This is a genomic window from Streptomyces sp. Alt3, from assembly GCF_030719215.1.
GTDB lineage: Bacteria > Actinomycetota > Actinomycetes > Streptomycetales > Streptomycetaceae > Streptomyces > Streptomyces glycanivorans.
Genome location: NZ_CP120983.1, coordinates 8003995 through 8116579, shown reverse-complemented (window position 1 = coordinate 8116579; position 112585 = coordinate 8003995). Strand labels below are relative to the sequence as shown.

The window sequence follows — 112585 nt, the reverse complement described above, 5'->3', positions numbered from 1 at the left end:
CCACACGGTGGGCCCGGTCTGGTCCCGCACGCAGGACCGGTCCGCTCTGTTGGCCTCCTGTTACCAGGAGTCCCTGCGAGTGGCATCGGAGCTGGGAGCCCGGACGGTCGCCTTCCCGGCGATCTCGACGGGCGTGTACGGCTGGCCGCTCGACGACGGAGCCCGCGTCGCCGTGCGTACAGTCCGCGAGGCGGCCCGGCCTCCCGTCACCGAGGTTCGGTTCGTGCTCTTCGACGAGGAGGTGTACGCACGGTTCGACGAAGCGCTGAACGCGTAGGCCGCACACGACCATCTCGCCGGTCTCCCCCTGGTTCGGGATCGCCAGCTCGTCCTGAGGCACGTCGGCTGAGGAGAGCGACCGCACCGTGCCGAGAGCACCACGGTGTGTCCACCGGCAGTTCACTGCTCGACGACGGTCCATCGCTCGGAGTCGATCGGCAGACCCAGATAGTTCTCGAGCATCCGCGCGAGGACCGGCGCAAGATCAATCCTCCCACCCACAAGGCCCGTTCCCGTGTCCGGAGGGCCCCAGTCGACAGTCACGTGGCGATCGGCCTCCCAACTGTCGACGTTCCACGGCACGCTCCCGAACATGTCGAATGCGGGCAGCACCTCTTCGGGAGGACCGTGGTGCGGGTAGGGAACGTTGATCGAGTTGCCCCGCAGCTGCAACCAGCGTTCAGGGGCCATGCTGTCGGTCACCGTGATCGTGAAATCGAAGTGCTCAGCTTCGATCTGCTCGAACAGCCGGTCCACGATGTGCTGGGGGTTCAGGGACATGGTTTCTCTCCTCGTCCTCTCCTGCGGCCGGCAGCGAAGAGAACTGCGCCGCACCCCAACGGTGCCTGGCTGGCCTGGATCTCGGTCCCGCTCGTGCCGCGGGTGGCGGTCGCGCGCACTGTGCGCATGTCAGACGGCCAGGGCCCTGGTGGTCACCGGGTCACGGGTCACGATGTAGCAGGAGGCCGTTGCGGTGCCGCCGACGCCCCAGCTGTCCTCCTCCGGCCAGGTGTACCAGTACACGTCCTCGTCGGCTGCCTCACGCTTCCACTCGCGGGGTGCCGAAAGATGTTCGCTTCGGCACTCCTCGTCCACCTTCTGCTGAGCCCTGCCGTCGCCGGGGTATTCGGTGCCCAAGCGCGCATGGGCGAACACACGGACGTCGTGGGGCTGGGCGCAGGGAACAGCCACGACCATGTCGAACGTGCGGTTTCCGGTCGCGAGGTCAGCGCATGAACCCTTCTTCAGATCACCGACCGTCCTGACGGCGGTCTTCGCGTCGAGTGTCCGTTCCGACGGGGTGGGCATGGCCGGCGGGGAGTCCCCCTGTCTGCTCAACGTCATCACCGCGTGAAGGCCGGTCATGGCCGCCAGAGCGCTGTCCTTCCTGTCGAGGAGTTCGGTGAAATCGGCTTCGGCACGAGTGATGTGCCCGTCGGCATCCACCGCGATGCTGAGCGTCACGGGGGTGTCCGTGCCGTTGGGGTCGATGTTGCTGGTGAGTTCGGCCCGCAGGTCCTGGGAGAACATGCGCAGTGCGTTGTACGCGGTGAGCTGCGCCCTGTAGGTACGGCCGCCCCCGGGGGCCTTGGCGTCCTTCACGTCCTGGGCGCCGCTCAGTATCTCGAGCAGCGTGCCGCCGAACGCGGACTCCGTTCCCCGCAGTGCGTTGACCGAGGCCTCACCGCCGAAGGTTTCCAGAGTGCCCTCGTATTTCAGCCAGTAGCCGGCCTCGCCCGCACGCAGTCGCACGGAGTCACCGTCCACGGCTATCCGGGTCCGGGCGGGGGAATGCCCTGGTCCCAGACGGACGCCCAGCAGCGCGTCCTTGGCCGCTGCCGGCAGGTCCGGTGCCAATACCCACTCGATGGAACCAGCTGCGCGGCCGTCGGAGAAGTCGACGCGTCCGGCGGACTGCTGGACCGTGTCCCCCGAGGGCGAGCCGAACGTCAGAGTCTGCGTGAAGCGGGCGTTCCGACTGCCCTGGGTCGCGAGCAGAGCCTGACGGGGCTGCTGCCCGACCGGTGCGTCGAAGACGGGGTGCGAGGGCTGCTGGTCTTCTGAGCTGCCCGCACAGGCGGTCAGGAGAAGTGTGGGTACGACAACGGCGTACAGGAGGCGAAGCCGGCTATTGATCACTCCGGTTCGACCGCGGACGCCGACCGGCGGTTGTACTCCCCCGCATAACGGTATTGTCACTCCGCCCCTCCCCGGGCAGGCCTTGTCATGTCGGGAGTCCGGGCCCTTCCGCCGGAGCGGTGCCCGGTGCGTACTCGGCTGCAGGCATCCTTCCCGTGGACTGCTCGGACGGCCTGCCCAGGTGTCACTCATGCGGGGCGGGAGTGCACGCTCACGGCGTAGCCGCATCCGTCCTGGTAGGGGTCGCCGCTCCATGTGGCGTAGCGCTGCCGCAGGATCAGCCCGGCCTGGGTGCACCAGTGGTCGAAGTCCGCAAGTGTCAGGGGCGGTTCCGGCAGTGGCAGGTGTGCCGCGTCCAGTCCCATGCCTGTGACCAGCAGGCCACCCGGTTTCAGCGCGGCGGCCAGTTGACGGATGACGGCTGATTCACTGCCGGGGGCGAGCAGGGGAACGACGTTTCCGGCAGCGAGCGCCAGGTCGAAGTCCGGTTCCAGGCCGAGAGCATCCAGCCGGGCCAGGTCGCCGAGGAGCCACTCCTGCGCGGGGGCGTCACGGCGCGCGACGGCGAGCATCGAGGAGTCGACGTCCACGCCGGTGCAGCGGTGGCCCAGCTCGGCGAGCCGGATCGCGATCCGGCCGGTGCCGCAGCCCGCGTCGAGCACCCTCGCGTCGGGGCGCAGCAGTGCGTCGCAGAAGGCGGCCTCGCCGTGGACGTCGTGGCCCGATGCGACGAGCCGCGCGAAACGCTGGGCGTACTCCTCCCCCGCTTGCCCTCCGGTCAGTTCCGCCCAGCGGTCCTGTTTCCCAGTCATGTTCGCGGTGCCTTCCGGTCGGCCTCGCCCGACGGGGACGAGGAGGGGGTGTTCACAGATCGGCGCGGGCCGGTCGTTGTCGCGCGGCACAGTGAACAGCGCGCAGCCGTAGAAGGCAAGGAACGCGCGCGGCTCGCTGACCTGCGGCGCGCCCACCGTCGGTCAGAGCCCGAGACAGCTGAACGCGCCGCCCGGTACGCATACGGCGCCCCAGCCGGCCGTCGCGTAGAGGGTGGTCGCGGCGAGGGCGCCCGTGGCGCTGCCAAGGGCAGCCATGAAGCGGCAAGGAGCGCCAGCGCGATGCCGGTGGTCAGCCCGGAACGTCCACGGTCGTTCAGGCGGCCCGCCGTGGTCGCGGCCAAGGCGCCGGCGACTCCGGAAGCCGGCGCTTCGGGGAGTTCCAGCGCAGCCTGGGCGTGATGAAGGACATTCTCGCGTCGCGTCTGCGGACCCTGGTGGCCGGAGGGGTCCTCGAGTCCGTCCCCGCCTCGGACGGCGGCGCCTACCGCGAGTACGTGCTCACCGCGAAGGGCGAGGCGCTCTTCCCTGTCGTCGCGCACTGCGGCAGTGGGGCGAGCAGAACTTCTTCACCCCTGAAGAACCTCACTCACAGCTGGTCGACCGCCGGGAGGGACATCGCCTCCGCGCGCTGGAGGTGCTGTCCGCGGACGGGCGACGGCTGAGGCCCGACGACACCACCGTCCTCAAGGTCTCCGCGCAGTGATGCCGGCAGGATCCCCGGTGCCGACTGGCCACTGCGCCGGTGCGAGACCTGCCGGACCGAACGGCGCGGCAGGACGAGGCCAGGTGCGACGAAGCGCGCCCGACGCCGTCGTCAGGTCACGCCTCGCACGGTGTCGCGTGCGGCCTCGCAGGCCCCCGGCATGGATCCGGACCCGGGTCGGGCTCACGGCTGCGCCGATGCCCGCTCGCCGCACCGGCTGAGTACGATCGCCTGTGCCGGTCCCGGTACTTGAGCGGTTGCCCGCCGCGCGCGGCGCCGGAAGGGTGGACGCATGCGCCGACTGCTGCTGATTGCACCGCTGTTGCTGTTCACCCTCGGCTGCTCGGTGGTCCAGTCCCCCGAGGACGAGGCGACCGACTCCGCGCGGGAGGCGGCCCGGAAGGTGGGCGAGCGGCTGTACGGCGGAAGTCCGCGCACGGCGGAGGAAGTCGGGCGTTCCGCTGCCGAGATCGACGGGGTGGAGGTGCTGCGGCTGACCGGCACGTCCACACACGACGGAGACGGCGTCGGTGTGGTCGTCCGCACGTCCGGCTCTGCGTACGAGGGATGGCTCGCCCCCGAGGAGGTCGCCGTGCGGCGCTGTTTCGCGGTGCGGGTGTCGCCCAGGTCGGAGTGGGGTGAGGGCCCTCGTGACGTGGACTGCCCGAAGAGCCCTCCGTTGTCCTTCGCCCCGTCGCCCGTCCCGCCCCGGCTGCCGTACGAGGAGCTCCGCGCGCGGCTTCCCCGGATCCCGGAGGGCGGCCGGGTGGACGAGGACGAGGTGCGCCGCACTCTCGCCGCCCTCGACCTGCATCCGGCGATCCGCGACGAGGTGAAGCGGGAGGGCGACCGGGTCGGCGTGCTCCTGTCCTTGCAAGGCAACGGCTTCGACGCGCAGGACTGCCTCCTTGCCCGCGTGGGCCCCGGCGACACCGAGGTGTGGGTGCCGTCGCGGATCCAGCGGATGCCGGGAGAGGGCGGCTGCAGCGTCTCCAACGCCCTGGGCCCACAGCCTTCGACGCACTGACCGAGAGGCTTTCGGACCGAGCGGACAACTTCATGGATTCTCCACCACCACCCTTCTGTTCAGGTTAGCCTGGCCTAAGTAATCGGAGGTCGGGAGCTCGATCCGAAACCACCGTCGGTGCAGTCGGATCCGACGGGCAGTCACCTATGCCCGCATGGGCGACACACCTGACTTCCGCCGGAGTTCCGCCCGCATCAGGGCCTGGCATCGAGCGAGCGTGGGATGAGCGGAACAGGGATACGGATGAAGCCACTCGGCACCGTGAAGCCGACGAGCCACGTCGCAGTCGTCGGGGATCTGTTCCCGGTGGAACAGCTGGAACTCGAACGCCTCCGGGGCAAGGTCGTCGTGATCAAGTTCGGTGGCCACGCCATGGTGAGCCAGGAGCTCAAGCAGAGCTTCGCGCGGGACGTCGTGACCCTGCGGCGCGCCGGCCTGCTCCCGGTGGTCGTGCACGGCGGCGGTCCACAGATAAGCGCGATGCTGGAACGGCTCGACCTGGCGGTTCACTTCGAGGCAGGCCTACGGGTGACGACTCCGGAGGTGATGGACGTCGTGCGCATGGTCCTGACGGGTCGGGTCCAGCGTGAGCTCGTGGGCCTGATCAATGCCCACGGGCCCTTCGCGGTAGGGATGTCCGGCGAGGACGCGCACACCATGACCGCCGTACGGCGCGCGGCGTGGGTGAACGGCGAGCCCGTGGACATCGGGCTGGTCGGCGAAGTCGTCGATGTGAACGCGGAGACCGTCAGGGCACTCCTGGAGCAGGACCGCGTTCCCGTCATCTCCCCCGTGGCACGCGGGACGGGCGGAGAGGTCTACAACATCAACGCCGATCTCGCAGCGGCGGCTATGGCGGTCGCTCTCGATGCGGAAAAGCTGGTGATGCTCACCGATGTCGAAGGGCTGTACGCGAACTGGCCGCACAGCACCGAGGTGATCCGGCGGGCCACGGCCGAAGAGATCGAGAAGCTGCTGCCGGAGCTGGCGAGCGGCATGCTCCCGAAGATGGAGGGCTGCTTGAGGGCTGTCCGTGCGGGTGTCCGCAGCGCGCACATCCTGGACGGCCGTGTACCGAACTCGGCACTACGGGGCATCGTCTCCGGCGATGCCCCGGGAACCACCGTGATCCCGGACCAGGAAGCACGCGTGGGGTGACGTCCGGCAGCGGGACCGCGGTACGGCATCCGCCCGTCCGTGTCCGGACAGATGTCCGGCCCGGCGCGGCTCCGTGGGCGCGGCCGTCCGTGCCGGGCCCACTCTCGGCCACCGCGGCCGGCGCTTAGCATGGCGGCTGTGGAGTGGAGTGAGGCGGAGTACCTCGACTGTCTGCGGTCCGAGCGTCGGGGCTACGCATGGGTGATGCGGCATCACGGTGGGCTGACGCCTCCACAGGCCGGGGAAGCCGCCCTGAAGCGTTACCCGTACGAGCCGGACGACGCCCCGTTCCGGGGGCTCATCTTTCACGACGAGGCGTGGCACTGGGCGATGCTCGTGATCCACGGTGACCGGTACGTGGTGGAGCGCCCCGAACTGGCCTCCCCGTCAGATGCGTACCGGGCCCTCGAGTGAACCGCACACGCGGTGACAGGTTTCGCTGCTCAGGCAGGGTGACCTCCATCGTGCCTGCGATCACCGTCCGATGCGCCGAGAACGTCCGGCCGGCGACCACCGGGCCGTCCACGTCGTGCGGATTCCGCAGCCGCACGCAGGTGCACCCGACCGGTGTGCGCGTGACGGTCACCTGACGGGGTGACAGACGCCGGGTAGGCAGAAGCGCAGCATGGCGCTCACGACGCATCCCCGCGTCCGACCTGCCTTCTTTCCCGAACGGCCGCGCCGTACAGCGGTGTACCCGTCCGTACAGCGGTGCACCCGCCCGTAGAGCGGTGCGCCGGTCCATGCTCCGCCGTCCCCATCGGATTTCGCAAAGACTCTGGCGTTCCCTCCTCGCCTGTGCTCATCTGGTGACACAGAGATGCTGCATGTGTTTCATTGTTCCTCTCTGGTGGGCGACGGCTGAAGGGCTCAAGGAGGAGTTCGAGGCGATGGATGGACTCGACAGGCGCAACATGTTGATGGCAGGTGGTGCCTTGGATGCCATCGGGGCGTCAGGCGCCGCGTCGCCGGCCGGCGCACGGGCGCTGTGGACGTGGTCGCCGAAATCGTCGGTCGCGGGCGCGGGTGGAGGCCGTGACCCGGAATGGGTCTGGGACGGCGAGGCCGACAGGCTGATCGCCTCGGTCATCGACCGCGGTGACGTTTCCAGGGTCAACGAACTGCTGCGCACCTGGACCCGCAACGGACAGCCCCTGCCGAGCGGACTTCCGGCGGACGTACGCGACTTCATGGAGAGGGCACGGCAACTGCCCTCCTGGGCCGACCGGAATCTGCTGGAGGCCGCGGCAGACTTCAACAAGTCCCGGAGCTTCTACCTCAATCTGCTCAACGGAGTGGGTGGCGGGATGCTCAGCACCGCCATTCCGAGGGAGGCACGGTCCGTCTACCACTCCAAGGGCGGGGCGGACATGGAGGACCGAGTCGCCAGGACGAGCCTTCTGGGATTCGCCATCGGGGACCTCAACGCCTACCGGCCCGACGGCGACGTCATCGTTCAGGCCGTGAAGACCCGCATGGTGCACGCCGCGGTGCGCCACCTGCTGCCGCGGTCCCCGGCGTGGTCACAGACCAGCGGCGGCCGGAAGATCCCGATCAGCCAGGCCGACATCATGGTCACCTGGCACAGCCTGGCCACCTACGCCATGCAGAAGCTCACGGAATGGAAGGTCCCGGTATCCCCCGCGGACGCGTCGGCGTACCTGCACGTATGGCAGGTCACCGCGCACATGCTCGGCGTGCACGACGAGTACGTCCCCGCGACCTGGGACGCGGCCGACGCCCAGTCCGAGCAGGTCCTCGACCCGGTCCTGGCCTCCACCAGGGAGGGCTTGGAGCTGACCGCCATCCTGCTGCGCCAGCTCGCCGAGCAGACGAGCCCCGGCGGAATCGACCGGCCGCTCGTCAACGCGCTGGCCCGGTTCCTGGTCGGCGCCCGGGTCGCGGACATGGACGGCATCCCCGAGGAGCCGTTCTGGGAAAAGGTGATCACGGCCGTCTGGCCGAAGCTGATCGCCTCCCGCGAGAAGCTGATCCCTCTGCCCCTGGTGCCGCCACTCGCCTGGACGATCGACGAGGCGGCACGCCAGTACATCCTGTTCTACCAGGCCAAGAGGCAGGGCGCGCATATCGAGATCCCCGAGACCCAACGGCCGGGCAGCTGAAGCATGCCTCACGGCAGGTGCGGCTCCACCCGTCGTTCTCCTCGCAGTTCGCATCCGGCGGACCGCATCTCACGGTTCGCACGTTCCCGGTTCTCATCGATCAGAACTCATGAAGGAGTTCAGAGCAATGGACGGATTCAGCAGGCGCAAGATGTTGATGGCGGGCGGGGCCCTGGGGGCCGTCGGGGCACTGGGGGCGGCTTCGCCGGCCCTCGCCCGGCCTCTGTGGACGTGGTCACCCAGCGCGTCGGTGGCGGGCACGGGCGCGGGCATCGATCCGGAGTACGTCTGGGACGAGGAGGCCGACCCCGTACTCGCCGCAGTGATCGACCGCGGGGATGTGCCCAGGGTGAACGCGCTGCTGAAGCAGTGGACGCGGAACGACCAGCCGCTGCCCGACGGACTCCCGGGAGACCTGAGGGAGTTCATGGAGCACGCGCGCAGGATGCCGTCCTGGGCTGACAGGACAGCACTCGACCGCGGCGCGCAGTTCAGCAAGACCAAGGGGATCTACGTCGGGGCCCTGTACGGCCTCGGCAGTGGTCTCATGAGCACCGCGATCCCCAGGGAGGCACGCGCCGTCTACTACTCCAAGGGCGGCGCCGACATGAAGGACCGCATCGCCAAGACCGCACGGCTCGGCTACGACATCGGGGACCTCGACGCCTATCTGCCGCAGGGCTCGATGATCGTGACCGCCGTCAGGACACGGATGGTGCACGCCGCGGTGCGCCACCTGCTGCCGCAGTCCCCGGCGTGGTCACAGACCAGCGGCGGCCAGAGGATCCCGATCAGCCAGGCCGACATCATGGTCACCTGGCACAGCCTGGCCACTTTCGTCATGCGCAAGATGAAGGAGTGGGGTGTTCGGGTCAACGCCACCGACGCGGCCGCCTATCTGCATGTGTGGCAGGTCAGTGCGCACATGCTCGGCGTCAGCGACGAGTACATTCCGGCGACCTGGGAAGCGGCCGACGCCCAGTCGAAGCAGGTCCTCGACCCGATCCTCGCCCACACACCCGAGGGCGAGGCACTGACAGAGGTCCTCCTCGGCATCGTGGCCGAGCTCGACGCAGGTCTCACACGCCCTCTGATCGGCGCGTTCTCCAGATACACACTCGGCGGCGAGGTCGGCGACATGATCGGCCTCTCCAGGCAGCCGGTTCTGGAACGGCTGATCGCGACCGCCTGGCCACTACTCGTGGCCTTCCGTGAAGGTCTGATACCCATTCCCGCCGTCCCGGCGGTTCTCTGGACACTGGAGGAGGCGCTCCGTAAGTTCGTCCTGTTCTTCCTCTCCGAGGCCCGGCCCATCGCCATCGACATCCCGGACGTCAACCGCCCGTCCTGAGCGGCACGGACGGCACGGACGGCACGGACAGCCGATGCCGTCACGGCACAGCACGGCTGCCCTCCACGGCCAGGGGCGGTTCCCCACCCGCCCCTGGCCGTCACCGACCCGGGGCGGTTCCCCACCCGCCCCTGGCCGTCACCGACCCGCCACCACCCCACCCGGAGCCGAACCGCACACATGAAGCCCTCGACGAGATCACACCGCAGCGGGAGCACACGACGAGCTCCCCACCGCACCCCCGGACACGTGACTCCGGAAGGGCACAAGGAGAAGGGCGCAGTCGATGCCTGGTGCTGAGCGTCCGGCCCGGCCGTCCTCCGAAAGGCCTGCTCCGGGCAGGCGACGGTTCCTGGGATATGTACTGGCAGCACCGACCCTGATGACGGCCGCCGAACTGGCGCCCGCAGCGCCGGCCCGGGCCGACGCCACTTCGGCCGGCATCCCTTCGGCGGACGTCACGGAGTTGGTCGACCTCAACGACGTCATGTCCGCGGCGGCCCTGCCGACCTCCGGTCTGATAACGGTCCAGGTCCACACGGACGAGACGGTGTCCTTCGCGTTGCCGAGGGCCGAGGTGGGACAAGGCATCACCACTTCCACGGCCATGCTGATCGCCGAGGAAATGGACGTACCCCTGGCCAACGTGCGGGTCACCCTGGCCGACGCGCAGCCGGAACTGGTCTTCAACCAGCTCACCGGCGGGTCCAACACGACCATCGCGACCTATACCCCGGTCCGGGTCGCCGCCGCCGTCGCACGCGGCCGATTGCTCGAGGCCGCAGCGCTCGCCCTGGACACCGCCGTCACGGAACTCACCATAAGAGCGGGGGTGATCACAGGCCGCGCGGGGCGGAGCACGACCGTCGGCGCGCTGGCGGAGAGAGCCGCGGGCCTACGCACCCAGCCGGTCAGCACCGAACTCAAGCGATCCGAGCAGTTCAACGTCATCGGTACGCCGCAGAACCGCATCGACGCCCTCGACGCGGTGACCGGACGTAAGAAGTTCGCCATGGACCTCACTGTTCCGGGTGCCGCGCCGACCATGGTGTGCCGTCCGCCGACCATCAACGGGCGGGTGGGTTCCGTAGCCAACGCCGACGAGGTCCGGGCCATGCCGGGCGTCACCGACGTCGTCGTGATCACCACCGGAGTGGCCGTGCGGGCCCGGACCTTCGGACAGTGCATCGACGCCGTGCGCGCGCTCCGCGTGTCGTGGAGGCCGGGCAGCGCGGAGGGCAAGTCCGACGAGACCGTACGCCAGGAACTGGCGGCCGCCGAACTCCCGCTCGGGCTCCCGCCACTGACTCCGAGCGTGGAAGGCAGATTCACCTTCCACTTCCGCAGCAACAGTGCGCTGGAGACCAACTGCGCCATTGCCGACGTGCGGTCCGACCGCGCCGAGATCTGGTCCAGTCTCAAAGCGCCCATCGTCGCGAAGGAGGCGATCGCGGCCCGGCTCGGCCTGCCGCTCAGCGCCGTGACGGTCCATGTCACCGAGGGCGGCGGCTCCTTCGGACGCAAGCTCTTCTTCGACGCGGCGCTGGAGGCGGTCGAGATCTCCCGGAAGACGGGGAAACCGGTCAAACTCATGTGGCATCGCGCCGACGACTCGCGTCAGGGCCGCACCCATCCCATGGCCACGTCCCGCGTACGTATCGCCTACGTCGGAGACACCGTCCTCAGCTTCAAGCAACGGCACACGAGCGTGGCCACCGACCTCGGCCACGGTTTCGGGGAGATCGTCACCGCCCTGGCCGCGAAGCTTCCGGTGGCCGACCTCGGATTCTCCGAGACCTTCTTCCAGCTCTCCCAGTCGATGCCGTACAACTTCGGAGTCAGCAGCCGGCTCCTGAACGAGACCGACAAGGGCTTCAACACGGGCAGTATGCGCAACGTCTACTCCCCCGACGTCACGTGCGCCCGGGAGCTCATGATCGACAAGCTGGCTTCGAAGACGGGTAAGGACCCCTACCGGTTCCGCCGCGACTTCCTCAAGGACGAGCGGTCCAGAGCCGTGCTGGAGAAGGTGGCCGAGGTCGGGCGCTGGGGCAGACCGATGCCGGACGGAACGGCGCAGGGCATCGCCTTCCACTCCGAGTACCACTCGGCCAGCGCGGTCCTGGTGGAGATCGACTGTCGGCCCGGAACCGTCGGCCGCCCTGTACGCGACGGTGTGACGGGGCCACGCGTCACCAAGGTCGTCCTCGCCGTCGACGCCGGCCTCACCGTCAACCCGCGGGGACTCGACGCACAGATGATGGGCTGCGCCATGGACGGCATCGCGCTGGCCCTGACGTCGAGCCTGCACCTGCGCGACGGGCATTTCCTGGAAGCGAGCTGGGACAACTACTTCTACACCCGGCAGTGGAACACACCGCCCGAGCTGGACATCGTCATCATGCCGGACACCACAGGGAGGCCCGGCGGGGCGGGAGAGCTGGGTGTCGCCGCGTCGATGGCCGCAGTGGCCTGCGCGTACGGCCGCGCGACCGGAACGATGCCGACCACGTTCCCCATCAACCACGGCACCCTCTCCTTCGAACCCAAGCCGACCACCCCACCCGTCCCGCAGTCCCCTACGGACGGCCTGGACCACGCCTACTGACGTAAGGATCCCTTCGTGCCCGAGCAGACATTCCGCCTCAACGGGGAGCAGGTCACCGTGGACATCGCCGACGATGTGCGTCTGTTGTGGGTGCTGCGCGACATCCTGGGTGTCACCGGCCCCAAGTACGGCTGCGGCATCAACGTGTGCAAGGCGTGCACCAGCCACCTCAACGGCAGGGCGGTGAACCCGTGCGCGATTCCGGTCGGAAAGCTGACACCGACCGATGAGGTGACGACGATCGAAGGACTCGCGGACACGGTGAGCGCGGACCTGCACCCGATGCAGCAGGCATGGCTCGACCAGGACGTCGCCCAGTGCGGCTACTGCCAGCCCGGTCAGATCATGGCAGCGGTCGCGGTCGTACGCCGGGCCGCGGAGGAGGGCCGCGAGGTGACCGACGCCGACCTCGACGGCATCCGCAACATCTGCCGCTGCGGTACGTACTTCCGTATTCGTGAAGCCATCAGAGCCGGCGCCGAGAACATGTGACGACGTCGGGGTGCCGTGCGCGGCAGACCGCTTCGACGCTCCGACGGATTCGCCTCCCCGGGCGTGAGCTCCCGATCCGGATCGGGAGCTCACGTTGGGTTTCTCCCTGTTCCCGCCCTTCAGGCCCGGCGCAGTGCGGAGCGGCCCGCGAAGCGCGCCGAGTCCCTCAACTCCTCCTCGATCCGGCCTGGAGCTCCGGCCGACCTCGTCGACGCGATCGAGGGCTTCGCGCCGGCGGCCTCCCGGCCTGCGCCCCGGAACACCACCGCCCGCACCCCGGCCAGGGAGCCAACCGGGCGACAGCGGTGACCACGATGTCCGGGCGGGCGCACTCCCGTGGTTTCCTGCTTCGTCCATACGGGTCGCCTGGCTCACCCCTTCGGCACAGTCACACAGCGTTCCGACGACAGGGCGGGAAAGGTGGGCCTGCCAGGGACGACAGGAGGACGGCGCCGAGCGGCGCGGCAAACCGATCAGCGCAGAAGCGAAGGGCAGGGCTTCCATGCCGGGACCGAAACGACAGCCGCGCGTTCCCCGGCGCCGGGGTGACCGAGGGGCGACGGACCAGATGGTGCGGACGCTGCTGCGGCGTCGCAAGAAGGTCCTGGCCGCCGAGGACGTGACCGTCACCGATCCGCCGAAGGTTCGCCGCGCGGTGACGGCAGCAGCACTCGGCAACACCATGGAATGGTTCGACTTCGGTGTCTACGCCTATCTCGCGGGCACCCTCGGCAAGGTCTTCTTCCCGTCGAGTTCGCCGGGCGCGCAGGTGGTGTCGACGTTCGCGACGTTCGCCGCCGCCTTCCTCGTACGCCCGCTCGGCGGGTTGGTCTTCGGCCCGCTCGGTGACCGGGTGGGGCGCCAGAAGGTGCTCGCGGTCACCATGATCATGATGGCTGCGAGCACGTTCGCGGTCGGTTTCCTCCCCTCGTACGCCACGATCGGCTTCGCCGCTCCTCTGTTGCTGCTGGTGTGCCGTCTGGTCCAGGGTTTCTCCACAGGCGGCGAGTACGCGGGCGCCACGACGTACATCGCTGAGTACGCGCCGGACAAGCGCCGGGGCTTCCTCGGCAGCTGGCTGGACTTCGGTACCTTCGTCGGCTACTCGCTGGGTTCCGGTCTGGTCACCGTGCTGACCGCGACGATCGGTACGGAGGCGCTGACGGACTGGGGATGGCGCATCCCGTTCTTCGTCGCGGGGCCACTCGGGCTGATCGGTCTCTACATGCGGCTGAAGCTGGAGGAGACCCCCGTATTCCAGCGCGAGGAGGAGGCTCAGGCCGAAGCCCTGTCCGAGGGCGACCCGGTCGAACAGGCCCGTCAGTCCGGCAAGGGACGGCTCAAGGAGATCTTCACCAAGCACTGGCAGGCGGTGCTCATCTGCATGGGGCTGGTGCTGCTCTACAACGTCACGAACTACATGGTGACCTCCTACCTGCCGACCTACATGTCCGGGACGCTCGGCGAACCGGAGACGAGTTCGCAGCTCCTGGTCCTCGGGACCATGCTGCTCGTGGTCCTGACCATCACGGTGGTCGGCAGGTCATCGGACCGGTGGGGCCGGCGCCCGGTCTTCATGGCCGGGAGCGCGGCGCTCATCGTGTTCGCGATCCCGGCGTTCCTGCTCATCCGGGAGGGCGGCATTCTGCTGCCGGCGATCGGGTGCGGAATCCTCGGGCTGCTCCTGGTCTGCTTCGCGGGGACGTCCGCCTCGACGCTTCCGGCCCTGTTCCCGACACGCATCCGCTACGGCGCTCTGTCGATCGCCTTCAACATCTCCGTGTCGCTGTTCGGCGGGACCACCCCGCTGGTCGCCTCCGCCCTCGTCGAGGCGACCGGCAACGACATGGTCCCGGCCTACTACCTGATGGTCGCCGGTGTCATCGGACTCATCTCCTCCTTCTTCCTGCACGAGACTGCCGGCAAGCCGTTGCGCGGTTCCGGGCCCATGGTCGAGACCCCGGAACAAGCACGTGTGCTCGTGGCACGCAGCAGGACACGAGCGGGGCGGCAGGCACGCGACGTGTGGATCCGGATGCGGCATCCGTGGGGAAGGGACCAGCACAAGAACTGACGGTGGCCGCAGACTCGGGCAGGACTCGTCCCCGGCCCGGGAAGGCCGGAACTCGTCCCGTCCGGGAGGGCCGGAGCGTAGAGGTGGCAGCGGTAAAGCAGGCTTCGCGGGGAGGGCGACGGCCTGAACCGGCTCCCCGCTGCCGGCTTCGCTGCCGACCGGGCCACTTCAGGCTGGCTTCAGGTTCGGATCGCTAGCGTGGCCCTCATGATCGACAGTGGCGCAACCCGATGGGTGACCGACCTGATGAGCACCCTCGGGGCGCCAGGCGCCGGGCTGGCCATCGCGTTGGAGAACATCTTCCCGCCGTTGCCCAGCGAGGTGATCCTGCCGCTGGCCGGCTTCACCGCGAGCGCCGGAGGGATGGGGCTCTACGCCGCCCTGGTGTGGACGACCATCGGATCGGTCGTCGGCGCGCTCGCACTGTACGGAATCGGCGCGGCCCTGGGGCGCGACCGGATGGTCATCCTTGCGACCAAGGTCCCGCTCGTGAAGGTCGCCGACATCGAGAGGACGGAGGCGTGGTTCGAACGCCACGGCACCAAAGCGGTCTTCTTCGGCCGGATGATCCCGGTGTTCCGCAGCCTGATCTCGATTCCGGCGGGCGTCGAGCGCATGGCGCTGCCTGTCTTCCTCACGCTGACCACCCTGGGAAGCGCGCTGTGGAACACGGCATTCGTACTGGCCGGTTTCTTCCTCGGCGAGCGCTGGGAGGTGGTCTCCGGATACGTCTCCACCTACTCCAAGGTCGTGCTCGCGGCAGCCGCTCTTGCTCTCCTCGTCCTCATCGGGACGCGGGTGTTCCGGATGTCCGGTTCGCGGAAGCCGGGCGACCGGGCATCCGGCCGACAGCTGTCGGCCGACGACCGGTCGCCGGAGGAACACGCGGAGTGCGGACACACGCCTGCGGGCGCAAGCCGACGGCCCGACCCGAGCCAAGGCTGAGGCGACCACACCCTGTACGGACCCGGGCCGCCTCAGTCCGGCGGTTGCGCGCGCTTCCAGCAGTCCTACTTGCCGTGGTGCTCGACCTTTGCGCCGCTGTGGTGCTTGGCCTTGGCGTCCTCGTTGGCGCGGTCGAAGTGGCCGTCGGCGCAGGCGTTGCCCAAGCTCGGGTTCAGCAGGCCGATGATGTTCAGCGAGTTGCCACAGGCGTTGACGGGCACGTGGACGGGGATCTGAACGACGTTGCCGGACAACACTCCGGGTGAGCCGTAGGCAAGGCCCTCCGCACCGGTGTCGGCGCTTGCCGCGCCCGCGCCGGCGAACACCATGGCACCTGCAGCCACGGTCATGACCACCGCACTTCCCAGCTTGAACATGAGGTCTCCGCAGATCGAGTGCCGCCGCTCGGATGCGACGGCTGCGATTCACCATGCGGATTCAGCCCCGTCCAAGCCATCGACGCGCCACTCCGGTCATCTTCTGTCGCCTGAACGGAGGGCTCCAGGGGGTGGTCAGCGGCGGCGGGCAGCGGCGGTCCTCCCTCTGCCGCTCGACGGTCGGCCGTCGGCCGTCGGCCGTCGGCCGAGCATGCGGCGATGCCCATGCGCAGCTTCGCCCGGCGCCTACGCAAGGGCACCTGCGTGAGCGCCGGCTGACTGCCGCGCCCCGGGACCAGCCGTGGGCAACGCCGGCCGATGGATCCGTACCCGGTGAAACGATCACCCGGAATACCCCTGGGAGGTATATGGTTCTCACTGGGTGGAAGCCCTGATCCGGGTCCACACTGGACAGAAGTGGGGATGATGGCCATGGATCACAGCACGCACCACGCTGGTCCCGCACGCGATCTCGCGGCCGATCGGCACGACGCCGAACCTCATGGCCGGCACGCGCCTGGCGCGTCCTGGCCCATGGCGGCCAAGGCGACACTGCACTGCCTGACGGGCTGCGCGATCGGCGAGATCCTCGGGATGGTCGTCGGCACCGCCCTGTTGTGGGGCAACGTTCCGACCATGGTTCTGGCGATCGCGCTCGCTTTCGTGTTCGGCTACTCGTTCACCTTGTTCGCGGTCCGCCGGGCCGGCCTGGACTTCAAGACCGCGATCAAGGTGGCCCTAGCCGCCGACACCGTGTCCATCGCCGTGATGGAACTGATCGACAACGGCATCATCGCCCTGGTCCCCGGCGCGATGGACGCGCAACTGTCGGACGGACTGTTCTGGTCGGCGCTTCTGGGCAGCCTCGCCGTCGCCTTCTTCGTCACGACCCCGGTGAACAAGTGGATGATCGGACGGGGCAAGGGTCACGCCGTCGTCCACGCCTACCACTGAGCCGTCCGCATGTCATGAACCGCGGGGCTGTCTCGTCTCAGGTCGTGAAGGCGGTTCCGAGGAGAGCCGCCCCCGAGAACGAGGAGCTGTTCATGAGCGCGGAAGCCACGCGTCAGAAAGTCGCGCTGGTCACCGGGGCGAACAAGGGCATCGGCCGGGGCGTGGCCGGGCAACTCGCCACCCTGGGCATGACGGTGCTGCTCGGCGCCAGAGATCTGCGTCGGGGTGAGGAGGCAGCCGCAGCGCTGCGCACGACGGGCGGTGACGTGCACGCGGTCAGCCTGGACGTCACCGACCCGGACAGTGTCCACAAGGAAGCTGAGTACGTCGACGAGCGCTTCGGGTACCTCGACGTACTGGTCAACAACGCGGGCATCACCGGCTCCGGACAGATCTCACCGGCGGACGCCCATGACCAGGTCCCCAGTGCGGTCGATCCGGACATGGTCCGGGCGGTCTTCGAGACCAACGTCTTCGGGGTCATCTCGGTGACCAACGCCATGCTTCCGCTGCTGCGCCGCTCATCGGCGCCACGCGTGGTCAACGTCAGCAGCCACGCGGCGTCGCTCGCACTCGCCTCCGATCCGGAGGGCCCCTTCGCCTCGCTGTTGCCGTCCGCGGCGTACTCGCCCTCCAAGAACGCACTCAACGCGCTGACCGTGCAGTACGCCAACGAGCTGCGCAAGGAAGGCGTTCTCGTCAATGCGGCCGCCCCGGGGTACGTCGACACCGACAGCAACAACCACACGGGCCTTCTCACCGTCGCGCAAGGTGCCGCTGTCGTGGTGCGCCTGGCCACCCTCGGTCCTGACGGCCCGACCGCCGGGTTCTTCGGTGAGAACGGCCCGGTGCCGTGGTGACGGACCCGTTCCAAAAGAAGGCGGGCGTGACGAAACCGGAGGAGTTCCAGGAACTGCGGCCCCCGCTGTTCACGATCGCCTACCGGATCCTGAGCAGTGTGGGTGAGGCCGAGGACGCGGTCCAGGAGGCCTGGTTGCGCTACGAGTCCGCCTCCGTCCGTCCCGGGTCGGCCAAGGCGTTCCTGTCGACCGTGGTCACCCGGATCTCGATCGACGTGCTGCGCTCGGCCCGCGTACGGCGTGAGGAGTACGTCGGCCCGTGGCTCCCTGAACCACTGCTGACCGACCCGTACGGGGATCCGGTGCGGTCGGCAGAACTGGCGGACTCGCTGTCGATGGCGGCCCTGCTCCTGCTGGAGCGGCTCACGCCGCTCGAGCGGGCGGTATTCGTGCTGCGGGAGGTGTTCGCCTTCGGCTTCTCGGAGATCGCGTCGGCCGTGGGGCGGTCGGAGGCGGCGTGCCATCAGCTCGCGGTCCGCGCGCGTCGGCACATGGAGTCCGGGCGCCCCCGGTTCGAGGCGGACCGGAAGGAACGCGAGGAACTCGCCGAGAGGTTCTTCTCCGCATTCAGGGACGGCGATGTCGACGCACTGGCCGAACTGCTGGCCTCCGACGTCCGGATGACCGGTGACAGTGGCGGCAAGGCTCCGCAGGTGCAGCCCGTCGTTGTCGGCGTCGAGCACGTGGTCCGGGTGCTCGCGGCGTTCGGCCGGCTGGTCGTCAGGGGGGCCGGTGTCGTGGAGTCGCAGCTGGTGAACGGCGAGCTGGGCGCGATCTTCCGCGACCGGGACGGCCAGGTCCTCAGTGCCTGGGCACTCGATGTGCTCGGCGGACGGATCCAGGCGATCCGGGCGGTGAACAACCCGGACAAGCTGAGGCACGTCGGGCCCCTGGCGGATGTCTGGGAGGCTCTGCGCGAGGCGAATGGTCCTGGGGGTTGACCGAGGGGGCCGGCCGCGCGGGTGAGACCGAGCGCATGCTCATACAGTCCCTCACCGCGGCCGGCCTGTTCGCCGTGCTGACCACGGCGCCAGGGCGGGGCCGGCTCCGGGCAGCCGGGAGGGCCGCTCCGGCTCACAGGCGGATGACGACGAGGGCGATGTCGTCCGCGGCGCCCCCCGCGACGCCGAGACGGTCCAGCAGCACATCGGCCAGCCGGGCAGGGGGGAGAGCGCCCTCCTGGGCGAGGGCTGTGCTCAAGCGGGCCAGGCCGACGTCGATGTCCTCGTCGCGACGCTCGATGAGGCCGTCGGTGTACATCACGAGAGTGTCCCCACGGGTGTAGGACAGACCCGCCTGCGGCCGGGGCACGTGGTGGGGACGGGCACCGAGCGGCGGATCGGTCGCCTGGTCCAGCAGTTCGCAGGACCCGTCGGAGTGGCGTAGGACCGGCGGCAGGTGCCCGGCACTGCTGTAGATGATCAATTCACTGCGCGTGTCGATGAGCACCTTGACAGCGGTCGCGGCCGTCGCGCCGTCCAGGGAACGGGCGTAGAGGCCGAGGACTTCCAGGGCCTGGGCTGGACTGGGGATGGCGCGGATGACCGCGCTCAGAGCGCTGCGGAGCATGCCCATGACGGCGGCAGCGTGCAGGCCGTGGCCCACGACGTCGCCGACCGCGGCGGCGTAGCGGTCCGGTGGCAGGTCGACGACGTCGTACCAGTCTCCGCACACGTTCAGCGATCTGGTCGCCGGCCGGTAGCGCACGGCGATGTTGTCGTCGTGCCGGTCCAGGTCGGGGACGGAGAGCATCGCTTCCTGCAGGGTGACGGCCACCTGCCGTTCACGGGCGTGGGCCGACCGCAGTTCCTGGTTCAGCCGGTACAGCTCGCCGGCCCGCGCGTACAGCTCGGCCGCCATGCCCTTCTCCCGCTCGGTGAAATCCTCGGTGAGCCGGCGTGCACGGCGTGAATGGACGAAATCCGTGACGTCCTCGGCTCGTTGAACGATCCACTTCACCGTGCCGTCGGCTCCGGCGATCGGCGTGTGGATCGAGGACCACCATCGCTCCTCGAACCCGCCCGGCCGGTCGGGTGCGGGGATGTCGTACCTCTGCAGCACCAGGGTGTCCGGTTCCCCGGTCTCCAGGACCCGGTGCAGTGATCCCTTCATGTTCTGTTCTGCCTCGTCGGAGCCATCGGGTCTCTCCGGCAGGGCGTCGAAGAAGAACTTCCCGACCAGCTGGTCCCTGGTCCGCCGGGTGGTGTGCAGATAGGCCGCGTTGACATACGCGATCGTCAAGTCCGTGTCGAGTATCAGATACGGGCTCGGTGTGGCGTCGAAGAAGGCTCCGAAATCGATGTCCGCCGTCATCACGCGCTCTCCGCGATATGGGAGCGAGATCCCTGCCCCTCCCAATCTACGCGCGATCCACCGGCCGGGCTCTCAGGCTCGGGAAGGCACCCGCGAGGCCGGCATGGTGCCTCTCGCTGTCACCTGAGACCCTGGAGGGCCCCCTGATGCCTGGTGCGAGGTGATCAGAGGGTGATGGTCTTGTACTCGGTGTACTGGGAGAGGCCGACTGCCCCGTACTCCCGGCCGATGCCGCTGGCCTTGAAGCCTCCGAAGGGGCCGTCGAATCCGACGGAAGCGCCGTTGACGGTGACCGTTCCGGTGCGGATCCTGCGTGCCACGGCCAGAGCGTGCGCCTGGTCGGAGGACCAGACGCCCCCGGAAAGGCCGTACTCGGAGTCGTTGGCGATACGTACGGCGTCGTCCTCGTCGTCGTAGGCGATGACGACCAGGACAGGGCCGAAGATCTCCTCCTGCGCGATCCGCATGGAGTTGTCGACGTCGGCGAACAGGGTCGGAGTGACGTAGTTGCCGTTCTCCATTCCCTCCGGGACCTGCGGGCCGCCGGTCACCAGACGGGCGCCCTCGTCGATGCCCAGGGCGATGTAGTCGCGTACCCGCTGCTGCTGGTCCTTCCGGATCATCGGGCCGATGAAGGTGTCCGGGTCTCCGGGGTCCCCCACCCTCAGGGACTCGACGAGTTCCTTGAGCAAGGCCACGATCTCCTCGTAGCGGGAGCGAGGTGCCAGGATCCGGGTCTGGGCGATGCACGACTCCCCGTTGTTGAGCAGCGAGCCGAACTTCAGCCCCTGCACGGCCTGGGCCAGGTCGGCGTCCGGCAGGATCACCGCAGCCGACTTTCCGCCCAACTCCAGGCTGAAGCGCTTCAGTTGTCCACCCGCGATCGAGGCGATCCGGCGTCCCGCACGCGTCGATCCGGTGAACGCGACCTTGTCGACGTCCGGGTGCGACACCAGGTACTCGCTGGTTTCCCGGTCCGCCGGGAGAACGCTGATCACACCCGCCGGAAGGCCTGCCTGCTCCAGCAGGTCGGCCAGAAGACCCATGCTCAGGGAATTCTCCGGCGAGACCTTGAGCACGACCGAGTTCCCCGCCAGCAGCGCCGGGATGATCTTCGCTGTCGCCGCGGAGAAGGGCGAGTTCCATGGAATCACCGCGGCAACCACGCCCACCGCCTCGCGTCGGACGACGCTGCGCACCGGCGATCCGGGGTCGGACGGTGCCGTCTCCTCCTCCCATGGAAACTCCTCGGCCGCCCCGAAGTAGGCATTCGCCTGCCTGGTGAGGCCGGCCTGGCCGGCGAGGGTGAACCAGCCGGCGGAACCGTTCTCGGCCGAGATCAGTGCGGCGATCCTCTCCGCGTTCGCCTCACGCAGGGCGTTGAACCCACGCAGCACGGTGACCCGCTCGGCCGGCGCCGTCGCCTGCCACTCCCCCGCGTCGAACGCGGCACGCGCCGCCTCCACCGCGCGGTCCACATCGGCGGGCAGCGCCTGCGCCGCACGACCGATCACGGACTGATCGTGCGGAGACCTGACCTCCATCAGCTCGGCGCTGCCCGGAGCGGTCCAGGAACCAGCGATGAAGAGCCGGTCGTACGTGATCATGTCTTCCACTTCCAGCCTGTCGCGACCTATCTGTCACATCAATGTAGCACTTACCGCATGGGTCGGTGCTTCCCTGGGCGAGCAGGTGCGACAGGGCGGAGCTGGGGGAGCCTGCGGATGCCCCGTCCTGTTCGACGCCACGTCCACGCCCGACGGGGGCTACTGAGCGCCGACCGGGCACGGCCCGACACCGCACGTGGGAAACCCGGCGACGTGGGCGGTCATCGCCGGGATACCGGTCGCCCATGGATGACGTCGTCGCCCATTCCGAACGTGCGACCCTGCGCGTCGGCGAAGTGTTTCCCACGGTGAACGCCGATCGCACGCGCATCGACGTCGAGGTCGAGGAGATGCCCCTCGCACCTGCCCCGAACCCGGAGGTCCTGTGGCGCAGACCGCCCGTGCTCGCGGTCTCCGCGCTCCCAGGGACGACGCTCGGGTCCGAGGCGGGTCAGGGGATGCCCTGTACGACCTCGCCACCTTCACGCTCGGACACGAGGAGCGCCTCGACGACGTCATCGCCGGTCACGGCACCGACACGGACCTCGACGTCATCCACGCGGGGTGGTCGCCGAGAAGCCTGCCGGCGGCTCGCCGGCTGACGCCCCGAGCAGTCCGGGCCCCATGCGCTCGGGCGCCTGATTCAGCGAGCGCTCGCAGTGTGCGCGCTCTTCTTGCGGGCGCGGTAGGCGGCAGCCTTGATCTTGTTTCCACAGGAATCCATGCCGCACCACTGCCGCCGCATGCCGTGAGAGCGGTCGATGTACACCCGAGTGCACTCGGGGTTGCCGCACTCCTTCAGCAAGGGCACGTCCGGCCCGCAGAGCAGTTCGACTGCGAGCCGGGCAACGGCCGAGAGGGCCTGCTCCGGGGTCGCCTCGATAAGGCGGCCGGTCCGGGTGAGCTGAGGCGTCGCGGAGGGCTTGCGGGCCGCGTCGTTCACCACGGCGAGCGCGTGGTCCTCGAACTCCTCTTCCAGGCGGCGGGCCGTCACCAGCTCGTAGACAGCCTCCCGCACAGCCTTCGCCTGTCGTACGTCACTGTCCCGACCAGAGGTGATCGCATCGACGGTGCCCGATTCCGGATACCAGGCGCCCAGCCGCTCCGGCGTCACGAACATCTCGAAGCGCGCCGAACGCCGGGCCCGCAGGGTCGCGGCGAACCAGAGCGGGGCTCCCGCATACGAAGACGTGGTCGAGATTCGCATCACCATCCTGACAGGTGACTGCGATCGGCATCAAGGTTGCGTCACCGGCCGAGGCAGTGAGGGCGTCAACCCGGCCGGGAGGACCGGATGACGGCCCCGTGCCGCTGCCGAGCCCGTCGCCGCCTCAGGGCGCCCCGAGTCCACGCAACAACGTGTCGACGACGAGATCGGCGGCGCGGGCGGCGGTCAGGTGGGGCATCTGACGTGACGCGAGATGCATGAGCTGGGGCAGCAGAGCGCCGGCCCAACCCTCCGGGGCACCGGGACGGAGCACGCCCTCGTCCGTGGCGCGCCGGAGGAAGGTGTCCACTTCGCGGATCGCGGCGTCCCGCCGGGCACGGACCGCGTCGTCGGCCAGCATGCGGGCCAGATCGACGGGCCATGTGCGGTTCACGGCGATGATGTTCTCGACGTAACGGTGCAGAGCCACGGCGACGGGGGCCTCGCGCAGGCGCGCGTCCTCGATGGCCCGCTCGATGGCCTCCAGCCGGGCCGCGTAGACAGCCGCGAGGAGTTCCTCGCGGGAGGCGAACCGCCGGTACACGGTACGCCGGTCCACCCCCGCCTCGGTGGCGATGCTCGCGATACTGGCGCTCGGATCAGCGGCCAGCATGCGCGCCCCCGTGGTCAGGACGGCTTCCACGTTACGTGCCGCATCAGCTCTCACAATGCGAGCTTAGCCCGCACACGAGGCACCTGAGACTCCATGCGTCTCGTGACTGTCTCGACACTGTGCATCAGGCACCACACGACAGTGGCGGATCCCCCGCCGGACGGCCGCCGCCGTCACTCCTGCAGCGCGAAGAAACTCATGGGTGAGTTCGGCTTGAATCCGATGCGCGGGTAGACGGGCGCGCCGGCGGCCGTGGCGTGCAGAGTGGCACGCCGGAGGCCTGTCGCCCGCCCCCCTTCGAACAGCGCCTTGCGTGTGACCGCCTCGCCGTAACCCTGGCGCTCCCACGCCGGGTCGGTGGCGACGAGGACGACGAACAGGCGGCCGTCCGCCTCCACGGTCGCGGCGCACGTCACCGGCTCGCCGTCACGCAGACCCAGGTAGGCGTAGACGCCGTTCTTCCACAGGACGGAGTCGACGAGTCCGTCGCGACCGTCTTCCGGAGGAAAACCATAGGCACGGGAGTTGAGGTCCGCGTAGGCGCGCAGGTGTTCGTCGGTACTCACTCGGACGAACGTCAGGTCCTGGTGGGCCGGTTCGGCGATGGGCAGCAGATCCCCGGCCATCCCGGTGCCGGCGAACGCGTGCTGGAGGCCGGACCGTTCGGCGGCCGACGCGAGACCGGCCCGCGCGCCGTCGTCCAGGAGGTCCTCGAAGACCCAGAGGAAGCCGGCATGTCTCTTCGAACGCATGATGTCCGCCGCCTCTCGCAGGCGTTGCCCGGCGAGCTTCGCGTCCGCTCCGACATCGGTCAACGTGACGCAGTTCCAGAAGGCGAACCGGCAGTCGGCCCAGCGGACGGCGAGACCGGGCAGGTCACGCACATCCGCGTTCGCGTCCCGGTCGAGCACCATGGCACGCCAGACGGCGGCGAGTTGTTCCATCGACTCGATCGGCTCCGCGCGATCCGTCACTGCGACTCCTGAAGTTGTTCGAGGCACGCGGAAGTGGCTCCTGTTCCGGAACCGACCGCTGAGGCGCAGGAATGCTAAGCGTCGCCCGCGGCACTCACGGGACATCTCGGCCATCCCGGTCCCCGCCGTCCGGCGCTCGACATCATCGCCCTGATGGACGCTCTCGAGATCGAGAAGGCGGTCCTCGCCGGCTTCGACTCGGGATCGCCCACCACCGACATCATCGCCGCGCTGTGGCCTCACCGCGTGACCGCCCTGGTCTCGGTGAGCGGGTACCTCATCACCGATGTGGAGGCGCAGAAGAGGCCGCTGCCGCCGCAGGCGGAGCACACCTGGTGGTACCAGTACTACTTCTCCACCGAGCGCGGCCGGACCGCCATGGAGACACCGGAGAGCCGCGACGGCCTGTGTCGTCCGGTCTGGGACACCGTCTCCCCCACCTGGGACTTCGACGACGCCACGTTCGAACGCACCGCAGCCGCATTCGACAACCCCGACCACGCCGCCATCGTCATCCACAACTACCGCCGGCGTCTCGGTCTCGCCGACGGCGAACGCCGCTACGACCGTCACGAGAGGCAACTCGCCTCCCGGCCCTGCATCGGCACGCCCACCATCACCATCGACGCGGAGCGCGACCCCTTCACCGCTCCAGGGGACGGCTCCTCCTACCGGGACCGGTTCACCGGCCCCTACGAGCACCGGCCCCTCACCGGCATCGGCCACAACGTCCCCCAGGAGGCACCTACCGCCTTCGCCCAGGCCGTCGTCGACGCCGCCGGTTTCTGAAGGACCGGGGCCCCTGGCGGCCCTACCGTCCTCGGCCCCGGCGGCCGACCGATCCGCCCATGATCCGCCGGCGTGCGGCGGTCCGTATGCGGACGGGTCGGTTCGAGCGGGCCACCGCCGGTGCCGGACGCCCCCTCGGCGATGGGAGCGACGGTCAGTTCGTGTAGATCTCGGCACGGTCGATGCTGATGAAGGAGGCGCCCGACCGGTCGTTGTGCTCACCGGTGACCCGGATCCTCAGAGTGTGCCGGCCGTTCGGCAGCCTGGGGCTGAGGTACTGCAACGTCTCGCCCGTACGGGGGGATCCGTAGTAGTCGAGGCGTTGTTCGGGACCACCGTCGATGCTCAGGGCCGCGATGCCGTTGCCGGTGTCGCGGACCGACAGCAGGGCGATGCGGGTGCCGGTGAACGTGTACGTCGCGGTGTTACCCGCTCTGTCGGTCCAGTGGTCGTCGCTCCAGAAGCACTGGGCCGCACATCCGGTCCCGGAGTTCCAGGTGCCCGTGTAGACGACGGTTCCGTCGCCGCTCGACCGCCCGTCGTCATTGATCCAGTAGTTGCCGGACCCGGGGTCTCCGGAGGGCAGGTTCTGAGTCGCGCCCAGGGCGACGGGGCGGCCGAAGTCGGGGCTGCCGTCAGCCTTCCACGTGAACTTCTGCGCTCGGGTGGTGCGGTTGGCATAGGTGTAGTCGGACGTCGTCTTCGCGTGGTAGACGATCCAGTCCTCGGTGCCGTCGGGCGAGCGGAAGAAGGCATGGTGACCAGGCCCGTACACACCCCGGTCATCGGCTCGGGAGAACACCGGCCCCGGGTGCTGGGTCCAGTTGCCGGGCACGAGGGGGTCGGATCCCGACGGCAGGGACATCATCTGGATCTGGTAGTCCGGTTTACCCGTGTCGCAGGCGGAGTACGTCATCCAGGTCCGGCCGTTCCGGTACAGGAACTCCGGCCCCTCACGGACCTCCGGGCAGCCTCCGGCGCCGTCGATGGCGACCGCGTTGCCGGACACCGTGTACGGGTCGGACATCGGGGCGATGTTGAGGCCGTTGTGCTGGTACTGGTTGATCCCGCTGTAGGCCAGGTAGAGGCGGCCGTTGTGCTGCAGGATCCCGGCGTCGATGGCGAAGTCGTTCGCGTGGTTGGGCGGCGCCAGCTTGGCCTTGAAGTGGTAGGGGCCGGCCGGATCGTCCCGGTCGGACTCCAGCACGTACAGACGGTGGTGGTCGTCCACGCCGTCGTCGGCCGTGTAGTAGATGTACCAGCGGTCGCCGAACCGGTAGAACTCGGGCGCCCAGATGTTGCGGTTGCGGGAGAGGTCGGAATCGGTCCAGACGGTGACCGGGTCCGCGGCGAGCAGGGTGCTCAGCGAGGGCGAGCGCCACATCCGGATGCTGTCGCCCTGGGTTGCGGTCAGGTAGTACATCCCGTTCCAGTGCGTCATGAACGGGTCGGGGCCGGTGTTCAGCGGATTGCGGAACGTACCGGCAGCCGCGGCCCGCACTGCGGAACCTGTTCCCCCGTCACCGGCCAACGCGGCGGGAGCACCGGCCAGCAGTCCGGTCAGCAGGGCGAGGAAGGCAACCAGCACGGCGGCGCAACGGCGGATGGCCGGGCAGCTTGACGACGCGTGGGGGGCGCGCATGGATGGCTCCTTAGGGCAGGAGAAGCTCGTTCCAGCTGGGGGCGCTACTCATTACAACGATGTAACCGCGAGGAATCACGGTAGGGAAGGCTTCCGGCGGTGTCAACGGCGAGTGGTTGTCGGGGATGCTCTCCGCACGGAGAGAAGTCGGACACCGCGCACGTCGCGCGTGGCGCGTCGGGCGCGGGACGGACGGCACTCTCGCCGTTCAGCGAGGGTCCTCGGACATGAACTCCGCGATCAGCTCTGCCGGATTGGCGTCGGACGTCAGCCCGAACATCGCGTCAGGGTCGAACATGTCGTACAGGATCACCGGGACGGGCCGTCCCAGCACCGCCAGGATCAGCCCGCTCTCGTGAAGCTGTCGAGCGGCCCCGACGCACACCTCGTAGAACCACTCCACCAGTAGTTCGTCGCGGTCGTCGGGCTCGTCGTCGTCCTCGTACCAGAGCCCTCGGGATTCCGCCTCCCGCCGGTGCGCATCCGCAGCGGCCGGGTCACGTCCGACGTCCCGCACTCCTTCGAGCCCTGTCTCCGGGAACGACGCGTAACTCCAGCGCGCCTCCCAGGAGTCCGACGCGAGGGCCGCTTGCTCTGCCGCGTCGGCCTCCGTGGTGTATCCGACCGCCACGTACGGGAACCTGGGATCCTGCTCGACGCTGTCGATCCGGAAGGTCACGGCGTAGATCCCGTCGTGCGCCGGGAACTCTCCGACGACCTCGCCCACGATCCGCTCCACGTGTTCCTGAAACCCCATGTGCCCCTCCACGATTGCGTCCCTCCCATACTGTCCGACTGCTCAGCCCGCCGGGGCCCGTACCTCGTCCCGGTACAACTCGATGGCCAGAGCAACGGCGGCATGGGTGGCGGGGTGGGCGTCCTGGTGGCGCCACATGAGGTGGACCGGCACGGGAGCCGCATCGCGCACGGGACGGTAGGTGATGCCGTCACGGCGGTACTGGGCGGCGGTGGCCTGGGGGGTGACGCCGACGCAGCGGCCGGTGGCGATGGCGGCGAGCCAGTCGTCGATGTCGTGGGTGTACTCCACGACGGGCTGCGCGGTGCCGGGCCACAGATTCATCGTGGTGGTGCCGGTGCGACGGTCGATGGCCAGGGTGCGGGTGGCGATCTCATCGATACGGACGCTGCGGCGTCGGGCCCAGGGGTCGTCGGACGCCAGGGCGAGGACGCGCCGCTCGTGGCCGACGAGCGCGTGCGACCAGGACTTCACATCGAGTGGGGCACGGATGACGGCGATGTCGCACAGCCCTTCGGCGAGCCCGCCGGTGGGGGCGTTGTGCCGGATGAGCCGAAGCTCCGTCCCGGGGTGGCTGCGGTGCCAGCGACGCTGGAACTCCGTGGTGTGGCGGCCGAAGGCGGACCAGGCGTGACCGATGTGCAGCCGGGCGTGTCCGGCTGCCGCTTCGGTGACGAGTTCGTCCGCGCCGGAGAGCAGGAGCCTGGCGCGGGCGAGAACCCGCACGCCTGCGGGCGTGGGCGCGACCGCCCGGCTGGTGCGGTGCAGCAGGCGGACACCGAGGATCTTCTCCAGGGCGAGCAGGTTGCGGGAGACGGCGGCCTGGGAGACGCCCAGCTCGATCGCGGCGTCGGTGAAGCTGCCGGCGTCGATGACGGCTGTCAGACAGCGCAGGTGCCTGAGCTCCAGCCCCGCAGCTGCTCCTCGATGCGTATCCATACGTCCAGCGTATAGACAGCGGCATTGATGCATTTTGCGCATGATGGCGGAACCCGCACCGTGAGCACATGGAGCTGAGAACCTCTGGGAGTGCCGCTGCTCAGGCTCCCGGCGCTGTTGACGAGACCTTGTCCGCCCGGGGGACAGAGCGCCTCGGAGGAGTGGCGTTGATGTTGGGCAGCGGACTGTCCAACCAGGTCGGGGCTTCGGTGGCGGCACTGGCTTTCCCGGTGATCGGCCCGGCGGGGGTCGTCGCGGTCCGCCAGTGGGTGGCGGCAGGGGTTCTCTGGGCGGCAGGCAGGCCGCGCCTGCGGTCGTTCACCGCAGCGCAATGGCGACCGGTGCTGGGACTGGCGCTGGTGTTCGCGACGATGAACCTGTCCCTCTACACGGCCATCGACCGCATCGGGCTCGGGCTTGCAGTCACTCTTGAGTTTCTCGGCCCGCTGGCGGTGGCCCTCGCAGGATCACGCCGGAGGACGGACGCCCTGTGCGCCCTCGCCGCGGCCGCCGCGGTCGTCGTGCTCGCCCGTCCCTCCCCTTCGACGGACTACCTCGGCATCGGCCTGGCCCTGCTCGCCGCGGTGTGCTGGGGCTGCTACATCCTGCTCAATCGCACCGTGGGGAGACATCTGCCCGGTCTGCAGGGCTCGGCGGCGGCTGCGGCGGTCTCCGGCGTGCTCTACGTCCCCGTGGGGGCACTCGCGCTCTGGCAGAATCCCCCCACCCCTGTCGCTCTCGGCTGCGCTCTGGCTGCCGGACTGCTGTCGTCAGCCGTCCCCTTCCTTGCCGATCTGCTCGCACTGCGGCGCGTCCCGGCGGACCTCTTCGGGGTGTTCATGAGCGTCAACCCTGTTTTCGCCGCTGTCGTGGGCCTGGTCGTGCTCGACCAGCATCTCGCCCCGGCCGCCTGGGCGGCCGTCCTGGTGATCGTCGGCGCGAACACCGTCTCCCTTACGACGGCGTCCGCCCCCGCCACCGCGAAGAAAGGAAGCGGATGACACCGCGCGTGGCGGCTCCGAACGCGGGCCCGGCCCTGTGACAGTCAGACCGGAGCGACGGTCAGGAAGCGGGGACCGGTCCGCCGGGCCTGAACCGCTCCACACCGACGACGTGCCGCACCTTGGTCGGACGTACGATCACCGCCACCCGCTGCTCCCCCGGCATGGTCCACTCGAACCGCTCACCGCCGAGGTATTTCCGGGCCAGCCGATCCATCCGGTCGTGCGCCTCGTCGCCCTCGATGAAGCGGACCACCCCGCCACTGATCTGCACACGGTCGAAGGGATCGGCGGCGTCTGCGTGTGAGAGGTACACACGGGGGTCGCGGCGCAGGTTCTCCTCCTTCACACGGCCGACCGATGTGTTGAACGACAACTCGTCCTCACCTTCGAGATCGACCCACATCGGACTGACCTGCGGTGCACCGTCGGCGAACACAGTGCCGACGTACCAGATATGGGGGGCTTGCAGTCGCGCGCGGACGGCTTCGTCGAAGATCGCAGTCATCTTCGGAGGCTACCGGCCGTGCCGGGCGGGACGGGGCGGGCGGGACGCGCCGGGCTCCCGACGCTCGGCGCCCCCGGCCGGAGTGAGCCCAAGGGCCTGTGCGAGGGCTGCGAGGTCCTCGACCGCCGACTCCGCGCGAGCCGAGGCCCGGCAGAATCCCCTACTCCGGCTGATCGGCGTCGAGTTCGGTGACGCCGGCTTCCCACCGCCGGCGCCGCTCCGTGAGGGACTCTTCCCACCACGGAGTGCCGCGCTCGCCGAGCGCCACCTTCGCCGCGTGCACCCGGCTCCGGGCCCGCTTCTCGGCTGCGGCGTCGTTCTCCCGCAGCGCGGCGGCCACCGCACGTCGCGCTGCCATGAGATGGCGGCGCAGGCGGGCTGAGACCTCGTCGGGAATCTCCGGGTCCGTCGCCCGCCATTTCCGGCCCTTCACCACGATGTACCGCCCATCGGGAGTCCGCTCCGGCTGCGCAGGTGAATCCATGCGGCTCATGGTGCCTCATCGCGATGCGGGCAAAGGTTCCCGCCGAGCGGCTTCGGGCCGGCCTATATCACTCCGGCCGATTCACCCGCATCAGTTGCCTGACACCACACGACACCACGAGTGGCACGCAATGGCGCCACGTGGCACCACTGCGCATCTTGCCTTTCACTTGAACGCGGGCGACACCCGCGAATCCCAAAAAGAAGTTCTCGCATCCGCACACGTCAGAGCCCTAAGTTGCGCGCACGAACTGAAGAAGTATCCACACCGCTTGCGAGTGGCACCATTGTGGTGCCACTATGGCACCATGGACCTCACGCCGTATGTCAACACCCTCCGCCGCGAACTCGCGGTGGCCGCCGAAGCCGGTGGCGACGAAGCACGCGAGCTGGCGGAGAGGCTCACCGCCCCCCTGGAGTCGGCAACCCGGCTGACCATGCTCAACGTGCTTTCCGCCGCGACGGACGAGATCACCCGCGAACTCGCTCCCGGCTCGGTCGACGTACGGCTGCGGGGCCTGGACCCTGACTTCGTGGTGACCCTCCCGCCCACCGACGGCGGCGCCCCCACGGAGCCGCCCACGCTCGCCGATCCTCCGGCGGCCACCGCCCCGGCCGACAACGACGAGGGAGGCACCGCCCGCGTCAACCTGCGCCTGCCGGCCCACCTCAAGGCCCGCGCCGAGGAGGCGGCAGCCCGCGAGGGGCTGTCGGTCAACGCGTGGCTGGTGCGCGCCGTGTCGTACGCGGTCGACGGCGGGGCACGGCCACGCACGGCGGAGAAGTCCCGGAACGTCGGGCAGAGCTTCACGGGCTGGGTGCGCTGACCTCACCCAGCCCCGCACCTGCTTCACCCCACATCACGTCCCACCAGCGGGGACGCCCTGAGAACCCAAGAGGACGGGACAGCCATGCCTTCTTTCGACACTCCCGAACCGATCTCGGCAACGGCCCACGTGGAGGCGGGCTCCCTTCAGTTCGCCGCGAGCGACCGTGGCGAGACGGTCGTCGAGGTGCGGCCCCGCGATCCGAACAAGGACGTGGACGCGCGGACGGCAGAGCAGACCGAGGTCACTTTCGCGAACGGTGCGCTGACTGTCAGGACACCGAAGTCGAGCCTGTTCGGCCTCGGACGTACCGGCGTCGTCGACGTGACGGTCGATCTGCCCACGGGCTCGCACATCGACGTGACCGGAGCATGGGCGCAAGTTCTCGGCGAAGGCCGGCTCGGCGATGTCCGCGTGAAGACGTCGACCGGCGACGTACGCCTGGACACCACAGGCCCACTGCATCTGACCGCGTCGCACGGGTCGATCACCGTGGACCGCGTGGAGGGCAGGGCCGAGATCACCACCAGTTCCGGCAGCATGCGCGCCGGCCTCCTCGACGGCCCCGCCGTCCTCAAGAACTCGCACGGCAGCACGATCGTCGATACCGCCACCGGCGAACTGCGGGTGAGCGGCGCCAACGGTGACATCCAGATCCGCCGGGCCGAGGACTCGGTCACGGCGACCACCGCCCACGGCACCCTGCGCGTGGACAGCGTGTGCCGCGGCACGGTCCAGCTGGAGACCAACCACGGCACCATCGACATCGGTGTCCGGGAGGGCACCGCCGCGTGGCTCGACGCCAGCTCCGGCCGCGGCCAGGTACGCAACGCGCTGACCTCGTCGAAGACTCCCGGAGAGACCGAGGACACCGTCAGGATCCGGGCCCGCACCCGCTGGGGCAACATCGACATCCGCCGCTCCAAGGACTGAGCACGGCCGGCCGGCTCACCCACTCCCCTCAACTTCAGCCTTCGCGGAAGGACACCATGCCTCCATCTGTCATGCCCACGCCTAATCTGACCGGCGTTCTCCGGTCGCCGGCAGCCGTCTCCGCCGTCGGACTGCGCAAGTCCTACGGCGACAAGACCGTCCTGGACGGCATCGATCTGCGCATCCCCGCCGGGTCCGTGTTCGCACTGCTCGGCCCGAACGGCGCCGGCAAGACCACCGCCGTCAAGATCCTGTCCACGCTCGTCTCGGCCGATGGCGGACAGGCACAGGTCGCCGGTCACGACATCGCCACCTCACCGGACGGGGTGCGGGCGGCGATCGGTGTCACCGGGCAGTTCTCCGCCGTGGACGGGCTGATCACCGGCGAGGAGAACATGCTCCTCATGGCCGACCTGCACCACCTGCCCAAGGCCCAGGGACGACAGGTCGCCACCGAACTCCTGGAACGCTTCGACCTCACCGACGCCGCGAAGAAACCCGCCTCCGCCTACTCAGGCGGCATGAAACGCCGACTCGACATCGCCATGACCCTGGTCGGCGCCCCCCGCATCATCTTCCTCGACGAACCCACCACCGGCCTCGACCCCCGCAGCCGCCACAACATGTGGGGCATCATCCGCGAACTCGTCAGCACCGGCGTCACCGTCTTCCTCACCACCCAGTACCTCGAAGAAGCAGACCAACTCGCCGACCGCATCGCCGTCCTCGACAACGGCCGCATCGCCGCCGAAGGCACCGCCGACGAACTCAAACGCCTCATCCCCGGCGGCCACATCCGCCTCCGCTTCACCGACCCCACCACCTACCGGCACGCAGCCACCACCCTGACCGACGCCGCCCCCGACGACGAGGCCCTCACCCTCCAACTCCCCAGCGACGGCAGCCAACGCGCCCTGCGCACCATCCTCGACCGCCTCGACACCGCCGGCATCGAGGCCGACGAACTCACCGTCCACACCCCCGACCTCGACGACGTCTTCTTCGCCCTCACCGGCCCCACCACCGTCCCCGCCCAGACCGAGAGGGAAGCTCGATGAGTACCTTGACCCTCGCCGTGCGCGACGCCGACACGATGCTGCGCCGCAACCTCCTGCACGCCCGCCGCTACCCCTCCCTGACACTGAACCTGCTGCTCACACCGGTCATGCTCCTGCTGCTCTTCGTCTACGTCTTCGGCGACGTGATGAGTGCGGGAATCGGGAGCGGCGGAGCGGACCGGTCCGAGTACATCGCGTATCTCGTCCCCGGCATCCTGCTGATGACCGTCGGCTCCACCGTGGTGGGCACCGCGGTCTCCGTCTCGACCGACATGAACGAGGGCATCATCGCCCGCTTCCGCACCATGGCCATCCGCAGGGAGTCGGTGCTCGTCGGGCACGTTCTGGGCAGCGTGCTGCAGTGCGTGATGAGCGTGGTACTCGTGGGCGTGGTCTCGGTGGCCATCGGGTTCCGGGCCACCGACGCCACCGCTCTGGAGTGGGTCGCGGCGTTCGGGCTGCTCACGCTGTTCGCCCTGGCACTCACCTGGATCGCGGTCGGCATGGGACTGTCCAGCCCCAACGCCGAGGCGGCAAGCAACAACGCCCTCCCGCTGATCTTCCTGCCCCTCGTCTCCAGCACCTTCGTCCCGATCGACGCGATGCCCGGCTGGTTCCGGCCGATCGCCGAGTACCAGCCCTTCACCCCCGCCATCGAGACCCTCCGCGGCCTGCTGCTGGGCAGCGAGATCGGCCACAACGGATGGCTCGCTCTCGCCTGGTGCCTGGGGCTGGCCGTGCTAGGCCTCCTCTGGTCCACGTCGCTCTTCGGCCGCGACCCCGAGTAGCGGCCGAAGGCCGGCCCGCAGCCCGGTCCGCTCCTAGGGAGGCGTACACCGGCAGCACGTCGGTGTACGCCGCCCTGTTCAGTGCCGAGGTTGCACGGCCCGGGCCGCTTGGACAGCGCGCTCCATGCACACCAGCCGGCCCCGACCGTCCCATGACTCGGTGGCGTTGAAGCCCAGCCGCTCGTACAGGGCGATGGCATCTGTCCGCCACTGCCAGACCGACAGGCGCACCGTGTCGACCCCGATGTCCGCGGCGTGTGAAAGAGCCGCGGCGACCAGGCCGGACGCGACGCCCTGCCCACGGAGCTCCGGAACTGTCCAGAGCCTCTTGACCTCGCACCGTCCGTCGGCGGGAGCGGTCACCACCAGGCAGCCGACCGCGGCGTCCCCGTCCAACGCCAACAGCACGACATCGTCGGCGAACGCTGCGTCCGGGTCCAGGACCTCTGCCCGGTAGCGCTCCGGCAACCGGTCCGCGTCAGCGACGGCCTCGCCCTTCTCAGCCTGTGTCTGCAGGTGGTAGGCCGCAAGCAGGGCGGCGAGTCCGTCATGATCGGAGGGGTCCTGCGCCCGTCGGCGGACGAAGGAGATCTCACGTCGATCAGTCATTCGACCAGCATCACATGTCACGTGTCCTGGCATGAACCACCACCTCGCCCCGTTCCGTGGGCTTCTCTCAGTGCTGGAGCAGGCCACCTACCGGAACAGGACGGACGTGGCCGGTCGCCGGCAGGTCCCGTGCCAGGGCGAGGCCGACATCGACCAGTGACGACCGGCGCAGGCCGGCGACACCGGGGACCGGGGTCCAGACCGAGTGCGTGATCTCACCGTTCGGCTCAGGCCGGAGTCGGCCGCCGGTGATGCGGACCTGGTAGAAGATGCCGACATTCTGATGGTCCGGTCCCCCTGGCACCGCGCGTTCGGCCGCGGGAATGATCCGGGAGTCCACGCCCAGCAGGCGCACGACCACCGCATCGCAGCCGGTCTCCTCTCCGACTTCCCGGATCACCGCCTCGAACGGATCTTCCCCCTGCTCGACCCTGCCGCCCGGAAGAGTCCAGGTGGCCTTGCCCTTCGGTGGCACATGACAGGCGAGCAGCACTCGCCCGTCCTCGACGCACACGGCGTACGCAGCAAGCCGCAGACTCATTCCGTGCCTCCCCTCGGGAGGTTACTGCGGCGTGCGGGGTTCGTGGGGCCGAAGACCTCAGCCCGTCGATTCCTCGGGTGCGGGGTGTTCCGGGTGTACTCCGGCATTGCGGGCGGCGTCACGGCCCGATCCGGCCTCGTCGGGGTCGGGAACGTCGGTGTCGGGCTCGGAATCCGAGTCCGCCGCACCGGGCGGGACGATCACGTCGAGTGCGTCCTCACCCTCCTGCGCCTGCTGGTCGGGCATGTCGGCGGGTATCGGCGGCGGGCTGGCCTCCGCCCCTGTGTAGGCGGTTCCCTGGGGCCTGCGGTCAGTCATGTCGTTGCTCCCGTCGGTGCGCGCCCCTCCTGGTGCGGGGCGAGCCGGTGTCGCACGTCGCGTACCCACTGCGCCCGGGGCGACGCACGGTTTCCCGCTGTGATGTGCGCCCTGCGACCGGGGACGAGCGGCGGGCCCGTCCCCTTGGCCGGCTTCTTCAGCCTGCCACTTCCGTGGAGGTCCGGCCCGCTGCGCGCCGAGAGGTGGTAGCGGTTCGGGGCCACCGGGGTCAGGGTCCCGCCACCTCGTTCCGCGCCCTTGGCGGATCAGCCCCGACTGATCTCGAAGTGGTCGACGCGCTCTCCCGACTCGGCGAGCGCGGTGACCTTCATCCGGGGATGCGGACAGGTCTGCACCTCCACGGCGAGGAACGAGAAGCCGATGTAGCGCACCCGGGACCACTCGACGGTCTCGGTCGCCTTCCGCCGCTCTTGACCACGTGGTACGTGCCCACACTGTCCAGATCCGCGACGTGCCCCTCGTAGCTGTCCGGCGCCGGGAAGTCGTACAGCGCCTTGCCCGCGCCGCCGGCCGTGACGTAGACGATGCCGTCCCGCGTCGGGTCGGTGTGCTCACCGATGGGGACGGTACGCCGGACCGAGTTCTTCAGGATCGCGTCGGTGCGCTCGTAGACGTGGTTGTGGCCGTTGATGACCAGATCGACCTGGTGCTTCTCGAAGAGCGGCACCCAGGCGTCGCGCACCCCGCCTTCCGAGGCGTGCGCGTTGGTCGTGGAGAACGCGCAGTGGTGGAAGAACACGACGATGAAGTCGAAGTCGTGCCGGGCACGCGGCTCTCCCAGCCGTCGCTCCAGCCAGCGCGTCTGCTTGCCGCCGCTGATGCCGAAGTCGGCCGGGATCTCGTACGAGACGTCCTTGGCGTCGAGCGCGATCACGCCGACGCTGTCGTGGGTGAACGACATCAACGGAGCCTCTTACGACTTCCCCCCATATACATGAACGCTACACGCACAAGGCCTCATGAGAGCACATGGCGGTCACGACGCACGAACGGATGACACGCCTCGGGGTTTCACATCACCCCGCCACCCGATTCGGTGACGCAGAGTCATGATGCGGGCACTTGGAGCTAGCATGTTCGTGCCGGTGCACAGTGCGCAGACCGCGTCGCGATGCCGGCGCACTCGATCAGCTGGTCGTCCGTCGTCGTGACTCGCCGTGAGGAATGTACGTGAAGCTCTTCCTGAACCGTCCCTCTCGAATCGTCTACGCAGTGGCATCGAGCGTGCTCGTCATGGCCGCGACGCTGACGTCGGGAGGCCCTGCCTCCGCCCGGTCCGACCAAGGCCCTCAACTGCGCCAGGCTCGCGCGGCTGCTGCCGCACCATGCGGCTTCTTCAGGTACAGCGTTCGAGAATCCCAGTTCGCCGCGTACAGGCACTGCGGAGAAACGACGGTACGCATCCATGTCGACGTCAGAGGAGGCGGCAGTGCCAACGACTTCCATCTCTGCGTCGGCCCCGGCGCGACGCAGCTTCCAGGGGCGGGGCCGAACTACCTCAACGCCTACTACATCGGCGGCGCCGGATGCCGAAGCGGTGAGCGCAGCGGGCACACGGCCCACTGAGCAGAATCCTGGCGCCGCAGGATCTTGGCGGCCGGTCGCCTCGCGCGCGCACCCTGCGGATGGGCCCGAATTCCGCACCGGTGCCCGATGCGGGTTCAGGGGTTCTTCACCTGCGTCGTGCGGACGGAGCGAAGAACCCCGGGCTGCTCAGTCGAGACAGAACTCGTTGCCCTCGATGTCGTGCATCCGGATGCACGACTCGTTCTCCTCATCGGCGGGCATCACCTGCTCACAGACCGCGCCGAGCGCGACCAGCCGTGCGCATTCGGCCTGGAGCGTGGCGAGGCGTTCCTCACCCACGAGCCCTGTCCCCGCTCGCACATCGAGATGGACCCGATTCTTGACGACCTTCCCTTCGGGAACTCGCTGGAAGTACAGCCGCGGGCCCACGCCGGAGGGATCGCCGCACGCGAACGACGCGCCCTGCCGCTCCTTCGGCAGCGAGCGGTGGTAGTCGTCCCACGTCGGGAATCCGTCCGGTGGCTGCGGTACGACGTATCCCAGGACCTCGCACCAGAAACGTGCGACGCGCTCGGGTTCCGCGCAGTCGAAGGTGACTTGGACCTGCTTGATCGACGCCATCGGCCCACCATAGCGGCAGGGCCGATACACGTCTCAGGAGTTTTCGGGGAGGCGCGGCATCAAGGTGCCCGCGTGGCACGCGGTCCTGAACCCGGAAGGGCTCGGTACCTAGCGAGATGCTGGAAGGGCCCGGCGGATCGGGCAACTTCAGGTCTCGCCACCGTCCGGCGCCCCGGCCGCCGGTGCGCGTCGGACGGGCATCATCGTGTCCACCCCGTCCTGCGCGAGATGGTCGAGGATCAGCCGGTCGACCAGGTCCGGCTTCTCCAGCGGGACGAGGTGGGAGGCACCGGGGACGACCGCCAACTGGGCACCGGGGACGGCACGGTACAGCGCGGTCGTGTGCTCCAGCGTCATCATGTCGTCGTCGCCGACGATGAGAAGCAGTGGAGCCGCGACCCGAGTCAGGTCCTCGGTGGTGAGCGTCGGCTGGGTGCGCCACATATCGATCATCCTCGCCGCCACCACCGGCCAGTGGCTCGGACCGTCCGGCGAGACCGCCTCGTACATCTCCCGGAAGAACGCGAGATCCGGCCCCTCCGGTGTCATCGCGTCGAGCATCGCCGGTTCGACGAAGCACTCCGAGGACGGTCGGAAGTTGGCCCCGATCGCCACGACCCTGCGCACGAGGTCGGGCCGGGCGATGGCCATGAGCAACGCGACGACACCTCCGTCGCTCCAGCCCACCAGATGTGCCGGTCCCCCGACGACCTTCTCCACGAAGGCCACCATGTCATCGGCCATGTCCTGGTAGGAGAGCGGGCCTGCGACGTCGGGAGTGTGCCCGTGCGCGCGACGCTCGGGCAGGAGGACCTGGTACGCGGAAGCGAGGTCGGCGCGCTGTGCGCCCCACGTGTCGTTGGTACAGAAGCCACCGTGCAACAGGACCAACGGCTCGCCGCTCCCCTCGCTTTCGAACCACGTCCTGACACCGGGAAGGTCCACATAGTCGCCCATGCCCAGTCCTTTCCGGACTCCGGTCCTCTCCGGCCAGTGTGCGCCGTGCCCCGGACGCCCGCCAGACGGATCAAGGACCATGGGCATTTTTTGTCCCCGAGCCCTTGAGCGGACATCACAGACAACTGCTCGACGACTCCGGCCGAGCGAGGGACCCGACGCCCGCACCTGTGATCCACGGGCGTGCGCCGCACGCCGAGCCGTCGGCGCACGTGGTCGCAGCCCATACCCCCCTGTCTGCTTCCACCTTCCCGGTGCACGCTGATCTTCTGACGGGCACGTCGTGCGAGACCTGAGAAGCTCGCGAGGGGGCGAGGAGTGGCGTGAGGGTTCCCAGAGCGGCCAATGGGTTCGCCGAGTTCTTGATAGGGATGTTCGGGGAAGCCGTCGCGGAGGCGCTTCTCGGCTGCGACTGTCCGTGAACCCGCCGGTGGCCGTACCGTCCTCGTGGAAAAGGCATCGGGCGTGCGTGGCCGACCGCGTGAGCCACGAGCGGGAACGTTGTCGACGCGTCGTGAGAGCGGCCGTGGGCCGGAGACCTCGGAAGTGTTCGTGTGGGGTGGGAACGGTCGGGTGGTCGCGTCTGCCTGCGTCGGCTGAGTGGTCAGGGCAGCCCGATCGGTGCGGACCTCAGCGGGTGACCGTTCAGCTCGCCGCAGCCCTCTTCGTCCCACCAGATCCCATCCTGGGTCGTGAGGTAGGGGTGAAGTCCTCGAACGCCTCCACCGTCATGAAGTGCTTGCGCGACCGCGTGCAGAAGGGTCGCCAGATCAGGCCAGGAATTGGTGAAGTCACCGCCCCCGCTGTGGCCGGCCCAGCCGAGACGCCCCGTGTCAGGACCTGGACGTCGGTCGATGACCTGCGTCGCGCCGTCGGCGCTCTCGGCCCAGGGAACCCATAGGCGGTGCCACCAAGGCTCCTCTTCCCAGGGGCGAGGAGTCAGGCCCTCGTTCTCCGCCGCGACGTCCATACAAATCTGCCAGCGGTCGACGATGCCGCTCACTGCGAGCGGGGACTGCTCCGGCAGGAGGGCCGTCCAGGTGCTCACACCGTTGTGGCATCGCAGAGACTCAGCGAGATCACCGGGCAGTCGGGCACCGAGGATCCGTTCCGCACCTCGGATCTCGTCCGGTGTCGCCGGCGGATCGAGAAGCGCGAATTCGGACGCCGCATGAGTGGCCAGCCAGGCGTCGATCCGGCGCCAGGACTCCGACGGGGGCAGGATCTGTTGTGGCATGGCGTCATCCTGCCCCACGCGGCAGACTGGACGGATCGAGGCCCTTGTCGATGGAAGACGGTGTTACCCGACTGAGCTGCGGGCGTTCCTGTGGCTCTCCAAGAAGGCCACGTGGCCGCTCCGGCATTCCGGAGCGGCCACGCGACGCGGTTCGACCCGGCGTCCGGGGCGGCGGTGAGGGTCAGTGGCCCTTGACGACGCCCGACAGTTCGTTGGTGCCCTTCGGCAGGGTCACGGAGGCGAGCTTCTTGCCGCTCTCGATGTCGATGGCGTGCAGGGCGCTCTTGTTCGGTTCGGAGACGTACGCGGTGTGGTCGCGGACGAAGAGGGTGGGCCGGGCCTGCTGCCAGTCCAGCGGCTCCTGCCACTTGCCGACCGCGGGGACCTTCTTCTCGACCTTGCCGGTGTCCGGGTCGATGACGTGGATGGATCCGTCGGTGCCGAGAACGAGGGCTTCGCCGTGCGGGCCACGGGCGAGTGAGCGGAACGAGTAGCTGGTTCCCAGGTCGACGAGGCGGATCTTCGCCGTCTCGGTGTCGATCAAGGAGATCCTGGTCGGTCGTTCCAGTTCCGCTTCGGGGTCGGTCTTGTAGTCGCCGAGGAGAACCGGGGACTCCTCGCTGCCGGCCTGGTTGCCGATCCGCCCGTAGTCGTCGGGGGCGTCGACCTTCTTGAAGTTTCCGTCCTTGTAGATCAGTACGCCGTCCTCACAGCCGACGGCGACCGCCTCTCCCTCGGCCGCCGCTTCACCGTGGACGCCGGGGCAGTTCTCGTTGCGTGCGGTCTCCTTGCCGTTCTTGTCCAGGACCAGGGCTCCGGTGCGCTTCTCCTCGGTGCCCACGGTGCTGAGGAGTTCACCGTTGCTCAGTTCGATGGCGACACCGTGGTGGGACTCGGCCGAGGTGTAGGTGCGGCCTGCCGGCTTCTTTCCTTCGCCCAGTTCGACGGGATCAAAGACGTTGACCTCTCCGGTGCCGTCGGTGAAGAGGACGGTCTTCCCGGCGTGACGGACGACATGGCCGGGCTTGGCACCTTCGTACTCGATGCCGGTGAGCGCCTGTCCGGTGGCGTCCAGGACACGGAAGCCGCTGTCGGTGGAGACGACGACGTGGTCGTCGTCCCCGGCGGGATTGACGCGGTTGAAGCCGGGCAGCTCGATGGTCTTGGCGAGTTCGAGGCTCTCACCGTCGAGTATGTACAGGCCACCGTCGTAGGTGGCGACGAGGGGGTTGCCGACAGGGTCGGCCGACGTGGTACTGGGCGCGTCCTTCGCCTTCGCGGCGGACGAGGAGGCGTCCTCCCCTCCGCACGCCGTCAGGACCGTGGACACCGCCAGGGCGAGTGCCGCTCCTGTGAGGGATCTGTTGCGCATCGTCTTGTTCATCGGTCTTGCTTCCTTTCCTTGCCGCGGGGGCGCGGCGGTGATGCGGGGCGGGCCCGGTGGGGCCGGTTCCCGCGTGGGGAGGGTGTGTTCAGCCGCCGGTCAGGCCGTCGGTCATGGCTGTGGTGTTGGCGCGCATCATCTGCAGGTAGGTGCCGGCACCGGCGCTCTTCCGGGTCAGCGACTCCGAGTACAGCTCGACGACGCTCACCCGGCCGCCGAGTTCCGTGCGCAGCACCTCGGCGAGTTTGTTGGGCTGGGAGGAGTCGGCGAACACGGTCCGCACTCCGGCCTCCTCCATGGCCCGGGTGAGCGTGCGCAGGTCGGACGAGCTGGGGGAGGCGAGGGTCGTTCCGCTGGGAATGACCGCTCCGATCACGCGGAAACCGAAGCGGTCGGCGAGATAGCCGAAGACGTGGTGGTTGGTCACCAGGGCACGCTTGTCCGCGGGGATCCGGTCGAAGGACTTCTCCATCCAGGCGGTGAGATCGGTCAGTTGCCTGTCGTAGCGGGTGGCGTTGGCTCGTATCGCGTGCTCGTCCACACCACCGACGTGCTCGACCACCTGGTCGGCGATCAGCCCCGAGGCCTTGCGTACCCGGTCGGGGTCGGTCCAGAAGTGGGGGTCGGGTTGCCCCGCCTCCTCCCCCGGGCCTCCGTCGTCGCTCGCGTGGAAGGTGAGCGGGTCGACAGCCTTTCCGGCCTCGAAGGTGGCCACCCCGGCCTCGCGTGCGGCGTCCACATGACGCAGTACGTTCTCCTCCAGGCCCAGGCCGTTGAAGACCACGAGGTCCGCTCGTTCCAACTCGGCGGCCTGCACGGCCGACAGGCCGAAGGAGTGCGGGTCCGCGTCGGGCTTCATCAGGACGGTGACCTCGGCCTCGTCCCCGACGATCTCGCGCGTGATGTCGCCGAGGATGTTCGTCGTCACGACGACGCGAGGCTGGTCGCCGTCGTTGGTGCAGGCTGTTCCCGCAGCTGCTGTGGTCAGGGCGATCAGGCCCAGAAGCAGGCTGCGCAGCCGTGCCACCCGGACTCTCGCGCGCTTTCCGGCGCCTGCCGTCGTGGTGGTCATCGCCCTGTCTCCGTCATCAGATGCGGTTCGATGTCCACGTCGAAGGTGCGCGCGACGCGCAGGTCGTCGTTGTAGTCGATCTCGTACACGCGTTTGCCTTTGGGGTCGTTGACGTAGGCGCGGCTGCGGTCGACCTCGATCGAGGGCCGGCTCGTGCCGGTGCCGGCCCGCTGGGGTCCGGTCAGCAACGGCTCGGTGCGGGCCGCCTGTTCGCCGGTGGCGATGTCGTAGCCGTGCAGCGCCCCGTCGGCCTCCAGGACGAGCAGAGAAGAACCCTCCCCCGCGGTGCCGACCGCGACCACGGGCCCGGTACTCACCCGGTTCCATGCACGTTCCGTGACGTCCAGGACCCAGACGGCCTTGTCCCCGGCCGGTGCCGTGAGGGTGTCGCTGCCGGGTCGATGCCGGAACGCGGCGGCCCGCTCCGCCGCGGGGACGTCGCGGCCGTAGGGGATCCTTTCGGCGGTGAAGACACCGTCCTTCTCGCCTACGAGCAGGGCGCCGTCCGCGCATCCGAGGACCACGCCGCGTCGGGTGACGGCGTCGCCTCGTGGGTCTTCGCACTCGGCGTCCGGTGACGCGACAGCCTCGCCCTCGCGGTCGTACACCGAGACCTTCGCCGTTCCGTCCCGCTTCGTGAGGGCCAGCAGGTGCTCCGCGTACGGTATGACGGCGCCGGTGTGCGGCCCGGGAAGTGTGCGGAGCGAACTGACGCTCCCCTTCTCCAGCTCCGTACGGTCGTAGAGTTCGGTCCGGCCGGCCCTGTCCGTGGCCGCGGTGACGGCGGCGTCACTGCGGACCTGCGTGCCCGGGCCCCCGGAGAGTTCACCGATGTCGCGTATCGCCGCGCGGTAGTAGTGCACATGATCGCCGTGATCCACCGTCCACGCCCCGCTGTCGAGCACGTGTGTGCCCTGGGCGGTATGGAAGTAGCCGAAACGGCCGTCGGTGTCCAGCTGTTCGGTGCCCGCCGCCTGAGCGGTCGAACTCACCTTGCCGGTGATGAGGTCGAGCACCCGGCTGTCACCGGTGCCGGGGTTGTTGAGCAGCAGGCGGGACTGCTGCTCTGCGGCTTCCTTCGCTCCTTCGACGTATCCGTGCGGAGTGGTGGCGGAGGAACTCTCCCGCGGTGCGGGGTCCTCGGAGGTCTTCCCCGCGCAACTCGTGGTGAGCAGCGCGGTGAGCGCCAGGGCGGCCGAGGCCCATGGAGTGACGTTTCTTCGGACGGTCGGGGCGATCGTCACAGGTTTCCTTCAGTCGGCTTTCGGGAGGGCGGGGGTGGCAGGGCTCGTGCGGCGGTGGCGCAGGCCGGATGCCAGGTGGGAGAGGAAGAACAGGCTCACCGCGAGGGCGGCGACGGTCGCGCCGGCGGCGGTGCTCAGATGCCAGGACAGCAGCAGCCCACCGAAGGTGGCGGCCATGCCGACGAGTGCCGCGAGCAGCATGACCCCGCGCACGCTGTGCGCCCAGGGCAGCGCTGCCGCCGGCGGGGCGATGAGCAGACCCAGGACCAGCAGCGTCCCCACGATGTGGAACGAGGCGACGATCGCGAGGCCCAGGAGCGCGAGCAGTACGGCGTGTGCGAGACGTGGACGCAGTCCTAGGGTCCGGGCCTTTCGCGGGTCGAACGTCAGGGCGAGGAAGGCTCGGTGGCCGAGGACCGAAACGGTGAGCGCCACCAGCAGAGCCACCCCCAGCAGGAACAGGTCCTGCTCCCGGACAGCGAGCACGTCACCGAACAGGAAGCCGGTCAGATCGACGGCGAAGGACTGCGAGCGCGACACGATGATGACGCCGAGCGAGAGCATGCCGACGAACAACAGGCCGATCCCGGTGTCCTGGGAGATCCTCGGAGTCCGGCCGAGCACGGTCACACCCGCCGTCATCACCACGGCGCTCGCCACCGCACCGACGAGCAGGTTCCCGCCGAACAGGGCGGCCAGCGCGACTCCCGGCAACAGCCCGTGGGACATGGCGTCCCCGAGGAAGGCCATGCCGCGGAGCACCACCCATGTCCCGGCCAGCGCACATATGGCGGACACCAGAATTCCGCCCCACAGGGCGCGCTGCACGAAGGTCACCTCGAACGGTGCCGTCAACCATTCCATGCCGTGACACTACAATGAAAATCATGTTCAACAAACATCGCCCTTCATCCCCCACCCCGCTGGACCGGACGGCACGCGTGCACTTCACAGGGCTGTGCGCCGGCTATCCGGGCCGGCCCGTCCTCCATGAACTCAGCGCATCCATACCGGCCTTGGCCACGACGGCACTCGTCGGTCCGAACGGCAGCGGGAAGTCGACGCTGCTCGGCGTGATGGCCGGTGTGATCGAGCCGACATCGGGGCACGTACGTCACGGAGGCTCCCGGCCACCGGCCTTCGTCCCGCAACGCGGCGCCGTCGGCGACACCCTGCCGCTGACCGTCCGGCAGACCGTGGAGATGGGACGCTGGGGCGAGCGCGGCCTGTGGCGCCGGCTCACCCGGCGGGACCACGCGACGGTCGACGCCGCACTCGACCGACTGGGCATAGGAGATCTCGCCGCCCGGCAGCTCGGCGAACTGTCGGGAGGACAGCGTCAACGGGCTCTGATCGCGCAGGGATTGGCGCAGGAGTCGGATCTGTTGCTCCTGGACGAACCGACCACGGGGCTCGATCCGGAAGCAAGGGTCCGGATCACGACGGTTCTCGCCGACCTGGTCACCGACGGCGTGACGGTCGTCCACGCGACACACGACCTGGAGGCGGCACGCTCGGCGGACGCATGCCTCCTGCTGCGCGACGGCCACCTGGCGGGACGGGGCAGCCCCGAGGACGTACTCACCACGTCGGCGCTCACCCAGGTCTGGCAGCCGGCCTGACAACCGGCATCTCCTCACCCGGGCAGGAGGCCCTCGCGGTGCGGTGACCTGCGGGCGGCGTGAAGAAGGGCGGCGGTCCCGCCCGGCTCAGGCACGACGAAAGGCGACGACCCCGCCTGACACGAGAAGGATCTGCACAGGCGACCGGCAGGTCGCACGGGCCGAAAAGGAACGACCTGCCGCCGCCCTACCGGCCGGTCCGATGACGACCGTTCCGGCCCCGCCCTGCCGGAGGGCACGACGGACACTGAAAAAGGCCAGGTCAGGAGGCTGCCACCGTCTCCCCCGTCACCACCGGTACAGCCTGGTCACGCGCGGATTTCACGCCGGCCCCGGGGCTCGGAATCGGCCGAAGCGGGCTACTGCGGAGACGATCGAGTGAATCGCGGCGACACAGCGCAGCAACGTCTCAAATCTGGCTAAAAAGGATCCAGTCAGTGAACGCACATTCGCTCGAATGGAGGGCGATCCGTACTGGAAGGCTGACAGTGGGAACGCTGAACAAGCTGGAGCAGCGCTTCGAGGCATGGGTCAACGGCGCTTTCGCCAAAGCCTTCAAGTCTGCGGTCCAGCCCCTGGAGTTCGTCGGCGCGCTCCGGCGCGAGTGCGATGTCAACGCCAGGATCTGGAGTCACGAACGCACCGTCGTCCCCAACGGTTTCGTCATCGAACTCAACACCGACGATCACGCCCTGCACAGCGCGTGCCTGGTGGTGCTCGGCGAGGAACTGGTCGAGAAGGTACGCGAGTACGCCGAGTCGCAGCACTACACCTTCATGGGTCCGCTGAAGGTGCAGTTGCAGTGCGCGGACGACCTGGCGACCGGGCGGTACCGGGTCCGCAGTCGCATCGAGATCCCGCCGGACGTCAAACGGGCCATGGACGCCGCCGAACACCGCGCACTGTCCGTGCGCGAATGGGGCGGACACGGGCAGGCCATGACCTGGAGGCAACCGCCGCGCTCCGCGCAGAGACAGAAGCAAGTGCTGACCGTCGAGCAGTTCATGGAGCATGAACTGTCGATCGACGCCAACGGCATGCTGGTCCGAGGACGCCTCCGTCCGGGCGCCGAATCCTCGCGCCTTCGAGGCGTGAAAGACCTCGGGACCAAAGGGGCCGACGCTCCTGAGCTCCTTCCCTCCAGGCATCTGACCCCGGCCCGTCCGCAAGGCCTGCGGCTCTCAGGCGGCCCCGCGTCCGGTGCCGCCGCACCGGAGGATCCGGGTGCCGAAATCCAGAAATGCCTTCCCGCCGGCCGGCCACAACTGTCTGCGTCCGATATCGAGAGCCGCCCGCGCGAAGAAGCGTCTCGTCAACCGGAACCACAAGGTAGATCGATCGTCGAACCATCCCGCCGCCGACGCGCCGGGGCCGTTCCCATGAGCTCTTCAGGATCATCGAAAGGAATGAACAGTATGATTAATGACCGTGACATCAGCGCTGGAAGCCCCGCTCCTGAGGGGGAGGAAGGCCGAGCGGACGACCTCGGAGGCCACACGCCTCCGGATCGGTACGGGGCGGGCGAGCCACATGCCTCCGCCGTGCGGGAATCCCGGCCGCTGGCACGGTCCGCCGACGCGCTGACGCCAGGTGAGTTCGCCGTGCAGCCATCCGCCGGCGGAACCGGTGCCGCTCATCCGGGTGCGGCTCCTCTGTCGCGCCCCTACACCGGAGCGACGCAGCCTTCACGGTTCTCCGACGGTCCGCCGATCAGCCACCGGGCCGCTCCGTCCTATGCCCCCGCCGCGCTCGGGCTCCCCGGACACGGCAGTGCGCTGGGCCACAGCTCGTCGGTCGAGCTCTCGTCCGACCGCCTCCTGCGTAACAAGGCCGGTGTCCGCGGCAGTCTGAAGAAGCTGCGCATCGGAGGAAGGAACGCCGAGCGTGTGCGGCAGCAGAAGCTCGCCGTACTCCACACCCCGGTGATGGACTGCTACAAGATCGCCGTCATCAGCCTGAAGGGCGGAGTCGGCAAGACCACCACCACGACGGCCCTGGGCGCGACGCTCGCCTCCGAGCGGCAGGACCGGGTCGTGGCGATCGACGCGAACCCGGATGCCGGCACGCTCAGCCGCCGGGTACGCCGGGAGACGAACGCGACCATCCGTGACCTGGTCGCCGACCTCCCGAACCTGCCCAACTACATGGCGGTGCGGCGCTACACGTCCCAGTCCCCGAGCGGGCTGGAGGTTCTGGCCAACGACGTGGACCCCGCCCTCTCCACCTCGTTCAACGACGAGGACTACCGCCAGGTCGTCGGCTGCCTCGGGCAGCACTACCCGATCATCCTCACGGACTCCGGAACCGGGCTGCTCCACAGTGCCATGGGCGGCGTGCTGGCCCTCGCGGATCAGCTGATCGTCGTGGCCACGTCCAGCGTGGACGGTGCCGCGAGCGCGAGCACCACCCTGGACTGGCTCAACGCCCATGGCTACGCGGACCTGGTCCAGCGGAGCATCACCGTGGTGTCCGCACCGCGCAAGACCAGCAAGATCGTCAAGCTGAACGACGTGGTGGCCCACTTCCGTGCGCGCTGCCGGGGTGTGGTCGTGGTCCCCTTCGACGAACACCTCTCGGCGGGAGCGGAGATCGACCTGGACAAGATGAGGCCCCAGACCCGCGAGGCCTACTTCAACCTGGCGACGCTCGTGGCCGCGGACTTCCACCGCACCCAGCACGAGCCCGCGGGCTGGCCGGCCCTCCCGCACTCCGGGTACACCTCGGCCAGCGTCTTCTCGGCTCCGGTCTGGGGCTGACGGCCACACGCCCCGGACATGAGCTGCCCGCGTGGGGGCGGCCGTTCCGCCGGTCTGTGGGCCCACAGACCGGCGGAACGACCGCCCCCACGCGGTGGTGTCAGGAGCCCTGAGCCGAGCCGGCGGCAAGGGTCCGCCTGAGCGCTTCGAGTCCGTCGGCGTAAATGCCGTGGAACAGTGCGACGGCCTCGGCCTCGCCTGTCCCGTCCGGTGTGAAGGTGCCGCTCCACTCGACTCGGGAGGAACCGGCGTCGGCCTCCTCGTGCACCGCGATGGTCGAGAGGTAGCCGGTCACCGGGAACGGGGCCTGGAGTATCGAGTAACTGTAGGTGCGGCCCTTGTCGTCGAAGACCTCGAGACGTTCGACGATCAAGCCCCCCTCCTCGTTGGTGAGGCTCCTCACCCGGCCGCCTTCGCCGAGTTCGCTCGTGGGGATGTAGGGCAGCCAGTCGGGGAGGGTGTCGAATCCGCCGATGAGCTGCCAGACGCGCTCGGGCGGCGCGGGGACACGGATCGATGCCGTGGTGGTGGCCATGGAGAAATCTCCTAGCGGGTCGGGGATCAGGTGAAGGACGTCAGAGGGCGGGCACGGGGGCGTCGGGAGCGATCAGGCGCTCGGCGCGCATCGCCGTCCAGAACGCGGCCGGGATCCGTGCCGTCAGCGCGGCGACGTCCTCCGCGATGCGGCTGGGCCGGGTGGCACCGGGAACGGCAGCGGCGGTGGCCCCGTGTGCCAGGGAGAACTGCAGGGCGGCCGCCTTGACACCGACGTCGTACCGCTTGGCGACGGCCTTGATCCGCTCCACCTTGCGGACGATCTCGGCGGGTGCCTCCCGGTATTCGAAGTGCGTTCCTCCGGCCAGGATTCCCGAGCTGTAGGGTCCGCCGACGACGATGTCGACGTTCCGCTCGGCAGCCGCGGGCATCAGGCGCTGCAGCGCGCGGTCGTGGTCCAGCAGCGTGTACCGGCCGGCCAGGAGGAAGGCATCAGGGGTGGGCTCGTCGAGGTCAAGGGTGAGCTCCAGCGGTTCCACCCGGTTGACGCCCAGGCCCCAGGCCTTGATGACACCCTCGGCCCGCAGCTTCTCGAGGACTCGGAAGGCGCCGGTGCGTGCGGTCTCGTATCGGGCGAGCCACTCGTCGCCGTAGAAGTCCTGTGCGATGTCGTGCACCCAGACGATGTCGAGGCGGTCGGTCCTCAACCGGAGCAGGCTGTCCTCGATGGAGCGCATCGTCGCGTCGGCCGTGTAGTCGTTGACCATCCGGTTGGGGCGGCCGTGCTCGAACAGGCCTCCCTTCTCGCCGAGATCACGTGCGACGGGATCCTCCGCCTCGTCCAGGACGAGGCGGCCGACCTTGGTGCTGAGGACGTAGGCGTCACGCGGGTGCGCCGCCAGGACCTCGCCCAGGCGCATCTCGGCGAGACCGGCGCCGTAGAACGGCGCGGTGTCGAAGTAGCGGATGCCGTGGTCCCAAGCCGCCTCGACGGTGGCAGCCGCCTCGGCGTCGGGGATGGCACGGAACATGTTGCCCAGCGGGGCGGTGCCGAAGCCGAGCGGTCCGGGCAGAAGAGGGGCGATTCCCATGAGGTGACTCCTGACGAGCGGGGTGGGGTCCGACGTCGTCCGGTGGGGGTCACGAACGCTCCGTCGGTGGTACGCCTTCGAGGCTAGGATCGATACTTGAGACTGTCCAAGACACGCTTGGACTGAGTTGAGTCCCCCGAGGTCTTACATGCTTGACCTGCGACAACTTCGATATTTCGTCGCCGTGGCCGAGGCGGAACACGTCGGCCGCGCCGCCGAGGAGCTGCACATCTCGCAGTCACCCCTCAGTCGCCAGATCGCCCAGCTGGAGAAGAACCTGGGCCTCACCCTGTTCGAGCGCAGCCAGCAGCGCATCCGCCTGACCGCCGACGGGCGGGTCTTCCTCAACGAGGCACGGGCGCTGCTGCGCCACGCGGACCGGCTGGAGAATCTGGGGCGCCGCCTGGGACGCGGCGAGGAGGGCGGCCTGTGCATCGGTTACGTAGGCGACGCCATGCACACCGGTGTGCTTCCGGCAGCGCTGCGCACCTTGCAGGAGGAGCGCCCCGGAATTCACGTCGCCCTCTACAGTCTGAGTCCGCAGGAGCAGTTCGTCGGCCTCCGGCAGCGCAGCCTCGACATCGCCCTGGTCCAGCGGCCTCCCGCGCAGGACGATCCCGATCTCCTGGCGGTCCCGCTGCTCGAGGACCCCCTGCTCCTCGCCCTTCCGGCAGGCCACCCGCTCGCCGGGCGGACGGACATCACGGCGTCCGACCTGGACGGTATGCCCTGGGTGGCGGTCGGGACGTCGCTCGAGCCCGCCGCCCGGGACGCCTTCGTCGCCGCGTGCGTGGCGTCGGGCTTCACCCCTGACATCCGCCTCGACGCGCCGGATCCTCTGACCGCTCTCGGGCTCGTCGCCTCGGGCCTCGGGTTCGCGCTCGTCCAGAAGAGCATGCTCCGCGGGACGACCGAAGGCGTGGAGGTCCGTGAACTTCCCTGGCATGAGGCGTCCGTACACCTCTGGGCGGTCTGGCACCACACCGACCTGCGACCGGTCGTGGCGTCGTTCCGAGCCACGGTCCTCACGCACCGCGCCACGCCACCACCGGCTCGGGAGTCGTGACGGGTGCTGCGCGTGCGTCCCCATGAAACCCCCATGGCGGGCTACGGGCCGGAATTCCCGGGCGGCGGCTCTCTCGCCCGGCCGGCCACGGTCCCAGCCGTCGCTCCGTGGAAGGGGGCGGCGGCGCCGACACCTCCGATGGCCCGCTCGTCCAGGTTTGGCTACGTTGATACCGGTTACTGGTACGGCGATGTTTGGAGAGCGGGGAGACACCGGTCGGCGTGGACATCTCGCCCAGAGGTCCAGGCCCGGTCTCGACGTCGACGAGCCGCCCCGTGTCCATAGCCCCGACCCACGTTCCGCACTCACACCCCACGACGAAGGGGAACGAAAGTGACCAGCGCATCGCAACAGCCGACCACCTCCGACGCCGGCATCCCTGTCGAGAGCGACGAACACTCGCTCACCGTCGGTCCGGCCGGTCCCATCCTGCTCCAGGACTCCTACCTGATCGAGCAGATGGCTCAGTTCAACCGTGAACGGATCCCCGAGCGTCAGCCGCACGCCAAGGGCAGCGGCGCCTTCGGGCACTTCGAGGTGACCGGGAACGTCAGCGGCTACACCAAGGCCGCGCTCTTCCAGCCCGGCACCACGACCGATCTGGTCATTCGGTTCTCCACCGTCGCCGGTGAGCGCGGCAGCCCGGACACCTGGCGCGACCCGCGCGGCTTCGCGGTGAAGTTCTACACCAGCGAAGGCAACTACGACATGGTGGGTAACAACACCCCCGTGTTCTTCGTGAAGGACCCGATGAAGTTCCAGCACTTCATCCGGTCCCAGAAGCGCCGCGCGGACAGCAACCTCCGCGACCACGACATGCAGTGGGACTTCTGGACCCTCTCGCCCGAGTCGGCCCACCAGGTCACCTGGCTGATGGGCGACCGCGGCATCCCGCGCAGCTGGCGCCACATGAACGGCTACACCTCCCACACGTACATGTGGATCAACGCACAGGGTGAGCGTTTCTGGGTGAAGTACCACTTCAAGACCGACCAGGGCGTCGAGACGTTCACCCAGGACGAGGGCGACCAGATGGCCTCGGCCGACACCGATTACCACACGCGTGACCTCTTCGAGCACATCCGCGACGGCGACTACCCGAGCTGGACGCTCCACGTCCAGGTCATGCCGTACGGGGACGCGGTGGGCTACCGGTTCAACCCGTTCGACCTGACGAAGGTGTGGCCGCACAGCGACTACCCGCTGATCAAGGTCGGGAAGATGACGCTGGACCGCAACCCCACGGACAACCACGCGGAGATCGAGCAGGCCGCCTTCCAGCCGAACAACCTGGTCCCGGGCATCGGTCCGAGTCCGGACCGCATGCTGCTGGCCCGCCTGTTCTCCTACGCGGACGCCCACCGCTACCGCATCGGAGCGAACTACCAGCAGCTGCCCGTCAACGCGCCCGTCGTGCCGGTGAACACGTACTCCAAGGACGGAGCGATGGCGTACCGGAAGACGGCGGACCCCGTCTACGCCCCGAACTCGAAGGGCGGCCCGGCCGCCGACACCGCCCGCCACGGTTCCCCGCCGAGCTGGTACGCCGACGGGGACATCACCCGGGCGGCGTACGTCGACCACTCGGAGGACGACGACTGGGGCCAGGCAGGCACCATGGTGCGCGAGGTCCTCGACGACGCGGCTCGGGACCGGCTGGTGGACAACGTCGTCGGGCACCTGCTCAACGGCGTGACCGAGCCGGTACTGGTCCGCGCGTTCGAGTACTGGTCGAACATCGACAAGACGATCGGCAAGCGGATCGAGCAGGGAGTTCGCGCCAAGGCCGGCGAGAAGGACCCCAAGGCCTCGGGGCAGGGAAGTCCCGCGCGCAGTTCCATGCAGCACAAGGCCTGATCGCCGCACGTACCACTCGTGCCACCTCCGGGCCCGCCGCCCTCCGTGCCCGGCCGAGTGCCGGGCGCGGAGGGCGGCATGCTGTCCTTTGCGGCACAGCACAGGCAGGCTGGTGCCCACCAGCAGGCACACGAATCCGAGGGGGCCGTTCATGACCACGGCGAAAGACCTGTTCATCATCGCCCTGCACCTGGGGTCGCCGGACCGCCCGGTGGGACAGGGTGACCTGTCGCTCACGCTCGCGGGTGCCGAGCTCATCGATCTCGTCTCGGCCGGCGCCATCACCCTGGACGGTGACCGCATCGTCCCGGACCGCGGGCCGGCAGTGGACGATCGCCTCCTGGCCGAGGCCGCAGCGACGCTCGAAGGACAGGCCCCGTACGAACGGGTCGAGGACTGGCTGTGGCGGCGGGGGCGCGATCTGGCCGGCGCCTACCAGTCGGCACTCGAGGAGGACGGCGTCCTGAGTCAGGGCCGCCGAGGCCGGTTCCGGTCCGGAGCCGACCGAGTGGAACCGGCCGACACGCCCGCTCGCCGCCAGGCTCTGGAGCGCTGGGAAGGTGGTGAGCCCGTACTCGCCGCCCTCGCGTCGGCCGCGGGCGTTCCCGGCGGGCGGCAGCCGCAGGACGGGCCGAGCTCCGAGGACGAGGCCGTGACGACCGTGCTCCTCACCGTCGGGGATGCGGTGATGGAGCTCGAGGCCGTACGGCAGCGGCGGGCCATCGAGAACGCCGCGTTCGCCAATGTCTGGCGCGGGCCCTGACGGGGCACGTGCGGAGGCGGCAGGAGCCATGTGTGGCCGGAGGGACGGCCGCGCGTGGTGTGCCGCGTTCACCGCGCGGAGCCGTCGGCGGACCGAGCCCCGGTGAGACCGCCGTCGGTGAGCCCTCTTCCACCTAACGGGCCCCTAGCCCCTTCGGTGCTTCTCCGGGCCTGACGATGTGGGTCAGGGCTTCGGCCGTGGTGGGAAGTACCGGCATCAGTTCGCCGACTCCCGTCACGTCCAGCAGCCTGGTGAGGTGTGGGGGCGGGCCGACGAGGGAGAGGGACCCGTGCCGGTCCTTCGCGTACCGCAGGATGCCGATCATCGTGTTGAGGCCCGAGGAGTCGCAGAACTCCACGGGCGCCAGGTCGAGGACCAGATGCGGTCTGCCTTGTCTGATCAGCTCCAGCGCTCTCGTGCGCAGGGCCGGCACGCTGTCCACGTCGATCTCGCCCGCGACGGTGAGGACGGCGATCGAGTCCGCCGGGTGCCGGACGGTGAGGGTGAGGGGCTGGTTCGGTGTCATGGGTATCGGTACTCCAGGCCGGGGAGCGGGTGCCGTCGCGGCGGGAACGACGGTGACCGCCGAATTGATCACGCATCGGATGTCGCCTGCGGAACCGTACCCGATGACAACTGTTGCCGCCTGACAACATAACGAGCCGGCGTGACGCTCGGAAGCCTGCGGCATGCAGGGGTACGATAGGCGGGGCCACACGTGTGTCCCGGAATCTTGTCCTGGCTTTCCGTACGAGCGCATCGGATGTCCGGCCGCCTCGCTCGGTCCGGTGGCCGGACGGACCAGTGAGGCAATGCCGAATCGGAGTGTCATCGAAATGGGCCTGAACCCCGAACCCGACCAGCGGTCCCGGGACGCGGCCCGTGAGGGTTCCGAATTCGTCGAACTCCTCGAAGTCCTGTGGGAACACGGACGTGACGCCGTGCCGACCGGCCCGGTCTCCCCCTCCCAGCTCCGCGTCCTGTACACCTTGGACCGGGAGGAGGGCATCAATCTGCGTATGCTCGCCGAGGCCCTGGGGTCGGCTTCGCCCTCGGTCAGCAGGCTGTGCGACCGGCTGCAGGCCACCGGATTCGTGGAGCGCGCTCCCAGCCCGGTGAGCCGCCGCGAGCTGGAGCTCCGGCTGACCAGCCACGGCAAGGCGTACCTCGTCGACCTGCGCACACGGCGGGAAGAAATACTGATGTCCACCATCGACGCCATGCCCGCCAAGGCGCGGCGTTCGCTCCTCGACGGGCTCAGGGCCTTCCGCAGCGCGGCCGCAGCCGCGGGACAGGACAGCGACGGAGCGAGACCCTTGCGGTCGACCGGCTGAAGACGGACCGGTCGGCCCGCCTCGCTCACTCGGACGCGTCTCCGGCGGAGGACTGCCGGCCGAACCAGTCCATGCAGACGACCAGCGCGTCGTCGTCCAGCGGTGCGGATCCCCGATGGTCCCGCAGGTCGCGGAGAACCGCGAGCGGCACCTGTTCGGACGGCAGGAAACGGTGCGCGGAGAGCGACCGCGCGAGCGCCCGCTGCCCGTAGAGCTCCCCCGCCGCCGAAGCGCTGTCGTAGACCCCGTCGCTGCCGATCAGCAGCCGGTCGCCAGGCTCGACGCGCAGGTGCTGCGTGACGTACTCCGTCTCCTCGAACATGCCCAGCGGGAGCTGCGGCTCGAAGTCGATGGAATCGACGGTCCGCCCCCTCAGCCGCCACATCCGGGGAGACCCCGCGTCCACGGCTTCCACCTCCCCCGTGGCGAGATCGAAACGCAGCAGGAGGACCGACGCGTGCAGCGCGCCTCGGTGCTGCGTGTAGACGGCCTGGTCGGCCAGGCTGGCCTGGCCGGGAAGGTCGAGGCCGGCCCGTCGCGCGTTCCGCAGCGAGTTGACGACGAGATTGGTCAGCAGGGCCGCTTCCATCCCCTTGCCCATGCCGTTGGTGACGGTGAGTGTGAGGTGATGGGCCGACACCGACCAGTCGAAGTTGTCGCCGAAGATCGCGTACGCGGGCTCCAGATGTGCGCCCAGCCTGAATTCGGGACGGGACACGGAACGGCCGGGCAGCAACTGCCACTGCATCTCGGCGGCCAGGGTCAACCGGGTGGCCCGGCGGGCGAGGAGGTAGAGGTCGGTGTCCCGCTCGGCCACCAGGATCTCGTGGCCGAGGGCTTCGCAGATCTGCTGCATGTCCGCCAGATCCGCCCGGGAGCAGCCACTCTCGGGCACGGTGACGGTCAGGACACCGAGCCGGTCGCCCCGCACGGTCACCGGGAGGTGCGCGGTCAACGGTCCCGGCGCGGTCCGCGGCTCCACATACGGCTCCTGGGCACCGAAGGCCCTGCCCTGCGGACTGTCGTGCACGTGCACCGGCTCGGCGATCGGCACCTCGGACACCACCTGCAGCGTGGTCATGCCGTAGTCGGCGAGCCGCAAGGCCACGCTCTGCACATCGAACCGCTCCCGCAGAGCCGCCGAGACGACATCGAGGAGCCGATGGGGGGCGGCCTTGCGCAGCTCCCGCTCGACCGCAGCGAATCTGTCCACGTGATCCTGTTTCTCGTCGTGCTGCACCGAAACCCGAACCGCCTTCGGGACCCGGCCCCCGGCCTCCAGCGTACGGGGCCTGTACCCGATCCAGCACGACGTGACCGATAGGTCGCACCGGTGGACGGCACTGCTCATCTTACGATGTCCAGGGACAACTGTTTCCACGCAGCAAGAAAAACCGGTTCCTCGTGCATAGGGCTTCCGAGGCCGGGCAGGGGCTCGTCTGAAAGCGCACTCAGCACCAGGGAGGGTGGGAACAGTGATCGCTGAACAGACTGCCGGAACCGTACGGACCGATGGGGTGTCGGCTTCCGGGGCCACACCGGAACGCATAGGTGAGCTGCCCTGGATCGAGGACGCGGGCAAGATCACCCCGAAGGACGCCCGCGCTCTGTCGACGCTCTTCTTCGAGCGCCTGCAGGTCCTCGAAGAGGGCACGCACGAGTACCAGTACGCGCGCAACACCCTTGTCGAGATGAACATCTCCCTCGTCCGCTTCGCCGCGCGCCGCTTCCGTAACAGGGGCAGCGGCGACATGGAGGACATCACCCAGGTCGGGACCATCGGTCTCATCAAGGCCATCGACCGGTTCGAACTCTCGCGGGAGGTCGAATTCGCCACCTTCGCCGTCCCCTACATCGTCGGTGAGATCAAGCGCTTCTTCCGCGACACCACCTGGGCCGTCCACGTCCCCCGCCGGCTGCAGGAGCTCCGCGTGGAGCTGGCCAAGGCCAAGGACGAACTCTCCGTCAGGTTCGACCGTGACCCGACGGTGAAGGAACTGGCCGAGCACCTGGACCGTACGGAGGACGAGGTGATCGAGGGCATCATCGCGTCGAACGGCTATACGGCCGGCTCGCTCGACATGCCTACGGACACCGGTGAGACGACGGGGGCGGCCTCCCGGACGTTCGCCGACATCCTGGGCGAGCCGGACTCGGCCATGGAAACGGTGGAGAACCTGCACGCGCTGGCGCCCCTTCTGGAGCAGCTCGACGACCGTGAGCGCCGGCTCATCGAGATGCGGTTCGGCCAGGAGATGACGCAGTCCCAGATCGGCGCGGAGCTCGACGTGTCCCAGATGCACGTCTCGCGTCTGCTCACACGCACCCTGGGCAAGCTCCGCGCGGGAATGCTGGCCTGACCACCCGGGCCCTCCTTGCACGCGGCCTGCGCCGGCTGTCGTTTCCCACGCCCGTGCGGTTGCCCCTTTCCAAGGCCTGACGCACCGGCCTGCCGGAGAGCGCCGCTCCCGCGGGCCACGTACGCCGACCCGTCCGTGAGCCCGACTCCCGCGGTCCTGGGCGGCTCTTCGCGGGCCCCGGCCACCGCGCTGTCGCCGTCCGAAGCGTCGGCACCCCGTGCGTCGGCGTACCCATGTGTTCCCGCACCGCTTCGAACCCGCCTGTGGGCGGGCATGCGCCGACGCATGCCCGCCCACAGGCGGGTTCCTCGTCTCTGACGGGGTTCCCCCTGCGGGGTCCAGACTCCGCAGGGGGAACCGGGCCGGTCCGAAGACGTCAGCCGGTCGGAAGGTGTTCCCGCACGGCACCGGCCGCCGACCGGACGTCGTGCGCCTTGTCCGCCACCACCGCGCCCACCGCGTTCCCCGTCCTGTGGGCGCTGCGTACGCCGGCGGTGGCCGCAGCCCGTGACCGGTAGGCCAGAGAGGGTTTGCCGTGGGTGTCCGCCGCCGCGATCAGCAGCCCCCCGAGCAACGAGAGGTTCTTGGTGAACTGGACCTGTTGACGTGCCCGTTCCTCAGGTTCCTGCGTCTTCCACCAGGCGTGCCCGGCCAGCGTGGTGGGGACCAGGGAGGCCGCCAGTGCGAGAGCGGAGGCGCGGGGAAGGCGACCTGTCGCGAGAAGGACGCCGGCACCGACCTGCACGGCGCTGTTGATCCGTACGAGTCGCACCGTGTCGTCCGGGAGCTTCGGCACGCGCGCCGAGACGGGCCGGGCCACCGGCTCGGCCGCACCGGCCACGGAGTGCGGATCTCGAAGCGTGCGGAGCCCGCCGGAGATGAAGACGGAGGCGAGCAGGGGGCGTGCGACTTTCCTCAGGATTGCCATGCTCCGCGCGTGCCCGGGTTCACTGCCGGCACGCGTCCCGCTTTCTCCCGGGGCCCTGCGGCGTCCGGTTGCGGAACAGCTGCCGGGCGAACCCGCGACCGTATCGGATGTCGACCTGCGTTGGTCCTCCGGTTCCTCGCCGTGCAATGCTGAACAGCGCGTGGATCGTGGCGGCAAGCGGAAGAAAGTGCAGGGTGAGGGCAGTGCGGCGGCGGGGCGGGGCCATGTTGTGGGATCGGTTCGCGGCGTCCGACCCGGGGTTGCTGCGGCTCACCGCCGGGCTGCGGACCGTCGGAGCGATCGGACTCACCCTGGTGGTCCTGGCGTTGCTCGGCACCGATGTCACGCACATGGTCGCCGGTGCCATGACGGCGATGACGGCGACCTTCGCGATCAAGGACACGCTCGTACGCGACCAGGCGGTCACCCTCGCCCTGGGCCTGCCGGTGGCACTGGCCGCCACGGCACTGAGCGCGCTGCTGGCCTCTCAGGTCATCGTGGGCGACCTCTTCTTCGTGGCGCTCATCTTCGGCGCCGTGTACTGCAGGCGGTTCGGCGAACGAGGCACGGCACTCGGCCTCATCGGCTTTCAGATCTACTTCCTCTCCCTGTTCGTCGGTGCCTCGACGACCGCCCTGCCGGCGCTCTTTCTTGCTCTGCTCATCGGGTTCGGCTGCAGTGCCGTGGTCCGGTTCGCCGTCGTCCCGGAGACACCTCGTCGCGTCCTTGCACGACTGCGCGATGCCTTCCGGACGCGAGTCGCCCAGCTCGTCTCCCTGCAGATCGAACTGCTCGACGCCGAACCCGAGCAGCTGGAGAAGGTGCTCGACGACATGCGGCGAAGCACCGCTCGGCTGCACGAAGCCGCTCTCATGATCCAGGGCCGTCTTGAGGAAGGCACACAGGACGCGGACAAGGCGGCACTGCTGCAACGCCGCATCGCGGACGCCGAGATCTCCACGGAGCGGCTCGGCATGCTGCTGCTCAACGCCCGGAGCGCCGAGCGTGCGGACACCCTCACCCTCCATCTGCCGCACGCGCCCGTGCCGCTCACCGGGGACTGGCGGCCTTCCGAGGACGACGCGACCATCGCCCTGCGCCGGGATCTCAAGGCGCTGCATCTCCTGGTGGACCGGCCCGCGACGAGCGACGGGGGCACAGCGGTCGCTCACCTGCGCAACCGGCTGCTCGGTTACCGGGACGAGGACAAGCTTCCCCCCGCCCCCGCGGGGATCCAGGACGCCTTCCGCGGCATCGGCGAGGCGGCACGGTCCGTCCTGGGTCTGCGGCTGGCACTGGGCGGGCCCCAGGACGAGTCCGACGACTCGCCGGCGACCACCCGTTCCCGCGAGGAGTTCGACGCGGAGGACATCGCCCTGGCCTCGTCCGAGAAGCCCGGCGACGACGACCGCACGGGGCTGCAACGCCCCACCACACGGGCCGCCTTCCAGGTGTCGGTGGGCTCGGTGCTTGCGATCATCGGCGGTGAACTCCTCTCCAGCCAGCGCTGGTACTGGGCCGTTCTCACGTGCTGGGTGGTCTTCCTCAACACCGCGTCCACCGGTGAGATCCTGGTCAAGGGCTACCGTCGGCTCCTCGGCACCCTCCTGGGCGCCGTGGCCGGTGTCGCGCTGGCCGGAGTGGTCGGGGACCACACGTGGGTCGCGTTCGCGCTGGTACTCCTCTTCATCTTCGCGATGTTCTTCACCGCTCCCCTGTCGTACGCGGTCATGTCCTTCTTCGTGACGGCCATGCTCGGCCTGCTCTACACCCTGCTGAACTCGTACAGTTTCGACGTGCTGGTGCTGCGCATCGAGGAGACCGCGATCGGCGCCGCGTGCGGGGTCGTCGCCGCCGTGCTGGTGCTGCCGGTGCACACGGACCGCCGTACCGACGAACTGCTGGGGACCGTCCTCGACAGGCTGGGGGATGTCGCCTCTGCCGCGGTGGAGCAGCTCAGCGGAGGGCCGTCGTCCGACCTGCTCGGCAAGGCCCGCGGCCTGGACACGGCGCTGGACGAACTGCGTGACTCCACCAATCCGTTGACCTACCCGATCACGCCGTTGCGCGGTCGGCGGCAGACCGTACGCTATCTGGTGGCCCTGCTGGAGACATGTGCATACCACGCACGCGCGCTCGCGGCTACCGCAGAGCTCGTGCCGCACAGCAAGACCGTCGCGGCCGATCCGCGTCTGCACCGGGCGGGGCGGCGCATCGCGCACAACATCGAGGTACTCGCGGCGCATGTGGGCGACAAGGGCATGGGGGGCGAGGTCCAGTCGGCTGCCAGCATCGCCTCCACGCTGCGGGACGACGGGTCCGGCACCCCGCCGTCAGGCGCCGTGACGTTCCGCGTACTGCGCCACCTGCAGCGCCTCGACGAAGGAGTGGTCGGGCTCGCCCGCCCGCTGGACGTACCGGTCGCCGAGCGCGCCGGGGAGAAGGCGGTACGCGGCTGAGGGAGGCGGCGGTGCCTCTCCGCGGAAGGTGCGGTTGACGTCGTTCCGCTGCTCCCACTGCCCGTCAACCGACGTCGGGCGAAGGGATGCCCCCCGCGCCGTCCGCCTCCATGGCCTTGGCAGGCACCAGGGCAAGACTGATGACGTGCCGGACGCTGCCCTCGCCTGCGCTGTGGCGTGCGCGGCGGGCGACGACGGCCTCCAATTCCTCCACCAGTTCCGTGAACTCCTCCGGGGTGATCCACACCGCGCCCTGGCGGTAGAGGACGCCCTCGCGGGCGGGTTCGGCGTCCTCGAGCGAGAGATAGCGGTCGAAGTCCGCCAGCATCGTCCCGGTGAAGACGGTGAAGGCCTGCCGGTGATCGTCCTTGGTCATGGCTGTGCGGGCGCCCTCGTCGACGAGGGCCGCGTCCTGACGGACCTGGTAACTGCGCTCGACGGTGCCGCGCACAGGCTTTTCGTGCACCACTTCCAGGATTCCCGCCTGGGTGAGAGTGGCGACGTGCCGGTACATGCTCGCCGTCGACACGTCGGGCAGCCGGTCACGCAGCTGGGCGGTGGTCAGCTCTCCGGCGCCGACCAGGGTCTGCAGGATGCGCATCCGGACGGGGTGGAGGAGGAGGTTCGCGGTGGCCATGACGCCAATGATCTCACATCTGATAACGTTCTCGAAGTTGAAATCAATCGCGAGAGGCGGAGCCTTGCCCGACATCGACATGACGGTCGCCGCAGACGACGGAACCCCGCTGGCCGGCACCCTGACACTGCCGGCAGGTCCCTCTCCGCACCCAGCCGTCCTGCTGCTGCACGGCTCGGGCCCCTTGGACCGCGACGGAAACACGCCCAAGCTCGTGATGGACCTGGCTCGTCCCATGGCCGAGGCCCTCGCGGCCGCAGGCATCGCGACTCTGCGCTACGACCGGCGCGGTGCGGGTTCCACCCCCGGCGACTGGCGGGCCTCCGGATTCACCGACAACCGCGAGGACGCCGCCGCGGCCCTGCGCGCGCTCGCCGCCCGCCCGGACATCCGTTCCGAGGCAGTCGGCGTCATCGGGCACAGCGAGGGCGCCCTGCACGCCATGGCCCTCGCTTCACGGACGGACGTGCGGGCGGCCGTGCTGCTGGCCGGCTTCGCCGGCCTGGGCGAGGACGCCTTCCGCAGGCAGGGCCGGTCGGTCGTCCGGACCATGCCCCTTCCCGTCCGGCTCCTCAGGCGTCCGCTGGGAGCACTGGGCAACAGAGCCCTAACCCGCATCAAGAAGACCCGGACCGATACGGCACGCATCGCAGGTCTCAAGGTCAACGCCCGCTGGATGCGCGAGATGCTCGTCCACGACAGCCGCGACGACCTCGCAGCCATCCGGACCCCGGTCCTGGCCATCACAGGCCTCAAGGACTTCCAGGTCGATCCGGCGGACCTGGACGTGATCGAGCACCTGGTGCCCGGAGGGGCGGAGACCCACCGGGTCGCCGACCTCACCCACGTGCTGCGGCGTGATTCCGGGGCGCCCAGCCTGAACTCCTACCGCCGCATCCTGCGCGAACCGGTCGACGCGGACCTCCTCGCGCGCGTCACCTCCTGGCTCACCCTCCACCTGGACGCGACCCCTCAGGCGCCCCCCGTCGAGGAGACGTCAGCCTCGTCCTGACCGGTGGACGAAGCACCCCCGCCGAAGTCCGACCGTCGGACACCTTCGACGGCGTGCCGTGAAAGCCCGGCGCGGCCGCGGACCCAAGGTCCCGCCACACCAAGTCGCCCGGACAGCGGACGCCCCGGCCCCGCTGCGAGCAGTCGCCCCGGCCCGGCTTCCAGGCCGGCTTGCCCGGAACCGGCGGGCGGCAGATGGAGAAGTCGTGCCCATGGCGTTTGAAAGTGTCCGACCGGTAAAGACGACGCGTTGACAGCAGCTGCATACGACGCGGTACGACGCGGCAGGAGACGCATCATGGGCATCATCGCTTGGATCTTCATCGGACTGCTCGCGGGCCTCATCGCCAAGGCGCTGATGCCGGGCAAGGACCCCGGCGGCATCATCATCACCATGCTGATCGGCATCGCGGGCGGCCTTCTCGGTGGCTGGCTGGGCAAGGTGATCTTCGGCGTCGATTCCATCGACGGCTTCTTCGACCTCTCCACGTGGGTCGCGGCCATCGTCGGTTCGATCATCCTGCTCGCCCTCTACCGCCTGGTCACGGGCAACCGCCGCCACGCCTGACGCAGGGCCTGGCGGAACTGCGACGCCCGGTCGGCTCCCCTCCCCCGAGGAGCCGACCGGGCGTCGCAGTATCGGTTCGAACCGACCGCGTTCACCGGATCACGCGCGGACGACGGGTACGTCGGCCTTCACGGAGCGGCGGACGTGGTGGAGTCGTCCCGGGCGGCGGGTGCGGAGGCAGCACCAGGATCCGTCGCCAGCACCACCAGGTGGTCCTCGGAGTTCCAGACACGCCGTTCGTCCTTCGGCGGGTTGAGCCGGACCCCACCGGTGGTGGGCTCGGTGCGCCCCTCGTGGCTGATGTAGCCGATCGCGCATTCTCCCCGGTCGCGTGCAGCGGCGACGAGGGTGGCGAACGTGGCCTCGGCGCCCTGAAGGACGTACCTTCCGACGGGTCGTAGGCACACGCCGGCGCCCTCGGCCGAGAACAACTCGTCGAAAACGGGTGCCAGATAGCGGTTCTGCGCGATCTGGGCCATGAGGAGGCCGGTCAGCTTCCCACTGACGATCACGTCGGACCCTCTGTTGACCGACGCCAGGGGGCGGTTGCGGTCCTCGACGAGTTCGGTGACCAGGCTGACCTCGTGTCCGGTGCGTTCCTCCAGCAGTCGCAGGGCCAGCAGGGTGACCAGGGTCCAGTCGTCTGGACGGTCCGGTCCTTCCCCCTGGTCCGGACCGAGGACGACCAGCCCGTCGTACGGACTCAGGTCGAGCCCGAGGAGCGTCTCGGGCCGTGACAGCGCCGCAGACCGGAAGCGCACACCCCCGCTCGTCGTCACGCCCTCCGCCTCCGGTTGCCTCGGCCCGGGCACAGCACTGTCCGTGATCACGTCCAGGACGGATCCGGAACGGGCCGTACGCAGCAGCTGACCGACGACGAGTGGAGCCCTCCGATTCCAGCCGAGCAGCAGCAACCGGGTCGGGGGGTCGGGCTCGGAAGGGGCCGAAACGATCACCGACGCGTCGACGAGGTGCCGACAGGCCTCGACCCGTGTGCCGGCGTCGTCGCGAGCGAGCACGATGAGGCGGCTTCCCGGCACGACAACGGTGTCCGTGGGCGGGTTGAGCAGCGTACGGCCCCCAGGCGTGAGCAGTCCGACCACGCAGGAGTTCGGGTGGCCCAACAGGGTGGCGCCGAAGGAAGCCAGGTGGAACGGCGCGGCGTCGGCCAGGTGAAACTCGTCGCCGGCGAAGTCGAGAAGGTCACCGAGGACCAGCGACAGCCCGGGTCGGCCGACGCACTGTGCGATCAGCCGCGCCGTGACCGTGTCGGTCTCCAGCACGGTGCCGTGCGGGCCGGCGGCGAGCCGTGCCGGAGCTCTGTAACGGTCGTCCCGGACCGCAGCGAGCACCGGCGGCCCGTCCGCGCCTTCACCGAGTACGGCGCGCAGAGCCAGCAGAATGCGCAGTACCTCGGCGTCGGCCGTCGGCTCCGCCGACGGCAGTACGAGGACGGTGCTCGCTGTCCTAGGGCTGACGAGCGCAAGCACGTCCGGGTCACTTGCGGGACCGCTGCGGCAGATGATCAGGGCGCGGGCGGCCGGGGGGACGCGGGCGGTCAGCAGCCTCTCCATCTCGACCTTGTCCCGGTCCGCGAGCAGCACGATGGCCCGCGGCCGGTGCGGGGCCCGGGCGGCGACCAACTCGCTCACCACTGTGGTCACCTGATCCGACCAGCCGAGCACGACGACATGGTCCTGCTCCAGGACCGTCGATCGTCCGCGGCTCAGCTCGGCCATCCGATCGGCCAGGCCCGTAGTGATCACTCCGACCAGGGTCGACACGCACAGCAGGGCGACCAACCCGAGCACGGCCGAGAGCACCAGCCGGAGCGGTGTGCCGGATGCGGCCCCCAGACGCAGCGTCTCCGCACTGGTTCGCCACGCCGCTGTCAGTCTCCCCGACAACGACCTTGGGGACCCGGGATCCGTCCACACCAGCAAGGTACTCACCGGCAGGACGACCGCCAGACACGTGATGACGAGCCAGCCCATCAAGGTGCCGGTGGATCGGGCCAACGTGCGGTCGAACCGGTAGCCCGCCCTGTCCCGCAGCGACACCCGCGGACGTTCCTTCGCTGTTTCCACTGCCCCCACTCCCCTCATCCGCGGCCGCGCCCCCCAGAGGGCGCGCCACGCCTTTCCCCTCACGCACAGTGCTGCCTCGAGATCGGTGACACGCGGGGTACGCAGGCCGGTTCATCCTTTCGGGCGGGTGAACCGGGCCGGGGAGCAGCAGGAGGAGGGAGGCGAGTTCCCGTCGGGATGCAGGAGCTCGTTGCATGGGTGCAGACCCAAAGGGCAGACGCAGTGCACACAGGCCCGCGGACGGGCCTGGAACGGAGGTCACGATGCTGTGTCACAGACCTGAAGGCGATGTCCTCGTCATCACCGTCGAGGAGGACCCGGGGGTCGGCGGGCGGGCCGGACCGGCACGGACATCGCTGAACTCGTCCGTGCCTACCGGCCTTCACCCGTGCTTCTCGTCATCGGCCGCGCGGTGACCCGAGGCTGTTCGTCCATACGCACATCGATGTCGCGCTCGACACGACGCACATCTCCGCCGCCTGAGGAGGCTCCGCAACCCATGAGTGCATCGGTGAAGAAGAGGTCCAGGTCCAGGGTGTACCTGTCGCTCGGCACCACGGCCTTCGGCATGCTGAGCGTCGTGAAACAGGCCGAACTCGCGCGGAAGGAGAGCGACACCCTCCGCCTGGTGGACGCCGTGATCTCCACAGCCAAGATCGTGACGGGCCTCGCGGTCCTTTACCGCGAGCTCAAGAGTCTGGGCGACGACGACGTCCTGTTCGGATGATTCATGGCGGCTCCCGAAGCGTGTCCGGTCCTGCGGGCCGTTCGGGCGTACGTGCCCGCTCCAGACTTGTGCACCGGCACCCCCTACTCCGGTGACGACTCCTGGCGCGCCACGCGGTAGCGGAGATGGACGACTCGTGAGTTGAACGTGCGGGTCTCGACGAGTTCGAGATCCACCCGGCGCTCACGCTGCGGAAAGAACGGGATGCCACCGCCCACCAGTACCGGGTGGACCATCACCCGGTACTCGTCGATCAGACCCGAGGCGGCCGCCTCCGCGGCGAGAGTCGCTCCCCCGATCGCGATGTCCCCCTCCCCCGGCTCGGCCCGCAAGCGCTCGATCTCGTCCACAAGGCTGCCGGAGGCGAGGCGGGCATTGCCCTGCACGTCCGACAACGTGGTGGAGAAGACCACCTTGGGCAGCGGATTCCAGAGCGCCGCCCACTCGAGCATGGAGGCGTCGAGCGACGGATCCTGGTCGGCGGTCTCCCAGTACAGCATCGTCTCGTACAGCCGCCGGCCCAGCAGATGGACGCCGACGCCTCGGATCTCGTCGGTGAAGTAGCTGAAGACTTCATAGTCCGGCACCGTCCAGTCGAAGCCGCCGTCCGGGCCGACGATGTAGCCGTCGAGTGACGTGCTCATCGAATAGGTCACGTTGCGCATCGCAGGTCCTCCTCGGTGACGGGGTTCGACATTACGACTGCCGAACCCCGCAGGACTCATCGCGACTCGCCGGACTCCGGGGGGGCGAGCGGCACGGCTCGCCTCTGTGGCAGAGCCGGGCCCTCGCCGTCCGTGTGGGCTTCAGCCGATGATCGCGACCGGGGCGTCCCATGCGTTGCGGTCGACGGTGATGGTGTGACCGCCGCGGGTTTCCTTGCTGTTGACCATGTACTGATGGCCACGGCTGTGGCCGGTGTACTGGGTCGGCTTCCACGGCCAGTCCGTGGTGGTCGTGTTCTTCTTGTCCCACAGGGCGTACCAGAGGTTGCCCGGCAGGTCCGTCTTGTTCGTGGCCGTGGCGACGGCCTTGGCGCTGGAACTGCTGAAACCGTACAACCCGCCCCGGTACGTCGCGTTGCGCAGCGTCTTGGTGAAGGAACGCACGTAGGTGAGGGTGGCGTCGTTGCACGCCTTGTCGGTGATGTCGTACGACTCCATGTTCAGGTAGATCGGGCTGCCGGCTTTCATCCCGAGCGCTGACGCCTTGGCCACCGCGTCCTTGGCGTTGCTCGCGCCGACAGCGACAGCCGTGGAGGAGGTGAACCTCTCCCGGTTCGCGCTCTTCTGGCAGGGCGGCTGCGCGCCGACGTAGAGCGGGATGAGCTTCCAGCCGGTGGCGTTGACCGACTTCACCCAGGACTTGGTCAGATTGGGCTGGGCGCAGCCACGGTTCTTCCCGCCGATGTAGACGGCGGTGGCGCCGTAGAAACCGGTGTGCCACGCCTTCATCGCGCTGAGCGACGGCGCGGCGCACGTGTCGAACGCCCGCCCGGTGTAGGTCTTCTGCGCGGGCCAGGTGCCGGCCGCCATGGAGGTCTGTGCCGCGAATCCGGCACCAGCGACCACGACAGCGCCCGCCGCCGACCACGCGATGTATCGGCTCTTCCTGGACAGCCGGTGTCTGGACATTCCCCACCCCATTCACAGTGCGGTTCAATACCGCATCCGACGCGCCCTCAGCCCGCGACTTGCAGTGCACCAAGGCTGTGCCGCAGTCCGGGTGCAGAGCCGGCGGAACACAACGGCGCTGTGCTTCGGGAGCCCGAAGCACAGCGCACGATATCCGACGGTGCCACCGGGGCGGAGCGAAGGCTGCGTGCGAGAACTGGTCGCCGGCGTGACGCTCGTCCTCGGCGGCCGACAGACCGGACCGGAGGCCCTGGGCCGCCCACCGAACTCGGCCGGAACAGCCTCGACGGGGCACCGGTGCTCGGCCGGGTGGACCGTGACTTCTCATGGAGAGCGGCCGGCTCGGAAATCCACCGTCCGGACAGCCTCTCCACCGCCGGAGGCGGGGCACACCAATGAATACTCGCAGGCTCCGAGACTGTGGCCGACCGGATCCGGCGGGCCGTGCAGCCGCTCCCGGGCGGGTGCCACAGCGCGCGGGACGTGGTGGCGGCGCATAGCGTGGAAGGGCCAGGGCCGGCGAGGCCGAGGATGCGCACGGGGCGGAAGCGCGTGAAGCCCGAGCTGGACTACAGATCGCTGTTCGCAGCGACGCCGAGCCCCTATCTGGTGCTGGCGGCAGATCTCGTGATCGTCGACGTCAATGTGGCGTACCTGCGGGCGACCGTCCGCACCTGGGACGACCTGGTCGGCCAGCACGTCTTCGATGCGTTTCCGGACAACCCGGCCGATCCGAACGCGGACTGGGTCCGCAACGTGGGGGCGTCGTTCGGACGGGTCCTGGAAACAGGCAGGGCGGACGTCCTGGCCATGCAGAGGTACGACATCCCCGTGGTCGCGCGGCCGGGGATGTTCGAGGAGCGCTGGTGGTCGACAGTGAACACACCCGTCCTTGATCCGGACGGGCATGTGGCGTGGATCATCCACCGGGTGGAGGACGTGACCGCGTTCGTACGGGCACGCCGAACCCGCAATCGCGGAGCGGGCGAGCAGCTGACCGAGCGGGAGGAGGGGATGGAAGCCGAGTTGTACATCCGGGCCCGTGAGCTGCAGCGTCTGAACGAGGAGCTACGGGCTGCGCACGGGCGGGAGCGGGAGGTCGCCGTCACGTTGCAGGAGTCGATGCTGCACTCCCCGGATCTGGCTCGCCACGAGAATGTCGCCGTGCGGTACCTGCCCGCGATCGGCTCTCTGAACGTGTGCGGCGACTGGTACGACACAGTCGACCTGGCCGACGGACGATTCACGGTTGCCGTCGGTGACGTCGTCGGTCACGGCCTGGAAGCAGCCACCGTGATGGGGATGCTCCGGAGCGCGCTGTCCGCGGCCAGCCGGGCGGTGACCGGACCTGCCCGAGCCCTCGAGGTACTGGGCATGTACGCCCGCTCCGTCGAGGGCGCACTTGCGACAACCGCGGTCACGGTGCTCGTCGACGCCCGGTCGAAACTGCTGGTCTACTCCAGCGCAGGCCATCTTCCGCCGGCTCTGCTGCACAGCGACGGCACGTACGAGCTGCTCGAGAACGCCACCGATCCCCCCTTGGGCGCGCGCCCCGAGCACGTACCTCGCCCGCAGGCCAGCGCCGCCTATCGCGCTGGCGACACCCTGATCCTGTTCACCGACGGGCTGATCGAGCGTCGCGGGGAAGACATCGACACCAGTCTGGACCGGCTCAGAAGAGCACTGGTCGGCATGACCGACCTTGCTCCTGCCCGACTGGCGGACACCCTGCTGGCACGGCTCGGCGTAGCCGGGGGCGGCGACGACGACATCGCCCTGGTAGTCGTCAGGCTCTGAGAGGCTTTGGACCGAAGTGTCCGGAGAGCCCTGGACGGTTCGAACCCGCTGTCCGGAGCCGGCAGCGGTCTCCTGGCGGCGCCGTGAGCGCTGCCCCGACGGCTTCGCGAACCGGTGACGAGCACCCCCGCGAAGCCGAGCACAGGCGCGAGGACGGCGGCGGCAAGACGGTTCATGCGCATGATCGGTAGTGCTCCCGGGGAGTCGATGGCATGACAGGCACATGACGACAGGCCCGCCGGACCGTCCGGGCGGACACCGGCGGCAGGCGCCACGTGACGGATCCCCGCACGAGACCCCGGCACCGCGACGGGCCACGGCGGCAACGGTGCCGCCCGGCGATGCGCGGTCAGCCGCCGTGAACGGTGAGCCGATAGCCCTCGGGGCCGGTGAACGAGAACACCGGGCCGAACGGGCTGTCCTGCAACGGTCCGACATCTTCCGTGCCCGCCGCCACCAGCTGCTCGCGCAGCTCCGCGGCGTCCGTGGTTCGCAGCCACAGCGCCACCCCCATGCCGGGACGCGTGACACCGTCCAGATCGACGCCCGGAAGGGGCTCACGGACGGCGAACGGAATCGGAGAGGTGGCGAAGACGACCGCGTGGGCCGGTGCGCCGGAGGCTCGGCGCAGCCCGAGCCGCTCCTCGAAGAAAGCGGCCGCGGCAGGCACGTCCCTCACCTGCAGGGCAAGGAAGTCGGGACCTTCGACGGTGGCGGTCATGACGTCTCCTCGATCGGAGCCGGCGGGGATCCACCGGCGGTGAATGTCAGGACTTTGACATGGGCGACAATAGGCATCGCGTCTCCGGCATGTCAAAATGCTGACATGAAAGATCGCGAGTCCGTGTCTCCGCCCCATCCGGCGCGGGACGTCACCGAGCACGTGGGATACCGCCTCAAGAGGGCCGCGGCCGCCCTGCGCGGGGCCATGGACAAGGCCCTGCGCGAGCAGGACCTCACCGTGCCGCAGTACTCCTGCCTGGAACTCCTCGACGAACACCCCGGACTGTCGAACGCCGATCTGGCGCGCGGCACGTTCGTCACCCGCCAGTCGGCCAATGTCGTCCTGCGCGGCCTCAAGGACGCCGGCCTCATCACCCGGGCGAACAGCACCGACCACGGCAGAGCCCTGCCCATCCACCTCACGGAGGCGGGAAAGCAGCGTCTGCACGCGGCCCGCGGTGCCGTTTACACCATCGAGGAACGCATGATCGGGAGCATCTCCGCGCGGCGGCTGACCGCCCTTCTGGCCGACCTCGACTCCATGACCGAGGCCCTCGACGGATGAACGCCCCGAACCCCCGGCCCGACAGGTCGCACCACGAGCGGTGCGCAGACACCTCGGTCGATCAGCTCCTGCCGTGGCGGCTTCCGCACGGGCAGGAGGCTGACACTCTTCATGTCGACCGATGACGGCCGGGAGGCGGTTCAACCGGACAGGGCCGCATCGTGAGTGATTTACGAGGGCGCGTGAGCGATGTGACGATACGGCGATGCCTGGCCTGCGTGCACGGATGGCTGTTCGCCGCAGTGACTTCACCGCCGCCGTGGTCGCCCGGGGCGCGGCGGCGTTTCCGGGAGCCGGCCGCCGCATGCCGTCGGATCACCACCGGGCCGACGGGCGCTCCGGCGACGACTGTTGCCCCGAAGCGCTCGCTCCAGGGCCCCTCGGATGCGTCGTGCCGGCCCGAGGGACCGGTGCCGCTCCGGCCGTCCGTGTACGGTCAGGCCAGCGCGGGCTCCCGTTCCGTTCGGGCGGTCGCTCGGACGGCGGACGGCGCTTCTCGCCAGTAGCCGCAGAAGTAGATCCGCTCCTTGTCGATCCCTCGCTCGTTCACCAGATAGCGCCGCACGGACGTGGCCAGGGCGGACTCGCCGGCCACCCAGACGTACGGCGTACCGGGCGGGAAGGACAGGCTGCGCAGCGCCTCCACCGTTCGCGCCCCGTGAGCGCCGTGAGTATCGGATCGGTACAGCCAGTTCACCCGGCCGGCCAGCTCCAGCACGTCCTGCTCGTCCTGGACCTCGAGAAATGCGTGAACCGGGGTGCGGGCTTCTTCGAGCATGGAAGAGATCGCGGGCACAGCCGTCTCGTCACCGATGAGGAGCTGCCAGTCCGCGTCGCCCGGTCGGTAGCGTGCTCCATCGCTGAGGATGCCGATCCTGTCGCCTGGCGCCGCGGTTCCGGCCCAGGCGGACGCCGGCCCGCTGTCCCCGTGCAGTGCGAAGTCGATGTCGATGCGTCGACGTGCATGGTCGATACGACGCACGGTGTAGTTGCGGACCACCGGACGCCGGTCGGCCGGCATCGCCTGCAGTTCGGCCCACCAGTCCGAGCCGGTCGGCAGTCGCAGATCATTGCTGACCGGGAGGAAGATCCGGACCAGGTGGTCGGGGCCGGCGTATTCGAAATCGCCCACGCCGTCCCCGGTCAGCGTGATCCGGACCATGCGTGGCGCGAGTCGGCGCACCTCTGTGACCGTTGCGAACATGGGCCGCTGCGGTGGCACCTGACGGGCTGCAAGCGATTCGGACATCGAAGGACCACTCCCCACGAACAAGCGACACCGGAATTAGGTTAGGTTTAGCTTAGTTGCAAAATCCTGGGCCGCCACATCGCCCCCGCGACGGAACGTGGCTCTCAGGTCCTCCAGGCCGTCCGCGCCGTAGCCGCACCTCCCCATGCCTCCACACGCGCGGCGAAGCCGGAGCCGGCGGGGCGAGTGCGCTCACCGCGTCGAGCCGGTCACAGCGCAACTGCTCGACGCCGGCTCGCACCGAGCGGGCGGGGCGCCGTGGCGGGAACCGGTCTCCCCGCAAAGAGCCTTCCGCCGGGGCCTGTTGCGCGCCGACGTGTTGCGCGTACCCTCCCACCAGCCGTCGGCGTGGGCGGGCACGGGCCGCCGGGGAGGGCTTCCGTTCTCCAGGTGTACGGCGTGGTGTCACGAACCCACCCCCGCCCGGTACCCCGGGACCGCTGTCCTTGGGTCGCCCCTGATCCCCCCACCACCCAGAGGTCGTCCCCCATGACAGAGCTCGACCGTCGCAGGTTCCTGAAGATTGCCGGAGGCACCGCCGCCTTCACGATGCTGAACGAGAGCATCGCGAGGGCCGCGGCCATCCCGGCGCGAGGCAGCACGGGAACGATCCAGGACATCGAGCACATCGTCGTCCTCATGCAGGAGAACCGGTCCTTCGACCATTACTTCGGGTCGCTGAAGGGAGTGCGGGGCTTCGGGGACCCGAGGCCGGTGCTCCAGGACAACGGCAAGTCCGTCTTCCACCAGTCGAACGGCACGAAGGACGTCCTGCCCTTCAACCCGCAGGTGGCCGACCTCGGGATGCAGTTCCTGGAAGGGCTGGACCACGACTGGGCCGGCGGCCACCAGGCCTACAACAACGGCAAGTACGACAAGTGGGTTCCGGCCAAGACGGCCACGACCATGTCGTACATGACGCGGAACGACATCCCGTTCCACTACGCCCTCGCCGACGCGTTCACCGTGTGCGACGCCTACCACTGCTCGTTCATCGGAGCCACCGACCCCAACCGCTACTACCTCTGGTCCGGGCACACCGGGAACGACGGTACGGGAGGCGGCCCTGTCCTCGGCAACCAGGAGGCCGGCTACAGCTGGAAGACCTATCCCGAGCGGCTGGAGTCCGCCGGGATCTCGTGGAAGGTCTACCAGGACATCGGCGACGGCCTCAACGCGGCCGGGTCCTGGGGATGGATCAACGACGCCTTCCGCGGCAACTACGGCGACAACTCCCTGCTGTACTTCAACAGCTACCGCAACGCCCAGCCCGGCAGTGCCCTGTACGAGAAGGCCCGCACCGGCACCGACGTCAAGGCGGGCGGCACCTACTTCGACCGGCTGCGCGCGGACGTGACCGGCGGGACGCTGCCGGAGGTCTCCTGGATAGCCGCGCCCGAGGCCTTCAGCGAGCACTCCAACTGGCCGACGAACTTCGGTGCCTGGTACATCTCTCAGGTCCTGGACGCCCTCACGGCGAACCCTGCGGTGTGGGCGAAGACCGCCCTGTTCATCACCTACGACGAGAACGACGGCTTCTTCGACCACGTGGTCCCGCCGTACCCGCCCGCCTCGTCCGCATGGGGCCTGTCCACGGCTGACGTGTCCAAGGACCTGTACCCGGGCGGCGGGAACTACGCGGCGGGACCGTACGGGCTCGGCCCCCGCGTGCCGATGATCGTCGTCTCGCCGTGGAGCAAGGGCGGCTACGTCTGCTCCGAGACCTTCGACCACACCTCGGTGATCCGCTTCGTAGAGCAGCGCTTCGGTGTGCGGGAACCCAACATCTCGCCATGGCGCCGAGCCGTCTGCGGGGACCTGACCTCGGCCTTCGAATTCGGCCGCGCGGATGCGGCTCCCGCTGCCCTCCCCTCCACCGCCGGATACGTGCCGCCGGACAGGAACCGCCATCCGTCCTACCACCCGACGCCGCCGGCCACGGCCGCACTCCCCGAGCAGGAGGCGGGATCCAAGCCGACCCGTGCCCTCGGCTACAGCCCGTACGTGGACGGCCGGGCCACCGTCTCCACCGGGAAGTTCACCCTGACCTTCTCCGGTGGCCCCTCCCTGGGCGCCCACTTCCACAGCACCTCGGGCAACCGCACGGACGGCCCGTGGCCCTACTCCGTCGAAGCGGGCAAGACCCTCTCGGACACCTGGAGCACCAGCGGCTCCACCGGCAACCAGATCGATCTCACGGTCTGGGGGCCGAACGGCTTCCTGCGCACCTGGCGTGGCCCGGCGAAGAAGAGCGGCCCCGAGGTCACCGCCCGCCATGTGGGGACCAGCGGCAACCTGACGCTCAGCATGACCAACTCCGCCTCGGCCGCGGTCAACCTCACGGTGACCAACACCTATGGCGGGACGCCCCAGACCTTCAAGGTCAACCCCGGCGCGACCGTGTCCCACACGGTCGACCTGCGTGTCACCGCACGGTGGTACGACGTCGAGGTCGTCTCCGACGCGGACCCCACCTTCCTGCGCCGCTTCGCCGGGCACGTGGAGAACGGCTCCCCGGGCGTCTCCGACCCTGCGCTCAGGACAGTCTGAGGCGCAGCACAGGCCGTGCGTCCCGCCACGCCTCCGGGCGGGACGCATGGCCCTGCCCGGGCGACGTCCGCGGTTCAGGTCCGGCTCGTACCTGCCGGCGGGTCGGCGTACACGTCGTGCAGCATGCCGGTGGCCTGCCCGACTTCGACGAGATGGCCGTCCGGGTCTCGCACGTAGCAGAGCAGCTCGGCCTTGCGGTCGATGGGTGACGTGAGAAATTCGGCGCCTTTCGCACTCCACTCGCGGTGGCATGCCTCGATGTCGGCGACGCGGAGGTTCAGGAAGCTGTTGACGATGCTCGGGTCGGCGGGCGGGTGCAGAGTGACGTCCGGCTTGTCGGGGGTGGGGCCACCGCCGTGGTTCAGGCCGGGGGACGGCACCGGACTGCCTCGCCCAGGTGGCCGGTGCCCCGCGCCCGGGATGCACTGAGGCCGTCGGCGCGGATCGCGTGGCCGACGGCCGATGACGAGGAGTACATGATGAGACACCACACCCGGACCGCCACCGCACTGGCCTCGGTGCTGCTGGCGGCCGCAGCAGCCGGCTGTTCCGAGGACACGCCAGGCGGTGGCAGCACCGGCGGCACGGACACGGAGGTCCGGGGCAGCGGCCGCCAGGCCGACGCACCCGCTGCCGCCTCGAAATCCCCTTCGGCGACCGTCTCCGCCAGGAAGGGCATGTACGGCGAGTCGCTCGTGGACGACAAGGGCATGACGATCTACGTGTTCGACAAGGACACCGAGAACAAGTCCAACTGCACGGGGGCCTGCGCGAAGGCATGGCCGCCGCTGCTCGTGGCGGCTACGCCGACAGCGGGCAAGGGGGTCGAGTCGAACCTGTTGAAGACGACGCCCCGCAGTGACGGCAAGAAACAGGTGACCTACAACGGTCACCCGTTGTACCGGTTCGATGAGGACCAGAAGGCCGGCGACACCGACGGACAGGCCGTCGACGCCTTCGGCGCCAAGTGGTACGTCATCGGCCCCGAGGGCAAAAAGATCACGACCGAGCCGACGAACGGCACGGACGGCGGCTACTGATTCCGGCCGTGCCCGATCCGGTCCCGCACGCCGGAGGGCGTCCGGCAGGAACTGTGGGCCTACCTCGCCGTCCACCACGCGATCCGCAGGTTCGCCCACGCCGCAGCCCTGGCGGGCCCCGTTATCGACGCCGACCGCGTCCCCTATCTCAGGTGCGTCCGCATCATCCGTCGAAGCGTTCCATCCCAGCTCGGAGCCACCACCGCCAAACTCACCCGCTCCCTCGCAGAGGCCGGACAGGAGGCACGCAGCCGATTACTCCCGCCCCGCCGGAACAGGAGCTGCCCACGAGCGATCAAGAAGCCCAACCGGTGGCCCGTGCATCGGACCCGCGCCAAACGAGGAAGGGTCGAGCCGGTCGCTGGGTCCTCAACCAGACCAAGAAGGTCAAGTCACACCGACGGGCGGGGAGGCCCGTGCTCACGTAGAGCCTCGAACGTCGCGGCACAGTTTGAACTCGACACATCGGAAGCTCTGCGCCGCCCTGGCGGGACTTGCGGGTCTTCGCACTCACGATTGGTGATGATGGAGAGCCCAGTGCCGGTCGTTCGGCGTCGGCACGGTCCGCCAGCGAGCCCGGAGAACTCCGTCTTGGTCCGGCATGACAGCGGCGAACAGAGGCACACGTTCATCCGCATAAACGGACAAGAGTGCGGCGGTGGAGGCACTGGATATCCGCGCGGTCAGCTCGGGGAAGTCTTCCTCGTTGGCGACGGCACTGAGGATACGACCGGATTCGTCCTGCCAGACGCCTTCGATGAGGCCTTCGGTAGGGAGTGCTCGCAGAACGGTCTCGACGTCGGGGGACAACGGAGGCCACACCTCTAGGCGGGCCCGGGGTGCCAGTCCGGCGCGGACTGTGCTGATGGTGTCGACCGTCAGGTGATGCCATCGTGTGGCACCTTCGAGGTACGTCTCTTCCAGAATTCCGGCGACACCGTCGCAGACGGCCCGGTGCAGGCAAGCCCAGAAGTCGTCGTCGCCGGGCCGCTGAATGCCTTCTTCCTCCTCCTCGAAGCCATAGGGGGAAGCGTCCATGCGTTCTGCGAACAGTCCGAGATCACGAGTCCGGACCAGCGCCTCCACGCATGGCTGGCTGCTGCTGATGTAGAGGTACTGGTCCCACCCCACGTGGGCCGCGAAGGTGTCCTCGACCTCCAGCCTGCACCACGCGCCGTTGTCCCGCAGCATGGCCCGCACCAGTTCCAGCCCGACATCGAGCGGTACTTCGGCCCCGTCGTGGAAGTCAGCTGGGCCGGATGGGAAGAGCCCGTCTAGTCCAAAGCCATCTAGTGGAGGCTCGACGCCGAAGTGTGCCAGGGAGGCGACTTTCGGTTCGCGTACGGCCAAGTGACCGATTCCAGTGTCCTTGGCGAATGCCGCGAGCGCTTGTAGATAGGCCGCCTCGACCTCGCCGTGATCGCTGACGGTGTCCTCTGGCCCTGTATAGGACCCGTGTTCGTCGCGGTCGGAGGGGTCGTACTTGGTGACGCGGTAGAAGTAGGTCAGCACAGCACCATCCTCCAGGAGATGCCGAACTGAGACACCAGGGGCAGGGGCCCCTGACACGTCGGAGACCTACTGGGCAGCCGGACGTCGTGTGCCGCGCGAACCTACAGCTCAACCTTCCCCGACCCCGGCACCGCCCCTAAAGCAACTGCATTGGCCTGCCCCTCCCCCCGGCCCGGCGTCCGGCGCGGCAGCGGGCGCGTCGGACGAGGGCGCCTGCGTACGAACCCCTTGTGCCCCTGGCAGGGGCCGCCCTAGAGTTTGCAGCAAGCGCTTTCTACCACCGGGGCACCTCATGGGCGCGGCTGGTACGGCCAACTGCCACCCAGGGGACGGCGCCGGCGCGACGCGTGACGGCGCAGGCCGGGGCCACGATGTGTTCGAGAGGGAGACGTGACGAAGGATCACGGTGTCCAGGCACCGTCAACCGGCAGGCACCGCTTCGACCACTCGCCGTGGGCCTTCTGGTCCGAGGCAGGTGCCGAGGAGCACGCCCGTCAGTCGGCCCTGCAGCAGGCCTTGCTCGACGAGCACCCCGCATACGCCTTCGGTGACCGGTGCTACGTCTCCGGACTCGCCTCGGTGGACAACACCGAACTGGAGTTGGGCGACAGCTCGTACATCGCGGCAGGCGCGTACCTGACCGGATCCCTGCGTGCCGGCCGCGACTGCACCATCAACCCGTACACCGTGGTGCGTGGCCAGGTCGGACTGGGTGACGCCGTACGGATCGGTGCGCACACCTCCCTCCTCGGCTTCAACCACACCATGTCGGATCCCGACACCGAGGTCTTCCGGCAGCCGCTCACCTCGAAGGGCATCCAGGTCGGGAACGACGTCTGGATCGGCTCCCATGTCGTGGTGCTGGACGGCGTGGTCATCGGCGACCGTGCTGTCGTAGGGGCGGGAAGCGTGGTGACCAAGGACGTCCCGTCCGGCTCCGTCGTCGGCGGCAATCCCGCCAGGGTGCTGCGATGGCGTGTCCCGGGAGCGGAACCGGCCCGTCCCGCCGGACCGGGCGATCCGGCCGGGGCCGTCGCCGCGTTCGCGGATTCCGCGCGCGACCAGGCGCAGGAGGTCCTGGGCAGGTATTTCGACGGAAGGACAGATGACGGCATCTTCACCGACCGGCCCGGTGTCGCGCCCACTGTCCGCGCCCAGTGCGACGCGATCGAGATCGCCGACGTGCTCCTCGGCCGGGCGCCGGACCAGTTGCCCGTCGACCGCCAGATCCGCCGGCTACGGGACTGGCAGGACCCCACGACAGGCATGGTCGGGACGCTGCTCCGGGACGGCAGTCAACTGAAACCGGAACCGGTCCTGTTCGATGAGGAAGCCGGCTACCACGTGCTCTGCGCCGGCTACGCGCTCGATCTACTCGGAAGCGCGTTCCCCTCACCGATACGGGTGGTGGCGGACGCCTCCGCTACCGACGTGATCACCCACCTGGAACGACTGCCCTGGTCCACGAACGCGTGGAGTGCCGGGCACTGGGTGGACATTCTGGGAACCGCGTTCCTCTGGAACGCCCTGGCCGACGAGAAGGGGCACCCGGGCTCCTACGAGTCCCTGTTCGGCTGGCTGTTGACCCGAGCGGACCCACGCACCGGCATGTGGGGCACCCCTCGCCGCTCCGACGGGCTGCTCCAGATCGTCAACGGCTTCTACCGCGCCTCTCGCGGCACCTTCGCGCAGTTCGGCCGGCCACCGGCCCATCCGGAACGCGTCATCGACACGGTTCTCGAACACGCCCGGGACGTGCGGTACACGCGACCCGAACGGCAGAACGCGTGCAACATCCTCGACATCGCCCACCCGCTATGGCTGACCCGGCAGTCGGGTTACCGCACGGAGGAGGTCGACGCGCTGGCGCGGCGCCTGCTCACCGACGCGATCGGCCACTGGACGCCCGGTCAGGGCTTCGGGTTCCGGGCGCCGCACTCGGGCGTACGCATCCATGCCGAGTCCGTCCCGGGTCTCCAGGGAACCGAGATGTGGCTGGCCATCATCTGGTACCTCGCCGACCTCACGGGCCTGGAACAGCTGCTCGGTTACCGCCCTCGCGGGGTACACCGCCCCGAACCGCATCCGGGAATCACCTCGGCCGGCGCCAGGAAGCTCTGAGAGCCGAACCGATCGAGCGCGTCGACCTGCGTGGCGCGCAGCGAAGAGGCGCGGGATCGCCGACGGCCGACGCGTCACGGCGCGGCACTCGCCGATCGTGGCCCGCCGACGTCGGCGTGCTCTTCCACCCACCCGTTTCCGCGGTCCTTTCCGGTCCGCCTCCCAGGGATCCGGGCCACCGGTGCGTACGGCCGGGTGAACACGAACCCCCACAACACCCCCACACCCGGGCCCGAATCGCAGCTCACCGGTCTTGTGGAACGGACCGTCAAGTCCCAGCTACGCGCGGTGCGATGAGGGTAAAGAAGTCCTCCACATGTCGACATTCCTCCTGTGAAGATTGCGTAGATCACAGGACGATTACTAAGGTCAGCCATCGAACCTTCGCGCGAATGCTCACCCATCCGGGGTGGCTGCGAGGGAACCGCCGAGTCCGTGACGTGCACGGAGCCGGGGATACGTTCGTCATCCCCACCACCCGGTAGGCGGGCTCAAGGAAGAAGGAGCTCGCCATCGTGGCGTCCCACCGTCGTCCCAAACAGCCGAGCCGCGCCCGGGTGACCGTGCTCACGGTGACCGCCACCGCGGCCGTGGCCCTGACCTCCCAGGCCGCCCACGCCGACCCCAAGCCGACCAAGAGCGAGGTCAAGGCGAAGGTCGACAAGCTCTACCACGAGGCCGAGGAAGCCACCGAGAAGTACAACGGCGCCAAGGAACAGCAGGACAAGCTCAAGAAGCAGGCCGACGCGCTCCAGGACCAGGTCGCCCGCGGCCAGGACGAGCTCAACACCCTGCGTGGCGAGCTCGGTTCACTCGCGACCGCGCAGTACCGCTCCGGCGGCCTCGACCCGTCGGTCCAGCTGCTGCTCTCCTCGGACCCGGACAGCTTCCTCGACCAGGCCTCCGCGCTCGACCAGCTGACGGCCAAGCAGGCCGAGTCACTGCAGAAGATCCAGGCGAAGCAGCGCACCCTCGCGCAGCAGCGCAAGGAGGCACAGGGCAAGCTCACGGACCTCGCCGAGGTCCGCGAGGCGCTCGGCAAGAACAAGGCGAAGTTCCAGAGCAAGCTCGCCGACGCCCAGAAGCTGCTGAACACCCTCACCGCGGCCGAACGCGCCAAGATGGCCGAGGACGACCAGCGCGCCAGCCGCTCCGCGGGCGACCGGGTGGAACTCGGCAACGAGGCACCGGCATCCGCGCTCGGCGCCGCCGCCCTCCAGGCTGCGAACACTCGGGTGGGCACGCCGTACGTCCGCGCCGCGACCGGTCCCGGCTCCTTCGACTGCTCGGGTCTGACCCAGTGGGCCTATGCCCAGGCCGGGGCCGACATCACCCGGACGACGTTCACGCAGATCAACCAGGGCACCCGTATCGCGCGCAGCCAACTCAAGCCGGGCGACCTGGTCTTCTTCAGCAGCACCTCGCACGTGGGCCTCTACGCGGGCAACAACACCGTGCTGCACGCCCCGTACCCGGGTGCCTACGTCCGCTACGAATCGATGAGCACCGTCGGCTCCTACGAGGCCGCGGTACGCATCTGAGGACGCGCCGACGTACGAGGTCCTGGGCACTGACGTCCCCGCCCGTGGCGAGGAAGCCTTGCGGACTGCGCCGGCGGCCGCGCAGGACCTCTGGCGACCGCGCGCGGCCTGCCTGATCGCTGACGATCCGGCCGTGACGACACCCGGCCGGATCAGGGCTTCCGCCTCTCAGCGTGAGCACGAAGGGTGACGGCGGGGGTCACACCGTAGAGCCGACGGTAGGCGGCGGCGAAGCGCCCGACATGAGGAAATCCCCACGTGGCCGCGATCTGCGTCACGCTGGAGGTGTGGGGGTCGGCGTTCGCGAGATCGACGTGAGCGCGGGTGAGACGGACCTGGCGCAGGTGGCCGAGGGGCGTGGTGTCGGTGTGCCTGCTGAAGGCGTACTGCACTGCGCGAGGGGTGACGAACGCGGCAGCCGCGATGTCGGCGAGACCGATTGCTCGGTGGGCGTTCTCCTCGATGAAGCCCTTCGCCCTGCGCAGGGTCTCGGTGTGCGCGTCACGGCTGTCGGTGCGGTGGTCCTGCTCCTCGGTCGTGATGCTGGGCAGCGCGCTCAGAGTCACAGCGGCCAGGTGCTGGGCGGCGGTGGCGACGACGAGACCCTCCACGGCCGGGCCGGTGAGGACCTGGTCCCGCAGGAAGGCGACGGTGCTGCCCAGGCGTCGGTTGGCGGCCGCGTCGACCGGACGCCGGCCGGTGAGCCGAACCGGTCCGCCGACGTTCGCGCCGACGGCGGCCACCTGGTCCAGCAGGGCGGGGTCGAACATGGTGATGGTGTAGCGGGCCGAGTGGAGGGCGCCGGTGTAGGGGCGGTCGGGAGGGGCGATGAGGAAGGTCTCTCCGGGGCCGTAGACGTCGTGCCGGCCGTCCGTGGTGTCCACCATGCTGCCCTTGTGCACGGTGATCAGGCAGATCGTGTCCAGCCGGTCGGCGTCGTAGGACATGGTGTAGCCGAAGTCGAGACGGTCGACGACGAGCCCCTCGGCCGCGTTCCGGACTATTCGGGCCCGCGTGTCCTGCGGCCGCCCGCCGATCCGCATGGGCGTGTACGCCCGCGACAGAAACGCCTCGGTCGCCTCCAGGCTCCCGCTGTCGAAACGCTCCGTCTCCAACTTCCCCTCCCGCGCCCGCGGGGCCTGGTGCCCGGCTCCCCGGCTCACGGTACGCGGTCCGGTTCCTGGACGGGCGACGAGCATCGGCACCGGAGGTTGCGGGCCACCCTGTGACCACACGGCTCGGGCCGCGGGCTTCGCAGGGCGGTACCCGTCGGCGACGACGCTCCCTTGCTCCGCAGCGCGCAGCCGGGAAGGTCGGAAAACGAACTCACGAAGCCTCTGCCGCGAAACCCTGACGGGCTCGGCAAGGGCCAGGGGTGTTCCCGGCCGGGGCGGGGGCACTCCGAGAATCCGAGGGGCCGTCGACGATCAGCCGATCAGGGCCGTCATACGGCCGGGGAAGGAGGGCGGCGATGCTCGCAGTTCGCAGGACTCGGCACCGCAACGGCAGGGCTGAGCTCACCGCGTACCGGGAGGCGTGCGCAGGAGGTGAGTGGCAGCTGTACGTGGCGGGCGAGTTCGACGACGCCACCACCGGCTCGCTGGCCGATGTGCTCGACGACGCCTGTCGGGAGCGAGCCCGGCGGATCGTGATCGACTGCTCGGCCGTCACCTTCGCCGACGTCGCCTTCCTGCGAGCGCTGCTGACCCCCCACGCCCACGACGTCCAGGTCGTCCTGGCCGCGCCGTCGGGGGCCCTGCGCCGACTTCTCCAGGCCACGGGCACTGTCAGCCGTTTTCCCGTCACGAACCGTGCCGGGTCCGTACCGACCGGGTGATCCGGAACTGCCTCGTCACCCCGCCGGGATAGCCGCCGGGAAAGCCGCCGAGCGGACGGCACCCTGGTGTCCGGAGGTCCTGTGTGTCGTGAGGTCCTCGTCCGTGACAAGGCCGGACCACTCGACAGGACACCCCGAGCGCGACGCTCATCCGGGGATGTCGCGGCTGACGAGCGGCGCGGGCGAGGCCGCCGAGGTCTTCGGACGGCCCACGTGCCACCCGTCGGCGCATCGAACGGCCGTGCCCCCTGGGCTCGTATGATCAACGGCAGGGATGGGGGTCGTAGCGCAGAGGTCGTCGCGCCTTCACCGCATGTGGGAGGACGCCGGTTCGAATCCGGCCGCCCCCATCCCGTCGCCGCTGCACCGGCCTCGCCTTGAGAACAGAGGGGACAGGCAGCCGCCGGGGCTCCGACCAGCAGTCGGAGTCAGTCGGTCGGGGTCAGTGCCGGGACTTGTTCGCGAACACCCAGCGGTTGCCCTCCAGCGCGTCGTTCGGCTCGGGCAGCGGGCCGCGTCCGTGCCGTCGGGTGAAGTCGAAGGGGGTGTGGACCGATGTGGACCAGCCCTTGCCTTGCAGATCTCCTGCGGAATCGGGCCGTGGTCCTCCGTCGAACAGATTGAGCAGGTCGATGCCGAGTTGCTGTTCCGTCGAGGTGTAGAGCGAGCTGTCGCGGTATTCCAGCAGGTCCTTCTCCAGCTTCACCTCGTAGGCCAGTGCGCTTCCTCTCGTGCTCAACTGGTCCACCGTGTCGATGAGGTAGGTCTCGGCGGTGATGGGCAGGTAGAACAGCAGTCCCTCCGCCAGCCAGACGCTCGGGGCAGCCGTGTCGAACCCGGCGTCGGTCAGCGCTGTGACCCAGTCGGCTCGCAGATCGATCGGGATCGGGACCCGCGCCGCCTTCGACGTGGCCGACAGTCCGCCGAGTACGTCGTGCTTGAAATCCAGCACTCCTGGCTTGTCGATCTCGAAGATCACGCAGCCGGACGGCCAGTCGAGCCGGAACGCCCGTGAGTCCAGTCCTGCGCCGAGCAGCACCACTTGTCGAGGGGCGCCGGCGTGCACCGCCTGGAGGAGGAAGTCGTCGAGAACCCGCGTACGCAGACCGAAGTACCGCGCGAAACGTCCCCACAGAGGGTTCGCGTCCCCGTCCGGGGCCTGTTGGATGCGGACCGGCCAGTCCGCGGACGCCGGTGCGGCCCGCACGAAGTGTTCCGCGTAGACGTCGCGGGCCAGGCTGTCGTGGCGGTGGGTCTCGATCGCCCTTGACGCGGCGACCAGGAGGGCGGTCAGTCCGATGCCCCCTTCCACGCCCTCCACATCGGCGTTCCGACGAGCTGTGTCGACCATGTGCACTCCTTCTGTGCGAAAAGGCAGGACTTAGGGGCGCTGCGCGTGCTGGATCCGGGGCCGCCCCGCAACTCTGCGGCTCCCGTGGGCCGCTCCTGGGTGCTCCCTTACGGAATAAGGACGGGTTTGACCACACGGCCGGCTTCGCAGTCGCGTTCGGCCTCGTTGATGTCGGCGAGGGGGTAGGTACGGATCAGTTGGTCGAACGGGAACCGCCCGGCCTGCCACAGTTCGGTCAGCCGCGGAATCAGCAGTCCCGGCACCGCGTCCCCCTCGCAGATGTGGGAGATCTTCCGGCCGCGGTCCAGTGACCCCGGTCGGAGCGGGAGCGGGGTGTGTATCCGTGCGACCAGACCGAGGTGGCCGGTCGGACGCAGGGCCTGGAGCGCGTCGTTGATCAGCTCGGGTGAGCCCGTGGTGTCGAGTGCGTACTGCGTGCCGCCGTCGGTCAGCCGCCGGATGCGGTCGGGCAGGTCGGCCGTCGAGGCGTGCAGAGGGATCGCACGCAAGCGCTCGGCGGTGGCCAGCCGTTCGGGATGGCGGTCGACGGCCACGGTCACCGCTCCGGCAGCGGTGGCCGCCATCACCGCGGCGAGCCCCACCGCTCCCGCGCCGAACACGGTCATGGTGTCGCCTGGGCCGATGCCGAAGGAGTTGAGGACGGCTCCGGCACCGGTGAGGAAGCCGCAGCCGAGCGGTCCGAGCAGTTCGACGGGCAGGGAGGGATCGACCCGGACGGCGTTGCGTGCGCTGACCACGGCGTACTCGGCGAACGAGGACTGGCCGAACCATCGGGGGGCCAGTTCGCCCCCTGCCGCGTCGGTGAACCGGGCGGCGTTCTCCTTCCGTCCCCCGAAGAGGTTGAGCGAGGCGAACGAGTCGCAGTAGGCGGGTGCCGCACCCAGGCAGTTGCGGCAGTGTCCGCAGGAGTCGAAGCTCAGCACGACGTGGTCGCCGGTGTTCAGGCCGGTGTCCGGGCCGCCTGTCCCCACCACGACCCCCGCGCCCTCGTGACCGAGCACGGCCGGGAGCGGTGTCCGGCCTGCCGAACCACGGACCGCGAGGTCGGTCCGGCACATCCCGCAGCCCGCGATCCGGACCAGGATCTCGCCGTCGGCCGGTTCCTCGTGCAGGGCCACCTCCTCGACGGTGAACGGCTTCTCGTAGGAGCGCAGCACCGCCGCCCGGAACCTCGTCGTCATGCCTCCTCCGGACGGTACGGGCGGTGCACGACGAACGGCCTGAGATTGCCGTAGAGACCCCAGGGGCCGCCCGCGACGCCGGCACCGCTCTCCTTGATCCCTGCGAAGGGCTGGGCGAGGGACAGTTCGGCGTGGTGGTTGATCCACGCCGTCCCGCACTCCAGCCGGCCGGCGACGGCCTCCGCCCGGTCGAGATCGGTGCCCCAGACCGACCCGCCCAGGCCGAAGCGTGTGCCGTTGGCCGCTTCGACGGCTTCGTCGACGCTTGTGTACGGCAGCACCGGCAGGACCGGTCCGAACTGCTCCTCCGTCACCACCGGGCTGGTTGAGGGGACGTCGGCCAGGACGGTGGGAGCGAAGAAGTACCCCGGCCGGTCCAGGCGGTGGCCGCCGGCCGCGACTCGTGCACCGTCCGCCTGGGCCCGGGCCGTGTAGCGCTCGACCCGGGCCAGCTGGGCGGCGTTGTTGACCGGGCCCAGCTCCGAAACGGGGTCCAGCCCGGATCCGACGACTACGGTCTTCGCGCGCTGCGCGAGGGCTTCGACGACCTGGGAGTGGATCCGGGCCGGGGCGTAGACGCGCTTGACCGCCATGCAGACCTGCCCGCAGTTGCGGAACGCGGCCCAGAACAGCCGGTCCGCGACGCGTTCCACGTCCACGTCCTCCAGCAGGACGGCGGCGTCGTTCCCGCCCAGCTCCAGGGTGGCCCGGGTGAGTGAGGCCGCCGCGCTCTCCGCGACGGCCCGTCCGGTGGGGATCGAACCGGTGAACGTCACATGGCGGATCCCCGGATGGGATGCGAGACGGGCACCGAGGGGTTCGCCACCGGTGACGATCGTCAGTACGTCCTCGGGGAGGGCGGTGGAGAGGACCGACCCCAGCAGGCGTGTGGCGAGAGGGGTGTACGGCGAGGGTTTGAGCACCACCGTGTTGCCTGCGGCGAGCGCGGGCGCGAACTTCGCCGAGGCGAGCTGGAGGGGAAAGTTCCAGGGGACGATGGCGGCGACCGGACCGATCGGCCGCCAGCGGATCTCGCTGCGTACCGGCCGCCCGTCCGTGATGGGCTGTGAGCCGGGGTCCAGCTCGGCGAAATAGCGAAGACGGGCTGCCGTCCGGGCGACCTCCGCATACGACTCGGACAGGGGTTTGCCCTGCTCACGGGTGAGCAGGGGGGCCAGGTCGGCCCCTGCGGCCTCGACGGCGTCGGCCGCCGCGAGCAGCGCACCGGTGCGGGCGGCGGGGTCCTCCCGCCACCCGCGCCAGGCGACGTGCGCCGCGTCGACCACGGCGTCCAGCGTGTCCGGGTCGTGGTCGGGAGCCTCGTCGAACGGCTCGCCCGTCGCGGGATCGAGCACGGCGAAGCACTTCTCACGGCCTCCAGGCTCGCGAGTGGGTTGTCGCGTCGGCATGCCGGGTGATCAGCTCGCGGCGACCGCGGTTGCCGCGTACGCGCGGGCATGCCGGTCCATCTCCGCCCGGAAGGCTGCCACCAGCTCCGGCTGGATCCTGCCGGTGGTGCGGTCCCCCCGTTCGCAGACCGCCCCGCGCACTCCCACGATGTCCGTGCCGATGCCGGTCAGCGTCGCGAGGTCTTCCGCCTTGATGCTGCCGGCCAGCGCGGCGAGCAGATCGGCCTCGTGGGCCAGCCGCACGAACTCCGCGCAGGCGTCGGGCGGTACGTGGTCGAACAGCCGGGTCCCGTCCTTGACCGCGGTGTCGAGCATGGCCGCGTCGGAGCCGGAGAGCCGGGCGATCTCGGGCAGTGCGAGCGGGTTGACGCAGCCGATCCGGTGGGCGTCCGCGTAGCCCGAGGCGACGACGAACGCGTCCGGGCGGTAGTCCTTCACGGCGCGGACCACTCCGCGCATGACCTCGACGGCCTGTTCGGGCGTCGTGCATCCGTAGAGACCGACCTTGATGTACGTGGCGCCGGAGACGGCCGCTCCGAGCGCGGCCTGGGCCACCGTGCCCGGCTTGTACGGTACGTCTCCCACGGTGGCGGACACCGGCTTGTCCGCCGGGACCGCAGTGCGGATGTCTCTGATGACCCACGGGTAGTTCGCGCCGAGCGAGCCCTCGTCGGGCTTCTTGACATCGACGATGTCGAGGTGTTGGGCGGCCTTCGCGCAGTCGAGTGCTTCCTCGACGCTGTCAGGAGAGATGAGCAGCAACAACGCGGGTTCCTTCCACCGTAGGTCCACCTGTCGGAGACAGGTGTGCGGAGTCGCTCGGATCACGTGCGGTGTGCTCATCATTGCTGCGGTCCGGGGTGCCCGGCAGGGCGCGCGGAGTACCGCACGGATCACTGCCGTACCGCGCCCACGCCCCTCCCGACGCGCCGTCCACGCCGGTTCGCAGCAGTCACGCGATGCGGACGGTCCGGCGGTGCCGGAGGCGGGACGTCGGGTGCGGGATGTGCAGGGGGCCGCACGCTCGCCGGGATGGCGGCCGCTCCCATGAGGTGCTGACGGGGATGCTCCTAACCGCGCTCGACGTCGTGCTCGCACAGCGGTCCCACGCGCAGACCGAGTCGTCGGCATTCGGCGAGCAGGGCGGGCAACGCCTCCAGCGTGGCCCTCCACGCGTGCGGCGCGCTCCACCGGTCCGCGTCGTGCAGCAGCACGGTCCCTCCGCCGGTCAGGTCCCTCAGGACCGACGCGGTCACGGAGCGGGCGTCGGCGTGCTCTGTCCAGTCCTGGCCCCACGACGACCAGAGCACCGTCCGGAGTCGGGCGCGGCGGGCTGCCGTCAGCCGACCGCCGGTGAGGATGCCGTAGGGCGGCCGGTACCACTGCGGGTCGGTCCCGCAGATCCGCCGGACCGCGTCGGCGGCTCGACGCACCTCCCGTACGTCGCGCAGCGGCGCGGGGTACCAGGGGCGGTCGTGGTGCCAGCCGTGCACCGCGACCTCGTGTCCTGCCGCCACGAGGGCCCGGCCGAGGTCGGGATGACGGGTCAGCGATTCGCCGACGAGGAAGAAGGTGGCCCGTACCCGGTGCTCTGCGAGGACGCGCAGGAAGTGTGGGGTGCTGTCCGGGTCCGGTCCGTCGTCGAACGTCAGTGCCACGTGGTCGGGGCTGCCTCGGCCGTCCAAGGAGGGGCTGAGGATCTTCCGTACGGGCGGCAGCCAGGTGGCGGCGGGTCCGATGTGCCATGCGGCAGCCGCTGCCAGCGCGCCCACGCCCACGGTGCCGGGGTGTCTCACCATCGTTGGGCCTCCTTGCCCGAGACCAGGGGGGACCTGCTCAGATGTACACAGGCGAACGCGACGAGGCCGAGGGACGCCGCCTCCGGCAGCACCCGCCAGCCGAGGTCGATCCGTTCCTCGAACAGTGAGATACCCAGGATCACGCTCAACAGGGAGTCGCCGAGGGTGAGGGCGGGCTGTGACGCCGCCAGGGAACCCGCCCGCAACGTGGCCTGCAGCATCAGGAAGGAGCCGAGGCCCACCGCTGCGGCCGTGTAGATCTGCCACGTGGTGAAGACGTCCCCCGATCCGCCGGAGACGAGGCCGAGGGTGTCCTTGATCAGCGCCGCGGTGAAGGCGAAGCCGATGGCGGTGACCGACCCCAGCACCGCCGCCCGCGCCGATCCCCGCAGTCTCCTGGCCACCACGGTCAGCAGGATCGTCACGGCGAGGGCGGGAACGGCGCTGATCAGCCATCTCCTCGGCGGGACGGTCTCCATGCCGCCGGACGGGCCGGCCAGCAGGAGGAAGGCTGCCAGACCCAGCGCCATCCCGAGGAACGCCGCCCATGTCCGGCCGCCCGGCGGCCATCGGAAGACGAGGGCGGCGAGGACCAGCGTGAACAGCAGCTCCGTCGTCATCACCGGCTGCACCACTGCCAGCGGGCCGGTCGCCAGGGCCAGGGCCTGCGCCGCCCCGGAGAGGGCCAGGAGCCCCGCCCCCCAGCGCCAGGCGGGGCGGCGTACGAAGCCGAAGCGTCCGCCGGGCCGGCCGCCCGAGGTGTCGGCCAGGTCGGCCGCCGCGGCTTGGCGCTGGAGTACGGAGGCCGCCGCGTTTCCCAGCGCGGCGAGCAGCGCCATGACGACGGAAAGGACGATCATGTCTTCCGCCCTCCGCGACCGTGCCGGGGGCGGGGGCCACGCTCAGCCAAAGCGCGTGGCCAGCCTGCGGAAGAGGTGCGGGGCCAGGCCCTGGATGCGGCCCGGGGCTCCCAGCCAGCGCGGCACGGTGATCTCGTCCCGCCTCCCGGCCAGGGCGTCCTCGACTGCGGCGGCGACGCGCCCTGCGGATACCGGCCGCGGCCAGGAGCGCGTGTACGGGGTGTGCCGGTGGGCGAAGAACGGGGTGTCGACGGGGCCGGGCTGGACCAGGCAGACATGGACGCCCGTGCCCCTGAGTTCGTAGCGCAGGCTCTCCGCGAAGGGAATCAGCGCGCCCTTCGTCGCCGCGTACGCAGCCTCGCCCCGTACGCCGAAGCGGCCGGCGACGGAGCCGAGCAGGACCAGCCGGCCCGACCCACGGGCGACCATGTGCGGCAGCATCAGGTTGACGAGGTGGAGCACGGCACTGACGTTGACGCTGACCAGGCGGTTCACCACGGCGGGTGTCATGTCGGTGTAGGCGCCCGCCCAGCCGAGCCCGGCGGCGGCGACGAGCGCGTCGACCCGGTCACTGCGTGTCAGGGCCGCCTCGGCCAGCTTCCGGCAGCCCTCCGGGGAGGCCAGGTCCATCGGCAGCGCGGCACCTCCGGTGCGGTCGGCGACCGCACCGAGCCGCTCCTCGTCCCGTCCGTTGAGCAGCAGATCCCATCGGCCGCCCGCCGCGAGCCTGGAGGCGACCGCGGCGCCGATGCCGGACGAGGCGCCGGTGATCAACGCGACCCGTCGCCGGCCAGGGGCAGGACGGCCGCCCGCACCCGACGGTGCCGCATCGGCTTCGGCCGCCGGACTGCTGCGTGGTGCTGGGCTCGCGCGCATGGGCCTTCCGTCCTCCGTGGCCACCGGCCACGCGGGGCTCCGTTCCGGGCCCGGCCTGCACCGGACCGTACTCAGTCATCCTTCGGTGCAACCGCCGCACCGGCAAACGCGCGTGACCGCACTGGGCTAACGGCTCGCCCGGTCCGTGTCTGGCACCCGGGCCGTCGTCCGGGGAACATGCGGGAATGAGTAGGTTTCTGATCATCAGCGCGAGCATGGGCGCGGGTCACGACGCCGTCGCTCGCGAACTGGCCGGACGTCTGAGGGCCGACGGTCACCGGGCCGCCCGCGTGGACCTCCTGAACCTGTTGCCCTCCGGTGCCGGCCGCGGACTGCGCGCCGCATACCGGACGGCACTCCGCCGCTGCCCCTGGGCCTACCAGACGGTCTACTCGACGTTCTTCCAGGAACGCGGGGCTCACGGCGACAAGGTCGGCTTGTCATCGGCCACCGGTCCGCTGGCGGCTGTACTCGCGCCGCGCCTGCGCCGTGTCGTCGACCGGTGGCACCCGGACGCGCTCGTCTCCACCTTCCATCAGGCCGCCCAGGTGACAGGGCGGTTGAGGACAGTCCGTGGGGGCGACTGTCCACCGAGCACCGTCGTGGTCACCGACTTCGCCGTGCACCGGCAGTGGCTGCACCCTGGCAACAGCCTCTATCTGTGCCTGACCGATGCCGCCGCGGCGCGCGTCACGGCCGCGACCGGGTGCCCTGCGAAGGTGTGCGGCCCGGTCGTACCGGCGGCCTTCACCGATGCGGGACGGCCGGTCCCCGGGCGCCGGCCGTCCCGCTGGGATCAGAAGCTGGCACGGCACGGAGCCGGCGCCGGCGGTGGTGGTGTCCGCCGGTGCCTGGGGGGTGGGCCGGGGGCTCACCGCCACCGCGCGCCTGCTCGCCGACGCAGGGCACCTGCCGGTGCTGCTGTGCGGCAACGACGAAAGGCTGCGGGCCCGTGCGGCGGGGCTCCCCTGCGTCCTGCCGCTGGGCTGGATCGAGGACCTGCCCGACCTGATGGCCGCGTCGAGCGCCCTGGTGGACAACGCGGCGGGGCAGACCGCGGTGCAGGCCCTCGCCGCCGGGGTGCCTGTCGTCGGATATCGTCCGATCCCCGGTCACGGGATCGAGGGTGTCCACGAGATGGCCGAGGCCGGCATCACCGAGTACGTCACCGACGATGCCGCCCTGCTCGGCGCGCTGGACCGTCTGGCGCGCCCCGGTCCCGACCGCGAACGCCGGATCACAGCCGGGCGGGCCGTGTTCACCGCGGACGCCGCCCGGTTGGTGGCCTGTTGAGCCCCGTCCTCCCGAAGACGGAAGCCTGCCTTCCGCCCTTCCGTCCGGCCTGCCCCGCTAGCCCCGGAGCACGCGAAAGGGCCGGAGGTCCGCAGCTCATGCTGTGCATACGATGTTGTCCGTGACGCAGAACGAGGACGAACTGGACGGCCTGGTACGCAAACGGATCCGCGCGCTGCGCGTGGCGCAGGGCTGGTCACTGGAGGAACTTGCCACCCGTGCGCACATCAGTCAGTCCACGCTCTCCCGCATCGAGAACGGCCGGCGCCGCCTCGCACTGGACCAGCTGGTGATCCTCGCCCGTGCCCTGGACACGTCCCTGGACCAGTTGGTCGAGACGGCCTCCGACGACGTAGTCACCAGCCCGACGATCGACGCGGCCCACGGGCTGATGCGCTGGCCGGTCAAGGGCGACCCGGGCATGAGCGTCGTGCGCCAGCGTATGACGGAGCCGCCGCCGGACAACCCCGCGCGCATGCGCGCGCATCCCGGCCGGGAATGGCTCGTCGTCCTGTCCGGCACCGCGATACTCATGCTGGGGCATCGCCGCTTCCGTGTGGAGACCGACCAGGCCGCGGAGTTCCCCACCATGCTTCCGCACGCCATCGGCGCCGAGGGCGGCCCCTGCGAGATCCTGGGAATCTTCGACCGCGACGCCCGCCGTGGCCATCAGCGCGAAGGGGCCGGCCCGAGCGGCGGGGAGCAACGCGAATCGAACGGCCCCCGCCCATGACCACCTTTTGCCGCGCTCATAGTGCGTGTTCGGCACCTGCACAGGTCATTCCCTTGCGTATTCGGCAAGGGAATGTGCTGTAGGCGCACGGTCCGCCTAGCGTGAGGGCATGACCCACGCACACCCGCACTCCCCCGGCCACGACACGCACCACCACCCTGATCACGCCGCCGACTCCGGCGGCCAGGCGGAGATCCTCGACCTGGACGCCGAAGTGCTCGCCGAACACATCGCCTCCATCACCGCATGGCTTCCCGTCGGCGCGCCCCCGCGGGAGATCGTGGATCTGGGCTGTGGAACGGGCGCGGGCACCTTCGCTCTCCTGGCGCGTTTCCCGGAAGCACGTGTGACCGCCGTCGACTCCTCCGCCGAGCACCTGCACCGGCTGCGGGAGAAGGCCACCGCCGAGGGGGCGGGCGACCGCGTGCGCACCGTCCGGGCCGACCTCGACGCCGCCGACTGGCCCGATCTCGGGACACCCGGTCTCATCTGGGCCTCAGCCTCGATGCACCACATGGCCGAGCCCGACCGGACACTGCGCCAGGTGCGCGACGTACTCGCACCCGGCGGTTTGTTCGCCGTCGTCGAGCTGGCCGGTTTCCCCCGTTTTCTGCCGGCGGACGCACCCGAGGAGCGGCCCGGCCTCGAAGAGCGCTGCCACACCGCGACCGACCACCTCCACATGGAGCACGTACCCCACCGTGGTGCCGACTGGGGGCCGCTGCTGACCGCCGCCGGGTTCACGGTCGAAGGCGAGCGCACCGTCGAGGTGAACATCGAGGGCACCCGGACCGGGGGCACCGGGGGCACCGGGGGCACCGGGGGCACCGGGGGCACCGAGGCGATCCCCCGCTATGCCCTGAGCACCCTGCAACGCATCCGTGGCGCCGCCGCCGAGACGCTCTCGCCCGAGGATCTCGCCGCCCTCGACCAGCTCCTCGACACCGACAGCCCTCGCAGCATCCTGCGCCGCACCGATCTGACCGTGCGCACGGAACGGATGGTCTGGGCCGCTCGCCGCAAGGAGCGAGGTGGAGCGGCGGCTCGGTGGTGGCGCCGGCTCCGTCCGAAGGCGCTGCGGCGGGGAGCATACTGGGCTCATGGACTCGTCCACGCGTGCCGCACCCGGTCTGCGGGAACGGCTCGGCAGCGCGGTCTTCGCCCGGGTCGCCGGTCCCGCGGGGGCGGAGAACCGCGCCCGTATCCACGGGACCCCCGGCCCACGCTGGTTCGGCCCAGACCGGCCGATCCGGACGGTCCACGGCGACGCGTCCATGTTCATCGGTGGCCTTCGGGCACTGCTGCTCCAGTCCCTGCACCCGCTGGCGATAGCAGCCGTGGAGGCCCACTCCGGCTACCGTGGCGATCCCTGGGGCAGGCTCCAGCGCACCAGCACCTTCCTCGCCGTGACCACGTACGGAACGGCGGACCACGCGCGGCAGGCGGCCGACCGGGTTCGCGCCGTACACGGCGCGGTGCACGGAACGACTCCGTCCGGAGAGTCCTACGACGCCTCCGACCCTCACCTTCTCGGCTGGGTGCACGTGGCCGAAGTCGAGAGCTTCCTGCTGGCCCACCGGCGTTACGGCGCCGAACCGCTCGACGCCGCCGGCTACGACGGTTATGTCGCCGACACGGCGAGGGTGGCGGAAGCCCTCGGCGTGATCGACCCTCCGCGCAACCGGGCGGAGCTCGTCGCCCGGCTCGCTTCCTACCGCGCCGAACTGCGCTCCACGCCGGAGGCGCGCGGGGCGGCACGCTTCATTCTGTTGCACCCGCCCCTGCCCTGGGCCGCCCGCGCGCCCTACGCGGTCCTCGCTGCGAACGCGGTCGCCGCTCTCCCCCGTTGGGCCCGTACATCGCTGGAGCTGCCCCGGCTGTCCGGCGTGAGCGAGGCGTGCGTGACCCCGACCGGGCGTGCGCTGACCACCGCGATCCGCTGGGCGATGGCTCCGGCGCGTCAGCCGTACCCGACGGCGCGGGACTGAGGCGCCTCCCCCGCGCGGAGAACCGGGTTCGCGGCGCGCAGTACCGCCTCCGTCTGCCGGGCCGGGGCCTGTTGGCCGGGTTTGCCGCCGAGGCGCCCGGTACGGCCGCGAGAGGGCCCTGCGAGGATCGCCCCATGCCAAACGGTGATGCTCAGCCGACACAGGTCGCCTTCGACAGCCCGGAGGCGTCGGAGACGGCGCGCGCCGAGGCCCTGCGGACGCTCGCAGTCGACACCTCGCTGCACACGGAGTGGATCGTGGGTCTCGCGACGAACAGGGAGGCACCGTACGAGGTGCTGCGGCGCGTGTTCACGGTCGATCCCCTGCCCGAGGCCCGCTACTGGCTCACGTACTCCGCGCCGGCCCCCCGGGCGGCCGAGGTCGCGGTCGCCCACCCGGATCCGCGGGTCCGCGTGATGGCCGCCGAGAACCCGTGTCTGCCACCGGAATCGCGCGCCGTGCTGGCCGAGGATCCGGACCCCAAGGTGCGGCGCGTCGCAGTGATGGTGGCCCGGGAGTCCGGCGTCGAACTGCCGGTGGAGTTGACCGTGCGGCTGGCCACCGGCCCGGAACCGCGCCTGCGACATCTCGCCGCCGGGCTGCCGGGCCTGCCGGACACGGCCCGGCTCGCTCTGGCCGAGGATGACGACCCCCGCGTCCGGGCCGCCGCCATCACTCCCTGGAGCTGGTCCCGACTACGCCCGGAGGTACGGGCGTCGGCGGAAGCCGACCCCGATCCGCGGGTGCGCGAGGCGGTCCGGCGCGCCACTCACGTCGACGCCCCCCTGCCGGCGACGGTGGAGGACTTCCTCGCGGAGGCCGACGGGCGCCGTCGCCGCGACGCCGCCTCCACCGCACCTCTCGACGCCGCCCTGGCGGCGCTTCTCGTGGACCACGAGGACAGTTCGGTACGCCACGGGGTCGCCCGGAACCCGCACGTCCCCGCGGCTCTGGCCCTCCGGCTGGGCGCCGACCGCGACCTCTTCGTCCGCCTCGCCGTGTCCCTGCGCGCGGATGTGACGGAGGAACAGCGGGCCGCGATCGACTACACCGTGCCGCCGGGCCGCCATCCGGTCCCCGGCTGGGTGGAGGAACGCTTCGGAGACCCGGATGCGCTCCGGGAGATCGCGGCGTCCAGCCATGTCCTGCTGCGCCGGGGAGTCACATGCGCACCGGCGCTGCCCGCCGATGTGATCGAGCGGCTGACGGCCGACGAGGACTACTTCGTCAGGCTGATGCTCTGCGAGAACGACCACGCCCCGCACGAGCTGCTGGTGGAGATGTTCGCCGACTGGAACGGGCTGAGCCGGGGCATGCTCGCCCGCCGCAGCAACTTCGCGCGCCCCGGTCTGGCCAGGTTCGCGGACGACTCGAACGCCCGGCTGCGGTATGCGGCCCTCTTCGACCCCCGAGGTGGGCAGGACCTCGTCGAGCGGCTCTCCCACGACGAGGAGGAACTGGTCGGACGCCGGGCGGCCGCCGACCCCCGTCTCCCCCGCCAGAGGCTCGTCGAACTGCTCGGCGAGCGGCGGGTGGCGCGAGCGGCGGCCCGCAACCCCACGCTGCCCGCCGCGCTCATGCACCAGCTGCTCGATGTCGCCGGCGTCGACCGCTGAGAGGTACCGCACAAGGCACGCCCGGTCTCCTCACAGCACCTGGTGGTACCAGCGCCGGTGCACCGCCGGCTCGACGCACAGCACCGCGGCACCCGCGACCACACCGACCAGGAGGGACGAGCGGCCACCGCCGTTGAGGACCGCGCCGGCACACGCCGCCATCACGGCGAGCGGGCGCAGCAGCGTCAGCGGGCCGAGGCCGATGACCATGGCGAGGGTGCCGGCGCGGAAGGGCAGGGCGAAGTAGGCGGCGAGCGAGAGCAGTACGGCGGTGGCGTAGACGGCGAGTGGGAGCAGGTAGCCGATGCCGCCGGCCGTAAGGGTGTCGTACGTCCGGGCCTGGTCGGCCGCGGCCAGCAGCACGAGGCCTGCGGTCAGTACGGGGGCGAGGAGAAGGGCACTCCCGACGCCCAGCCCGCGCAGCGCGGCGCAGGCGATCGGCCGGTGTTTACGGATGCGCGCGTCGCGGCCGGCGTACGCGCGGAAGCCGCTGAACGCGGCGTCCACCAGACCCAGTATCAGGAGTGGCACCGCGGGCGTCATCGGGTGGCCCCGGCGAGGTACTCGGGGCCGGCCAGACGGCGCGCGGCCCGTCCGAGGGCTAGACGGAAAGGCGCCTCCAGCGGCGGGCGCACCCCGATGACCGGGCGCAACGTGGTGCAGAACGGGTTCGCCACGCCCCTCGCTTCGTAGAGCAGGGGGCGTATGCCGGGCACATCGGCGGCGCGCAGCAGCGTCTCGTCGCTGTGTGCGCGCTGCGCGGAGACCACGCCGTCGTGGCGGCCGAGGGGATGGCGCATCCGGGCGCGATGGAAGATCCAGGCGCCGATGGGCGCGAGACCGGTCGCGGCGATGTCGAAATGGCAGAAGGCCAGTGCCGGTGAGGCGGCCTGTGCCTGGAAGAACGCGGCCAGGTCGGGACCGCGGAAGTGGTGCAGTACGCCCGTGGACACATAGACGGTCGCCGCCTCGGGCAGGGCGAAGGCATTGCCGTGGACGAAGGCGCAGTCGAGCCCTTCGGCCCGGGCGAGGCGGTCGGCCTCGCCGACCAGGGATGCGTCGAGGTCCACCCCGATCAGCTCGACGTCCGCTCCGAGGGCGTTGGTGGATGCCAGCCGCCGGATCAGATGGCCGAGGCCGCAGCCGACGTCGACCAGGCGGAAGGGCCCGGGCCGTCCGGTGGTCGTCCGGATCGCGTCGAGAAGCGGGCCGAGTACGTGGACCAGACGTTCGGCCACGCGGAGCTCCTCGCTCAGGCGCTGCAGCTCCGTGTGCACGCTGATGAGGAGTCGGTCCACGGCGAGAGGGTCGAGTATGCCGTCGGAGTCCGCGGGCAGGCCGGCGACGAGCGCGGCCGCGCGTTCGTCGCCGCTCCCGCGAAGCTGCTGGACCACCTCGGCGCGCCGCACCGGGAGCCGTCGGCCGGTGCGCGGATCCACGGCGGTGATCAGATCGGATATCTCGAGTCGAGGCACGAGGCAGAACCCTACGGTCCGCCGGTGCGGGGGCCGGAGACGGGCCCTGGCGGCCATGGTGTCGGCCGTACCCCTCGGTGGCCCTGTCCGCCCGGGGCCACCGCCCCCCTGACGCACCTTTCCGTACCCTGGGGGCATGCGTATGCGCCCCACCCTGAGCTGGACCCCCACCGAGGACGTGTCGCCGGGCACCACGGACCTGGGGCCGCTCGCCGACGCCCTGAGCACCGGTGACGTGCTGGTCCTCAGCGGGGCGGGCATCTCCACGGAGTCGGGCATCCCCGACTACCGGGGCGAGGGCGGGAGCCTCAGCCGGCACACCCCCATGACGTACCAGGACTTCACCTCCAGCTCCCAGGCCCGGCGCCGGTACTGGGCGCGCAGCCATCTCGGCTGGCGCACCTTCGGCCGCGCGCGCCCCAACGCGGGCCACCGGGCCGTGACCGCGTTCGGGCGGGAGGGCATGCTCTCGGGTGTGATCACCCAGAACGTCGACGGCCTGCATCAGGCCGCCGGCAGCGAGGCTGTCGTGGAACTCCACGGGAGCCTGGACCGGGTCGTCTGCCTCACCTGCGACAGCTTCAGCCTGCGCCGTGAACTGGCCCGGCGGCTGGAGGAGGCCAATCCGGGGTTCCGGCCGGTGGCCGCGGCGATCAACCCGGACGGCGACGCCGACCTCACCGACGAGCAGGTCGGGGACTTCCATGTGGTGCCCTGCTCGGTCTGCGGCGGCATCCTCAAACCGGACGTGGTCTTCTTCGGCGAGACCGTGCCCCCGCGGCGGGTCGAACAGTGCCGCGAACTGGTCCGGGAGGCGGCTTCGCTGCTGGTCCTGGGGTCGTCGCTGACCGTCATGTCCGGCCTCCGGTTCGTCCGCCAGGCGGCTCAGGACGGCAAGCCCGTGCTGATCGTCAACCGGGATGTGACCCGGGGCGACCGGCATGCCGTCACCCGCATCGCGCTCCCGCTGGGCACGGCGCTGGCCACCGTGGCCGGCCGGCTGGGCGTCCCCGTCGAGGAGGGCGGGGCGGCTGGGCCTGTGTGAGGGGGTGGCGCACCGAGGCCCTCTCACGGGTCACCGGACCGAGGGACGTCCGTGCGTGACCCAGAACTCGTCGGCGGTGATGCCCAGCAACACCATGTCGTGATAGCCGCCCGCGAAGTACTGGTGCTGGCGAAGGCGCCCTTCGTCGACGAATCCCAGCTTGCGGTGGAGGGCGAGGGACGCCTCGTTGAAGGCGTAGACCTCCACCTCGCACTTGTTGAGGCGCTGTTCCCCGAACATGTAGGTGAGGATCAGCTCGGTGGCCTCGGTCGCGTACCCCTTCCCGCGGTGGTCACGGGATATCTCGATGCCCGTCCTGAACCGACCGGCACGGTTGTCGGTCTCTCCGACGGTCACGGTCCCGGCGAAGACAGGGTCGGCGAGCACCTCGACCACCAGTCGAAACGCTTCGCCGCCAGGAGGCCTCCGGGCGCGTTCAGCGGTCCAGGACCGGAAGCTCTCGTCGGAACGCGGGGCTCGACCTGGTCGGCTGCGCGTGCGTCGGCAGTGTTCCGGGCCGGTCCCGGAAGCCTTTCCAGTCCTCCGGCTCGACGCCGCGGAGGCGCACCTTGCCACCGGTCCACATGTCGTTCATGGCACCACTCCTTCAGGTCGGACGCGCAGGACGAAAGAGGACGACGGCCGCGCGCGTCGGCCACCGAACAGCGGCAGCGGGACCCGGCCGCACACCCGGGAGCGCTTCCCCGCGCAGGACAGCGTCCGCCGTGCCCGGCCGGGCACACAGGGTGCCGACATCAACGTTCGGATGCAAGACAATGCGTCGGACGGCGGGCCGGTCACCCGGCCCGGCGCTCCCCCACACCCGAGGCCACTTTACCCAGCCGAAACCTCTGAAATACCTCAGATTTGTTTTCGCCGGGTACGCCGCACTGCCAGAATCACAGGGTTCCTGATCATGCGCCTTCGAGCCATCGCCGGATTGCCCACCCCCCACGGGCCCGGCCGGGACCGACCATCTCCCCCCTCACAAAGGCGAACCCCCTACATGAGTGACGGCAGCATCACAGCAGCCGATCAGCTCGGCGCCGGCACACCGGCGACGACTTCCCCCCACGTGGACGCCGGCGACGCCGGTTACAGCAAGGACCTCAAGTCCCGCCACATCAACATGATCGCCATCGGCGGCGCGATCGGCACGGGGCTCTTCCTGGGCGCGGGCGGCCGTCTCGCCGACGCCGGCCCCTCGCTCGCCATCGCGTACGCCGTCTGCGGCGTCTTCGCGTTCTTCGTCGTGCGCGCGCTGGGTGAGCTGATCCTCTACCGCCCGTCCTCCGGCGCCTTCGTCTCCTACGCCCGTGAGTTCATGGGCGAGAAGGGCGCCTTCGCGGCCGGCTGGCTCTATTTCCTCAACTGGTCGACCACAGCGATCGCGGACATCACGGCAGCGGCGACGTACGCCCACTTCTGGGGCATGTTCAGCGACATCCCCCAGTGGGTCCTCGCGTTGATCGCCCTGGCCGTGGTGCTCACGGCCAACCTCATCTCGGTGAAGTACTTCGGCGAGATGGAGTTCTGGTTCGCGATCATCAAGGTGGCGGCGCTTGTCGCCTTCATGCTGATCGGTATCTTCCTCGTCGTCACCCAGCATCCGGTGGACGGCCACACCCCCGGGCTGAGCACGGTCTCGGACACGGGCGTCTTCCCCGTCGGCACGCTGCCGATGCTGCTCGTGATCCAGGGCGTCGTCTTCGCCTACGCCTCGGTCGAGCTGTGCGGCGTCGCCGCCGGTGAGACGGAGAACCCCGAGAAGATCATGCCGCGCGCGATCAACTCCATCATGTGGCGGGTCGGACTGTTCTACGTGGGCTCGGTGGTCCTGCTCGCGATGCTGCTTCCCTACACCGCGTACTCCGGGGACCAGAGCCCGTTCGTCACCGTCATGGACAAGCTCGGTGTACCGGGTGCGGCCGGCGTGATGAATCTGGTCGTGCTCACGGCCGCCCTTTCCAGCCTGAACTCCGGCCTCTACTCCACCGGCCGCATCCTGCGCTCCATGGCGCTCTCGGGTTCCGCTCCCCGCTTCACCGGCCTGATGAACAAGGGGCAGGTGCCCTACGGCGGCATCCTGCTGACCGCGGGCTTCGGAGTGCTGGGCGTAGGGCTGAACTACGTGGTGCCCGGCCAGGCGTTCGAGATCGTGCTGAACTTCGCGTCCATCGGGATCCTCGGCACCTGGGGCATGATCATGCTCTGCTCGCTCGCCTTCTGGTACCGGTCGCAGCACGGCCGGGTCACCAGGCCTGCCTACCGCCTGCCGTGGGCCCCGTACACCCAGATCGTCACCCTGCTGTTCCTCGTCGGCGTAGCCTTCCTGATGTGGTGGGGCGGCGGGGTAGGCCGGACCACCGTGACTCTCGTACCGCTGATCGCGGCGGCGCTGGTCGGCGGCTGGTTCCTCGTCCGGGGCCGGGTGCGCGAGATGGCGCGGGCCAGGCAGGACGCCTGAATCGTTCCCGCGCCCGCCCGGAGCCTCAGCGCCGGTCGAACGGTGTGGCCCCCACCCTCCAGTGGGGGCCACACCCGTATCCGGCCGCCCACGGGCATATCGACGTGGAACGATCCCGCGCCGAATCATCCGCGCCCCGAGTGGACCGGCCTCCGAGTGGGGAGCAACAGGACGGCACACCACCGGAAACGAGGACGGTACGTACGCATGGGGCTGGTCCTGCTCTCGGCACTCTGCACCGCGGTCGCCGCAGTCGTCGTCACGGGCGTGGTGCGCGCGGGACGGCGGGAGGCGCGGGCGGAGAGGGCCCGGCTCGCCGAGGAAGCCCGCCGGCAGGCACGTAGGTCGCTGGAGACGGTATGGGCGATGAACGACCGCGAGTTCGAGGAGTACGTAGCCGGGCTGTGCCGCCGAGACGGCTGCACCGATGTCAGGCGGGTCGGCGGTTCGGGCGACCTGGGAGCCGATGTGATCGGCCGCCTGCCGGACGGCCGGAAGATCGTCGTCCAGTGCAAGCGATACGCGAAGCACCGCACGGTCGGCAGCCGCGACATCCAGACCTTCAACGGCACCGCGCGCGCCGAACACGGCGCCGACGTCCCCGTCTTCGTGGCCTCCTGCGTCTTCACGAAGCCGGCCCGCGCATTCGCCGCCCGCCAGCGTCTGACGCTCATCGACATCAATCTGCTCGGCTTCTGGAACAACGGCACCGCGCTGGCATCGCTGCTGGACCTGGACATCGGCCGTTCCGGCACCCATCGCAAGCTCCGCTCCGACCACGACTGACGACGTGTGCAGGTCCTGCCCGCCGGTTCCCGAGCCGATGACGCGGGCGAGGCCGGCCGACCGGTAGCTGTCCGGCCGATCATGTGACCGCCAGCTGATCTGCTCGGTGTTCCAGGCCCAGACCGCAGCCGACATGGCGGGCCAGATCGACTGGGACATCTCGATGGATTCCACCGTCGTGCGCGCCCACCAACACGCGGCAGGCGCCCGCACCACCCAGCCGCCCGCGCCAAAGGGGGCAAGGTGGCAGAACATCAGGACGAGACTCCGTGGCAGAGCCTGGTCGGCCAGCTGGTGGAGGTGGTGAGCGAGGCGAGGGCCTGGGCCGCCCGCCTGCGCAGAGTAGCGCGAGGCGGACGTCCACCAGGCTTCGACGAGGACCGGTACAAGAAGCGCAACACCGTTGAGCGGGCCATCAACAGACGCAAGAACTCCCGGGCCGTCGCGACGCGATACGACAAACGCTGCTGCGTCTTCCTCGGCACCGTCACCGTCGCCGTGCTCCTCATCCGGCTAAGTTCATGACCGGTTGACCGACAGGCTCAATCCCCTCGGATTCGGGCATGCAGATGCATGTCGTGCCGGCCGTCGTCATGCATGGCCGCACTGCACTGGGTTCCTTCGAGAAGGTAGCCGGACTTGGTGGCAACCCCGCAGGAGGCGTGGTTGCGCGTCGAATGCTCCAGGTACAGGCGGTGGAAACCGATCTCATCCAGCGCCCAGGTGGAGAGTGCTGCCAACGCCGAGGTCGCGACACCGCGGCCTCGGGCAGTCGGGAGAACCCAGTAACTGACGTCGGCGACACCGTCGTTGAAGTCGAAGCCGCGCAGCGCGATCCGGCCGAGGACCTCACCGTCCTTGCGGGCGGCAGCCCAGTGACCGCCCTTCTCGCTTCTCCAGTCCTGGTGGTAGGCATCGAACCACTCCAGGACGCGCGCCTCCGTCCGAGGGCGGCGCGTGTGCCAGCGGCAGATCTCATCGTCCTGGTAGGCGGAGAGGAACACCGGAGCGTCAGCCTGTTCCCAAGGTCGCAGCAACAGACCTTGAGCAGCGGGCAGAACGGGCTGAGGGGAGCCCGAGAGCAGACCGAAGGAAACTGCGGGCGGCGTCGACAATTCGCGAGTCACGAGCAATGATCGCCCGACAGCGACGATACAGGTCAAGACCAGCCGCATCCCCACCGGACGAACCGTGGACAGTGATCGTCAGGACAGCTCCTGGCCCTCCGGCAGGAAGCGACAGTGCCGGGCGACCGCCCGAGAACTCCGGTCGGCCACCCGGCCGAGGCAGCCGCCCAGGGCGCCGGTTCGTCCAGATCCGCCTGCGCGCTCACCGGGCGGACACGTCGTGGGGAGCGACGCCTAACGGTCGACAGCCTGCGGGGCGAGGCCGTCTGCGACCAGGCCTTCGAGTACGGCCTGTCCCAGGGCGTGCACAGCCGACTGGGGCCGGACCATCACGGTGAACTCCTTGATCAGGCCGGCCTCGTCGAACTGGAGCAGGTCGATTCCATGGATCTCCTTGCCGTTCACCGTTGCCCGGAAGACCAGGATCGTGGACCTGGCATCCTCGCCGTCGGCGCTGGTCAGCGCCGTGCCCTCGAGGTCCCCGACGTAGCGGAAGTCCTCGAAGGTGCGCAACAGGACCCCGAAGAGTCCCAGCACCATCGGCTTGCCCTCGAAGGGCGTGAACTTCACAGGACTGTAGAGACGGATTTCCTCCGTGAACAGGTTTCCCAGCGCGTCCAGTTCACCCTTCTCCACCGCGTCGCGGAAGCGTTCGGCAGTCTCCATGACCTCTCCCAGTTACTCAAGAATATGACTAATCAGTTTCTTGAGTATGATGCAGCGAGGGACGAGGAAAGGGAAGGGGCTCTTCGATGGCCTTGCGGCATGCGGTGCTCGCGGCACTGCTGGACGGCGAGTACAGCGGATACCAGTTGGCGAAGGCATTCGACATCGGCGTCGCGAACTTCTGGCACGCCCTGCCGCAGCAGCTGTACGCCGAGCTGACCAAGCTGGAGAAGGAGGGGCTGGTCTCGGGCCGGCAGGTGGTCCAGGAGACCCGCCCGAACAAACGGCTGTTCCAGGTCACCGACGCCGGTCGCGCCGAACTGGAGGCGTTCGCCGAAACCGTGGCGAAACCCTCCTTCATCCGCGACGACCTGCTGGTGAAGGTCCAGGTCGCCGACCGAATCGGCACAGCGCCGGTGATCGGACAGCTCGAAGAGCGGGCGTCCGCCGCCGAAGCCAAGATCGAACTTCTCGGCAAGCTGCTACGGCAACTGCGCGGCGACATGGACGAGGAGGAGTTCCTCCTCCGGGGCGAGCGGATCGGGCCGTACCTCACATGCCTGCGAGGCCTGGCCTTCGAGCAGGAACACCTGACCTGGTGCCTCAGAATCGCAGGCATCCTCAGGGAAAGGCAGTCGAACCATGCCGAACGGTGAATACCTGCGCTACGTCGCCCTGGGCGACAGTCAGACCGAAGGGCTCGGCGACGGGGACGACACCGTCGGGCTGCGCGGATTCGCCGACCGGCTCGCCGAACACCTCGCCGTCGGCGGCTCCGAGGTCCTGTACGCCAACCTGGCCGTGCGCGGCCGCCTCGCCGGGCAGGTCCGAGCCGAACAGCTGGGGCCTGCTCTCGCCCTGCGGCCCGATCTGGCGACCGTGGTGGCCGGGGTCAACGACGCGCTCCGGCCCCGGTTCGACGCCGCGGCGGTGATCGGGCACGTGGAGGAGATGTTCGCCGCCCTCACACAGGCCGGCGCCCATGTCGTGACGCTGACCTTCCCCGATGTGACGAAGATCGTGCCGCTCGCCCGGCCGATCAGGCCCCGTCTCCTGGATCTCAACGCCCGTATCCGCTCGGCGGCCGCCCGCCACGGGGTCACGGTCGTCGAGACCGGCCGATCGGCCGTCGCCACCGATCCGCGGCTGTGGGGTGCGGACCGGCTCCACGCCAGCCCTCTCGGTCATGAGCGGATCGCCGCTGCCGCCGCCCGTACCCTCGGCCTGCCGGGTAGCGACGACACCTGGTCGCTGCCCCTGCCTCCCCGGACGGTTCCCACCGGCCGGCAGGCCACGGGCGCCGAGCTGCGCTGGGCCGCCGCGTTCCTCGGCCCGTGGCTCGGACGCCGCCTGCGCGCTCGGTCCTCCGGTGACGGCCGCACCTCGAAACGCCCCCAACTGCTGCCGGTGATCATCACGTCCCCCTCGGCGGAGGACATGGGCCGACGGGAACTCCCGTAGGGCCGGCGACACCTCGGACCGGGCCGCTGTACCGCCGGTTGCGAACCTCGTGCGGGTCCGTGCGAACCGCCTGAGCCCTGCTCGGGTCGACACCCGGAGGTACGGCACGCAGCCGGTGCCGGGCCGTGGACGGCGCTGCACCGGCAACGGCGTCGTGGTCACATCACGCGGAGGCCTGCCTGCTGGGCAGGCCGTGCGCCAGGAGAAATTCGGTCGCCCGGGCGATGGCCTCGGTGGAGGTGCCGTGGACGGCCTCGGACTCCTCCTGCTGCTGGTCCGCGGCGGTGGCCGCAAACCACCAGGAATCGGAGTCCGGGTCGTGATGGATGAGAGCGGAGCCCCCCGCGTACTGGAGCGGAATGGACTGCCCGGCGGTCCTCTTCGCCACGGCGTGGGGCCACTTGAGACGGGCGGACTGACGCTTGATGCCGCCCCAGGCCGCACCCAGCTGCGTGTAGCTGGCCCCGCTGCGGCCGGCGACGGTGGCGGCACTCTCCGCCAGCCGGTCGACGGACCGCTTGGTTTCGTACAACGCCCGGAGCAGCGCCAACTGCACATCGGGCGCCGCCATGAGCGCGGGATCGAAGGGGCGACCGGCGGTGCGGTAGGCCAGCGCACGTGTCGAGATCCGTTCGGCGAGCGCCCGGACCGCTTCGAGCACCTTGTCGTCCATGGAGAACGCGTCATCCTCGGTGGGCTCGCTCCAGGCGGGCTCCACCTGGGTCATGACTGTCGCCCAGAAGGTTTCGTCGTCCTTGTCAGGGGTCGGAATCCCTGTCACATCATCCATGCGACAAACATACCTGCGAGAAAGGTGCACGACAAGTAAAACTGTCGAGAAAGGCCACGGCAGCCGATCCTGTCGCGAGTCTGCCCCCGACCCGAAGGCCGACGCGAGGCGCATGACACCCCGACCGGACCGCGCTGGACTTCGAGTCGGTGTGGCGGCGAGAGAGGACGCGGTCGAGCGCGGCATGGACAGCGGGTAGCTGCTCGGCAATCAGCAGTCGAAGGCAGGCGCTCGGTTCGACGCTCAGGCTGAGCTGTTCGACCCGGTGACGTTCCGCCACGTCGACGGGATCGGCGTCACCCGCGGAATGCGGTGCCGGGAGGTCGGGGCAGGCAGCCCCGCCGGCCTGGCCGAGCGCGCCGGAACCGCCGGCCGCGCGGTGTGCACCGACATCGACGTGTCGTAGGCCCGGGAGGCCACCTCCCGCCCAATTCCGCGAGCCACGGCGGGACGCGGCGCGGACCTCTCGCACGGCCACACACTGCCCCGGCCGCTACGCGAAGCCGGCCTGCGCGACATCCGGGCCGACGCCCACTTCCCGATCGCCTCTGCGGCGTGCACCGTCCTCGATGCGGCGACGGCCCGGCAGATCCGCGGTCGGCTCGTGGCGGCGGAGATCGCGACCGACAAGGACATCGGCCGACACATGTCGAACGTCGCCACCGGACGACTCGATCCGGCGACGGCCCCCTTGGTATCCACCTGGGAACGCCGCCCGCAGCCTGCGCCACCGTGCGAGGAGCAGGGCCGGGCGGCCCGCCGTCACCCCATAAGGGGAGGTAGCGCCTAGTTCCGGATCAGCAGAACGAGGGCGGCGATCACCGCGGCAAGCAGCACAGCGGCCACCCCGTAGGCGAGCCGGTGCGCGCGCAGGCCGGGCAGGAAGCGGTCCACCGCGATCCGGCCGGGCCCTGTGAGTGCGAGTCCGGCGGCTCCGGCAAGCAGGAGCACCTCGTATTCGACACCCGCAGGAGCGAAGAATCCGCCGCCCCACTTGACGGCCAGCGCGTTGATCATCGTGCCGAGGACGGCGGCTCCGGCCAGCGGCGTGAGAAGACCGAGCACCAGACCGAGTCCGCCCAGGGTCTCACTGAGGCCGGCGATCACGGCCATCGTCCGCCCGGAGGGATACCCGCTCATGGTGAAGAACTGGCCGGTGCCCTCGATGCCCCCGCCTCCGAACCAGCCGAACAGCTTCTGTGCGCCGTGCGCGGCCACGGTCACTCCGAGGACGACACGGACGAGCAGGAGACCGACGTCGTACGCGTGCGGCGATGCGCCTTCGGGGGCGGCCGAGGACGGGGTGAGTGAGCGGTTCAGGACGGAAGTCATGGGGACGAATTTCCTTTCCAGGTGAACTTGAACTTTCAAGCGTGCCCCGAGCCTAACCGATACATGAAACTTCAATAATTCCTGGGTGAGGGACTTACGGCAGCTCACGGCCGCCGAGGACAGCCTGTAACCCGCACCGGGGACGCGCTCCAGCGGCCCGTCGGCAGCGATGTACGGGGCTCACCGGGAGTCGGCCGACGACCGGTACCGGGAAAGAGTCAGCCTGCGCCGCTGCCGGTCGACATCCAGGACGACAACCGCGATCTCGTCGCCGGCCTCGACGGCGGGCCGTGCAGTTGCCGGGCGGTCCAGGGCGAACTCCCGTGCGTGGAGCAGCCCTTCGACACCATCGGCGACCCGGACGAAGACACCGAACGTGATCATCCTGGTGACCTTCCCCCGCAGCACTTCGCCGGCCGTGACACTGTCGGCGAACACCTGGAACGGGTCCGGCCGTGCGGCCCTGAGAGAAAGCCGAGCCTCTCCGTACCAGGTGTCGAACCCCAGGAACACACACGAGACGTGGTGTCCGACCTGAACGACGTCCGACACCGCCTCGACGTGCCGCCACGACAGCTCGGGAATCGTGATGAACCCGACGCCCGGAAGGACCGGATGCTCCGGGCCGTCCTCCAACGCCACGAACACGCCGAACGGTTCGACGGCCGCGACCGTGCCGGACAGGATCTCACCGCTGCGCCGCGATTTCAGGAACGCCCACAGCTCCGGGTTCTCGGTGGCGGTCGTCGCCAGCCGGGCCCGGCCCTCCTCCACGTCGACGGCGATCACCTCCGCCGTGATCCATCGCCCGGCCTTCATGACCTCGGACGGACTCGAGCTCCACGAGACGTCATGAGCCCAGATGATCCCCAGCGGGCGCGCCGGGAATCCGTCCAGGACCACCGTCACCCGGGACCGCTCGACCTCTGCGACGGTCCCGCCCCAGAGGTCACCGACACGGATACCCGCCAGGAACTCCCGATGATCCCGCTCACCCGACGCCGCCCCCATGCCGCCCATCCTCCCAGCAGGGCCGCGCGCATGCGACGACGTCGCCGCGCCGGGGCGGCTGCGCGGCGTCGACCGCCGGGCCTGATGCACCTGGCGGGAGCACCCTCTTCTTACTCTGGAGTAACCTCTGTGTCCCGCACCGTCGGTCAAGGTCCAGGAGCCCTCATGGAACGCATCCCCCTCACCTCACGCTCACCCCTGCTGCTCGCAGGTTTCCTGGCTGCGGCCGGGGTCGCGCACTTCGCCGCTCCCGCGTCATTCGACGCGATGGTGCCGCGAGCCCTCCCCGGCAACCCCAGGTCCTGGACCCGGGTGAGCGGCGCGGTGGAACTGGCGCTCGCCGCGGGAATCGCGGCGCCTCGCACACGGCAACTCAGCGCTCAGGCGACCGCACTCTTCTTCGTCGGTGTCTTTCCCGCCAACCTCAAGATGGCGTACGACTGGCGCACCCGCCCCGCACCTGCGCGGGCACTCGCCTACGGCCGCCTCCCTCTCCAGCTCCCGCTCTATCTCTGGGCCCGCGCGGCAGCACGCCCCACGACCGGCTGAACGGCCCGCCGCCCCTCCAGGCGACCGGTGCCCGCTCCGGCGCGGCTGCCCGGGCCGGGACATGACGCCACGAGTGCCGCTCCTCATCAGGTCGCTCCCGGCCCTAGGATCGGGGCATGAGCAGAACCGACCGTGCCGGCCGTGTGATCGCGGCGTCACCGGCGACTGTCTACAACGCTCTCCTCGACCGGGCGTCGCTGGAGGCCTGGCTGCCACCTGAGGGCATGCGCGGGCGGGTCGAGCACTGGGATCCCCGCCCCGGCGGCGGGTTCCGGATGGTGCTCACCTATCTGGACCCCACCGGCGGTCCCGGCAAGACCTCGGACGCGACGGATGTCGTCGACATCCGGTTCGCCGAGCTGGTGCCCGCGGAGCGTGTGGTCCAGCGAGCGGTGTTCGAGGCCGACGACCCGGCGTACGCGGGCACGATGACGATGACCTGGCACCTCATCGGCGCCGGTGGCGGCACCGAGGTGACCGTCACCGCGGTGGACGTGCCGGCCGGCATCGGTCAGGCGGACCACGAAGCAGGTCTCGCCTCGTCGCTGGCCAACCTGGCCTCCTACGTCGAAACCGCCCGCTGACCCGGGACGGCCGCTGGGCTCCGGTCGGGCCGAAGCGCTCGCGTCGGCTCTCGGTCCGGGCGCCGCGTCTGCGTCCCGCCTAGCGGGTGGAGCCGGCGCGACGCGGTCAGGCCTTGACCTTCGTCGTCCGGGCACCGGGAAGGCCCTTGTCCCACCAGTGTCCGTAGCGCCGGTAGACGGCTGGATCCCGGTCGGCGAGCAGCGCCGCAAGTTTCTCCGCCTCCTCGGTCAGGCCCTGCCACGCGGCCTTGCCGAGCTTGTGGAAGGCGGTCAGTTCCAGTCCGCCGTCGATCGCGCGCCACACTCCGGCCACCTGCCCGTCGACGAGCAGGCAAGGCAGCATGTCACCGTTGCGCCGTACGACGAGCGGCCGGTACTCCTCGGGCACGACGCGCCCGGGTACCGCGTGGGCCAGCAGCGTGCTGTCCCACATCGGCAGAAGCCTCGGCGGCGCAGGGACGTCCTCGGCAGGGACGGTGGCTCCCTCCAGGTCGAACAGTGCGGCGCGGCCAGGACCTGCCACACGCACCACCTGGTCACCGAGCTCGTGCAGCGCCTGGGTGATCGCGGGGCGCGTCAGCAGGGTGAACCGCGCGAAGTCCTGCGCCGACGCAGGCCCGAACGCCCGCAGGTAGGCGAGCAGGAGCCATCGGGTCCCCGCTCCCGCGTCCTGCGACGGAGCACCCGCGGCCACCGAGGAGTCGAGGTACGTGTTCGGCAGTGTGAACGACCAGGGACCGCCGGTCGGGGCGTGACGCAGCGGCGCGTACGTGCGCAGCGCCCACCACACACGGTGCGCGTGCTCGCCGAACCGGGCGGTGACCTCGTTCTCCACGTCGGCGCCGGTGCGGGGCCGTGCCAGGAATCCGGCGAGCTCGGGCAGCAGTGCGTCCGCGTCTGCGGGATCCAGTCCCGTCGAGGTGAAGCGTCGGTCGTACAGCCGCGACGCCCGCAGGGTGCTCAGCATGGCAGCGTGGTGGTGCGCGTAGTCCTCTGCGTGCACGGCGTGCAGTGTGATCCGCATGAGGCTCGCCTTCACGATCCGGCCGTCCGCGAAAGCAGCGTCGAGCTGTTCGGGCGCGAAGTCCCGCACCCGGTTCCACAGCGCCAGGTACGGCGATGCGGGTGTCTGCGCCTGGAGGGCGCAGACTCGGCGCACCGCGTCCGCCACACCGATGCGCCGCCGCTCCAGCAGGAGCTGGCGGTCCAGGGTGGCCAGGGCGAGCTGCCGCACGGTGAAACTCATGGCCGGATCATGCCACCTGCGTCCTTCGCGTGGAGTAATTACCCCGGCCCTCGGCCCAGTTGAACCTCGCGCCGTCCGGTCCTGGCCCTCGTGCACACGAGCACCGTCTCCTCGTCCCCCTCCGAGCACCGGTCGTGGGGTACGGGTGGCGAGACGCCGGCTCCCTTCCGGGACCGTCAACACACGTCGGACGGTCGAGCGTTCGTGGTGGCGCGGAAGCGCGCTTCTTCGTGGTCGTCCGTAACGCCGTGCCCCGTAACCTTCCGGGCATGGCTACTGTCGCGCTGGCCGTCACCGACGGCATGCTGCATTTCGAGCTGTCCCTGGCGTGCGAGGTCTTCGGGGCGGACATGCCCGGCTCGGTCGCACCCTTGTACCACCTGTCGGTCTGCGGGCCGAGCGCCGTGCGTATCGGCCGCTTCCGGCTGGAACCCGATCAGGGCCTCGACCACCTCCCGCACGCCGACACGGTGATCGTGCCGGGGTGGGCCGACATCGACACGGACCCGCCGGTCGAGCTGGTCGACGCGGTACGCGCGGCTCATGACGCGGGTGCTCGCGTGGTGTCTCTCTGCACCGGTGCCTTCGTGCTCGCAGCTGCCGGCCTGCTGGACGGCAGGCGAGCGACCACCCACTGGGCCCACACGCAGGAGCTGACCAGGCGCCACCCCCGCGTGGCGGTCGACCCGGACGTCCTCTACGTGGACGACGGCAGCGTGCTGACCTCGGCCGGCAAGGCCGCGGCGATGGACCTGTGCCTGCACCTCGTCCGCCTTGACCACGGCTCCTCGATCGCCAACACACTCGCCCGGCGTCTGGTCGTGCCGCCGCACCGGGACGGCGGTCAGGCCCAGTTCGTGACCACTCCCGTCCCCGCCCCGGACAACCATCCGCTCGCCGATCTCCTCCCCTGGGTGGTCCAGCGCCTGGACCACCCTCTCACCGTCGAGGACATGGCCCGCCGGGCACGGATGAGTTCGCGCAACCTGGGCCGCCACTTCAGGACGGTGACCGGCACAACCCCCTTGCAATGGCTGCTCACCCAACGGATACGCCACGCACAGGAGTTACTGGAGACCACCGACGACACGCTGGACACCATCGCAGCCAACACGGGCATGGGCACCGCCACGACGCTGCGCCGGCATTTCAACCGCACGGTCGGCGTTCCCCCGGATGCCTACCGCCGGACCTTCCGTCCGCACCGTCAGGGCCGGGACGGGAGCCGGCCGCCCCTCTCCCTTCCGGCGCCTTGACGCCCGTCAGTCGTGCGAGCGGAGGGCCGGAACACCTGGAGGTGTGTCGCCTGTTGAGCAGCTCACGGCTACGACAGCGGGCCGAGGTCTCCTTCGAGGACGGTCCGGACCATCCGGGGCCGGCCCCGGAGCACCAGGATCTCGTTGGCCACGTCGACGACGCACTGGGGGTCCTCATCTTCCTGCGCTGCGACTGAGGCGGCCGAAAGGGTGCGTGGGACGGCTCCGGCGTCCAGGAGGAGCCGCCAATCCCGCGTGCCGAGCTCCAGGAACTCCAGTCCCGTGAGCCGGGCGACCTCCAACGGCTCGGCGAGAGTGCCCGGGTGCGCGATGAGGGTACGAAGGCGCGGCAGCGCGGTGACGGGCGCGAGGCTGATCGGAGCGTGATCCCCTGCTCCGACCGTCAGGACCTCCAAGGCGCGGTCAGCGGCCGCCTCGATGGTCTGCGTGCTTCCGTCACCGATGCCGGCCACGACCGGAGGGCCGTCCTCACGCCGGCCTCGGCGTTCCTGCTTCGTCCGGTTCAGGACCAGATCGGTGAGGGAGTCGGCCCTGAGTTCGGCACCGATGCTCTGCTCGTGGTCGATCCGGATGATCTGCCCGGTGTATCCGCGCGGGCCGGGTGTCAGGTCGACGGCCAGTTCGTCGCCGTGGCCCGAGAAGACGAGCCAGCCGGGAGAGCCGGCCAGATTCTGCACCGAGTCGCCGGGCCGGGTGACAACCGCCGTCCTCGCCCCGGAACCCCAGCGGGGGTGACGGGCCGTCGCCTCGACGCTGCGCAGGTCGTCCAGAGCGGAGAGCTCCCAGCCGACCGCAGCGTCGGCTCGCCGCCGGGCTTGCTGGTCCTCGCGCCGTTCCCCCCGCCTCGCCCCCGTCACCCGGTAGAGCACCTTGAGCTCGTCGGGCAGCGTGATGCCGAGTCGCGTCTCGGCGGCGGAGATCTCCTCGTCCGTCGCACCGGTGGAGTCGGGCAACCGCTCGCGAAGCGTCCGGTCCAGCGCTCCAGATCCACCGATGGTGCCGCGACTGCCCTCGGTACCGGGTCGGGGAGGCGGCGCCAAGGTCCGGGAAGGGCCCCCTCGGCCAGGACGAGTACGCCGACGCCGTGGTGGCCGGGGGCGGTTTCCACGGACGGGCAGTCACGGATCAGGCCGAGTGTGGTCCTTCCTGTCGGCCGGATGTCCGCCGTGAAGGTGATCTCGTCGACCCCGCCGCGCGTGAGCTCCTCCTGGAGACGCTCCACCACGGCCCGGTCCGCCGCCGGCCTTCGTCCCCGACCCAGGCGCAGACTGCAGCCATGTCTCCCGACGCTCCCACCCACACGGACGGGCCGGCCGTCCCGCCTCCGGGAGTCGGCGGCCAGCAGGCGCCTCACCAGAGGTTCCCAGGTCGCGAAGTCTTGCAACGATGACGGAAGGGGTCGCTGATCGGCCATACACAGACCGTAAGCGGCGCCACTGACAGCCATCGCCCCGGGCCGGGGTGCGAAGACCGGGCCGCGCGTCCAGCGGGGCTTCTCCGGCCGGACCACGACCTCGGACCGCCGGGAGGGCAAGCTGCTGCCCACGGCCCGCTGTTGCGGGCTCACCGCACCTGGTCACGGAGGGTATGACCTCCGTAGCCGCAATCGGCTCCGTGTGCCACGGTGGCGGGCATGGAGGGGAATCAGCACACTCACGCGCCCGGCCACCGACACTCACCTGACCACCACCAGGGACA

Annotated in this window: 103 protein-coding genes, 1 tRNA gene and 10 pseudogenes (2 of these 114 running past the window's edge); 55 read left to right on the top strand and 59 right to left on the bottom strand. The window is 69.8% G+C overall.

What is annotated here, in order from left to right; all coding sequences use genetic code 11:
* On the top strand, positions 1-277 hold the 3' portion of the coding sequence (locus P8A20_RS36020; protein ID WP_306105008.1) for an O-acetyl-ADP-ribose deacetylase. The gene continues 251 nt to the left of window position 1, outside the view; only the last 277 of its 528 coding nucleotides appear in the window; its start codon lies beyond the left edge, outside the window; the stop codon is at positions 275-277.
* Between the two features lie 122 nt (positions 278-399).
* Here the strand turns inward: P8A20_RS36020 and P8A20_RS36015 are convergent, their stop codons facing one another.
* From P8A20_RS36015 to P8A20_RS38850, 4 genes and pseudogenes are all read right to left on the bottom strand, one after another.
* Positions 400-780 (bottom strand): hypothetical protein, encoded by a 381-nt coding sequence (locus P8A20_RS36015; protein ID WP_147960681.1) that lies wholly within the window; start codon positions 778-780, stop codon positions 400-402.
* Positions 781-909: 129 nt separating this feature from the next.
* Positions 910-2139: a septum formation family protein gene (locus tag P8A20_RS36010; RefSeq protein WP_306105007.1), complete on the bottom strand. Its 1230-nt coding sequence runs from the start codon at positions 2137-2139 to the stop codon at positions 910-912.
* Between the two features lie 188 nt (positions 2140-2327).
* Entirely contained in the window at positions 2328-2951 is a 624-nt protein-coding gene (locus P8A20_RS36005; protein WP_147960683.1) for a class I SAM-dependent methyltransferase, read from the bottom strand.
* Positions 2952-3003: 52 nt separating this feature from the next.
* Positions 3004-3367: pseudogene (locus P8A20_RS38850) on the bottom strand (hypothetical protein); the annotation flags it as partial.
* Here P8A20_RS38850 and P8A20_RS35995 point away from each other — a divergent pair.
* From P8A20_RS35995 to P8A20_RS35950, 10 genes and pseudogenes are all read left to right on the top strand, one after another.
* Positions 3362-3675, top strand: a pseudogene (locus P8A20_RS35995) (winged helix-turn-helix transcriptional regulator). The pseudogenes P8A20_RS38850 and P8A20_RS35995 sit on opposite strands and share 6 nt — an antisense overlap.
* 292 nt (positions 3676-3967) lie before the next feature.
* A complete protein-coding gene (locus P8A20_RS35990) occupies positions 3968-4702 on the top strand; it encodes a translation initiation factor IF-2 (protein WP_147960684.1) in 735 nt (244 codons plus the stop codon).
* A 243-nt stretch (positions 4703-4945) separates the two neighbouring features.
* Positions 4946-5860, top strand: a complete 915-nt coding sequence (argB, locus tag P8A20_RS35985; RefSeq protein WP_261988756.1) for an acetylglutamate kinase — start codon at positions 4946-4948, stop codon at positions 5858-5860.
* A 138-nt stretch (positions 5861-5998) separates the two neighbouring features.
* Positions 5999-6274, top strand: a complete 276-nt coding sequence (locus P8A20_RS35980) for a hypothetical protein (RefSeq protein WP_147960685.1) — start codon at positions 5999-6001, stop codon at positions 6272-6274.
* A 476-nt stretch (positions 6275-6750) separates the two neighbouring features.
* The gene (locus tag P8A20_RS35975; RefSeq protein ID WP_147960686.1) at positions 6751-7983 is read left to right on the top strand and encodes an oxygenase MpaB family protein; all 1233 of its coding nucleotides are present in this window, start codon (positions 6751-6753) and stop codon (positions 7981-7983) included.
* Between the two features lie 127 nt (positions 7984-8110).
* Complete coding sequence (locus P8A20_RS35970) at positions 8111-9334, top strand: oxygenase MpaB family protein (protein ID WP_306105006.1); 1224 nt, start codon at positions 8111-8113, stop codon at positions 9332-9334.
* Between the two features lie 286 nt (positions 9335-9620).
* A complete protein-coding gene (locus P8A20_RS35965; protein WP_306105005.1) occupies positions 9621-11942 on the top strand; it encodes a molybdopterin cofactor-binding domain-containing protein in 2322 nt (773 codons plus the stop codon).
* 15 nt (positions 11943-11957) lie between these two features.
* A complete protein-coding gene (locus tag P8A20_RS35960; RefSeq protein ID WP_147961810.1) occupies positions 11958-12434 on the top strand; it encodes a (2Fe-2S)-binding protein in 477 nt (158 codons plus the stop codon).
* A gap of 568 nt (positions 12435-13002) precedes the next feature.
* Positions 13003-14508: a glycine betaine/L-proline transporter ProP gene (gene proP, locus P8A20_RS35955; protein ID WP_147961811.1), complete on the top strand. Its 1506-nt coding sequence runs from the start codon at positions 13003-13005 to the stop codon at positions 14506-14508.
* A 207-nt stretch (positions 14509-14715) separates the two neighbouring features.
* On the top strand, positions 14716-15453 hold the full coding sequence (locus P8A20_RS35950) for a DedA family protein (RefSeq protein WP_147961812.1): 738 nt from the start codon (positions 14716-14718) through the stop codon (positions 15451-15453).
* Between the two features lie 65 nt (positions 15454-15518).
* Here P8A20_RS35950 and P8A20_RS35945 read toward each other — a convergent pair whose 3' ends face one another.
* A complete protein-coding gene (locus P8A20_RS35945) occupies positions 15519-15830 on the bottom strand; it encodes a chaplin (protein WP_306105004.1) in 312 nt (103 codons plus the stop codon).
* Between the two features lie 432 nt (positions 15831-16262).
* Between P8A20_RS35945 and P8A20_RS35940 the strand changes: the two genes are divergently transcribed.
* The 3 genes from P8A20_RS35940 (at position 16263) to P8A20_RS35930 (ending at position 18585) form a co-directional block, all read left to right on the top strand.
* Positions 16263-16784: a DUF4396 domain-containing protein gene (locus P8A20_RS35940; RefSeq protein ID WP_306105003.1), complete on the top strand. Its 522-nt coding sequence runs from the start codon at positions 16263-16265 to the stop codon at positions 16782-16784.
* Between the two features lie 92 nt (positions 16785-16876).
* Positions 16877-17644 carry an SDR family oxidoreductase gene (locus P8A20_RS35935; RefSeq protein WP_306105002.1) on the top strand — a complete coding sequence of 256 codons (768 nt, stop codon included), beginning with the start codon at positions 16877-16879 and terminating at the stop codon, positions 17642-17644.
* Positions 17645-17670: 26 nt separating this feature from the next.
* Positions 17671-18585 (top strand): RNA polymerase sigma-70 factor, encoded by a 915-nt coding sequence (locus P8A20_RS35930; RefSeq protein WP_306105001.1) that lies wholly within the window; start codon positions 17671-17673, stop codon positions 18583-18585.
* A 133-nt stretch (positions 18586-18718) separates the two neighbouring features.
* Here the strand turns inward: P8A20_RS35930 and P8A20_RS35925 are convergent, their stop codons facing one another.
* Positions 18719-19957, bottom strand: a complete 1239-nt coding sequence (locus P8A20_RS35925) for a PP2C family protein-serine/threonine phosphatase (protein ID WP_147961817.1) — start codon at positions 19955-19957, stop codon at positions 18719-18721.
* Between the two features lie 164 nt (positions 19958-20121).
* Positions 20122-21564 (bottom strand): aldehyde dehydrogenase, encoded by a 1443-nt coding sequence (locus P8A20_RS35920; RefSeq protein ID WP_147961818.1) that lies wholly within the window; start codon positions 21562-21564, stop codon positions 20122-20124.
* A 245-nt stretch (positions 21565-21809) separates the two neighbouring features.
* Here P8A20_RS35920 and P8A20_RS35915 point away from each other — a divergent pair.
* Positions 21810-22165, top strand: a pseudogene (locus P8A20_RS35915) (hypothetical protein); the annotation flags it as partial.
* Positions 22166-22207: 42 nt separating this feature from the next.
* On the opposite strand, the pseudogene P8A20_RS35910 reads toward P8A20_RS35915, so the two are convergent.
* From P8A20_RS35910 to P8A20_RS35900, 3 genes and pseudogenes are all read right to left on the bottom strand, one after another.
* A pseudogene (locus P8A20_RS35910) lies at positions 22208-22802 on the bottom strand (CGNR zinc finger domain-containing protein).
* A 93-nt stretch (positions 22803-22895) separates the two neighbouring features.
* Positions 22896-23384: a TetR/AcrR family transcriptional regulator gene (locus P8A20_RS35905; RefSeq protein ID WP_147961841.1), complete on the bottom strand. Its 489-nt coding sequence runs from the start codon at positions 23382-23384 to the stop codon at positions 22896-22898.
* A gap of 173 nt (positions 23385-23557) precedes the next feature.
* Positions 23558-24328 (bottom strand): GNAT family N-acetyltransferase, encoded by a 771-nt coding sequence (locus P8A20_RS35900; protein ID WP_327380501.1) that lies wholly within the window; start codon positions 24326-24328, stop codon positions 23558-23560.
* A gap of 162 nt (positions 24329-24490) precedes the next feature.
* Between P8A20_RS35900 and P8A20_RS35895 the strand changes: the two are divergent.
* Positions 24491-25147, top strand: a pseudogene (locus P8A20_RS35895) (alpha/beta fold hydrolase); the annotation flags it as partial.
* Positions 25148-25301: 154 nt separating this feature from the next.
* Here the strand turns inward: P8A20_RS35895 and P8A20_RS35890 are convergent.
* The 3 genes from P8A20_RS35890 to P8A20_RS35880 all read right to left on the bottom strand — a co-directional run bounded on the left by P8A20_RS35890 (position 25302) and on the right by P8A20_RS35880 (position 28485).
* Complete coding sequence (locus tag P8A20_RS35890; protein ID WP_306105000.1) at positions 25302-26789, bottom strand: family 43 glycosylhydrolase; 1488 nt, start codon at positions 26787-26789, stop codon at positions 25302-25304.
* 208 nt (positions 26790-26997) lie between these two features.
* The gene (locus P8A20_RS35885; protein ID WP_147961821.1) at positions 26998-27546 is read right to left on the bottom strand and encodes a hypothetical protein; all 549 of its coding nucleotides are present in this window, start codon (positions 27544-27546) and stop codon (positions 26998-27000) included.
* A 42-nt stretch (positions 27547-27588) separates the two neighbouring features.
* Complete coding sequence (locus P8A20_RS35880) at positions 27589-28485, bottom strand: LysR family transcriptional regulator (protein WP_147961822.1); 897 nt, start codon at positions 28483-28485, stop codon at positions 27589-27591.
* 170 nt (positions 28486-28655) lie between these two features.
* Between P8A20_RS35880 and P8A20_RS35875 the strand changes: the two genes are divergently transcribed.
* The gene (locus P8A20_RS35875; RefSeq protein WP_306104999.1) at positions 28656-29486 is read left to right on the top strand and encodes an EamA family transporter; all 831 of its coding nucleotides are present in this window, start codon (positions 28656-28658) and stop codon (positions 29484-29486) included.
* A gap of 61 nt (positions 29487-29547) precedes the next feature.
* Here the strand turns inward: P8A20_RS35875 and P8A20_RS35870 are convergent, their stop codons facing one another.
* Together P8A20_RS35870 and P8A20_RS35865 are read right to left on the bottom strand one after the other, a co-directional pair.
* Positions 29548-29994: a PPOX class F420-dependent oxidoreductase gene (locus P8A20_RS35870; RefSeq protein ID WP_147961824.1), complete on the bottom strand. Its 447-nt coding sequence runs from the start codon at positions 29992-29994 to the stop codon at positions 29548-29550.
* Between the two features lie 160 nt (positions 29995-30154).
* The gene (locus P8A20_RS35865) at positions 30155-30478 is read right to left on the bottom strand and encodes a hypothetical protein (protein WP_147961825.1); all 324 of its coding nucleotides are present in this window, start codon (positions 30476-30478) and stop codon (positions 30155-30157) included.
* 307 nt (positions 30479-30785) lie between these two features.
* Between P8A20_RS35865 and P8A20_RS35860 the strand changes: the two genes are divergently transcribed.
* The 4 genes from P8A20_RS35860 to P8A20_RS35845 all read left to right on the top strand — a co-directional run bounded on the left by P8A20_RS35860 (position 30786) and on the right by P8A20_RS35845 (position 34083).
* Complete coding sequence (locus tag P8A20_RS35860) at positions 30786-31304, top strand: toxin-antitoxin system HicB family antitoxin (protein ID WP_147961826.1); 519 nt, start codon at positions 30786-30788, stop codon at positions 31302-31304.
* 84 nt (positions 31305-31388) lie between these two features.
* On the top strand, positions 31389-32237 hold the full coding sequence (locus P8A20_RS35855; protein ID WP_306104998.1) for a DUF4097 family beta strand repeat-containing protein: 849 nt from the start codon (positions 31389-31391) through the stop codon (positions 32235-32237).
* Positions 32238-32293: 56 nt separating this feature from the next.
* Positions 32294-33295, top strand: a complete 1002-nt coding sequence (locus P8A20_RS35850; protein ID WP_306104997.1) for an ATP-binding cassette domain-containing protein — start codon at positions 32294-32296, stop codon at positions 33293-33295.
* Positions 33292-34083: an ABC transporter permease gene (locus P8A20_RS35845; RefSeq protein WP_147961338.1), complete on the top strand. Its 792-nt coding sequence runs from the start codon at positions 33292-33294 to the stop codon at positions 34081-34083. The genes P8A20_RS35850 and P8A20_RS35845 overlap by 4 nt, the downstream gene beginning before the upstream one ends.
* Positions 34084-34161: 78 nt before the next feature.
* Here P8A20_RS35845 and P8A20_RS35840 read toward each other — a convergent pair whose 3' ends face one another.
* The 4 genes and pseudogenes from P8A20_RS35840 to P8A20_RS35825 form a co-directional block, all read right to left on the bottom strand.
* Positions 34162-34692 carry a GNAT family N-acetyltransferase gene (locus tag P8A20_RS35840; protein WP_306104996.1) on the bottom strand — a complete coding sequence of 177 codons (531 nt, stop codon included), beginning with the start codon at positions 34690-34692 and terminating at the stop codon, positions 34162-34164.
* Positions 34693-34759: 67 nt separating this feature from the next.
* A complete protein-coding gene (locus P8A20_RS35835; RefSeq protein ID WP_147961340.1) occupies positions 34760-35233 on the bottom strand; it encodes an NUDIX hydrolase in 474 nt (157 codons plus the stop codon).
* 57 nt (positions 35234-35290) lie between these two features.
* Entirely contained in the window at positions 35291-35551 is a 261-nt protein-coding gene (locus tag P8A20_RS35830) for a hypothetical protein (protein WP_147961341.1), read from the bottom strand.
* Between the two features lie 266 nt (positions 35552-35817).
* Positions 35818-36470: pseudogene (locus tag P8A20_RS35825) on the bottom strand (metallophosphoesterase family protein); the annotation flags it as partial.
* A gap of 272 nt (positions 36471-36742) precedes the next feature.
* Here P8A20_RS35825 and P8A20_RS35820 point away from each other — a divergent pair.
* Positions 36743-37138, top strand: a complete 396-nt coding sequence (locus P8A20_RS35820; RefSeq protein ID WP_147961342.1) for a DUF6355 family natural product biosynthesis protein — start codon at positions 36743-36745, stop codon at positions 37136-37138.
* Positions 37139-37285: 147 nt separating this feature from the next.
* Here P8A20_RS35820 and P8A20_RS35815 read toward each other — a convergent pair whose 3' ends face one another.
* The 7 genes from P8A20_RS35815 to aztB all read right to left on the bottom strand — a co-directional run bounded on the left by P8A20_RS35815 (position 37286) and on the right by aztB (position 44478).
* On the bottom strand, positions 37286-37720 hold the full coding sequence (locus P8A20_RS35815) for a VOC family protein (protein ID WP_147961343.1): 435 nt from the start codon (positions 37718-37720) through the stop codon (positions 37286-37288).
* A gap of 147 nt (positions 37721-37867) precedes the next feature.
* Positions 37868-38677 carry an alpha/beta fold hydrolase gene (locus tag P8A20_RS35810; protein ID WP_147961344.1) on the bottom strand — a complete coding sequence of 270 codons (810 nt, stop codon included), beginning with the start codon at positions 38675-38677 and terminating at the stop codon, positions 37868-37870.
* Positions 38678-39281: 604 nt separating this feature from the next.
* Positions 39282-39914: an SMI1/KNR4 family protein gene (locus tag P8A20_RS35805; protein ID WP_147961345.1), complete on the bottom strand. Its 633-nt coding sequence runs from the start codon at positions 39912-39914 to the stop codon at positions 39282-39284.
* A gap of 181 nt (positions 39915-40095) precedes the next feature.
* Complete coding sequence (gene aztD / locus P8A20_RS35800) at positions 40096-41298, bottom strand: zinc metallochaperone AztD (protein WP_147961346.1); 1203 nt, start codon at positions 41296-41298, stop codon at positions 40096-40098.
* Between the two features lie 88 nt (positions 41299-41386).
* Positions 41387-42370: a zinc ABC transporter substrate-binding protein AztC gene (aztC, locus tag P8A20_RS35795; RefSeq protein ID WP_306104995.1), complete on the bottom strand. Its 984-nt coding sequence runs from the start codon at positions 42368-42370 to the stop codon at positions 41387-41389.
* Positions 42367-43614 carry a hypothetical protein gene (locus P8A20_RS35790; protein ID WP_147961738.1) on the bottom strand — a complete coding sequence of 416 codons (1248 nt, stop codon included), beginning with the start codon at positions 43612-43614 and terminating at the stop codon, positions 42367-42369. Before P8A20_RS35790 ends, aztC begins: the two co-directional genes overlap by 4 nt.
* Positions 43615-43623: 9 nt before the next feature.
* Positions 43624-44478: a zinc ABC transporter permease AztB gene (gene aztB / locus P8A20_RS35785; RefSeq protein ID WP_147961739.1), complete on the bottom strand. Its 855-nt coding sequence runs from the start codon at positions 44476-44478 to the stop codon at positions 43624-43626.
* A 14-nt stretch (positions 44479-44492) separates the two neighbouring features.
* On the opposite strand from aztB, the gene aztA reads away from it, so the two are divergent.
* Complete coding sequence (aztA, locus tag P8A20_RS35780; protein WP_306104994.1) at positions 44493-45236, top strand: zinc ABC transporter ATP-binding protein AztA; 744 nt, start codon at positions 44493-44495, stop codon at positions 45234-45236.
* Between the two features lie 437 nt (positions 45237-45673).
* Positions 45674-47992, top strand: a complete 2319-nt coding sequence (locus tag P8A20_RS35775) for an FhaA domain-containing protein (RefSeq protein ID WP_306104993.1) — start codon at positions 45674-45676, stop codon at positions 47990-47992.
* A 100-nt stretch (positions 47993-48092) separates the two neighbouring features.
* On the opposite strand, the gene P8A20_RS35770 is transcribed toward P8A20_RS35775, so the two are convergent.
* Both P8A20_RS35770 and P8A20_RS35765 read right to left on the bottom strand, forming a co-directional pair.
* Positions 48093-48527 carry an SRPBCC family protein gene (locus P8A20_RS35770; protein ID WP_147961742.1) on the bottom strand — a complete coding sequence of 145 codons (435 nt, stop codon included), beginning with the start codon at positions 48525-48527 and terminating at the stop codon, positions 48093-48095.
* Positions 48528-48567: 40 nt separating this feature from the next.
* Entirely contained in the window at positions 48568-49578 is a 1011-nt protein-coding gene (locus P8A20_RS35765) for an aldo/keto reductase (RefSeq protein ID WP_147961743.1), read from the bottom strand.
* Positions 49579-49726: 148 nt separating this feature from the next.
* On the opposite strand from P8A20_RS35765, the gene P8A20_RS35760 reads away from it, so the two are divergent.
* From P8A20_RS35760 to P8A20_RS35750, 3 genes are all read left to right on the top strand, one after another.
* Positions 49727-50644, top strand: coding sequence for a LysR substrate-binding domain-containing protein (locus tag P8A20_RS35760; RefSeq protein ID WP_147961744.1), 918 nt, complete (start codon positions 49727-49729; stop codon positions 50642-50644).
* A gap of 333 nt (positions 50645-50977) precedes the next feature.
* Complete coding sequence (locus P8A20_RS35755; protein WP_306104992.1) at positions 50978-52501, top strand: catalase; 1524 nt, start codon at positions 50978-50980, stop codon at positions 52499-52501.
* A 151-nt stretch (positions 52502-52652) separates the two neighbouring features.
* A complete protein-coding gene (locus P8A20_RS35750) occupies positions 52653-53264 on the top strand; it encodes a GOLPH3/VPS74 family protein (RefSeq protein WP_147961746.1) in 612 nt (203 codons plus the stop codon).
* 133 nt (positions 53265-53397) lie between these two features.
* Here P8A20_RS35750 and P8A20_RS35745 read toward each other — a convergent pair whose 3' ends face one another.
* Positions 53398-53790, bottom strand: coding sequence for an STAS domain-containing protein (locus P8A20_RS35745; RefSeq protein ID WP_306104991.1), 393 nt, complete (start codon positions 53788-53790; stop codon positions 53398-53400).
* A 310-nt stretch (positions 53791-54100) separates the two neighbouring features.
* Between P8A20_RS35745 and P8A20_RS35740 the strand changes: the two genes are divergently transcribed.
* Positions 54101-54598 carry a MarR family winged helix-turn-helix transcriptional regulator gene (locus P8A20_RS35740; RefSeq protein ID WP_147961748.1) on the top strand — a complete coding sequence of 166 codons (498 nt, stop codon included), beginning with the start codon at positions 54101-54103 and terminating at the stop codon, positions 54596-54598.
* A 25-nt stretch (positions 54599-54623) separates the two neighbouring features.
* On the opposite strand, the gene P8A20_RS35735 is transcribed toward P8A20_RS35740, so the two are convergent.
* Positions 54624-55811, bottom strand: a complete 1188-nt coding sequence (locus tag P8A20_RS35735; protein ID WP_187282296.1) for a PP2C family protein-serine/threonine phosphatase — start codon at positions 55809-55811, stop codon at positions 54624-54626.
* 262 nt (positions 55812-56073) lie between these two features.
* Between P8A20_RS35735 and P8A20_RS35730 the strand changes: the two genes are divergently transcribed.
* Positions 56074-56958, top strand: a complete 885-nt coding sequence (locus tag P8A20_RS35730) for a SigB/SigF/SigG family RNA polymerase sigma factor (RefSeq protein ID WP_371606720.1) — start codon at positions 56074-56076, stop codon at positions 56956-56958.
* Positions 56959-57334: 376 nt separating this feature from the next.
* Here the strand turns inward: P8A20_RS35730 and P8A20_RS35725 are convergent, their stop codons facing one another.
* Positions 57335-57886, bottom strand: a complete 552-nt coding sequence (locus P8A20_RS35725; protein ID WP_147961751.1) for a DoxX family protein — start codon at positions 57884-57886, stop codon at positions 57335-57337.
* 224 nt (positions 57887-58110) lie between these two features.
* On the opposite strand from P8A20_RS35725, the gene P8A20_RS35720 reads away from it, so the two are divergent.
* On the top strand, positions 58111-60345 hold the full coding sequence (locus tag P8A20_RS35720) for an FUSC family protein (RefSeq protein ID WP_147961752.1): 2235 nt from the start codon (positions 58111-58113) through the stop codon (positions 60343-60345).
* A 64-nt stretch (positions 60346-60409) separates the two neighbouring features.
* On the opposite strand, the gene P8A20_RS35715 is transcribed toward P8A20_RS35720, so the two are convergent.
* Complete coding sequence (locus P8A20_RS35715; protein WP_147961753.1) at positions 60410-60982, bottom strand: helix-turn-helix domain-containing protein; 573 nt, start codon at positions 60980-60982, stop codon at positions 60410-60412.
* A gap of 64 nt (positions 60983-61046) precedes the next feature.
* Between P8A20_RS35715 and P8A20_RS35710 the strand changes: the two genes are divergently transcribed.
* Together P8A20_RS35710 and P8A20_RS35705 are read left to right on the top strand one after the other, a co-directional pair.
* Positions 61047-61994: an alpha/beta hydrolase family protein gene (locus P8A20_RS35710; protein WP_147961754.1), complete on the top strand. Its 948-nt coding sequence runs from the start codon at positions 61047-61049 to the stop codon at positions 61992-61994.
* Between the two features lie 297 nt (positions 61995-62291).
* On the top strand, positions 62292-62561 hold the full coding sequence (locus P8A20_RS35705; protein ID WP_014158114.1) for a GlsB/YeaQ/YmgE family stress response membrane protein: 270 nt from the start codon (positions 62292-62294) through the stop codon (positions 62559-62561).
* Between the two features lie 128 nt (positions 62562-62689).
* Here the strand turns inward: P8A20_RS35705 and P8A20_RS35700 are convergent, their stop codons facing one another.
* Positions 62690-64648, bottom strand: coding sequence for a CASTOR/POLLUX-related putative ion channel (locus P8A20_RS35700; protein ID WP_306104990.1), 1959 nt, complete (start codon positions 64646-64648; stop codon positions 62690-62692).
* 499 nt (positions 64649-65147) lie between these two features.
* Between P8A20_RS35700 and P8A20_RS35695 the strand changes: the two genes are divergently transcribed.
* Positions 65148-65375, top strand: a complete 228-nt coding sequence (locus P8A20_RS35695) for a hypothetical protein (protein ID WP_147961756.1) — start codon at positions 65148-65150, stop codon at positions 65373-65375.
* Positions 65376-65458: 83 nt separating this feature from the next.
* Here the strand turns inward: P8A20_RS35695 and P8A20_RS35690 are convergent, their stop codons facing one another.
* Positions 65459-66040 (bottom strand): dihydrofolate reductase family protein, encoded by a 582-nt coding sequence (locus P8A20_RS35690; protein WP_306104989.1) that lies wholly within the window; start codon positions 66038-66040, stop codon positions 65459-65461.
* Between the two features lie 141 nt (positions 66041-66181).
* Positions 66182-67009, bottom strand: a complete 828-nt coding sequence (locus P8A20_RS35685; RefSeq protein WP_306104988.1) for a glycoside hydrolase domain-containing protein — start codon at positions 67007-67009, stop codon at positions 66182-66184.
* A 552-nt stretch (positions 67010-67561) separates the two neighbouring features.
* Between P8A20_RS35685 and P8A20_RS35680 the strand changes: the two genes are divergently transcribed.
* A complete protein-coding gene (locus tag P8A20_RS35680) occupies positions 67562-68806 on the top strand; it encodes a PP2C family protein-serine/threonine phosphatase (protein ID WP_147961759.1) in 1245 nt (414 codons plus the stop codon).
* A gap of 349 nt (positions 68807-69155) precedes the next feature.
* On the opposite strand, the gene P8A20_RS35675 is transcribed toward P8A20_RS35680, so the two are convergent.
* Positions 69156-69527, bottom strand: a complete 372-nt coding sequence (locus P8A20_RS35675; protein WP_147961760.1) for a VOC family protein — start codon at positions 69525-69527, stop codon at positions 69156-69158.
* Between the two features lie 105 nt (positions 69528-69632).
* Here P8A20_RS35675 and P8A20_RS35670 point away from each other — a divergent pair, with 105 nt between their 5' ends.
* The gene (locus tag P8A20_RS35670; RefSeq protein WP_147961761.1) at positions 69633-70094 is read left to right on the top strand and encodes a MarR family winged helix-turn-helix transcriptional regulator; all 462 of its coding nucleotides are present in this window, start codon (positions 69633-69635) and stop codon (positions 70092-70094) included.
* 436 nt (positions 70095-70530) lie between these two features.
* On the opposite strand, the gene P8A20_RS35665 is transcribed toward P8A20_RS35670, so the two are convergent.
* Positions 70531-71343, bottom strand: a complete 813-nt coding sequence (locus P8A20_RS35665) for a siderophore-interacting protein (RefSeq protein WP_147961762.1) — start codon at positions 71341-71343, stop codon at positions 70531-70533.
* A 489-nt stretch (positions 71344-71832) separates the two neighbouring features.
* Here P8A20_RS35665 and P8A20_RS35660 point away from each other — a divergent pair, with 489 nt between their 5' ends.
* Positions 71833-73893: a phosphocholine-specific phospholipase C gene (locus P8A20_RS35660; RefSeq protein ID WP_306104987.1), complete on the top strand. Its 2061-nt coding sequence runs from the start codon at positions 71833-71835 to the stop codon at positions 73891-73893.
* A 74-nt stretch (positions 73894-73967) separates the two neighbouring features.
* Here P8A20_RS35660 and P8A20_RS35655 read toward each other — a convergent pair.
* A pseudogene (locus P8A20_RS35655) lies at positions 73968-74258 on the bottom strand (VOC family protein); the annotation flags it as partial.
* Between the two features lie 114 nt (positions 74259-74372).
* On the opposite strand from P8A20_RS35655, the gene P8A20_RS35650 reads away from it, so the two are divergent.
* Positions 74373-74933, top strand: a complete 561-nt coding sequence (locus tag P8A20_RS35650) for a COG4315 family predicted lipoprotein (protein WP_306104986.1) — start codon at positions 74373-74375, stop codon at positions 74931-74933.
* A 510-nt stretch (positions 74934-75443) separates the two neighbouring features.
* Here P8A20_RS35650 and P8A20_RS35645 read toward each other — a convergent pair.
* On the bottom strand, positions 75444-76445 hold the full coding sequence (locus P8A20_RS35645) for an RNA-binding protein (RefSeq protein WP_147961860.1): 1002 nt from the start codon (positions 76443-76445) through the stop codon (positions 75444-75446).
* Between the two features lie 390 nt (positions 76446-76835).
* Here P8A20_RS35645 and P8A20_RS35640 point away from each other — a divergent pair, with 390 nt between their 5' ends.
* Entirely contained in the window at positions 76836-78566 is a 1731-nt protein-coding gene (locus P8A20_RS35640) for an acyltransferase (protein ID WP_306104985.1), read from the top strand.
* A gap of 515 nt (positions 78567-79081) precedes the next feature.
* The gene (locus P8A20_RS35635; RefSeq protein ID WP_147961861.1) at positions 79082-80107 is read left to right on the top strand and encodes a C40 family peptidase; all 1026 of its coding nucleotides are present in this window, start codon (positions 79082-79084) and stop codon (positions 80105-80107) included.
* 152 nt (positions 80108-80259) lie between these two features.
* Here the strand turns inward: P8A20_RS35635 and P8A20_RS35630 are convergent, their stop codons facing one another.
* Positions 80260-81222 carry a helix-turn-helix transcriptional regulator gene (locus P8A20_RS35630; protein ID WP_147961862.1) on the bottom strand — a complete coding sequence of 321 codons (963 nt, stop codon included), beginning with the start codon at positions 81220-81222 and terminating at the stop codon, positions 80260-80262.
* Positions 81223-81578: 356 nt separating this feature from the next.
* Here P8A20_RS35630 and P8A20_RS35625 point away from each other — a divergent pair, with 356 nt between their 5' ends.
* Together P8A20_RS35625 and P8A20_RS35620 are read left to right on the top strand one after the other, a co-directional pair.
* Positions 81579-81944: an STAS domain-containing protein gene (locus P8A20_RS35625; protein WP_306104984.1), complete on the top strand. Its 366-nt coding sequence runs from the start codon at positions 81579-81581 to the stop codon at positions 81942-81944.
* Between the two features lie 276 nt (positions 81945-82220).
* Positions 82221-82294 (top strand) — tRNA-Ala (locus P8A20_RS35620).
* 92 nt (positions 82295-82386) lie between these two features.
* Here the strand turns inward: P8A20_RS35620 and P8A20_RS35615 are convergent.
* From P8A20_RS35615 to P8A20_RS35585, 7 genes are all read right to left on the bottom strand, one after another.
* Positions 82387-83295, bottom strand: a complete 909-nt coding sequence (locus P8A20_RS35615; RefSeq protein ID WP_306104983.1) for a class I SAM-dependent methyltransferase — start codon at positions 83293-83295, stop codon at positions 82387-82389.
* A gap of 107 nt (positions 83296-83402) precedes the next feature.
* Complete coding sequence (locus P8A20_RS35610; RefSeq protein WP_147962845.1) at positions 83403-84497, bottom strand: NAD(P)-dependent alcohol dehydrogenase; 1095 nt, start codon at positions 84495-84497, stop codon at positions 83403-83405.
* Positions 84494-85906 (bottom strand): aldehyde dehydrogenase family protein, encoded by a 1413-nt coding sequence (locus tag P8A20_RS35605; protein WP_306104982.1) that lies wholly within the window; start codon positions 85904-85906, stop codon positions 84494-84496. Before P8A20_RS35605 ends, P8A20_RS35610 begins: the two co-directional genes overlap by 4 nt.
* A gap of 9 nt (positions 85907-85915) precedes the next feature.
* Complete coding sequence (locus P8A20_RS35600) at positions 85916-86671, bottom strand: (5-formylfuran-3-yl)methyl phosphate synthase (RefSeq protein WP_147962843.1); 756 nt, start codon at positions 86669-86671, stop codon at positions 85916-85918.
* Positions 86672-86976: 305 nt separating this feature from the next.
* Positions 86977-87705, bottom strand: a complete 729-nt coding sequence (locus tag P8A20_RS35595) for a polysaccharide deacetylase family protein (protein WP_306104981.1) — start codon at positions 87703-87705, stop codon at positions 86977-86979.
* A complete protein-coding gene (locus P8A20_RS35590) occupies positions 87699-88565 on the bottom strand; it encodes a DMT family transporter (protein WP_147962841.1) in 867 nt (288 codons plus the stop codon). The genes P8A20_RS35595 and P8A20_RS35590 overlap by 7 nt, the downstream gene beginning before the upstream one ends.
* 42 nt (positions 88566-88607) lie before the next feature.
* Positions 88608-89441 carry an SDR family NAD(P)-dependent oxidoreductase gene (locus P8A20_RS35585; RefSeq protein ID WP_147962840.1) on the bottom strand — a complete coding sequence of 278 codons (834 nt, stop codon included), beginning with the start codon at positions 89439-89441 and terminating at the stop codon, positions 88608-88610.
* A 185-nt stretch (positions 89442-89626) separates the two neighbouring features.
* On the opposite strand from P8A20_RS35585, the pseudogene P8A20_RS35580 reads away from it, so the two are divergent.
* The 4 genes and pseudogenes from P8A20_RS35580 to P8A20_RS35565 all read left to right on the top strand — a co-directional run bounded on the left by P8A20_RS35580 (position 89627) and on the right by P8A20_RS35565 (position 93455).
* A pseudogene (locus P8A20_RS35580) lies at positions 89627-90734 on the top strand (MGDG synthase family glycosyltransferase).
* Between the two features lie 112 nt (positions 90735-90846).
* On the top strand, positions 90847-91467 hold the full coding sequence (locus tag P8A20_RS35575) for a helix-turn-helix domain-containing protein (RefSeq protein ID WP_147962838.1): 621 nt from the start codon (positions 90847-90849) through the stop codon (positions 91465-91467).
* Between the two features lie 109 nt (positions 91468-91576).
* Positions 91577-92488 (top strand): annotated as a pseudogene (locus P8A20_RS35570) (class I SAM-dependent methyltransferase); the annotation flags it as partial.
* Between the two features lie 79 nt (positions 92489-92567).
* Positions 92568-93455 (top strand): oxygenase MpaB family protein, encoded by an 888-nt coding sequence (locus P8A20_RS35565; protein ID WP_306104980.1) that lies wholly within the window; start codon positions 92568-92570, stop codon positions 93453-93455.
* A 151-nt stretch (positions 93456-93606) separates the two neighbouring features.
* Here the strand turns inward: P8A20_RS35565 and P8A20_RS35560 are convergent, their stop codons facing one another.
* The 4 genes from P8A20_RS35560 to P8A20_RS35545 form a co-directional block, all read right to left on the bottom strand.
* The gene (locus tag P8A20_RS35560) at positions 93607-93768 is read right to left on the bottom strand and encodes a hypothetical protein (protein WP_306104979.1); all 162 of its coding nucleotides are present in this window, start codon (positions 93766-93768) and stop codon (positions 93607-93609) included.
* Positions 93769-94150: 382 nt separating this feature from the next.
* Entirely contained in the window at positions 94151-95083 is a 933-nt protein-coding gene (locus P8A20_RS35555; RefSeq protein ID WP_306104978.1) for a hypothetical protein, read from the bottom strand.
* Between the two features lie 18 nt (positions 95084-95101).
* Positions 95102-95602, bottom strand: a complete 501-nt coding sequence (locus P8A20_RS35550; RefSeq protein ID WP_261988887.1) for a hypothetical protein — start codon at positions 95600-95602, stop codon at positions 95102-95104.
* An 8-nt stretch (positions 95603-95610) separates the two neighbouring features.
* The gene (locus P8A20_RS35545) at positions 95611-96546 is read right to left on the bottom strand and encodes a class I SAM-dependent methyltransferase (RefSeq protein WP_147961912.1); all 936 of its coding nucleotides are present in this window, start codon (positions 96544-96546) and stop codon (positions 95611-95613) included.
* A 136-nt stretch (positions 96547-96682) separates the two neighbouring features.
* Here P8A20_RS35545 and P8A20_RS35540 point away from each other — a divergent pair, with 136 nt between their 5' ends.
* The gene (locus P8A20_RS35540) at positions 96683-97591 is read left to right on the top strand and encodes an NAD-dependent protein deacetylase (RefSeq protein WP_306104977.1); all 909 of its coding nucleotides are present in this window, start codon (positions 96683-96685) and stop codon (positions 97589-97591) included.
* A 30-nt stretch (positions 97592-97621) separates the two neighbouring features.
* On the opposite strand, the pseudogene P8A20_RS35535 reads toward P8A20_RS35540, so the two are convergent.
* Positions 97622-98186: pseudogene (locus tag P8A20_RS35535) on the bottom strand (GNAT family N-acetyltransferase).
* A gap of 411 nt (positions 98187-98597) precedes the next feature.
* Here P8A20_RS35535 and P8A20_RS35530 point away from each other — a divergent pair.
* The 3 genes from P8A20_RS35530 (at position 98598) to P8A20_RS35515 (ending at position 101369) form a co-directional block, all read left to right on the top strand.
* Complete coding sequence (locus tag P8A20_RS35530) at positions 98598-100058, top strand: amino acid permease (RefSeq protein ID WP_147961913.1); 1461 nt, start codon at positions 98598-98600, stop codon at positions 100056-100058.
* Positions 100059-100265: 207 nt separating this feature from the next.
* Positions 100266-100844, top strand: a complete 579-nt coding sequence (locus P8A20_RS35525) for a restriction endonuclease (RefSeq protein ID WP_147961914.1) — start codon at positions 100266-100268, stop codon at positions 100842-100844.
* A 243-nt stretch (positions 100845-101087) separates the two neighbouring features.
* Positions 101088-101369 (top strand): transposase, encoded by a 282-nt coding sequence (locus P8A20_RS35515; RefSeq protein WP_187282308.1) that lies wholly within the window; start codon positions 101088-101090, stop codon positions 101367-101369.
* Positions 101370-101386: 17 nt separating this feature from the next.
* Here P8A20_RS35515 and P8A20_RS35510 read toward each other — a convergent pair whose 3' ends face one another.
* Complete coding sequence (locus P8A20_RS35510; RefSeq protein ID WP_306105237.1) at positions 101387-101971, bottom strand: GNAT family N-acetyltransferase; 585 nt, start codon at positions 101969-101971, stop codon at positions 101387-101389.
* 234 nt (positions 101972-102205) lie between these two features.
* Positions 102206-102637, bottom strand: a complete 432-nt coding sequence (locus P8A20_RS35505; protein ID WP_147961915.1) for a nuclear transport factor 2 family protein — start codon at positions 102635-102637, stop codon at positions 102206-102208.
* Positions 102638-102723: 86 nt separating this feature from the next.
* Here P8A20_RS35505 and P8A20_RS35500 point away from each other — a divergent pair, with 86 nt between their 5' ends.
* Positions 102724-103293 carry a PadR family transcriptional regulator gene (locus P8A20_RS35500; RefSeq protein WP_306104976.1) on the top strand — a complete coding sequence of 190 codons (570 nt, stop codon included), beginning with the start codon at positions 102724-102726 and terminating at the stop codon, positions 103291-103293.
* Positions 103280-104098: an SGNH/GDSL hydrolase family protein gene (locus P8A20_RS35495; RefSeq protein ID WP_306104975.1), complete on the top strand. Its 819-nt coding sequence runs from the start codon at positions 103280-103282 to the stop codon at positions 104096-104098. The genes P8A20_RS35500 and P8A20_RS35495 overlap by 14 nt, the downstream gene beginning before the upstream one ends.
* Positions 104099-104261: 163 nt before the next feature.
* Here the strand turns inward: P8A20_RS35495 and P8A20_RS35490 are convergent, their stop codons facing one another.
* The 3 genes from P8A20_RS35490 to P8A20_RS35475 form a co-directional block, all read right to left on the bottom strand.
* Positions 104262-104888: a hypothetical protein gene (locus P8A20_RS35490; RefSeq protein WP_147961918.1), complete on the bottom strand. Its 627-nt coding sequence runs from the start codon at positions 104886-104888 to the stop codon at positions 104262-104264.
* A 786-nt stretch (positions 104889-105674) separates the two neighbouring features.
* Positions 105675-106220 carry a DoxX family protein gene (locus tag P8A20_RS35480; protein WP_147961919.1) on the bottom strand — a complete coding sequence of 182 codons (546 nt, stop codon included), beginning with the start codon at positions 106218-106220 and terminating at the stop codon, positions 105675-105677.
* Positions 106221-106400: 180 nt separating this feature from the next.
* The gene (locus P8A20_RS35475) at positions 106401-107231 is read right to left on the bottom strand and encodes a S1 RNA-binding domain-containing protein (protein WP_147961920.1); all 831 of its coding nucleotides are present in this window, start codon (positions 107229-107231) and stop codon (positions 106401-106403) included.
* A 165-nt stretch (positions 107232-107396) separates the two neighbouring features.
* Here P8A20_RS35475 and P8A20_RS35470 point away from each other — a divergent pair, with 165 nt between their 5' ends.
* Complete coding sequence (locus tag P8A20_RS35470) at positions 107397-107780, top strand: DoxX family protein (protein ID WP_147961921.1); 384 nt, start codon at positions 107397-107399, stop codon at positions 107778-107780.
* A 116-nt stretch (positions 107781-107896) separates the two neighbouring features.
* The gene (locus P8A20_RS35465; RefSeq protein ID WP_306104974.1) at positions 107897-108364 is read left to right on the top strand and encodes an SRPBCC family protein; all 468 of its coding nucleotides are present in this window, start codon (positions 107897-107899) and stop codon (positions 108362-108364) included.
* Between the two features lie 106 nt (positions 108365-108470).
* Here P8A20_RS35465 and P8A20_RS35460 read toward each other — a convergent pair whose 3' ends face one another.
* A complete protein-coding gene (locus P8A20_RS35460; RefSeq protein ID WP_147961923.1) occupies positions 108471-109610 on the bottom strand; it encodes a winged helix DNA-binding domain-containing protein in 1140 nt (379 codons plus the stop codon).
* A 269-nt stretch (positions 109611-109879) separates the two neighbouring features.
* Between P8A20_RS35460 and P8A20_RS35455 the strand changes: the two genes are divergently transcribed.
* Positions 109880-110866 carry a helix-turn-helix domain-containing protein gene (locus P8A20_RS35455; RefSeq protein WP_147961924.1) on the top strand — a complete coding sequence of 329 codons (987 nt, stop codon included), beginning with the start codon at positions 109880-109882 and terminating at the stop codon, positions 110864-110866.
* Positions 110867-110934: 68 nt separating this feature from the next.
* Here the strand turns inward: P8A20_RS35455 and P8A20_RS35450 are convergent, their stop codons facing one another.
* Positions 110935-111840 carry an SMI1/KNR4 family protein gene (locus tag P8A20_RS35450; protein WP_371606709.1) on the bottom strand — a complete coding sequence of 302 codons (906 nt, stop codon included), beginning with the start codon at positions 111838-111840 and terminating at the stop codon, positions 110935-110937.
* A gap of 680 nt (positions 111841-112520) precedes the next feature.
* Here P8A20_RS35450 and P8A20_RS35445 point away from each other — a divergent pair.
* Positions 112521-112585 carry the 5' portion of a cation diffusion facilitator family transporter gene (locus P8A20_RS35445; RefSeq protein ID WP_147961925.1) on the top strand. 1063 nt of this gene lie beyond the right edge of the window, so 65 of the gene's 1128 nt are visible here — the first part of the coding sequence; it begins with the start codon at positions 112521-112523; its stop codon lies off the right edge, out of view.

Bases quoted from the DNA above. Each gene is read 5' to 3' on its own strand.
- P8A20_RS36015 (WP_147960681.1), bottom strand. From the start codon at position 780: ATGTCCCTGAACCCCCAGCACATCGTGGACCGGCTGTTCGAGCAGATC.
- P8A20_RS36005 (WP_147960683.1), bottom strand. From the start codon at position 2,951: ATGACTGGGAAACAGGACCGCTGGGCGGAACTGACCGGAGGGCAAGCG.
- P8A20_RS35990 (WP_147960684.1), top strand. From the start codon at position 3,968: ATGCGCCGACTGCTGCTGATTGCACCGCTGTTGCTGTTCACCCTCGGC.
- argB (WP_261988756.1), top strand. From the start codon at position 4,946: ATGAAGCCACTCGGCACCGTGAAGCCGACGAGCCACGTCGCAGTCGTC.
- P8A20_RS35975 (WP_147960686.1), top strand. From the start codon at position 6,751: ATGGATGGACTCGACAGGCGCAACATGTTGATGGCAGGTGGTGCCTTG.
- P8A20_RS35970 (WP_306105006.1), top strand. From the start codon at position 8,111: ATGGACGGATTCAGCAGGCGCAAGATGTTGATGGCGGGCGGGGCCCTG.
- P8A20_RS35965 (WP_306105005.1), top strand. From the start codon at position 9,621: ATGCCTGGTGCTGAGCGTCCGGCCCGGCCGTCCTCCGAAAGGCCTGCT.
- proP (WP_147961811.1), top strand. From the start codon at position 13,003: ATGGTGCGGACGCTGCTGCGGCGTCGCAAGAAGGTCCTGGCCGCCGAG.
- P8A20_RS35950 (WP_147961812.1), top strand. From the start codon at position 14,716: ATGATCGACAGTGGCGCAACCCGATGGGTGACCGACCTGATGAGCACC.
- P8A20_RS35945 (WP_306105004.1), bottom strand. From the start codon at position 15,830: ATGTTCAAGCTGGGAAGTGCGGTGGTCATGACCGTGGCTGCAGGTGCC.
- P8A20_RS35940 (WP_306105003.1), top strand. From the start codon at position 16,263: ATGGATCACAGCACGCACCACGCTGGTCCCGCACGCGATCTCGCGGCC.
- P8A20_RS35935 (WP_306105002.1), top strand. From the start codon at position 16,877: ATGAGCGCGGAAGCCACGCGTCAGAAAGTCGCGCTGGTCACCGGGGCG.
- P8A20_RS35925 (WP_147961817.1), bottom strand. From the start codon at position 19,957: ATGACGGCGGACATCGATTTCGGAGCCTTCTTCGACGCCACACCGAGC.
- P8A20_RS35920 (WP_147961818.1), bottom strand. From the start codon at position 21,564: ATGATCACGTACGACCGGCTCTTCATCGCTGGTTCCTGGACCGCTCCG.
- P8A20_RS35905 (WP_147961841.1), bottom strand. From the start codon at position 23,384: ATGCTGGCCGCTGATCCGAGCGCCAGTATCGCGAGCATCGCCACCGAG.
- P8A20_RS35900 (WP_327380501.1), bottom strand. From the start codon at position 24,328: ATGGAACAACTCGCCGCCGTCTGGCGTGCCATGGTGCTCGACCGGGAC.
- P8A20_RS35890 (WP_306105000.1), bottom strand. From the start codon at position 26,789: ATGCGCGCCCCCCACGCGTCGTCAAGCTGCCCGGCCATCCGCCGTTGC.
- P8A20_RS35885 (WP_147961821.1), bottom strand. From the start codon at position 27,546: ATGGGGTTTCAGGAACACGTGGAGCGGATCGTGGGCGAGGTCGTCGGA.
- P8A20_RS35880 (WP_147961822.1), bottom strand. From the start codon at position 28,485: ATGGATACGCATCGAGGAGCAGCTGCGGGGCTGGAGCTCAGGCACCTG.
- P8A20_RS35875 (WP_306104999.1), top strand. From the start codon at position 28,656: ATGTTGGGCAGCGGACTGTCCAACCAGGTCGGGGCTTCGGTGGCGGCA.
- P8A20_RS35870 (WP_147961824.1), bottom strand. From the start codon at position 29,994: ATGACTGCGATCTTCGACGAAGCCGTCCGCGCGCGACTGCAAGCCCCC.
- P8A20_RS35865 (WP_147961825.1), bottom strand. From the start codon at position 30,478: ATGGATTCACCTGCGCAGCCGGAGCGGACTCCCGATGGGCGGTACATC.
- P8A20_RS35860 (WP_147961826.1), top strand. From the start codon at position 30,786: ATGGACCTCACGCCGTATGTCAACACCCTCCGCCGCGAACTCGCGGTG.
- P8A20_RS35855 (WP_306104998.1), top strand. From the start codon at position 31,389: ATGCCTTCTTTCGACACTCCCGAACCGATCTCGGCAACGGCCCACGTG.
- P8A20_RS35850 (WP_306104997.1), top strand. From the start codon at position 32,294: ATGCCTCCATCTGTCATGCCCACGCCTAATCTGACCGGCGTTCTCCGG.
- P8A20_RS35845 (WP_147961338.1), top strand. From the start codon at position 33,292: ATGAGTACCTTGACCCTCGCCGTGCGCGACGCCGACACGATGCTGCGC.
- P8A20_RS35840 (WP_306104996.1), bottom strand. From the start codon at position 34,692: ATGACTGATCGACGTGAGATCTCCTTCGTCCGCCGACGGGCGCAGGAC.
- P8A20_RS35835 (WP_147961340.1), bottom strand. From the start codon at position 35,233: ATGAGTCTGCGGCTTGCTGCGTACGCCGTGTGCGTCGAGGACGGGCGA.
- P8A20_RS35830 (WP_147961341.1), bottom strand. From the start codon at position 35,551: ATGACTGACCGCAGGCCCCAGGGAACCGCCTACACAGGGGCGGAGGCC.
- P8A20_RS35815 (WP_147961343.1), bottom strand. From the start codon at position 37,720: ATGGCGTCGATCAAGCAGGTCCAAGTCACCTTCGACTGCGCGGAACCC.
- P8A20_RS35810 (WP_147961344.1), bottom strand. From the start codon at position 38,677: ATGGGCGACTATGTGGACCTTCCCGGTGTCAGGACGTGGTTCGAAAGC.
- P8A20_RS35805 (WP_147961345.1), bottom strand. From the start codon at position 39,914: ATGCCACAACAGATCCTGCCCCCGTCGGAGTCCTGGCGCCGGATCGAC.
- aztD (WP_147961346.1), bottom strand. From the start codon at position 41,298: ATGAACAAGACGATGCGCAACAGATCCCTCACAGGAGCGGCACTCGCC.
- aztC (WP_306104995.1), bottom strand. From the start codon at position 42,370: ATGACCACCACGACGGCAGGCGCCGGAAAGCGCGCGAGAGTCCGGGTG.
- aztB (WP_147961739.1), bottom strand. From the start codon at position 44,478: ATGGAATGGTTGACGGCACCGTTCGAGGTGACCTTCGTGCAGCGCGCC.
- aztA (WP_306104994.1), top strand. From the start codon at position 44,493: ATGAAAATCATGTTCAACAAACATCGCCCTTCATCCCCCACCCCGCTG.
- P8A20_RS35770 (WP_147961742.1), bottom strand. From the start codon at position 48,527: ATGGCCACCACCACGGCATCGATCCGTGTCCCCGCGCCGCCCGAGCGC.
- P8A20_RS35765 (WP_147961743.1), bottom strand. From the start codon at position 49,578: ATGGGAATCGCCCCTCTTCTGCCCGGACCGCTCGGCTTCGGCACCGCC.
- P8A20_RS35760 (WP_147961744.1), top strand. From the start codon at position 49,727: ATGCTTGACCTGCGACAACTTCGATATTTCGTCGCCGTGGCCGAGGCG.
- P8A20_RS35750 (WP_147961746.1), top strand. From the start codon at position 52,653: ATGACCACGGCGAAAGACCTGTTCATCATCGCCCTGCACCTGGGGTCG.
- P8A20_RS35745 (WP_306104991.1), bottom strand. From the start codon at position 53,790: ATGACACCGAACCAGCCCCTCACCCTCACCGTCCGGCACCCGGCGGAC.
- P8A20_RS35740 (WP_147961748.1), top strand. From the start codon at position 54,101: ATGGGCCTGAACCCCGAACCCGACCAGCGGTCCCGGGACGCGGCCCGT.
- P8A20_RS35725 (WP_147961751.1), bottom strand. From the start codon at position 57,886: ATGGCAATCCTGAGGAAAGTCGCACGCCCCCTGCTCGCCTCCGTCTTC.
- P8A20_RS35720 (WP_147961752.1), top strand. From the start codon at position 58,111: ATGTTGTGGGATCGGTTCGCGGCGTCCGACCCGGGGTTGCTGCGGCTC.
- P8A20_RS35715 (WP_147961753.1), bottom strand. From the start codon at position 60,982: ATGGCCACCGCGAACCTCCTCCTCCACCCCGTCCGGATGCGCATCCTG.
- P8A20_RS35705 (WP_014158114.1), top strand. From the start codon at position 62,292: ATGGGCATCATCGCTTGGATCTTCATCGGACTGCTCGCGGGCCTCATC.
- P8A20_RS35695 (WP_147961756.1), top strand. From the start codon at position 65,148: ATGAGTGCATCGGTGAAGAAGAGGTCCAGGTCCAGGGTGTACCTGTCG.
- P8A20_RS35690 (WP_306104989.1), bottom strand. From the start codon at position 66,040: ATGCGCAACGTGACCTATTCGATGAGCACGTCACTCGACGGCTACATC.
- P8A20_RS35685 (WP_306104988.1), bottom strand. From the start codon at position 67,009: ATGTCCAGACACCGGCTGTCCAGGAAGAGCCGATACATCGCGTGGTCG.
- P8A20_RS35675 (WP_147961760.1), bottom strand. From the start codon at position 69,527: ATGACCGCCACCGTCGAAGGTCCCGACTTCCTTGCCCTGCAGGTGAGG.
- P8A20_RS35670 (WP_147961761.1), top strand. From the start codon at position 69,633: ATGAAAGATCGCGAGTCCGTGTCTCCGCCCCATCCGGCGCGGGACGTC.
- P8A20_RS35665 (WP_147961762.1), bottom strand. From the start codon at position 71,343: ATGTCCGAATCGCTTGCAGCCCGTCAGGTGCCACCGCAGCGGCCCATG.
- P8A20_RS35660 (WP_306104987.1), top strand. From the start codon at position 71,833: ATGACAGAGCTCGACCGTCGCAGGTTCCTGAAGATTGCCGGAGGCACC.
- P8A20_RS35650 (WP_306104986.1), top strand. From the start codon at position 74,373: ATGAGACACCACACCCGGACCGCCACCGCACTGGCCTCGGTGCTGCTG.
- P8A20_RS35625 (WP_306104984.1), top strand. From the start codon at position 81,579: ATGCTCGCAGTTCGCAGGACTCGGCACCGCAACGGCAGGGCTGAGCTC.
- P8A20_RS35615 (WP_306104983.1), bottom strand. From the start codon at position 83,295: ATGGTCGACACAGCTCGTCGGAACGCCGATGTGGAGGGCGTGGAAGGG.
- P8A20_RS35610 (WP_147962845.1), bottom strand. From the start codon at position 84,497: ATGACGACGAGGTTCCGGGCGGCGGTGCTGCGCTCCTACGAGAAGCCG.
- P8A20_RS35605 (WP_306104982.1), bottom strand. From the start codon at position 85,906: ATGCCGACGCGACAACCCACTCGCGAGCCTGGAGGCCGTGAGAAGTGC.
- P8A20_RS35595 (WP_306104981.1), bottom strand. From the start codon at position 87,705: ATGGTGAGACACCCCGGCACCGTGGGCGTGGGCGCGCTGGCAGCGGCT.
- P8A20_RS35590 (WP_147962841.1), bottom strand. From the start codon at position 88,565: ATGATCGTCCTTTCCGTCGTCATGGCGCTGCTCGCCGCGCTGGGAAAC.
- P8A20_RS35585 (WP_147962840.1), bottom strand. From the start codon at position 89,441: ATGCGCGCGAGCCCAGCACCACGCAGCAGTCCGGCGGCCGAAGCCGAT.
- P8A20_RS35575 (WP_147962838.1), top strand. From the start codon at position 90,847: ATGTTGTCCGTGACGCAGAACGAGGACGAACTGGACGGCCTGGTACGC.
- P8A20_RS35565 (WP_306104980.1), top strand. From the start codon at position 92,568: ATGGACTCGTCCACGCGTGCCGCACCCGGTCTGCGGGAACGGCTCGGC.
- P8A20_RS35540 (WP_306104977.1), top strand. From the start codon at position 96,683: ATGCGTATGCGCCCCACCCTGAGCTGGACCCCCACCGAGGACGTGTCG.
- P8A20_RS35530 (WP_147961913.1), top strand. From the start codon at position 98,598: ATGAGTGACGGCAGCATCACAGCAGCCGATCAGCTCGGCGCCGGCACA.
- P8A20_RS35525 (WP_147961914.1), top strand. From the start codon at position 100,266: ATGGGGCTGGTCCTGCTCTCGGCACTCTGCACCGCGGTCGCCGCAGTC.
- P8A20_RS35505 (WP_147961915.1), bottom strand. From the start codon at position 102,637: ATGGAGACTGCCGAACGCTTCCGCGACGCGGTGGAGAAGGGTGAACTG.
- P8A20_RS35500 (WP_306104976.1), top strand. From the start codon at position 102,724: ATGGCCTTGCGGCATGCGGTGCTCGCGGCACTGCTGGACGGCGAGTAC.
- P8A20_RS35495 (WP_306104975.1), top strand. From the start codon at position 103,280: ATGCCGAACGGTGAATACCTGCGCTACGTCGCCCTGGGCGACAGTCAG.
- P8A20_RS35490 (WP_147961918.1), bottom strand. From the start codon at position 104,888: ATGGATGATGTGACAGGGATTCCGACCCCTGACAAGGACGACGAAACC.
- P8A20_RS35480 (WP_147961919.1), bottom strand. From the start codon at position 106,220: ATGACTTCCGTCCTGAACCGCTCACTCACCCCGTCCTCGGCCGCCCCC.
- P8A20_RS35475 (WP_147961920.1), bottom strand. From the start codon at position 107,231: ATGGGGGCGGCGTCGGGTGAGCGGGATCATCGGGAGTTCCTGGCGGGT.
- P8A20_RS35470 (WP_147961921.1), top strand. From the start codon at position 107,397: ATGGAACGCATCCCCCTCACCTCACGCTCACCCCTGCTGCTCGCAGGT.
- P8A20_RS35465 (WP_306104974.1), top strand. From the start codon at position 107,897: ATGAGCAGAACCGACCGTGCCGGCCGTGTGATCGCGGCGTCACCGGCG.
- P8A20_RS35460 (WP_147961923.1), bottom strand. From the start codon at position 109,610: ATGAGTTTCACCGTGCGGCAGCTCGCCCTGGCCACCCTGGACCGCCAG.
- P8A20_RS35455 (WP_147961924.1), top strand. From the start codon at position 109,880: ATGGCTACTGTCGCGCTGGCCGTCACCGACGGCATGCTGCATTTCGAG.